Origin of the sequence: Herbaspirillum aquaticum (assembly GCF_002213425.1) — a bacterium.
Lineage (GTDB): Bacteria > Pseudomonadota > Gammaproteobacteria > Burkholderiales > Burkholderiaceae_D > Herbaspirillum > Herbaspirillum aquaticum.
Genome location: NZ_NJGV01000028.1, coordinates 1 through 87,099, shown reverse-complemented (window position 1 = coordinate 87,099; position 87,099 = coordinate 1). Strand labels below are relative to the sequence as shown.

Genomic DNA, 87,099 nt, shown 5'->3' with positions numbered 1-87,099 from the left:
CGTGTGCAGTGCGTGTGCAAATGAGGTGTTTTAATGAATAAAAAATCCTTTAAAAACAAGAGGATAGTATCTGTTGCGCCCATGATGGACTGGACCGACCGCCACTGCCGCGTCTTCCATCGCCAGATCACGCGCCACACCTGGCTCTACACCGAGATGGTCACCACCGGTGCGCTGCTGCATGGGGATGTGCCGCGCCACCTGGATTTCGATGAGCAGGAACACCCGGTCGCGCTGCAACTGGGCGGCAGCGAGCCGGCTGACCTGGCCCATGGCGCCAAGCTGGGCGAGCAATGGGGCTATGACGAGATCAACCTGAACTGCGGCTGCCCGTCCGAGCGCGTCCAGAAGGGCGCCTTCGGTGCCTGCCTCATGGGCGAGCCCACGCTGGTCGCCGATTGTGTCAAGGCCATGCGGGATGCGGTGTCCATCGACGTGACCGTGAAGCACCGCATCGGCATCGACGAGGTGCAATCCTATGATTTCGTGCGCGATTTCGTCGGCCAGATCGCCGAGGCCGGCTGCAAGACCTTCATCGTGCATGCCCGCAATGCCATCCTCAAGGGCCTGAGCCCCAAGGAGAACCGCGAGATCCCGCCGCTGAAGTACCACTACGCCTATCAGCTGAAGCAGGATTTCCCCGGCCTGGAAATCCTCATCAACGGCGGCATCAAGACCCTGTCCGAGATCGATGAACACTTGAAGCACGTAGACGGCGTGATGCTGGGCCGCGAGGCGTATCACAACCCCTACCTGATGGCGAACTTTGACGCCCGCTACTACGGCGACCTGGAGGGCGGTCGCCAGCCCAGCCGCAGCGAGGTGATCGAGGCCATGTTGCCCTATATCAAGCGCCAGCTGGAATTGCACGGCGACAATGGCCGCGGCCTGCGCTTGAACAGCATCACCCGCCACATGCTGGGCCTGTTGACCGGCATGCCCGGCGCACGCGCCTTCCGCCAGACCTTGTCCGACTCCAAGCGCCTGGCGCTGGGCGACCCGGCGCTGCTGTTGGAAGCCCTGCAACGGTCCCGGGCCACACAAGCGGCGCAAATGGCCTCATTGGCGTAATTGGCCAGCGGAGCAGGCCCGCTATCCTTTAAAATAGCGGGTTCCAATTGGGAAAAGAGCGCGAACATGCCACTTGCTACAACCGAAGAAATCGTCGCCGAACTCCGTGCCGGACGCATGGTGATCCTGGTCGACGAAGAAGACCGTGAAAACGAAGGCGACCTGGTGCTGGCCACCGACTTCGTCACCCCCGAAGCCATCAATTTCATGGTCACGCATGCGCGCGGCCTGGTCTGCCTGACGCTGACCGAAGAACACGTGGACCAGCTCGACCTGCCGCTCATGGCCAGCCGCAACGGCACGGCCTACGGCACCAATTTCACCGTCTCCATCGAAGCCGCCGAAGGCGTGACCACCGGCATCTCCGCCGCCGACCGTGCGCGTACCATCCAGGTGGCCGCCTCCAAGGGTGCCAAGCCCTCGGACCTGGTGCAGCCAGGCCACATCTTCCCGCTGCGCGCGCAAAAGGGCGGGGTGCTCATGCGCGCCGGCCACACCGAAGCCGGTTGCGATCTCACCGCCATGGCCGGACTCACCCCGGCCTCGGTGATCTGCGAAATCCTGAAGGAAGACGGCACCATGGCCCGCCTGCCGGACCTGCTGGAGTTCGCTGAAAAGCACAAACTGAAGATCGGTACCATCGCCGACCTGATCCATTACCGCAGCCGCAACGAAAGCATCATCGAACGCGTGGCCGAACGCGAGATGCAGACCGCACACGGCCGCTTCAAGGCCATCGCCTATCGCGACACGCCCTCGGGCGGTGCCCACCTGGCGCTGGTGCACGGCGACATCGAGCCCGGCCGCGAAACCCTGGTGCGCGTGCACCAGCCGGTGTCCATCCTGGACCTGCTCGAAGCCGGCGTGACCACCCACTCCTGGAACCTGGCCGCGGCCATGCAGGCCGTGCAGGCGGCCGAATCGGGCGTGATCGTGCTGCTCAACTGTGAAGAATCGGCGCAGCAGATGTTCGACCAGTTCGGCGCCCTCAACAAGGTCGGCACGCCCGCCGCTGCCAGGCCGTCCCGCGCCGACCGCATGGACCTGCGCACCTACGGTATCGGCGCGCAGATCCTCAAGGATCTCAATGTGTGCAAGATGAAGCTGCTGGCCAGCCCCCGCAAGATGCCCTCGATGACCGGCTTCCAGCTCGAAGTGACCGGTTACCAGGCACGCGAAGCCAGCTGAGGCACCGCACGCGCTACGTCACAAGCACTACGCAACAAGCAATTACGCAAGTCAACCTATCAAGAAGGAACAGCCATGACCATCGGAACCTATGAACCAGACTTCAGTGGCGAAAGCTTGCGCATCGGTATCGTCCAGGCGCGCTTCAACGAAGATGTCTGCCACGGCCTGCTGGCGGCCTGCCTGGCTGAACTGAAGCACCTGGGCGTGGCCGACGAGGACATCCTGCACGTGACCGTGCCCGGCGCCCTGGAAATCCCCCCGGCACTGCAGAAGATGGCCGAGACCGAGCAGTTCGATGCCCTGATCGCCTTGGGCGCCGTCATCCGTGGCGAGACCTATCACTTCGAGCTGGTCTCCAACGAATCCGGTGCAGGCATCACCCGCATCGGCCTGGACTTTGGCTTGCCCATCGCCAATGCCGTGCTGACCACCGAGAACGACGAGCAAGCCGAAGTCCGCATGGCCGAAAAGGGCGCTGACGCGGCCCGCGTGGCGGTGGAAATGGCCAACCTGTCCATCGTGCTGGAAGAACTCGGCCAGGCCACCGAAGAAGAATAATTCATGGACTGCGGCGGGGTGCCTATCCCGCTGCCGTCCCGCCGGCGGGTGCCGGCACTCGCATTCCTTTGTTTCAGTTATCCAAGGCTCCGGCCGCATTCATCATGTCGAACAAAACTCCACACGCCAATTCGAACAAGAACCGCACCCCGCGTCATCGCGCGCGCGAGTTCGCGTTGCAGGGCTTGTACCAGTGGCTGCTCAACCACGAGCACGCGGGCGCCATCGAAGCCCACATCCGCGAAGCCCACGGGTTCGACAAGGCCGACGCCGAACACTTCGATACCCTGCTCAGCGGTGCCATCCGTGACGCCGACAAGCTGCGTGCAGCCCTGGCGCCGCTGATCGACCGTCCCATCAAGGAGCTCTCGCCGGTGGAGCACGCGGCCCTGCTCATCGGTGCCTACGAGCTGCAGAACCACATCGAGATCCCCTACAAGGTCGTCATCAACGAAGCCGTTGAACTGACCAAATCCTTCGGCGGCATCGACGGCCACAAGTACGTCAACGGCGTGCTCGACCGTTTCGCCGCCCAGGCGCGCGCTACCGAAGTCGAAGCTGCCGGCCGCCGCTGATCGCTGCCGGCCTGACGCTCTGCTCGTTTTTGGACGGCGCCGTTGGTTCGGACGCCGTCTTGTCTTTTTTGTCCCCGTTGTTTCCCTTTCCCTGTTGTCTGGAATTAGCGCATGAACCTGAATCAGCTTGCTTCACGTTTGCAGCACATCGCTCCCTTCCACGTGATGGAATTGTCCAAAAAGGCCGAGGTCCTGGCCCAGCAGGGACGCGACCTGATCCACATGGGCATCGGCGAGCCTGATTTCACCGCGCCGCCGGCCGTGGTCGAGGCCGCCACCCGCGCCATGGCCGAGGGCAAGATGCAGTACACCTCGGCTACCGGCCTGCCGGCCTTGCGCACGGCCATTTCGGATCACTATCGCAGCGTCTACGGACTGGAGATCGCGCCGGAACGCATCGTCATCACCGCCGGCGCTTCGGCAGCGCTGCTGCTGGCCTGTGCGGCGCTGGTCGAGCGTGACACCGAAGTCTTGATGCCCGACCCCAGCTATCCCTGCAACCGCCATTTCGTGGCGGCCTTCGAGGGACGCGCCAAACTCATCGCCAGTGGTCCGGAACATCGTTTCCAGCTGTCGGCCCAGATGGTGCGCGAGCACTGGGGAGACAAGACGCGCGGCGTGCTGCTGGCCTCGCCTTCCAACCCTACCGGCACGTCCATCGTGCCTGAGGAATTGCGCGCGATCCTGGGCGAAGTGCGCCAGCGCGGCGGCTTTACCATCGTCGATGAGATCTACCAGGGCTTGTCTTATGAGGGTGCACCGTTCTCGGCGCTGTCGCTGGGCGAGGATGTGGTGGTCATCAACAGCTTCTCCAAGTATTTCAACATGACCGGCTGGCGCCTCGGTTGGCTGGTGCTGCCGCCGGCCCTTGTGCCGCAGGTCGAGAAACTGGCGCAGAACCTGTTGATCTGTGCGTCCTCGATTGCCCAGCATGCCGCCGTGGCCTGTTTCACGCCTGAAACCCTGGCCATTTACGAAGAGCGCAAGGCCGAGTTCAAGCGCCGCCGCGACTACATCGTGCCGGCGCTGGAAAGCTTGGGCTTCACGGTGCCGGTGGTCCCCGACGGTGCCTTCTATGTTTACGCGGATTGCAGCGCGCTGTCCGACGATGCCGACCAGCTCAGCCTGGACATGCTCTACGAAGCTGGCGTGGTGCTGGTGCCGGGGCTGGATTTCGGCCCCTTCACGGCGCGCCGCTACATCCGCCTGTCCTATGCGACGTCGATGGAAAAGCTGCAGGAAGCGGTGGCGCGGCTGCGGGTGTTCTTCGAAAGTCGCCGCAAGGCCGCTTGAGGCTGGAAACCAGGAGACGTAAAAAAAGGAGCCCGAGGGCTCCTTTTTTCATGCGTTCTGAATACCGGTAATATTCACATCGCAACACGCCAGTCTGCACAAACCTTGTTACAGGGCAGCGAGTTGTTCTTCCGTCTTGGGCTTGGAGGCCGAGGCGACGTTGTTGGCCGGGGCCTTGGGCTGTTCGGCGCTGGCCGAGACGGGCAGCTTGACGGTGGCCGTGGTGTAGATGGAGATGTTCTTGCCCATCGCCACTTGCTTCAGGTTCTGGTATTCGGACAGCACCTTGATGCCGTAGCCGCCATCATTGGCCATATCAGCTGCGCCCACGTAGCTCTTCAGGCCGGCTTCCACCGAACCGCCACGGGTGACATATTCCTTCAGGATCTGCGAACCGACACGGATGTTGGCCACCGGATTCAAGGCTGCCTTGATGCCGCCAAGTTCCTGGAATTTGTCGTGGTGTACCTTGGCCATCACCTGCATCAGTCCCTGCGCGCCCATCGGGCTTTCGGCGAAGGGGTTGAAACGCGATTCGATGGCGATCACCGACAGGATCAACAGCGGATCGAGCTTGATATCGCGTGCCGTCAGGTAGGCGGCTGACACCAGCATGTCAGCCGCGTCGCTGGCCACGCGATAGCGCTTGGCCAGCCAGTTGGTCACGAGCTTCTGCTGGCGCGGATTACCGAGCAGCTGGCGTTCCTCGGGCGACAAGGCTTGGGTCGGAACCGCTGCCGGTGCCGTGGCTTGCTGCATCGAGCCCGCCGCAGCAGCACCCGCCAGGGCACTGACGGTGGCCACCGGCGCGGTCGGGCCCATCAGCTCGGCCAGGGGCGGGGTGGTCGGTGCATCGGCTTCTGCGACCTCTTCAGTAGCATCCGAGAAGGGCGACATGCTGATGAGCTTGTCGGCCAGGTCGGGGTTGAAGAACATCAGGCCCAGTACGAACAGCGCGGCGATACCCAGGATCGTCAGCAGACGATGGGCAATGCCGAAAAATTGAGCAATGCGTGGGTTCCCGGAGAGATTCCGGAAATTCACGCGGCGAACCATCTGCGGGGCGCCCGCTAAAGGCGCCTCGGTAGCTTGGTTGGACATTGAACCTCCTGCATTATTGCGGCAAAAACAGGGCGCGCCTGGCCAAGAAGTGAAGACCAAACGGCTGAACTGTCGCTGCTGCAATCTATTACGTTACCGTCGCAAGGCGTTACGGCAAGGCCATCCGCGAGGCCTGCTGGCCCTGCCGTCGGATGGCATGTTTCGGGGGGTAGGGCTGACGCCCTGGACACACTTCTTGAGTTGCTGGGACCCCGGATCCCTGGATACCTTGCTAGGCTCGACTGTTTTCGATCAAGCCTCTACGAGCCCACGGCTCACCTCTTCGGTTTAGAGTGGGCGCATTGTAGAAGCCACTTTATATCGAGTCAATACTATGAAAATAGTTCTTTATAACTTTTGTGTATCATATTGCGCGTGGCCTTCCTTCAAAAATCAATAGAATCAAGCGTTTGCCGGGGTTACTTGAGCCGGCTGTGATGCAAAAAGAAATTTGTTAAAAAGTATGAAATACACTGATTTGCGCGATTTTATTTCCCAGTTGCAACAAAAGGGTGAGCTCAAGCGTCTCTCGCACCCGGTGTCGTCGCATCTGGAGATGACCGAAATCGCCGACCGCACCCTCCGGGCGGAAGGTCCGGCGCTCCTTTTTGAGCAGGTCGACAAGAAAAATATCCCGGTGTTGGCGAATCTTTTCGGTACGCCCCATCGAGTGGCCCTGGGTATGGGAGCAGACAGCATCAGCGAACTGCGCCGCATCGGCCACCTGCTGGCGCGCCTGAAGGAGCCGGAGCCGCCCAAGGGCATCAAGGATGTGCTGGATCTGGGCGGGCTGGTGAAGTCGCTGTGGGACATGGCCCCCAAGGAGCGCGGTTCGGCGCCCTGCCAGGATGTGGTGTGGGAAGGCAGCGATGTCGACCTGTCGCGCCTGCCGATCCAGCATTGCTGGCCAGGAGATATTGCGCCGCTCATCACCTGGGGCCTGGTCATCACCAAGGGCCCGAACAAGAAGCGCCAGAACCTGGGCATCTATCGCCAGCAGGTACTGGGTCCGAACAAGGTCATCATGCGCTGGCTGGCCCATCGGGGCGGCGCGCTGGATTTCCGCGAGCACTGCATTGCCAACCCGGGCAAGCCCTATCCGATCGCCGTGGCCCTGGGGGCCGATCCCGCCACTATATTAGGTGCGGTCACGCCGGTGCCGGACAGCCTCTCCGAATACCAGTTCGCAGGCCTGCTGCGCGGCAGCCGCACCGAGCTGGTCAAGGCCAAAGGCAGTGATTTGCGCGTACCGGCTTCGGCCGAGATCGTGCTGGAAGGGCATATCTATCCGGATGAAAAACACGCCTCGGGCTTCGAGCATGCGCTGGAAGGTCCGTATGGCGATCACACCGGTTACTACAATGAGCAGGACTGGTTCCCGGTCTTCACCATCGACCGCATCACCATGCGGCGCGATGCCATCTATCACTCCACCTACACCGGCAAACCGCCGGATGAGCCGGCCGTGCTGGGGGTGGCGTTGAATGAAGTGTTCGTCCCGCTGCTGCAGAAGCAGTTCGCTGAAATCACCGATTTCTACCTGCCGCCGGAAGGATGCAGCTATCGCATGGCGGTGGTGCAGATGAAGAAATCTTACGCCGGCCACGCCAAGCGGGTCATGTTCGGGGTGTGGAGTTTCCTGCGCCAGTTCATGTACACCAAGTTCATCGTGGTGGTCGATGAGGATGTCGACATCCGCGACTGGAAGGAAGTGATCTGGGCCATCACCACCCGCGTGGACCCGGTGCGCGATACCGTCATGGTGGACAACACCCCCATCGATTACCTTGACTTCGCCTCGCCCGTCAGCGGGCTGGGCAGCAAGATGGGCATCGATGCCACCAACAAGTGGCCTGGTGAAACCAGCCGTGAATGGGGCACGCCCATCGTGATGAGCGACGATGTGAAGAAACGTGTCGATGCCATCTGGCAGGACCTGGGTATCTGAGCGGGCAGGGCGTGCGCTCGATTTGGAGCGCCCATCGCCGAAGTGAAATTTCTGGCAAAAGCCGCGTAAATTGTTTAGGCAATTTGCGCGGCTTTTCACTTTCTGATGCACTGCAATGATTTCTCTGGCGGCCAGTGTGTGATCTGGGATACAATGCACCCCGGCGGGCCCCTGCGCATTGTGGCATGGTCAACCTGGTCAGGTCGGGAACGAAGCAGCCACAGCCATTTCCCGCAAGTGCCGCAGACAAGGCTCGCCTCTTATCTCTCTTCTGCTTTTTCTGCTTTTTCTTTTCCTTCTGTTGTTCCGGCAGGTCCTCCCTCTCGTTTCACCCCCCAGATCTTTTCTTGTTGTCGGGCTCTTGCCTTCTCGCGCGATGCCATGAAAAAAGGCTGACGCGAACCTGCCGCATCAGCCTCCTGCAGAACCTCGCAGCGCTACCTGTTTTTACTCGTGCGGATCCAGCCGGTCGGCCAGGATCGCCGACACACCCGTGAAGGCCGGATATTGCGCCGTGATCACATAGGTCGGAATGGCCTTGGTCAGCACCGACATGCGACCCTTGTTCTCGAAGCGCGCGCGGAACGGCGAACGCGCGAAGTATTCGCCCAGGTGCGGCACCACGCCGCCACCAATATAGATGCCGCCGAGTGCACCCAGCGTCAGCGCCAGGTCGGCCGCAACGGTACCGAGCATGCTGCAGAACAGGTCCAGCGTTTCCAGGCAGATCGCATCGCCGTGCCTGAGTGCGCCGTCCACGATCTCGGCGGCCTTCAGTTCAGCAGCCGGATGACCATCGATGGCCAGCAGTGCACGATGGATGAATTCGAGACCGGGCCCCGAGACCAGGCGTTCAGCCGAGACGTGTTCATGGAATTGCCAGGCGTAGGCCAGCACCGCTGCTTCACGTGCATTGGCCGGGGCGAAGGCGACGTGGCCGCCTTCGCTGGCCAGCGGCAGCCAGTGGCCGTCACCGCGCACCAGGCCGCCCACTCCCAATCCGGTGCCGGCACCGACCAGACCGACCGGCTGGCCTGCCTTGGGCGCGCCCCCGCCGATCTGCTGCAGCTCGTCCGCACGCAATTGCGGCACCGCCATAGACAGTGCCGTGAAGTCATTGACCACCAGCAGCAGGTCGAAGCCCAGCAACTGGCGCGCCGCCTCGATGGAGAAGGCCCAGTCGTGGTTGGTCATCTTGATCTGGTCGCCTTGCACCGGATTGGCGATGGCCACCACCGCGTGTTTCACGGCCGGCTGGCCGGCCAGCTTCAGGTAGGCCTGCACGGCGTCGGTGAATTGCGGATAGTCGGCACCGCGCAGGACCTGCACCTGTTCTATCTGCCCGGGTGAAGTTTCCAGCGCAAAGCGGGCGTTGGTGCCGCCGATGTCAGCCAGCAGGCGCGGGCCGGCGGCGTGGGGGGGCTTGCTCGGGGAGGCAGTGGGGGCGTGCATCGTCTTGTCCTTGTAGTCTTCATGCCGACAGGCGGCAGGGCGCGTGGCCGTGCCGCCTGTCCGAATGCAATGGGGTTCGGGCCGCTGGTGCGTTACAGGGTATGAGGCGAGCCGGCGCGCCAGGTTCCGGCGGATGAGCTGGTCATCCGCATCGGCGCGCATGGTACCAGCATCAGCCCAACTGTTGAAGCAGGGCCGTGCGGACCTCTGCGATCACGTCATTCCAGTCGCCGGTATTGGCCTGGCGGAAGATGCGGAAGTTGCGATACCAGGGCGTGTCGCTGCGCTCCAGTTGCCAGCGCCAGCAGGTGTTTGCCCGGTTGAGCAGCCAGACAGGCGTGCCCAAGGCGCCGGCCAGGTGGCATACCGAGGTATCGACGCTGATGAGCAGGTCGAGCTGTGCGACCAGGCCGGAGGTCTCGGCAAAGTCGCCCAGTTGCAAGGAGTGATCGCGAACGCGCGCGCCCAGGGGATGCGCCTGCAGCTGCGCCACGGCCGCCTGGCCGACCTGGACGGAATGGAATTCCAGTTGCGGATGCTCTTCAGCCAGGGCCACCAGCGGTGCCAGCGCCTCGAAGGGCAGCGAACGTTCACCGTCGATGCGCACCGCATCCCGATGGGTCTGCGCCGAGCTGCCGGCCCACACCAGGCCGACGCGCAAGGCGCGGTTCTGCGGCAGGCGCTGCAGCCAGCCGGCCCAGGCGTCGGCGTCGGGCAGCAGGTAGGGCGCGCGCGGGATGTCGGTTTCGCTGAAGGACTTGCAGGCCAGCGGCAAGCTCATCAGCGGGCAGTGGTAGTCGAAGCTGGGGCGGATGAACTGCTCGCTGCTGATGACTTCAGCCGCACCCGGCGCCTTGGACAGCAGGCGCAAGAGCGCTGGTGGCACTTCCAGGAGCACGCGGGCGCCCAAGGCTGCCACGCGGGGCAGATAGCGCACGAATTGCAGGGTGTCGCCAAAGCCCTGTTCGGCGTGGATCAGGATGGTCTTGCCGTGCAGCGAGGATTCGCCCAGCCACAGGGGCTGCAGGAACTGGCGCCGCTGGGAGCGCATCTGTTCAGTTTCCCAGCGGGCTTCGAAGGCCGGCCAGCCTTGGGCGAAATCGCCCTGGCGCAGCTTGAGCAGGGCAGCGTTCCAGGCGGCCGAGCTGGCATCGGGCTTGAGCTCGCGGGCGCGGCGATAGCACTCGGTGGCCTCGTCGAAGCGAAACAGCTGCTCCAGCGTCGAGCCGCGGTTGAACCACAGGTCGGGCGAGCTGTCGTCCAATTCCATGGCGCGGTCATAGGCTTGCAGCGCTTCCATCGGGCGATGCAGCTTGAAGAGCACGAAGCCGCGGTTGGACTGGGCTTCGAAGAAGTCCGACTGCACCTCCAGTGCACGGTCGTAGGCGAGCAGGGCCTGGTCGAACTGGAAGTTGTCCTTGCAGGTATTGCCCAGGTTGAACCAGGCTTCGATGAAATCGGGGCGCAGCGCTACCGCGCGCTCATAGCACTCGCGCGCATCGCGGTAGGCGTAGCGCTCGTGCTGCAGGTTGCCCAACTGGAACCAGGCTTCGGCATTGTCCGGCACCAGCCTCACCGCCTGCTGCAGATCCTCCAGCGCTTCGCGGCTCATTTTGAGCCTGCGCAAGGCGCTACCGCGCGCCAGCAGGGCATCGGCAAAGGCCGGGTTCTGGGCCAGGATCTGGTTGTAGCGTTGCACTGCCTCGGTGTCACGGCCCAGGTGGACCAGCGCACCGGCATGATCGAAATAGGTATCAGGATGGTCCGGATTGAGTTCGATGGCCTTGGCCAGTTGCGCTTCGGCGGCTTCCCAATCTTCCTGGTGGAGCTTGAGCATGCCGTAGAGATAGTTGGCCTCGAAATGACGCGGCAGCTTGACCAGCACTTTCTTGTAAAGCTCTTCGGCAGGCCCGAGCTTGCCTTTCTGGTGAAGTGCCAAAGCTTTTTGCAACAGGATCTGGGAAGCGTTTGCTTGCGGATGCATGGATAGTGTCGAGAGGTGGGAAGAGCGCCGAGAGCGCCGGAGTCTGGCAAGTGTCTCAAATTCGTTCGCTTTCTGCCAGCGGATTACCGGGGCAATCGCCCTCCAATTGCGGGCTATGGCCGGATGCCAGGGGCGCGAGCGGGGCCGGCGCTTTTCTTTTACACTACCCGGACATCAGACAACTGATGCGCTAGCCGGCATCGACCGGTTCCTCATCCACCGCATGCCGCTGCATGCATGTCGCCACCACGGAGTCTTCCCGATGAGTTTCGCCATTCCCGCCCCCGCCCAGGCCACCGTCCCGGTGGTCGGCGGTGCGCCTTTCCCGGTTCGCCGCATCTATTGCGTGGGCCGCAACTATGCCGCCCACGCCCGCGAAATGGGCCATGATCCCGACCGCGAGCCGCCGTTTTTCTTCATGAAGCCGGCCGATGCGGTCGTGCCGACCGATTCCGTCGTGCCGTATCCGGCCGCGACCGCTGACTACCATCACGAGATCGAACTGGTGGTCGCTCTCTGCGGCGGTGGCCGCGATATCCCGGTGGAGAAGGCCCTGGAGCTGGTGTATGGCTACGCCGTCGGCCTGGACATGACCCGCCGCGACCTGCAGGCGCAAGCCAAGAAGCTGGGTCGTCCCTGGGACATGGCCAAGGGCTTCGACCAGTCCGCGCCGTGCGCTCCCATCGTGCCGGTGGCCCAGTCCGGGCATCCGGAGAAAGGCGCCGTCTGGCTCAAGGTCAATGGCGAAGTACGCCAGCAGGGCGACCTGTCGGACCTGATCTGGAACGTGGCCGAAACCATTTCCTATCTCTCCGGCCTGGTCGAGCTGTTCCCCGGCGACCTGATCTACACCGGTACTCCCGAAGGCGTGGGCGCGGTGGTCAAGGGCGACCAGTTGCAAGGGCATGTGGACGGCTTGCCTGACATCAACATCACCATCGGCTAAAACGCTGGCAGCCGGGCGCCGTCGCGGATGCGGCGCTGTCCGGGACGGCCTGGCCGATCGCCTCCTGCAGGGCTTGCGAGCCCGCTGCAGGTGGCAGAAACCAAACTGTCATGAAGCCGGCGGCGATGCGGCGTATAATACGGGGTTCCGTAGGGAATGCCGGGCATGTCAAGTCGTTTGCCCGGCCAGCATCGTCTTTAGCGTTTGCATCATCCGAAGCGCCCGGCCGAGCAGGTTTGGCCGGTTCGCCCGTAACACATCAACACAGAAAGCAATCAGAACCCGTGCGCATGCACCCCATGCACCGGAGCCGCCTGGCGGCTGCCGCGGCGCTGTCGCACCGTTCGCAATAAACCATGTCCGACACCACGTCCGCGTCCGCAGCACCGGCTGCCCCTGCCGTCCGTTTTGAAGATTTCGGCCTCTCGCCGGATATCTTGCGAGCCTTGTCCGAACAAGGCTACGTCCATCCGACCCCGATCCAGGCCCAGGCCATTCCTGTGGTGCTGCAAGGCCGTGACGTGATGGGCGCGGCCCAGACCGGCACCGGCAAGACCGCCGGCTTCTCGCTGCCGATCATCCAGCGCCTGCTGGCCCATGCCAGCCACAGCGCCTCGCCCGCCCGCCACCCGGTGCGCGCCCTGATCCTGACCCCGACCCGCGAACTGGCCGACCAGGTGGCCGACAATGTGAAGGCTTATTCACGCTTCACCCCGCTGCGCTCTACCGTCGTCTTCGGCGGCGTGGACATGGCGCCGCAAACGGCCACCCTGCGTGCCGGCGTCGAAATCGTCATCGCCACCCCGGGCCGCCTGCTGGACCACGTGCAGCAAAAGACGGTGAACCTGTCGCAGACCCAGATCCTGGTCATGGACGAAGCCGACCGCATGCTCGACATGGGCTTCCTGCCGGACCTGCAGCGCATCATCAACCTGCTGCCCAAACAGCGCCAGAACCTGCTGTTCTCGGCCACCTTCTCGCCCGAGATCAAGAAGCTGGCCTCCAGCTTCCAGAACAACCCGGTCACCATCGAAGTCGCGCGCAGCAATGCCACGGCGGAAAACGTCACCCAGACCATCTACAAGGTGGAGGAAGCGGCCAAGGCGGATGCAGTCAGCTTCATCATTCGCCAGCGCGAACTGAAGCAGGTGATCGTCTTCTCCAACACCAAGATCGGCGCTTCGCGCCTGGCGCGTACCTTGCTGGCCGAAGGTGTGAAGGCTTCTGCCATCCATGGCGACAAGACCCAGTCCGAACGCATGGCCGCGCTGGAGTCCTTCAAGCAGGGCCAGATCGAAGTGCTGGTGGCTACCGACGTGGCTGCACGTGGCCTGGATATCGCCGAGCTGCCTTGCGTCATCAACTACGACCTGCCCTACAACGCCGAAGACTACGTGCACCGTATCGGCCGTACCGGCCGTGCCGGCGCCTCGGGCGATGCCATCTCGCTGTTCTGCGACAAGGATGAACGCCTGCTGGTCGACATCGAAAAGCTGATCAAGAAGAAATTCGAACGTGCCGAGCTGGCCGGTTTTGCACCGCGCATGCGCGCTGAGCGCAGTGAGCGCGGTGAACGTTCGGAGCGCGGTGAACGCAGCGACCGGGGCGAACGCGCCGAGCGTGGCGAACGCAGTGACCGTGGCGAGCGCAGCCGCAGCAGCCGCGACGGTGCAGCCCCGTCGGGACGCCGCGAGAAGGTCGATCCCTGGTTCCTCAAGCCCTATGAGCCCAGCGCCACCGAGACCGTCTCCACCAAGCCGGAACTGCCCAAGAACAACCGTCCCAAGCCCAAGGTCGCAGCTTTGCTGGGCGGCATGCCCAAGCGCTGATCCGCCAGGCGCTGAGCCAATTTCTCAGCGCGGACCGAAACGCGCTCGCCATCCGGTGAGCGCCTGGGTCCAGAATCCTTCCCTGTCACGGGCTGCGCCCGTGTCCAGTCCAAGAAAGGCCGCCGCCTGCTGCAAGGCTTGCAGCGGCTGGCCCAGGTCCAGCGCCTGGGCGCCGTTCTGCTTGGAAAACTTTTCCCCCGACGCATTCATCAACAGCGGCACGTGCAGGTAGCGCGGCGTCGCATAGCCCAGCAGTCCCTGCAGGTAGATCTGCCGCGCCGTCGAGTCCAGCAGGTCGGCGCCGCGCACGATGTCGGTGACGCCCTGTTCGGCATCATCGACCACTACCGCCAGTTGGTAGGCCCAGAAGCCATCGGCCCGCTGCAGCACGAAATCCCCGACTTCCGAAGCCAGGTGCTGGACCTGTGGCCCCAGCCAGCGGTCCGTGAATTGCACCCGTTCGCCCGGCTGGCCTGCATCGGGCACGCGCAGCCGCAGCGTGCGTGGCGTCTTGCCCGGACCAAGTCCGTGGCGGCAGGTGCCGGGATAGAGCGCGGCACCGTCACTGGCCATGCCCACCCTGGAATCGGCGATTTCCTTGCGGCTGCAGCCGCAGGGGTAGGCCAGCGATCCCAGGCGCTCGCGTGCAAGCTGGTAGCGTGCCTTGCGCTGGCTCTGCACCAGGATCGGCCCGTCCGAGCGCATATCCAAGGCCGCCAGGGTGGCGACGATGTCGTCGGCCGCGCCGGGTACGGTGCGGGTTTCGTCGATGTCCTCGATGCGCAGCAGCCAGCGGCCACCGTGCACCCGTGCATCCAGGTAGCTGGCCAGCGCCGCCACCAGCGAGCCCGCATGCAGCGGACCGGAAGGCGAGGGCGCGAAGCGGCCGACATAGGCGTGGCCGCTCACGCCTGCTCCCGCAGCGGGATGGGGCCGATCAATGATTGTCGTACATGCGGCTGCGCCAGGTGCTGGATGAACCATTTGAGTGACTTGCCCTGCTCGGCCTTGGGCCAGGCCACCATGAAGTTGTCGTTGGGTTTGGCGGCCAGGGTCTGCTTTTCCACCAAGGCACCGGTGGCCAGGTAGGGCTCGGCCCAGATGCGCGGCAGATGGCCGCAACCGAGGCCTGCCAGTTGAGCTTGCAGCTTGTCGGCCACGGTGGCTACGGTCAACGTTTCCTGGCCCGACAGCAGGCCCATGGTCAGCGTGGGCAGGGACTGGCTGTTGTCGCCCACGGCAATGGCCCGGTGGCGACGCACCAGCTCTGCCGACAGCGGTTCCGTGGCCGAAGCCAGCGGGTGCGTCGGTGCCACTGCAAACACCCAGTCCACCGCGCCCAGCTCCTGCATCTGGAAACGCCCGCTGGTGCGCACCACTTCCGGCCCGTCCAGGGTCACCCCGATGACCAGGTTGGCGCGCCCCTCGATGAGCTTTTCCCAGGCACCGGTCAGTACGCCGGGAGTGAAGCGCAGCCGGGTGCCGGATTCTTCACGGTCGAAGGCGTCGATGACCGGCAGCATCTTGTCGAAGGGAATGAGACTGTTGAGCACGATATGCAGCTCGGTTTCGCGCCCGGTGGCGGTGCGCTTGACGCGCTGTTCCAGGTCGCTGGCGGCCAGCAGCAGATGACGGCCCTCCTGCAACAATTGCAGGCCCGCCGGTGTCAACTGGGCCCGGTGGCCGCGACGGTCGAACAGCAGCACATCGAGGTCATCCTCCAGCTTGCGCACGCTGTAGGTCAGGGCCGAGGGCACCCGGTCCAGGGCCACGGCGGCCGCGGCAAAGCTGCCCTTGCGGTCGATCATGTCGAGGATCAGCAGGGATTCCAGGGTCAGGTTCACGTCTTGCTCCGCTTGTTTAAATTTTTTGAACGAACACTACGGATTTTAGACCTTATCTGCATAAAAGATAGCCACTATAGTGACGCCATCGACAAACATTTTGACCAAATCAATTCCGGTTTGGTCCCACTCAAGAAAGAGGTGTTGACATGATGGAACTTCGCAAAGCGAACGATCGTGGCCACGCCAACCACGGTTGGCTGGATTCGTATCACAGCTTTTCCTTCGCGGACTACTATGATCCCAAGCACATGGGCTTCGGTCCGCTGCGGGTGATCAACGAGGACCGCGTGGCCGCAGGCCAGGGCTTTGGTACCCATGGCCACCGTGACATGGAGATCATTTCCTATGTGCTCGAAGGTGAACTTGCGCACAAGGACAGCATGGGCAATGGCAGCGTGATCCGTCCGGGTGACGTGCAGCGCATGAGTGCCGGCACGGGCGTGCGTCATTCGGAGTACAACCACTCCCAGGACGGCACCACGCACTTCCTGCAGATCTGGATCATGCCCGACCGTGCTGGCGCCGAGCCGGGTTACCAGGAAGCGCACTTCTCGGCCGCCGACAAGGATGGCAAGCTGCGCCTGGTAGCTTCGCGTGATGGCCGGGAAGGTTCGGTCAGCATGAACCAGGATGCCCAGCTTTACGCCGGTTTGTTCGACGGTGCACAAAGCGCCGAGTACACCCTGCCGCAAGGTCGCCTGGGCTATGTGCATGTAGCCCGTGGCAAGATCAGCGTCAATGGCCAGGCCCTGCAGGCGGGCGATGCCGTCAAGCTCAGTGCGGTGGATCGCATCGAGATCAGCGGCGGCGAGAAGGCCGAAGTCCTGTTGTTTGACCTGCCGCGCTGAGCTTTGCTGCGCTGGCATGCAGGAATGCAGCAAGCAGTTTGCAGTAGCAACCCGCCGGTACCGATCACACCGGCGGTTTTTTCCGCGTCACTTCACTCTCTAGAGAAGGAAATTTCGTCATGACCAAAGTTGCCATCGTTTACCACTCCGGCTACGGCCACACCAAGAAGCAGGCCGAAGCCGTGCAGGCTGGCGCCGCCGGCGTTGCCGGCGCCGCTGTCGAGCTGATCGCCATCAGTGCCGAAGGCACCATCACCGATGAACAATGGGCCAGCCTGGACGCGGCCGATGCCATCATCTTCGGTTCTCCGACCTACATGGGTACCGTGTCCTGGCAGTTCAAGAAGTTCGCCGACGCCTCCTCCAAGCCCTGGTTCAGCCAGAAGTGGAAGGACAAGGTCGGTGCCGCCTTCACCAACTCGGCTACCATGAACGGCGACAAGCTATCGACCCTGCACTACCTGTTCACGCTGGGCATGCAGCACAGCATGATCTGGGTCGGCACCGGCCTGATGCCTTCCAACAGCAAGGCTGCCCAGCGCAATGACATCAATTTCGTCGGTTCCTTCTCGGGCCTGATGGCGCAAAGCCCGTCGGATTCCTCGCCGGAAGAAGGCCCGCTGCCGGGCGACCTGGAAACCGCCAAGCTGTTCGGTGCGCGCGTGGTGGAAACGGCGGCCAAGTTCAAGAAGTAATCTGCATCTCAGCGACGCAAGTCGTGAACATGTAAAAAAGCCGACCTCGCAAGGGGTCGGCTTTTTCGTTGCCGGGATGAGCAGCAATCAGGCTGCTGCAGAGCTGGATTCATGCGCAGCTCGCTGCTTGGGCGCGCAATGCGGACAGGACTTGCCCGGCACGTAATCCGGCGAGAGCTGTTCACGCGGGGTGACCACGGCGCGGCAGGCAAAGCATTGGGCGGTCTGGGTTTCCTTCAGCTCCGGGCTCAGGGCGGTGCGATAGTCGAAGACGAAGCAGTCGCCGTTGTAGTGGGCACCGCCCACGTCCTCGAAATACTTCAGGATGCCGCCTTCGAGCTGGTAGACATGGTCATAGCCGATGTTCTGCATATGAATCGCGGCCTTTTCGCAGCGAATGCCGCCAGTGCAGAAGGTGACGACCGTCTTGCCTTCGAAATCGGCCTTGTGCTCCTCGATCACCTGCGGGAATTCGGTGAACTTGCTGATGCGGTAATCCACCGTGTTGTCAAACGTACCGACATCGACCTCAAAGCCGTTGCGCGTATCCACCATCACCACCGGACGGCCTTCGTCGTCGTGCCCCTGGTCCAGCCAGCGCTTGAGTTCCTTGGGCTCCACGAAAGGCGCACGACCCAGCTCCGGCTTGATCAGCGGATGCTTCATGGTGATGATCTCGGCCTTCAGTTTCACCAGCATGCGAGTGAAGGGTTGCTTCTCGGAATAGCTTTCCTTGACGATCAGGTCGGCAAAGCGCGCATCGGCGCGCAGCCAGGCCAGGAAGGCGTCGATTTCATGGCGCAGGCCGGCCAGGAAGAGGTTGATGCCTTCCGGGCTCAGGATCACGGTGCCACGAAGGTTATTCTTCTGACAAATTTCCAGGAATGCCGGACGCTTTTCAGCAGTGTCATCGAAGCTGATGAATTTGTAGGCGGCAATGTTGACGTAGGGGGTCTGCGGGGACTGCATGGTGGCGTACTCAACTGTAAGTCTTTGAATCGTCAGCATTATAACCGTGCACCCCGGATGGCCGCAGTTATTTGGCCGGTGCCTGCGGCTTCTCTGATGCAGATCAAGGCAAGCCCGGACGATCGGGCACAAGGGGCAGGTGTAAAGTCTTCATATTTCTCACAAATCGAGAGCAATCGGAACCGGTCAGGATCGCAAGCTCCGGTAAAATGTCGACCCTATGACTACACCGCAATTTGTACACCTCCGTATGCACTCGGAGTACTCCATCGTGGATGGCCTGGTGCGTATTGACGACATCGTCAAGGCCGCCGCCAAGGATGGACAGGCCGCCCTGGCGGTGACCGACCTCGCCAACCTGTTCTGCATGGTGCGTTTCTACAAGGAAGCGCGCGGCAAGGGCGTCAAGCCCATCGCCGGCTGCGACCTGTGGATCACCAACGACGCCGACCGCGAAAAACCTTTCCGCCTGCTGGTGCTGATCAAAAGCCGTCATGGCTACCTGCAGTTATGTGAAGTCTTGTCCCAGGCCTGGCTCACCAACCAGTACAAGGGCCGTGCTGAAGTCCGCATGGAATGGCTCGATGCGCTGCGCCACCAGGAAGGCGGCAATGGCCTCATCGCCCTGTCAGGTGCCGGCATGGGCGACATTGGCCAGGCCATCGACAACGGCAACCTGGCCCAGGCTGAAGCCTGCGCGCGCCGCTGGGCGGAGATTTTCCCCGGTGCGTTCTATCTGGAACTGCAGCGTGCCGGCCAGGCCAACATGGAACTGCAGGTACGCCAGAGCGTGGCCCTGGGCGCCAAGCTGGGCCTGCCGTGCGTGGCTACGCATCCGATCCAGTTCCAGAGCCCTGAAGAATTCATCGCCCACGAAGCCCGCACCTGCATCGCCGAGGGCGAGATCATGGCCAATGCGCGCCGCGTGCGCCGCTTCAACGAGCAACAATACTTCAAGTCGCAGGCGGAGATGGCCGAGCTGTTCGCCGACCTGCCTGGCGCGATTGCCAATACCGTGGAGATCGCCAAGCGCTGCAACCTGGTGCTGCAGCTGGGCAAGCCGCAACTGCCGGATTTCCCCACGCCCGACGGCATGACCATCGACGACTTCCTGGTGGCCCAGACCAAGGCCGGCCTGGAAGTGCGCTTGAAGGAACTGTTCCCCAACGAAGCAGAACGGGAGATGCAGCGCCCGCGCTATGAAGCGCGCCTGGAGTTCGAGAACAACACCATCATCAAGATGAAGTTCCCGGGCTACTTCCTGATCGTGGCGGACTTCATCCAGTGGGCCAAGAACAATGGCGTGCCGGTCGGCCCCGGCCGGGGTTCCGGTGCCGGCTCGCTGGTGGCTTACTGCCTGTTGATTACCGACCTCGACCCGCTGCGCTACAACCTGCTGTTCGAACGTTTCCTGAACCCCGAACGCGTCTCGATGCCCGACTTCGACATCGATTTCTGCCAGGAAGGCCGCGATCGCGTCATCCAGTATGTGAAGGATCGTTACGGCAAGGAGGCGGTCTCGCAGATTGCCACCTTCGGTACCATGGCCGCCAAGGGCGCGGTGCGCGACGTGGGCCGCGTGCTGGACCTGGGCTACAACTTCTGTGACGGCATCTCCAAGCTGATTCCCTTCAAGCCGGGCAAGCTGGTCACGCTGGCCGACGCCATCGAGGAAGAGCCGCTCTTGAAGGAGCGCCTGGAGAACGAGGAAGAGGTCAAGCAGTTGATGGGCCTGGCCCAGCAGGTCGAAGGCATCGCCCGCAACATCGGCATGCACGCCGGTGGCGTGCTGATCGCGCCCGGCAAGCTGACCGATTTCTGCCCGCTCTACACCCAGGGCGGCGATTCCGGCGTGGTCTCGCAGTACGACAAGGACGACGTGGAAGCCGTCGGCCTGGTGAAGTTCGACTTTTTGGGCCTGACCACGCTGACCATCCTCGATCGTGCGGTGCGCTACATCCGCATGCTCGATCCGGCCATGGCCGATTTCGACCTGGCCAAGCTGCCGCTGGACGACCGGCCCTCCTACGAACTGCTGACCAAGGCCAAGACGGTCGCCGTGTTCCAGCTGGAAAGCCGCGGCATGCAAGGCATGTTGAAGGATGCGCGGCCCGACCGTTTCGAGGACATCATCGCCCTGGTGGCGCTGTATCGTCCCGGCCCGATGGACCTGATTCCCGACTTCTGCAAGCGCAAGCACGGCGAAGCCTTCGACTATCCTGACCCGCGTACCGAGGGCATCCTCTCCGAGACCTACGGCATCATGGTCTACCAGGAGCAGGTGATGCAGATGGCGCAGGTGATCGGTGGCTACTCGCTGGGTGGCGCGGACTTGCTGCGCCGGGCCATGGGCAAGAAGAAGGCCGAGGAAATGGCCAAGCACCGTGAACTGTTCCGCGAAGGCGCGGCCAAGAACGGGCTGGACCAGGCCAAGGCCGACGAAATCTTCGACTTGATGGAAAAGTTCGCCGGCTACGGCTTCAACAAGTCGCACGCGGCCGCCTATGCGCTGCTGTCCTATTACACCGCCTACCTGAAGGCCCATCACCCCGCCGCGTTCATGGCCGCCAACTTGTCGCTGGCCATGGAAGATACGGACAAGGTCAAGATCCTGATCGAGGACTCGATCGATATCTGCAAGCTGGCCATCCTGCCGCCGGACATCAACAAGTCCGACTACCGCTTCATGCCGGTGGGCGAGCCGGGCAAGAAGGCGACCCAGATCCGCTATGGCCTGGGCGCCGTCAAGGGGGCCGGGCAGAACGCCATCGAAGCCATCCTGGAAGCCCGCAAGAGCGGCCCCTTCAAGGACCTGTTCGACTTCGCCAAGCGAGTGGACAAGAAACAGATCAACCGTCGCACCATCGATTCGCTGATCCGCGCGGGTGCATTCGACTGCTTCAAGGTCGACCGCGCCATCCTGCAGGCCTCGGTCAACCTGGCCTGGGAAAGCGCCGAGCAAGCCGAGAAATCGGCCAACCAGGTCAGCCTCTTCGGTGGCGACGACAGCGACCTGGAAGCGCCGCTGGAATACGTGCAGGTGCCCGCCTGGAGCGACAAGCAACGCCTGACCGAAGAGAAGGGCGCCTTGGGCTTCTATCTTTCCGGCCACCTGTTCTCGGCTTACGAAAAGGAAGTGCGCCGCTTCGTGCGCACCAAGATCGCCAGCCTCGAGCCCTCGTGGGAACCGCGCAGCCTGGCCGGCATCATCACCGGCGTACGGGTGCAGATGACCCAGCGCGGCAAGCTGGTGATCTGCACGCTGGACGATGGCACGGGCGTGATCGAGGCAACGATCTACAACGAATTGTTCGAGCCCTTCAAGCACCTCATCAAGGAAGATGAATTGCTGGTGGTCTCGGGCAAGGTGTCGGAAGACCGTTTCAACGGCGGCCTGCGGGTGGCCGCCGACAAGGTCATGGACCTGGGCGCGGCGCGCATCCAGTACGGTGTGCGCATGGTGGTGTCGATCAACAAGGCGATCGACCCGAATCACCTGCGCGACACGCTGGCTGCGCATCGCCAGGAGCAGGGCCTGCCTTTCGTGATGAAGTATCGCCAGGCTGATGCAGCCTGCGAAGTCGTGCTGGGCGATGCATGGCGGATCAATCCGAGCGACAGCTTGCAATCGACGCTGGTGGCTTCCTTCGGGAAGGAAGCCGTAGTGGTGGAATACTGAACTCAATACAACACTGATAACGACGAATTCAGGCAATCAACTATGACAACGACAACGACATCAACAACAAAGGACGATGACGTCCTGCACGGCAGCGCGGGTGGGGCGCTGCACGTAGCCTTTGGCGTGGACAGCGGTTATTTTCGCGGGATGGGGGCGGCCATCGTGTCGCTGCTGCAGCATAATCCCCAGCAGCAATTCGTCTTCCACGTCTTCGCCTTTTCGGTTTCCGAGGACAGTCGTGCCCGGCTGGACCGGCTGGCGCAGATGTACGGCCTGGACATCCGCACGCACGTGCTGGATGCCCACATGCTCGATGCCTTCCGCGCCTTTCCCTGTTTTGCGCAGCATCATCTTGGCACGTTCATCCGCTTGCTCATTCCCAATCTGCTGCAGGGAATCACCGAGCGGGTACTCTATCTCGATGCCGATCTGCTGTGCTTCGGTAGCCTGGAAGCGGTGCATGCCATCGATCTCCACGGCGCCATCGCGGCGGCCGTGCATGACGAGGCCTCCACCACTGCCCGCACGCAAATCGCCGCACTCGCGTTGCCCAAGCCGGAATACTTCAATGCCGGCGTGATGTTCATCAATGTGCCGGAGTGGATCAAGGCCGATGTGCAGACGCGTGCCTTGACGGTCCTGTCCACGCAGCAACTGGTCTTTGCCGACCAAGATGCCCTGAACGTGACCCTCAATGGCCGCGTGGTCTACATCGGCGACGAATGGAACACGCGCTATCACTTAGTGGACTACACCAGCCGTGGCGAAAGCGAACTGATCGTGCCGCCCCGGGTCGTATTCATGCATTTCACGGGCCCGGTCAAGCCCTGGCAGGACTGGTGCCTGCATGATGCGCGGCAAGTGTTTCTGACGGTTCAGGAGAAGTCGTCCTGGAGCGACATGCCGCTGGATTCGCCCCGTACTGCACGCGAGTTCAAGCTCTACTCGAAATCATTGTTCAAGCATGGGCGCTGGAAAGAGGGCCTCTGCGCGCAGCTGCGCTATTTACTCAAACGACCCAGGGGCAAGAAAGGCTGAGCGAGAGCGCGGTTTTCCGTTGTTCCAACCCGGTTGGACTGCGCTCGATGCGGTCCCAGGCTTGCCGGATGATGATCCCGAGCCGAATCCCAATGCTGGAAATCTGGAGTCTTCCTTGCGTTTTCTGAAATTCTTTGCCGCAACGCTGTTTGCGCTCTTCTTTGCTTTTGCCCTCGTGGTTGACCGCCTGGCCGGCGCCACCTACAGCCTCATGATCGTCACCGGCATGCTGACGGCGGTGTCCGGCGTGCGTCCAGATGACTTGCGCTTCCTGTCTTTCCTGCGCCGGTACTGGCTGGTGTCGGTGGCCATGGCGTTGCCGCTTTTGGCCGTACTGATCAACCAGCTGGTCACGCAGCACTATGCCGCCCGCGCCTATGATGCGCAGAGTCGCCTGGCGTTGTTCTTCTTCATGCTCTGGTTGCTGATGTTCCTGCCGCTGGATGTCCTCAAGCGCTTGCAATGGCCGATGGCGTTGGGGGCGGTACTGGCCCTCGTCAAGATGTACATCCTCACTGAGGGTGGGACGTTTCGTTATGGGACGGACTTCATTCCCATCATCATCTGCGCCCACATGGGGTTGCTGCTGGGCGTGTTCAGCACCTTGTCGCTGGGCTGGTCCCATCCGCACTCCCGACTGCACACGCTGACCAAACTGGCGGCACTTGGTGCCGGGTTGGGCATGGCTTACCTGTCCTGGTCGCGCGGTGTGTGGATGACCATCCCGGTCTATGCAGCCATCTCCAGCATGGCCCTCAAACATGTCAAACGCTCCTACAAGCTGGCTGCACTTGGCACATTCGTGGTGATCGTGGCCGGCAGTCTTGTTTTCGGCCACTCCATCCAGCAGCGCATGGAGGCGGTACAAACCGACCTGGCCCAGTATTCGGCGGGATCGGACAAGGACACCTCGCTGGGCACCCGCCTGCAGTTGTGGACGGGTTCCTGGGTCCTCTTCAAGGAGCATCCGCTGGTGGGCGTGGGCATCGATCGCTACCAGAAGGCGCTGAAGGAGCTGGCCGAGCGCAAGATCATCTCGCCCCTGGCGGCTACCTACCCGCACTCCCACAACGAGATGCTGTTCATGATGGTGCGCCTGGGGACCTTGGGTGCATTGGCCCTGCTTGCCATCTACCTGGTGCCGCTGGTGACGTTTGCACGCCAGTGCCGCCATGCCGACCAGGAAATACGCTGCAGTGCCGCCATGGGCATGTCACTGGTGGCAGGCTTCATCGTATTGGGCCTGGTGGACGTGGTGTTCCTCTGGTGGGAGTGCTATCCGTTCTACGGCATCGGCGTCGCCTACTGCCTGGCCTGCATCCACAAGCGGCAGCAGCAGCTTGAGCTGCTGCCGCGCCAGATCGCTTGAGCGATGACTCCGGGCAGGCTCAGGCGCCTGTCGCCTTTTCCTCGATCCAGCCTGATACCACGGCCAGCACCTGGTCGGGCGTGATTCTGCGCATGCAATCGCAGGTCATGATGCGCAGCTTCTCGCAGCCCGGGCAGGATGCCTGATCGGTGCACAGGTTGCTCGCACGCTTGCCCAATGCCGCCCAGCGTCCCGGATGCATGGGGCGGGTCGGAGGGAACAGGCCCAACGTACGCTGGCCGATCGCCGCCGACAGGTGCAAGGGGCCGGTGCCGCTGGCAATGAGGCCATCGGCCTGGGCGATGAACTGTGTCAAGCGTGCCAGGCTCATGCTGCCGCAGGTATTGGTCACGTTGGGCAGTGCCAGCAGCGCAGGGGCATGCTGCTGCAGCCATTCGCCTTCGCCGGTGCTGCCGGTCAGCCAGATGCGCACTCCCGCTTGCTGGCCCAGGGCTTGGGCCAGCGCGACATAGTAATCCACCGGCCACTCGCGGCCGTGACCATTGGACTTGGTGTGCAGGATCAGGTTGAACTGGTAGGGCGCAAAGCCCGCCGCAATCTCCTCGTCGCGCGGCACGGTGAAGTGATACAGATCAGGAATCTCTTCGCGCGTGGGAATGTGGTCATCGCCATACGGGCGCAGGAATTCGAAATTGATCTGCGACTCATGGTTCTCCGACAGCCCCTTGCTGAAACGCACGCGGTCATTGCAGTAGATCAGCTGGTACACCTTCTGCCGCGCATTGCCGATGCGGTGCTTCACGCGGGCGAAAAAGGCCGCCTTGGCCAGTTCACGGTTGGGCTGGGCCAGGATCACGGTATCGATGTCGCTGCCGCGCAGGAAGCCAACCAGGTCATCGGCCACATTCTCTTCTTCCACGACCTCATCGATGTCGTCGCAATAACGCACCACATCGGCCGCGTAGCGGCGACACAGGAGACTGATCTTCACGCCCGGATTGAGTTGCTTCAGCCGCGCTGCCATGGGCAGGGTCAGGACGATGTCGCCGATGTTGTCGGTGCGACTGATGAGGATATGCTTGCTGGTGATCGGCATGACAAAGAGGTGTGTTTCTGTTCTTGCGGTTGTACGGGCTCAGGCGGAAAGCGGCGCGCTGTTCATCGCGCGCGGCGTTTGCGCAGGTAGCGCACGTACCACTTCAGGCTCTCCAGCGGTCGTCCCTGGCGGTACATGAAGCGCGAGTGCATGCGCAGTTCCTTGGTATTGCGCGGCTCCTGGTCCAGCGCCATGTCGGCCCAGGGCGAGATGTCGAGATAGCGGCGGAACAGCGTGCAGGCCTCATGCCTGCTCCACGCCGCCCACGGCTTCACGGCACCGGCGAAGTGCACGAAGATGGCCTTGCCGACCGGCTTGAGCACGAACTTGTTCACGTTCAAATCGTGGATCAGGTCATACAGGTAATTCCACTTCGGCGACAGGTAGCGCGCGCGGCCGTTGAGAACGATGTTGAGCGCATCCTGGTCGTTGAAGCGCATGTCGGTGGTGCTGTTGAGCAGGGCATCCAGGGTCTTGGGCGTAATATCCTCTGCCAGCCACTTTGGGATGTTGATGAAGATCACGCCGCCGTTGAAATATTCATTGTGCGCCAGTCCCAGCGCCGCCACCCGGCGCTGCAGGGTGACCGGGGCATCCGGTACCACGACCGCGATGTCCTGCGAGATATCCATGTCCACCAGTTCATCGACGCGGTTGAAACAGAGGATATCGGCATCCAGGTAGAGCACGCGGTCGGTCACCCCGGCCAGCACCGTGGGAATGACCAGGCGCGTGAAGATCGACAGCGAATAATGCGAATGGCCGAGGAAGTGCGAGAACTGGGTGAAGTCCGCCAGGTTCAGCAGGTGCAGCTCGGTCTTGACGCGATACATCGATTCCAGTTGCTTGAGGCGCCGCTGATGCTCTTCCGACACCTCGAAGGCCAGCACGTGGAAGGTGAAATGCTGTCCCGGGTTGTTGGCCACGATGGAGGCGATGGTGCCGCCCATGGCGCGAAAATAATTGTTGTCCACGCAGAAGGCGATGTGGAAGGAAGGCTTGCCGTTTTCCGGCACGGCCATGATCTCTTGCTGGCTGGGGACGTTCATCAGATCGCTTTCATGACTTGTTCTACGCTCACCGCCTTGACCCAGTCGCGGCGGCCGGGCGCGGTGATGACGGTGCTATGGTCGCGGTCGACCGGCACCCATTCCGGATTCTTCTGGCGCATCAGGGCAATGACCGGTACCTGTACCGCATTGGCCAGGTGCATCACCGCCGTTTCCACCGAGATGATGAGGTCGCAGCAGGCCAGCATGGCCGGCAGCTGGAAGAAGTTTTCCTCAGCGCTGAAGAGCTGCGTGCGCTGCAGGCCATAGCGGCCGATCACTTCGCGTGCATGGGCCAGCTCCTGGGGAACGGCGTTGACGATGAAGCAGGCCTCTTCCCAGCCCGGCCGCGCCTGCATGGCCTGGATCAGTGCAGCCACGTGCTCCAGCGGCCAGCAGCGTTTTTTGGTCTTGGCATAGGGATTGATGAAGACCAGCTTGCCATGGCGCGGCGCGAACTGCCAGGCCACCAGCTGGTCCTGCGCGTACTGGTGCCACTGCGGCGGGATGTCGACGAAGGGGAAGCGTGCCGCGCCGGTAACTTCGACGCCGCTCAACTGCCGGAACCAGTGCGCATAGACATCACTGATGTGATGCTCGGGAGTCGGGCTGCGGTAGGGCGGCATGGCTGCATCGAGCTTGCGATAGGCCAGCAGGTGATGCGGCTGGAACAGTTTCACCGTCTTCTTCATGCCCACCACCCAGCCCTCGGGGCTGATCTCGCGCGCCAGTGCGGCATACAGGTGCGGACGCAAGGTGGCCAGCGAGACCACGATGGGATAGTGCTCGCGGCGGGCCTCGGCGATGGACTCGCGATACAGCTCGGGACTGTAGGTGCGGGTGTAGACCTTGGCGAAGAAGGGGCAGGCGGCGGTCCAGTCGTACAGGGCGTATTTCTTCAGGTGCGGCCACTGGCCGGCATCTGCGGTGCGCCGTACTTCGTCGACCCACAGGTGAATCTTCATATGGGGGTTCTGCTCGGCAAAGCCCCTGAAGAAATTCTGCAGGTAGGTGAAATCGCCCAGGGCCAGGTGGGCGATGAAGAGGATTTTGTCCGACTTCTGCAGCAGGTCGGCGGGGATCAGGGTGTCGTCTTGGCGCATGCTCAGGCGGAGGCTTCCTGTTGCTGGGAGAACTGCAGGCGGTACAGGTTGGCGTAGACACCTTCCTTCTGCAGCAGCTCCTGGTGGTTGCCGATCTCGGCGATCTGTCCGTGCGAGAGCACCACGATGCGGTCGGCGCGTTCGATGGTGGACAGGCGGTGGGCGATGACGAAGGTGGTACGGCCCTGCATCAGGCGATCCAGCGCGGCCTGCACGGCGCGTTCGGATTCGGTATCCAGCGCCGAGGTGGCTTCGTCCAAAATCAGGATCGGGGCATCCTTGTAGATGGCGCGGGCAATGGCCACGCGCTGGCGCTGGCCGCCGGACAGGCGCGAGCCATTGTCGCCGATGCGGGTTTGCAGGCCCTCGGAGAGGCCGGCTACCACGTCGGTCAAGTGCGCCGCTTCCACTGCGGCATCCACCCGCGCCGGATCCGGCTTCGGGTCGCCATAGGCGATGTTGGCGGCCAGGGTGTCGTCGAAGAGCACCGTGTTCTGGTTCACCATGGCGATCTGCTGGCGCAGGCTGACCAGGGAAATGGTTTCGATGGGACGGCCGTCGAGCAGTATCTCGCCCGAGGTGGCCGAATAGAAGCCCGGCACCAGGCTCACCAGCGTCGATTTGCCGCCGCCGGACATGCCCACGAAGGCGATGGTTTCACCGGCCTCGACGTGCAGGTTGATGTTCTTGAGCGCCAGTTGCTCATGGCCGGGATAGGCGAAGCTGACGTCAACGAAATCGAGCGTGCCGGTCGCGCGTTGGGTCAGCGCTTCGCCGGTGGTGCGTTCGGTGGCCTTGTCGATCAGGTTGTAGACCTCTTCGGCAGCGGCCATGCCGCGTTGCAGGGGGCCGTTGATTTCGGCCAGCTGCTTCAGCGGGGCCAGCAGCATCAGCATGGCGGTGATGAAGGAGACGAAACCGCCCACGGTGATCTGGCCGTTGCCGGACTGGATCAGCGCCATCACGATCACGACCGCTACTGCGGTAGCCGTCATCAGCTGCGTGATCGGGACCGTGGAAGAGAACGCTGCCGTCATGCGCATGGTGTAGCTGCGCAGGTTTTCGGCGCGGCGGTGGAAGCGTTCCTTTTCGTAGTCATGGCCGCCGAAGATCTTGATGACCTGCTGGGCGCGCGTGGTTTCCTCGATGACCTGGGTCATCTCGGCATTGACGTTCAGGGAGTCGCGATTGAGTTTCTTGAGGCGCTTGCCGGTGGTGCGCACCACGATGGTCACCAGCGGCAGCAGCACCAGGGTCACGATGGTGAGCACCCAGTTCAGGTACAGCAGCCAGGCCAACAGGCCCAGCACCGTCAGGGCCGAGCGCAGGATGGAGGTGAACACCTTGGTGACCATGTCGATGATCTGCTGCACCTCGAACATCATCGAGTTGATGACCTTGCCCACCGTATTGGTGGCATAGAACTGCACCGGCAGGTCCAGCATGCGGGCAAACATCTGGCGCCGCAGTTCATTGAGGATGCGGGTGGAGACCCAGGTCATCATGTAAGAACTGGTAAAGGTGGCGATACCGCGGATGAAGAAGATGCCGATCACCGCCACCGGCACCAGCCACAGCGAAAACATCGGCTTGCCCACGAAGCCTTTGTCCAGCAGCACCTGGAAGATGTAAGGCACGACCGGTTCGGTCGCCGCAGTGACGATCATGGCAATGAAGGCGATGGCCAGCCGTTTCTTGTAGGGCCAGTGCAGGGCGGCCAGGCGTTTCATGTTGTGGGACAGCATCGGGATCCTTGCTTGCAGGTCATGCAGATAACGAAAAAGAGAGATTATGCCGTGTTCGCCGGGCTCACAGGCTGTTCCTGCGCCAGCGACCACAAGATCACCATCAGGAAGGCCAGCATCATGACGCCATTGTTGTGCGTCAGGAACGCCTGGGTCAGGCCGAAGGCCAGATAGCTGAGCATGAGCATCATGCCGCCCGCTGCTGCCAGCCGGGCTTCGCGGCTGCCTGCCTGGCACAGCCGGCGGGCGAACAGCCGCAGGGGCAGCAGGTACAAGGCCAGCACGGCCAAGAGTCCAGGCAGGCCATGCTTGACCACGGCATCGAGGTATTCATTGTGCAGGTGGGTATGTTCCTCGACCGAGGGCGAGGCCAGGCCCTCGCGCACCATCTGCTGCTTGGCCTGCATCATGCCTTCCTTGCCCCATCCCAGCAGCAGGTGCTGCGGGGCCAGGTGCAGGCCGACCCGCAGCATTTCCAGGCGGGCGCCCACGGACGAGTCGGCATTGGCGCTGCGGGTGTAGTGATCCGCTTCGGTCATGGCCTGGCGGGCACGGGCCGTCAGCGGGGAGTTGGGCAACAGGGCCAGTGCGGCAATGGCCACCAAGCCAGCCGCACCCAGCTTGAGCAGGAGCCGTCCCTGGCCGGCCCGCAGCAGCAACCAGGCGGCCAGCAGGGCACAGCAGGGCAGGGCCAGCCAGCTGCCGCGGCTGCCGCTCAACAGGCAGGCGGCCAGGCCCAGCAGCACGCCGGCGGCGGGAAGGAGTTTCCAGGGGAGAGACTGGCGCAACTGTATGGCGCGCGCCAGGCCGCAGGCGGACAGCACGGCCAGCAAGGCGCTGATGTTGCCGTACTGGATGGGGTTGGTACTGCCGCCCGGACGGTCCAGCGCCAGCGCCAGCCATTGCCACAGGCTCAGCAGTCCGGCTCCGATCGCTCCCACGGCCGCGCCATGCCACAAGGCGGCAGGATGCGGCGGCCAGGCGCGCAAGAGCAGCAGGGCCGGGATGGCCAGCAGGAAACGGGCGGGCGCATCATATTGGCGGCCAGGCGCGTGATGGATCAGGTTCAGCAGGACATGCAGCCCGAAATAGCCGGCCAGTACCGCCACCAGCAGCCAGTCCTCCCGCTGCAGGCGCACACGGGGCGCTGATGGACGCAGCAGCGCCAGCGCACCCAGCACCAGCATGGCCGCGCCCAGCGAAAAACCGCTAGGGATGACCAGTGAAATTGCACAGAGAAGGAAGACAGCGACGGAGGGTTGGATGGGCATGGATAGCACGAAAGCGCAGGCGGCCGGCCGCGAAGTGCGCATTGTAATGCATGCGCTGCGGCCGTCCGCCGGGCTGGCCATTACATCAGGATGATGTCGTATTGTTCCTGCTGGTAATCACTCTGCACCTGCAGCGACACCGGCTTGCCGATGAAATCCCCGAGCATGGCCAGGTGCTGCGATTCCTCTTCCAGGAACATGTCCACCACCACCTGCGAGGCCAGGATGCGGAATTCGCGGGGATTGAACTGCTTGGCCTCGCGCATGACCTCGCGCAGGATCTCATAGCACACCGTGCGCGGGGTCTTGACCTGGCCACGGCCCTTGCAGGCCGGGCAGGTCTCGCAGAGGATGTGGGCCAGCGATTCGCGGGTACGCTTGCGGGTCATTTCCACCAGCCCCAGCGTGGAGAAGCCCGAGACCGAGATCTTGGTGCGGTCGCGCTGCAGCGCCTTGCCCAGCTCGGCCAGCACGGCGTGGCGGTGCTCCGTGCTCTCCATGTCGATGAAGTCCAGGATGATGATGCCGCCCAGGTTGCGCAGCCGCAGCTGGCGTGCAATGGCGTGCGCCGCTTCCAGGTTGGTCTTGAAGATGGTGTCGTCGAAGTTGCGGCCGTTGACGAAGCTGCCGGTGTTGACGTCGATCGTGGTCATCGCTTCGGTCTGGTCGACGATCAGGTAGCCGCCCGATTTCAGGTCCACGCGGCGCCCCAGGGCGCGTTCGATTTCCTCTTCCACGCCGTACAGGTCGAACAGGGGACGCTCGCCCCGGTAGTGCATCAGCTTGGGCAGCACCGAGGGCGTATAGATGGCGCCGAACTCCTGCAGCATGTGGAAGTTCTCGCGCGAATCGACCTGGATGGTGGCCGTCTGGTCGGAGACGAAGTCGCGCAGCACGCGCTGCGCCAGCGACAGGTCCTGGTGCAGCAGGGTGGGGGCCGGCTTGGTCTTGGCCTGCTTGATGATGGTGGCCCAGGTGGTGCGCAGGTATTCCACGTCCATCTGCAGGTCGGAGTCGGAAGCATCCTCGGCCATGGTGCGGATGATGAAGCCGCCTTTTTCTTCCGCCGGCAGTAGCGCCTGCACCTTGCTGCGCAGGAGTTCGCGTTCGGCTTCGTTCTCGATGCGCTGGGAGATGCCGATGTGCTTGTCCTGCGGCAAGTAGACCAGCATGCGCCCGGCAATGGAGATCTGCGTGGACAGCCGCGCACCCTTGGTGCCGATGGGGTCCTTGATGACCTGCACCGTGATGGTCTGGCCATCGTGCAGCAGTTTCTCGATGGGAATGGCCGGCGCGTTCTGGCCGTCGTGCGGACGGGCTTCCCAGATGTCGGCCACGTGCAGGAAGGCGGCACGCTCAAGGCCGATGTCGATGAAGGCCGATTGCATGCCCGGCAGCACCCGCACCACCTTGCCCAGGTAGATGTTGCCGGCCAGGCCGCGCGAGAGGGTGCGCTCAATGTGCAGTTCCTGCACGGCGCCTTGCAGGATCAGCGCCACGCGCGTCTCCTGCGGCGTGATGTTGATGAGGATGTCTTCGCTCATAGGATGCGAACGCCCGCTTGTTGTAATAGTTGAGCCGTCTCGAAGAGCGGCAGCCCCATGATACCGGAATGGCTGCCCACGATATGGCTGATGAAGACCGAGGCCAGGCCCTGGATGCCGTAGGCACCGGCCTTGTCGTAAGGCTCGACGGTATTGCAATAGGCGGCAATGGCCTCTGCGGTCAAAGGGGCAAAGCTGACGTCGGACTGCTGCACGATCTGCCAGACCTCGGTTTCCACACCGTGCGTCACGCCCACGGCCACGCTGGTCAAGACCTGGTGGGTCCGTCCGGAGAGCAGGGTGATCATGCGCACGGCTTCATCGTGATCGGCCGGTTTGCCCAGGATCAGGTCGTCGACCACTACGGTGGTATCGGCCGCAAGCAGCGGGCGATGCGGCAACTGGCGCAGGATCATGGTCTGCTGGGCGCTGTCGAGCTTGGCGCGGGTGACGCGGGCGACATAGTCCAGCGGGGCTTCGCCGGGCAGCACGCTCTCGTCGACTTCCTTGTCGGAGAGCATGAGTTCGAAATCAATGCCGATCTGGCGCAGCAGTTCGCGGCGGCGCGGGCTTTTCGAGGCGAGATAGATTTTGTGGTCCGCTTGTTTCATTGAGCCAGGGATGTCAAGAGCCGGTACCGGGAGGCCGGAAGCCGGCGGTGGACGCCGTCAGGCGCGGTGATACGGATGGTTCTGCGTGATTGACCAGGCGCGATAGAGCTGCTCGGCCAGCATCACCCGCACCATGCCATGCGGCAAGGTCATGCTGGAGATGCGGATGAGCGTATCGGCACCGGCCTTGAAACCGGGATCAAGCCCGTCAGCCCCGCCGATGACGAAGGCCACGTCGCGCCCGTCCTGCTGCCACTGCACCAGCTGCTGCGACAACTGCACCGAGGTCCAGTCGCGCCCGCGTTCGTCCAGCGCAATCACGCGCGCGCCCTTGGGCAGCGCCGCTTCGATCTTCTCGCGCTCCTGCGCCATCACGGTTTCTGCCGTGCGGCTGCCGGAACGTTCGACGGGTTTGATTTCCTTGAGGATGATCCGGCATTCCGGTGGCATGCGCTTGGCATACTCCTGGAAGCCGGTTTCTATCCATGCCGGCATCTTGTGGCCGACGGCCGCGATGACCAGCTGCATCAAGCCTTGCTGGTGCGTTTGGCGGCCGGCTTCTTGGCGCTCTCGCTCTTGGCGGGCGCCACGCGCACGGTCTTGCCGGTCGGGGTCTTGGGCGCAGCGGCCTTGCGGGTGGTGCCGGCCTTGGTGGTCGTGGTCTTGCTGCCGGCTGCGGTGCCACGGGTGGTGGTGGTCTTGGCTGCCGTGGTCTTGGTGCCGGTAGTACGGGTGGTGCGGGTCGTGCCGGCAGCAGCGCGGGTACCGGTGGTGCTGGTGGTGGTGGCGCGCGGCTTGCGGGCCGGCTTTTTCGGTGCGTCCTCGTCGTCGTCCAGGGCCTGGCTGGCTTCGACGGCTTCAGCCTGGGTGCGGGTGCGGCGGGTCTTGGGGGCCGGGGCTTCGTCGGCCGCGGCACGCTTGGCGGCAGCCGAGGTGCCGGTGCGCTTGGCCGCGCCCAGCTTGACTTCCTTGTCGCCCCAGATTTCTTCCAGGCGGTAGTAGGTGCGGATGGCCGGCTGCATGATGTGCACGATCATGTCACCCAGGTCGACCAGCACCCATTCACCGGTGTCCTCGCCTTCAACGCTGACGACGTTGCCGCCCTTGGCCTTGACCTTGTCGCGCACGGACGCAGCCAGCGCCTTGGTCTGGCGGTTCGAGGTACCGGAGGCGATGGCAACGCGGTCGAACAGGCTGGTCAGGTGCGAGGTGTCATAGATGCGGATTTCTTGGGCCTTGACGTCTTCCAGGGCGTCCACGACCAGGGTTTGCAGTTTTTTGATGTCCATTATTGAGTTCGGTACAGATGTTGTTGTTCGATATAGTCTAGCACCCTGCCCGGGATCAGCGAATCGGGTCGGATGCCGCGTTGCAGCTGGGCACGGATTTCAGTCGACGAGATATCGACCGCCAGCCCGAGGGCCAGGTAGCCGTATCCGTGCGTGGTGCTGCGGATCTCTTGCGGCGCAGCGCTGCGCCGCTTGAATTCTTCCCTCACGGCCGGCGGCACGTGAGCGTCGGCCAGCTCGAAGCCGGGCCGCGAGGCGGCGCACAGGTGCGCCAGGTCAAACAGTTCCTGCCAGTGTTGCCAGGTGTCCAGGTGTTGCAGCTGGTCCGCGCCCATCAGGAACACGATGGACACCTCCGGTCCCAGCTCGGCGCGCAATGCGCGCAGGGTATCGATGGTATAGGTCGCGCTGGCGCGGCGAATTTCCTGTTCATCGATGACCACCGGCACCTGCTGGCGGTCGAAGGCGCGTCTTGCCATTTCCACGCGATCGGCCGGGGTGGCCTGCAAGCCGTGCTTCTGCCACGGATTGCCGGCAGGGATCACGCGCAGTTCATCGGGCTGCAGCAACTGCATGAAATGCTCGGCCAACAGGACATGGCCATTGTGCACCGGATCGAAGCTGCCGCCGAGCACGGCAATGCAGCGCTGCGCCGCGGGCGGCACCATTACAGCCATTCCTTGTGGACCAGGAAGTCCGAATACAGCGCCGCTTCCGGGCTGCCTGCCTCGGGATGCCAGTCATAGCGCCACTTCACCAGCGGCGGCATGGACATGAGGATGGACTCGGTCCGTCCGCCGGACTGCAGTCCGAACAGCGTGCCCCGGTCGAAGACCAGGTTGAATTCCACGTAGCGCCCCCGGCGATAGGCCTGGAAGTCGCGTTCACGCTCGCCGTAGGGCGTCTCCCGGCGCGCCGCCACGATGGGCAGGTAAGCGTCGAGGAAGGCATCGCCCACGCTGCGTTGCAGGGCGAACGCCTGCTCGAAGGGCAGGGCATTGAAGTCATCGAAGAAGATGCCGCCCACGCCGCGCGGCTCCTTGCGATGCTTCAGGTAAAAATAGTCATCGCACCACTTCTTGAAGCGCGGATACAAGTCATCACCATAAGGCTGCAGCGCATCGCGGCAGGTGCGGTGGAAGTGGACTGCATCTTCCTTCACGCCGTAGTAGGGCGTGAGGTCCATGCCGCCGCCAAACCACCAGACGGCTTCTTCGCCTTCGGCATGGGTGGTGAAGAAGCGCACGTTCATGTGCACCGTCGGCACGTAGGGATTGCGCGGATGCAGCACCAGCGACACGCCCATGGCTTCCCAGGCGCGGCCCGCCAGGTGCGGGCGGTTGGCCGCCGCCGAAGGCGGCAGGTTCTTGCCCATCACGTGGGAGAAGCCGACGCCGCCGCGTTCCAGCAGGTTTCCTTCTTCCAGCAGGCGCGACGTGCCGCCTCCGCCTTCGGGGCGTTCCCAGGAATCCGACAGGAAAGTCTTGCCATCAGCGGCTTCCAGCGCTGCGACGATGCGCTGTTGCAGGTCTTGCAGGTAAGCCTTGACGGCAGCGGTGTTGGTGGAGGCGTTGGAATGGGTGGTCACGGCGGGTCGCTCTGGTACACGGTTACTGGACGGAAATGCGTTCCAACCCGACATTGTACCTTGACAGCCCCGGGCTGGGGCGTCAAAAGCCGGTCCGCAGGCGATGCCGGACCGGCGTTGTGGGGCAAAGGCCTCAGTTTTGCGGCGGCTGGGCCAGCGGCACGGCCACCTGGTAAGTTGCCGGCGCCGGCCAGCCTTCCTTCAGGCAGACCTCGGCGATGGCATTCTGCACGTCGTTGTAGACCTGGCCGAAATTGGGCGTGGGCGCGTGCACACGCAGGGCGATCAGGGTGCCGGTGGCATTGAATTCCTGGATCACGATGCCCGGTGCCGGCGTCTGCAAGACGTTGGGAATGGCCTTGATGCGCTCAGAGAGCTTGGCGATGGCCTGTTGCGGATCGACGCTGTAGGCAATCTGGCAACGCAGGTCGGTGCGGCGGGTGGCGTTGACGTTGTAGTTGATGATGTTTTCCGAGAACAGCTTGTTGTTGCCGATGATGACGCGCAGGTTGTTGTCGGTAGTGATGATGGTGGTCACGAGACCAATGTCGGAGACGGTGCCGGTCTGGCCGGCGGCGGTGATGTAGTCGCCCACCTTGAAGGGGCGCAGCACCACCAGGAAGATGCCGGCCGCAAAATTGGACAGCAGGCCCGACCAGGCCACGCCCAGCGCCACGCCGACCGCGCCGATCATGGCCGCAAAGGACGTGGTCGGAATGCCGCACACCTCCAGGATGCCCATCACCAGCAGGATGCGCAGGATGACGTGCATGGCCGAGCTGGCGTAGTTGATGAGCGTGGTCTCGAACTGGCGTGCGGTCAGCACGCGACGCACGATCTTGGAGAGGGTGTTGATGAACATGCCGCCGACGATCCAGATGACGATGGCGGCAATCACCTTGAGCCCGAAAGGCACCAGGTAGAGGTTGATCAAGGTTTCGAAATTGAGCAGGTGGTCTGGCATCGATATGTCCTTTTCTTCTGGGAATGCGGTTCGTGGCGCCGGCATGCTGGCCGGAAACGCCCGTCGTGCTTAGGCTACGGCAGTGTCATTTTGTTGCAGTGGCTCGGGAAGAGGCGCGCATGCCTGCAAAATGAAATCCCCCGCAACACGCACGGCGTTGCGGGGGATCTGCACGGCATGCGGCCCGGCTTAGCGCTTCAGGGCGCGCCAGCCGATGTCGCGGCGCATCTGCGAGCCGGCGAAGTGGATCAGGTCGGCAGCGTCATAGGCGTGCTTCTGCGCGACCTTCACGCTGTCGCCCAGGCCCACCACGCACAGCACGCGGCCACCGTTGGTGGTCAGCTTCTCGCCGTTGAGGACGGTGCCGGCATGGAAAGTGACGCAATCGGCGGTCTCGGCCGGGATGTCGGTGATGAGGTCACCCTTGCGCGGTTCTTCCGGATAGCCGTGGGCGGCCATGACCACGCCCAGCGCGGTACGGCGGTCCCATTCCAGCTCGATCTTGTCCAGCGTGCCGGTGACGGCATGTTCGAACACGGTCAGCAGGTCCGTCTTCAGGCGCGCCATGATGGGCTGGGTTTCGGGATCGCCCATGCGGCAGTTGAATTCCAGCGTCTTGGGATTGCCTTCGGCATCGATCATCAGGCCCGCGTACAGGAAGCCGGAGAAGGGGATGCCATCCTTGGCCATGCCCTGCACGGTCGGCACGATGATCTCGCGCATCACGCGCGCATGCAGCGCCGGGGTGACGATGGGGGCGGGCGAGTAGGCACCCATGCCGCCGGTGTTGGGCCCCTGGTCGTGATCCTGCAGGCGCTTGTGGTCCTGGCTGGTGGCCAGGGGCAGGATGTTCTTGCCGTCGACCATGACGATGAAGGAAGCTTCTTCACCCGCCAGGAATTCCTCGATCACCACGCGCGCACCAGCATCGCCCAGCTTGTTGTCGGAGAGCATCATGTCCACGGCCGTATGCGCTTCTTCCAGCGTCATGGCGACCACCACGCCCTTGCCGGCAGCCAGGCCGTCGGCCTTGATGACGATGGGCGCGCCCTTCTTGGCAATGTAGTCGTGCGCGGCCGCCACGTCCGAGAAGGTCTGGTACTCGGCGGTCGGGATGGCGTGACGCTGCATGAAGGCCTTGGCGAAGTCCTTGGAGCTTTCCAGCTGCGCCGCTTCCTTGGTGGGGCCGAAGATCTTCAGGCCACGGGCGCGGAAGACGTTGACGATGCCGGCTGCCAGCGGGCCTTCCGGGCCGACCACGGTCAGCGCCACATGCTCCTGCTCGACGAAGTCGGCCAGGGCCACGGGATCGGTGATGGCGATGTTCTGCAGGCGCTCGTCGAGCGCGGTGCCGCCATTGCCGGGAGCAACATAGACCGTCTGGATGCGCGGCGACTTGGCAATGGCCCAGGCCAGCGCATGTTCACGGCCACCGGAGCCAACAACTAGGATTTTCATGGGATAGGAAGATAAAAGTGGCGAATGGGGCGAAAAAGGGTCGTCTTGTCCGTATCTGTATAAACCGGCCGGGTGATCGGGTGAATTATTCTTCGATCACGGCGTTGGTATAGAGCTCCTGGGTATCGTCCAGGTTCTCCAGCGCATCCAGCAGCTTCTGCATCCTGACGCCGTCCTCGCCCGCAAACACGGTCTCGGTGGAGGGCTTCATGGTGATCTCGGCGACTTCGGCCTTGAAGCCGGCGGCTTCCATGGCGGACTTCACGGCCGAGAAATCATTGGGGGCGGTCAGCACTTCGATGCCGCCTTCGTCGTCGGTGAGGACGTCTTCGGCACCGGCTTCGAGCGCCGCTTCCATGACGGCATTCTCATCGGTACCGGGCGCGTACATCAGCTGGCCACAGTGCTTGAAGAGGAAGGCCACCGAACCTTCGGTCCCCATGTTGCCACCGAACTTGGAGAAGGCGTGGCGCACTTCGGCCACGGTGCGCACGCGGTTGTCGGTCATGCAATCGACGATGATGGCCGCGCCGTTGATGCCATAGCCTTCATAGCGCACTTCTTCATAGTTCACGCCGTCCAGGGCGCCGGTGCCGCGCTGGATGGCGCGGGTGACGTTGTCCTTGGGCATGTTGGCGTCGGAGGCACGGTCCACGGCCAGGCGCAGGCGCGGGTTGGTGTCCGGATCGCCCCCGCCCATGCGGGCGGCGACGGTGATTTCCTTGATGAGGCGGGTCCAGACGCGACCACGCTTTTCATCCTGACGGCCTTTACGGTGCTGAATATTGGCCCATTTGCTGTGTCCAGCCATGTTCAATCTTTCCTGCGAGAGGGTGGGGCCAGAACCGTCCGGCCTGCGCAAGCCGCGCCTGGAGGCGCCTCGGCAAGACCGGCGGGCGCGGGCAAGGCATGGCTGCAGCAGGGGACCCGGCGCCCAGGGCTCGATAATGCATTTCCTGGCGCCATGTTCTGACTATAATCGGGCGGGCATTTTACCATACCGCCACCCCGTCATTTTTGCCTTGAAGGCTCAGTCGAGATGATTAATCCGCTTCCCATCGCCACCCATGCCGGCGGGCAACTGTGCCTGCTGCCCCAACTGGCCAACCGCCACGGCTGCATCACGGGCGCCACCGGCACCGGCAAGACGGTCACCCTGCAGGTGCTGGCCCAGGCCCTCTCCGACATCGGCGTGCCGGTCTTCATGGCCGACGTCAAGGGCGACCTCTCCGGCCTGGGCAAGGCCGGCAGCGCCTCGCCCAAGACCACCGCGCGCCTGGCCCAGCTGGGCCTGCCCGAGCCGGCCTGGGCCGCTGCCCCGGTGGCGTTCTGGGACGTCTACGGCGAACTCGGCCATCCGGTGCGCGCCACCGTCTCCGACATGGGCCCGCTGATGCTGGCCCGCATGCTCAACCTGAACGATACCCAGCAGGGCGTGCTGCAACTGGTCTTCAAGATTGCCGACGACCACGGCCTCCTGCTGCTCGATACCAAGGACCTGCGCGCCATGCTGCAGCACGTGGGCGAGAATGCGGCGCAGTTCAAGACCGAATACGGCAACATCTCGGCGGCCAGCGTGGGCGCCATCCAGCGCGGGCTGATCGCCATCGACGAGCAGGGCGGCGACCGCTTTTTCGGCGAACCGATGTTGAACATCGAGGACTGGATGCAGACCGATGCCCAGGGGCGCGGCATCATCAACATCCTCGCCGCCGACAAGCTCATGAATGCGCCGCGCCTGTATTCCACCTTCCTGCTGTGGATGCTCTCGGAGCTGTTCGAGCACCTGCCCGAGGTGGGCGACCTGGACAAGCCGAAGATGGCCTTCTTCTTCGATGAAGCCCACCTGCTCTTCGATGAGGCGCCCAAGCCGCTCTTGCAGAAGATCGAGCAGGTGGTGCGCCTGATCCGGTCCAAGGGCGTGGGCATCTACTTCGTCACGCAGAATCCGCTGGACATCCCCGACACCGTGCTGGGCCAGCTCGGCAACCGCGTGCAGCACGCCCTGCGCGCCTATACCCCGCGCGACCAGAAGGCCGTGCAGGCGGCCGCTGAAACCTTCCGTCCCAATCCCATGGTCAATACCGCCCAGGCCATCACCGAGCTGGGCGTGGGCGAGGCGCTGGTGTCCTTCCTCGATGAGAAGGGTCGGCCCAACATGGTCGAGCGCGGCTATGTGCTGACCCCGGCTTCGCAGATCGGCCCGATCAGTGCGGAGGAACGACGCGCCCTGGTTGCCTCTTCGCTGGTGGCCGGCGTCTACGAACAGGCCGTCGACCGCGAGTCGGCCTATGAACGCCTGAAGGGCCGCGCCGTCCAGCAGCCACAGGCGGCCCCTGCACCGGCCCCGGTTCCGCAGCCAGCCCCCGCTCCGGCCGATGACAATGCCTGGGGCGCATCGGCAGGCCGCAGCGCACCGGCGCCTGCCGGCACGTCGCGTCCGAGCGGCGGTGCGCGCATGCCGCAGTCCCGGCCTCAACCCCAGCCTGCGCCGCAGAACCAGCAGGAGGAGAGCGGCGGCCTGGGCGACCTGCTCAAGGATGCCGCCGGTGGTATCTTCGGCAGCGGCGGCGGCAATCGCCGCAGCGATTCTCCCCTGCAGGCCATGGTCAAGTCGGCCGCGCGCAGCATCGGTTCGCAGGTCGGGCGCGAGCTCATTCGCGGCGTGCTTGGCTCGTTGATGAAGAAGCGCTGACGCTGCGCTGCGCCCGCCCGCCCGCGCGGCGCGTGCGCAGCCCAGGGTTTACAATCGCGGCCATGACTGCCGCCCCCACCCCCGTTCATTCCACCCCGCGCCAGGCCTTCCTGGGCGGGCTGCTGCTCGCCATCATCGGCGCCATCTTCTTTTCCGCCAAGGCCATCGTGGCCAAGCTGATGTATCGCTACCAGGTCGATGCCGTCATGGTGATCACGCTGCGCATGCTGTTTTCCTTCCCCATGTTCGCCGCCGTGGCGCTCTGGAAGGCGCGCACCCAGCCGCCGCTGGCGCGCGCCGACGTGCTGCGCATCGTGGTGCTGGGGTTGATGGGTTATTACCTGTCGAGCTTCCTCGATTTCCTCGGGCTGCAATACATCTCGGCCGGGCTGGAACGATTGATCCTGTTCCTCACGCCTTCCTTCGTGATGCTGATCGCCTTTTTCTTCTTCAAGCGCAAGGTCGGCTGGATCGAATGGGCGGCGCTGCTGGTGTCCTATTTCGGCACCGTGCTGGTGCTCCAGCATGACCTCCATACCGGCGGCAGCAACGTCATCCTCGGCAGCGCCCTGGTGCTGGGATCGGCCCTGAGCTATTCGATCTACCTGATCTCTTCCGGCGAGCTGGTGCGCCGGGTCGGTGCCGTGCGGCTGGTGGCCTATGCCATGTGCGTGTCCAGCGTGGCCTGCCTGATCCAGTTCTTCATATTGCGAGCGCCCGCCGACCTGGTCACGCAGGTGGCCCCGGTGTACCAGCTTTCACTGTTCAATGCGGTGTTCTGCACGGTGCTGCCGGTGTTCCTGACCATGGTGGCAGTAGCTCGCATCGGCGCTCCCACGGCCGCCCAGGCTGGGCTGGTGGGGCCGGTCTCGACGCTCTTCATGGGGGCCGTGCTGCTGGATGAACCGATTACCGGCATCCAGCTGGCCGGCACCGCCCTGGTGCTGGCGGGCATGTGGCTGCTGTCGCGCAAGAAGCGCTGAGGCGTTCTATACTGCCCCTCGACATATGAATATCCAGGCTTGAAATCCACCCGATACAAGGAGACCCAGATGGCAAAAGCAATCCGCATGAGCAAGACCGGCGGCCCCGAAGTCATGGAATACGTGGACGTGGAAGTGGGCGAGCCGGGTCCCGGTGAAGTCCGCATCCGCCACGCAGCCGTCGGCCTGAACTTCATCGATTGCTATTTCCGCTCCGGTCTCTATCCGCAGCCGCTGCCGGCCGGCCTGGGCCAGGAGGCCGCCGGCACCATCGAAGCCGTTGGTGCGGGCGTGGCCGGTTTCCAGGTCGGCGACCGCGTGGCCTATGCCGGCCGTCCCAATGGCGCTTATGCCGAAGCACGCGTGATGCCGGCCGACATCCTGGTCAAGCTGCCGGACGCCATCAGTTTCGACACCGCCGCGGCCATGATGCTGCAGGGCATGACCGTGCAATACCTGCTGCGCCAGACCTACGCCGTGCAGCCCGGCGAGACCATCCTGTTCCATGCGGCGGCCGGCGGCATCGGCCTGATCGCCTGCCAGTGGGCGCGCGCCCTGGGCGTGAACCTGATCGGCACCGTCAGCAGCGACGAAAAGGCGGCCCTGGCCAAGCAGCATGGCGCGGCCCACGTCATCAACTACACCACCGAAAACTTCGTCGAACGCGTCAAGGAAATCACCGGCGGCAAAGGGGTGCCGGTGGTCTATGACGCCATCGGCAAGGACACCTTCACCGGCTCCCTGGACTGCCTGCGCCCGCGCGGGATGATGGTCAGTTTCGGCAATGCCTCCGGTCCGGTGGCGCCGTTCGGCGTGTCCGAACTGGCCTCGCGCGGCTCGCTCTTCCTGACCCGCCCCTCGCTGGGCAACTACATCGCCACCCGTCCCGAACTCGATGCTACCGCCGGCGACCTGTTCGACATGGTCCAGAGCGGCAAGATCAGCATCGAGATCAACCAGCGCTACGCCTTGAAGGATGTCGGCCAGGCCCACGCCGACCTGGAAGGCCGCAAGACCACCGGTTCGACCATCCTGATCCCGTGATGGCCGCGTGATCGCCTCATGACCCTGCCACAGGAGGAATTCTCATGGACCAGCCCCCGCGCGACCCCGGCCTCGACAATCCCATGGGCCATCCCCCCGAGCAGGCGGCCGGCGCCGACGGCTCGCCCAAGTTCGGGCGGCTGTTGGCGGTGCTGATCTGCGCGGTGCTCATGATCGTGGTCATTACCTTCGCCAGCGAAGCCTACTTCTCCTAGTTTTTGGCCGGATATCGAAATACTTCGGTATGAATCTCGCAAGTTATCGGGGTTTACCCAAGACTATGCGTGGATAACGCAATTTTCTTCGTCTTGATCGTCAAATGCTGCCTTCGGGCCTTGGTGTGATTTCCTTCACACCCGGGCTTCCAGGGAGAACTTTTTTGGCGGGAGAGGAAGATGGGAAGGAGCTGGCACGCGGTCGCCGTCTGGTGCGGCCGCCTGGCATGGGGGCTGGCGTGTTGCCTGCAGGTGGCGCTGGCAGCCGAGAATGGGGTCACCGCGAAGGAGATCGTACTGGGCCAGTCCGCGCCCTTGACCGGCCCGGCCGCCGAGGTCGGGCGTGATTTCCAGGAAGGTGCGCGCACCTATTTTGCCCAGGTCAATGCCCGTGGCGGCGTGCACGGCCGCCGCGTGCGGCTGCTGAGCCTGGACGACCGCTACGAACCCGAACGCACCCTCGCCAATGCCCAGCAACTGATCTGGCGCGACAAGGTCTTTGCGCTGTTCGGCTTTTCCGGCACGCCTACGGTGCTGGCGGCGCTGCCGGCCATCCGCGAAGCCGGTATTCCACTGATTGCCCCGCACACAGGGGCTTCCGCCCTGCGGGAACCCTTCAACCGCCTGATCTTCCACGTGCGCGCCAGCTATGAGCAGGAAACCGATTTCCTGCTGCGCCAGCTGCAAGGCACGGGACGGCTGCGGGTGGCGGTGTTCTACCAGGACGACGAACTGGGCCGGGCGCTGCTGGAGAACCTGCGCCAGCGCGCGGCCGTCTACGGCCTGACCGTGGTGGGGAGCCTGCCCATCGCGCGCAATACCGATGCCGTGGACGCCGCTGCCGAACAGTTCATGCAGCTGCGCCCGGATGTGGTGATCCAGGCAGTGTCCTATCAACCGGCGGCCGCGCTCATCCTGCGCATGCGGGCGGCGGGCTACCTGGGCGGTTTTTCGCACTATTCTTTCGTGGGCAGCCACTCCCTGGCGGCGCGCCTGAAGCAGGGCGGGGTCGGCACCGAGATTACCCAGGTGGTGCCCTTTCCCAACAAGGCCAGGCTGCCCATCGTCTACGAATACCAGAAAGCGGTCGAACGCCAGGGCGGCGCCGGCTGGAACTTCGTCGGGCTGGAGGGCTACATCGCCGCGCGCGTGCTGGTCGAGGGCTTGCGCCGTGCCGGCCCGCAGCTTACCCGCGCCGGCCTGATCCGGGCGCTGGAGAGCATCACCCCGGCCAACTACGACGGCGGCGGCTTCAGCCTGCACTTCAGCCGCAACGATCATAGTGGTTCGGATTTCGTCGACCTGACCGCCATCGGCAGCGGCGGACGCTTCATCAATTGAGCCGACGGTGCCGCGCCAGCAGAGCGGCAGGGGGATGGGCTACACTGTGGCGCTGCGCCCGGCACCGGCCGGGACACCACACCCACCCCCACCCCATTGCAAGGAGATGCCGTGTCCGGCTCCAGAACGCCTTCGCTGGCTGCGCCCCATTATTCGGGCGTGGCCCTGATTGCCGCCTGCAGCGCCGGCTTCCTGTGGGGGACCGGCGCCCTGGTGGTCAATATCCTGATTGCGCAATACGGCTTCGCCCCGGGTGACATTTCCTTCTGGCGCTTTGCGGTCGGTGCCGTGTTCCTGTGCCTGGTGTTCGGCACGCGCATCCACTTGCCGACCCTGCGTGCGCTGCTGCTGCCCGTGGTGCTGGCGGGGACCACCATGGCGGGCTACGTGCTGTTCTGGTTCCTCGGGATCGAGCGCATCGGTGCGGCCATTCCCACGCTGATCGCCCTGTGCCTGCCGCCGGTGTTTTCCACCGTGATCGCGCTGCTGCGCGGACAGGAGAAGCTGGACTGGACCCTGGCGGCGGTGCTCACCGCCGCGCTGGGCGGCACCGTGCTGATCGTGGCGCGGCACGAGACGAACGGCGGTGCAGCATCGGGCCAGCTGGACCTGCTCATCGGACTGGCCTGCTCGGTCGCTTCGGCCTTGCTCTATACCGGATTCACCATGATCAGCGGGCGACTCTCGACGGCCCTGGGGGCCGGCCCATCAGCCACCTGCCTGACCGTGGTGGCCGCCCTGGTGATGGGCCTGGCCAGCCTGGCGCGGCCGCTGCACTGGCCCAGCGGCTTGCCGCCGCAGGCCTGGTACCTGTACCTGGGCGTGGTCACGGCAGCGCTGGCGCTGCTGGTGTTCAGCTGGGGCGCCGCGCGCCTGACGCCCACGGCCCTGACGGTCGCCACCCTGATCGAGCCGCTCACCGCCGTCCTGCTGGCAGCCCTGCTGCTGGGCCAGACCCTGGGCGCCACCCAATGGCTGGGCGGGGCACTGCTGCTGCTGAGCATCTGGGGCCTGGGCAAGCGCCTGGGCCGGGCGCCGCACGGCTGAGGACGATCAGTTCTCCGGCTGGCCGTTCTTGTCGACCTTGATGCGGATGTGGCGCGTCACCCCGCTGGGGCCGGGGAACTCCTCGAAGGCCGCGCGTACCATGGCCGGCATGGCGGCCGTCAATCCGGCACGCTGGCCTTCGCTGTCCACCACCACGTCGAAGAGCTTCTTGCCGTCGCCGGCCTGGCTGATGCCGATCTGCAGGCGGCGCAGGAAGACCGGATAGCTCGTGGTCTGCATCGGCCCGCCATCCCAGAAGGGGTCATAGAACGGACCGTAGGGTCCATAGAAGCCGAACGGACGTGGCCCGAAGGGACCGAAGCGTCCCCAGCCCGGGCCGTAGAAGTAGGGATCGTAGGCCGGCCGGCTGACCACGACCTGCTCGGTATTCATCCCGTAGCTGAAACTGACCTGCAATTGCGCCGCCTTCAGGTCACGCGCCTCCGTGAAACCCAGGAATTGCAGCTCCTGCCGGATCAGCCCGGCATAGTTCTGGTATTGCAGGTCGTTTTCCTGCTCCTTGGCGGGGGCGAAGGCATAGGCGCGCTGGTTGTAATCGGGCGACCAGGCGTGGAAGGACGTGACGTTGCTCTCGATCACCGAGGCGCAGCCGGACAGCAGCAGGCTGGCCGCTGCAAGAAGAGGATAAAGCCAGCGTTTCATGAACGAACTCCATCAGAAAAAAGGCCGGGCACCGGGCAAAAGGCTGGGATGCCATGGGAAGGGCGCCTGCGCGGCGATATGAAGCAAAAGGCAGGAAGCCGGGCCTCGTGAGACCCTGCGCGCGGTCATTTTGATCCCGCGTGGAAAGCGATCGACGGGAAACCTTGCTGCGCCTGCCTGCTTCGCCCCAATCCGGGGCAAGTGCCGGTTCCGCCATTGTACTGGCCAGGAGCCGATATGAAACATGCTTCCCGCCAACAGGGCTGGACGGAGAAGAGCGCGGCAAATCCGGCCGATTCCATTCGCGCAGTGCGGGATGATTGGTAAAATCGGGTTTTTGCTGCACCTGAATTGGCTTCCTGCTGTCTTAGCCTTCACCTTAGCCTTCACTTTCTGACCTCCATTTCCCTTCCCGGACAGGCCTCCATGCGCACCGATACGCCCCAGACGATCTACCGTAAAGACTACGCCGCTCCCAATTACCTGGCTGACACCGTCGAGATGGGTTTCGACCTCGATCCCGCTGATACCCGTGTGGCCACCCGCATCACCCTGACCCGCAACCCCGCCGCCCGCGGCCGCGACCTGGTGCTCTTCGGCGAAGAGCTGGAACTGGTGGCCCTGCGCCTGAACGGCAAGACGCTCTCGCAGGCCAAGGGCGATTTCCGCATCGGCGGCGGCGTGCTGACCATCCCCGCCGCCCCGGCCAAGGTAACCCTTGAGATCGAGACCCTGGTCCATCCGGACCGCAATACCTCGCTCATGGGCCTGTACGTGTCCAACGGCAATTTCTTCACCCAGTGCGAAGCCGAAGGCTTCCGCAAGATCACCTACTTCCCGGACCGCCCGGACGTGATGGCCAAATTCACCGTCATGCTGCGCGCTGACAAGGCCCGCTATCCGGTGCTGCTGTCCAACGGCAACCTGATCGAGGAGGGCGACCTGCCCGATGGCCGCCACTACGCCAAGTGGGAGGATCCGTTCAAGAAGCCCTCTTACCTGTTCGCCCTGGTGGCCGGCCAGCTGGTCTGCCAGGAAGAAACCGTGCGCCTGCACTCGGGCCGCGATGCGCTGCTGCAGGTGTGGGTGGAAGAGGGCAACCTCGACAAGACCCAGCACGCCATGGAGTCGCTCAAGAACAGCATCACCTGGGACGTGGAGCGCTTCGGCCTGGATCTCGACCTGGACCGCTTCATGATCGTGGCGGTGGGCGACTTCAACATGGGCGCCATGGAAAACAAGGGCTTGAACATCTTCAACACCAAGTACGTGCTGGCCAATCCGCGCATCGCCACCGATGTCGACTTCGCCAACATCGAAGCGGTGGTCGGCCACGAGTATTTCCACAACTGGACCGGCAACCGCGTCACCTGCCGCGACTGGTTCCAGCTGTCGCTGAAGGAAGGCCTGACCGTTTTCCGCGACCAGGAATTCTCGGCCGACATGATCGGCAGCGACAGCGGCCGTGCCGTCAAGCGCATCGATGACGTGCGCGTGCTGCGCCAGGCCCAGTTCCCGGAAGATGCCGGTCCGATGGCACACCCGGTGCGTCCTGACTCCTTCGTGGAAATCAACAATTTCTACACCGTCACCGTCTATGAAAAGGGCGCTGAGGTCGTGCGCATGTACCAGACCCTGCTGGGCCGCGATGGCTTCCGCAAGGGCATGGACCTGTACTTCAAGCGCCACGATGGCCAGGCCGTGACCTGCGACGATTTCCGCGCCGCCATGGCCGACGCCAACGGCCGCGACCTGTCGCAGTTCGAACGCTGGTACAGCCAGGCCGGCACCCCGCTGGTACAAGCCGCAGTCGACTACGATGCCAAGCGCAAGACCCTGACCCTGACGCTGGAACAAAGCTGCCCGGCCACGCCCGGCCAGAAGAAGAAACAGCCCTTCCACATTCCCGTGGCCGTGGGCCTCCTGGATGCGCAGGGTCGTGACCTGGCGCTGACCCTGCAAGGCGAGAAGAAAGCCGGTGCCACCACCCGCGTGCTGGAACTGACCAAGGCCAAGCAGAGCTTCACCTTCACCAATGTCGATGCAAAACCGGTACCCTCGCTGCTGCGCGGTTTCTCCGCCCCGGTGGTCCTGCAGTACGACTACAGCGATGCCGAACTGGCCTTCCTGATGGCCCACGACAGCGATGCCTTCAACCGCTGGGAAGCCGGCCAGCGCTTGGCCACGCGCCGCCTGCTGAACCTGACGGTGGCCGTGCAGGCCGCGCGCCAGTCCGGCCATGTGGTGGCGGTCGACACCGTGCTCAACAACATCGAGCACGATGGCGCCCTGGCTGAAGCCCTGCGTGCCACCCTCAAGGACGAGTCGCTGGACCCGGCCTTCCGCGAACTGGTGCTGACCCTGCCGTCGGAAACCATGATCGCCGAACAGATGGAAGTCATCGACCCGCACGCCATCCATGTGGCGCGCCAGTTCCTGCGCCGCTCGCTGGCGCGCGAACTGCGCGATGATCTGCTGGCGGTGTATCGCGCCCACCAGACCCCGGGCGCCTACAGCCCCGACGCCGCATCGGCCGGCCACCGTGCCTTGAAGAACGTGGCCCTGTCCTACCTGGCCGAGCTCGATGATGAAGAAGCCATGGCCCTGGCCCAGCAGCAGGACCAGGACGCCAACAACATGACCGACCGCCTGGCTGCTCTGTCGGCGGTGTTGAACAGCGCTGCCCCCGGCAAGAGCGAAGCGCTGCAGCGCTTCTATGCCGAGTTCGAACAGGAAGCCCTGGTCATCGACAAGTGGTTCACCCTGCAAGCCACGGCCCGCAATGCCGATGTGAACACCGTGCGTACCCTGACCGAGCATCCGGCCTTCACGCTGAAGAACCCCAATCGCGCCCGCAGCCTGATCTTCAGCTTCTGCAACGGCAACCCCTCGGCCTTCCATGCACTGGACGGCAATGGCTATGCCTTCTGGGCCGAGCAGGTGATCGCCTTGAACGCCAGCAACCCGCAAGTGGCAGCGCGCCTGGCGCGCAGCCTGGACCGCTGGCGCAAGTACACCCCGGCGCTGCAGGAAAAGATGCGCCTGGCCCTGCAACAGGTTGCGGCTACCCCCAAACTCTCGCGCGATGTGGCCGAAGTCATCAGCAAGGCCCTGGCCGATTGATCTGTCAGACAGATAATTGCCCCCTCACTCATTCATCCGATTCATTAAATAAAAACCACTGCAAGGAAGACCACCATGAAACGTATCAGCCTCACGCAACACCTGATCGAGCAGCAGCGTCTGCACAACAAGATCCCGTCCGAACTGCGCCTGCTGATCGAAGTCGTCGGCCGTGCCTGCAAGTCGATCTCGCATGCGGTCGGCAAGGGCGCGCTGGGCGAAGTGCTGGGCAGCGCCGGCAGCGAGAACGTGCAGGGCGAAGTGCAGAAGAAGCTGGACGTGATCTCCAACGAGATCCTGCTGGAAGCCAATGAATGGGGCGGCCACCTGGCGGCCATGGCCTCCGAGGAAATGGAGACCATCCACCGCATCCCCAACCGCTATCCCAAGGGCGAATACCTGCTGATGTTTGATCCCCTGGACGGCTCCTCCAACATCGACGTCAACGTCTCCATCGGCACCATCTTCTCGGTGCTCAAGGCCCCGGAAGGCATGACCGAACCCAGCGAGCAGGACTTCATGCAGCCCGGCACCAGGCAGGTCGCCGCCGGCTATGCCGTCTATGGCCCGCAGACCGTGCTGGTGCTGACCACCGGCGACGGCGTGCACTGCTTCACCCTGGACCGCGAAATGGGCGCCTGGGTGCTGACCCAGAAGGACATCAAGATTCCCGAAGACACCAAGGAATTCGCCATCAACGCCTCCAACCAGCGTCACTGGTTCCCGCCGGTCACCCGCTACGTGGATGAAATGCTGGCCGGTTCCACCGGTCCGCGCGGCAAGGATTTCAACATGCGCTGGATCGCCTCCATGGTGGCCGACGTGCATCGCATCCTGAACCGTGGCGGCATCTTCATGTACCCGGCCGATGCGCGTGAGCCGGGCAAGCCGGGCAAGCTGCGCCTGATGTACGAAGCCAACCCGATGGCCTTCATCGTCGAGCAGGCCGGTGGCGCCGCTACCGATGGCCAGCAGCGCATCCTCGACATCCAACCGGAAAAGCTGCACCAGCGCGTGGCCGTGTTCCTGGGTTCGAAGAATGAAGTGGAGCGCGTGACGTCCTATCACCAGCAATAAGCCCGGCGCGTCCTTCGTCCGTTGCAACAGAAATGCCGCCGGGTTGGCGCCCGGCGGCATTTTTCATGTGCGCTTTCCTGTCCGCTTTCCTGCACCCCTTCGTGCGCCGATTCCTGCGCCCAATTCCTGTACGGATTTTTCAGGGATGGACCGGCGGCAGCTCCCTCTGCGCCAGCCGTACCTGATTGCGGCCACCATGCTTGGCCTCGTAGAGCGCGGCATCGGCGCGCCCCACCAGGTCTTGCGCCGCGCGTTCCCCGGGCGGCAGCAATTCCATGGCACACACGCCGGCGCTGGCCGTGACCACGCCACGCGGATTGCCGCGATGCGGCAGGTCCAGCGCCTGGATGCCGGCGCGGATTTTTTCGGCCACCTGCATGGCCCCGGCAGCATCGGTTTCGGGCAACAGCATCAGCATCTCCTCGCCGCCATAGCGCGCGGCGAGGTCGCCGGGACGGCGCTGGCGTTCCTTCAATACGGCGGCGATGCGGCGCAGGCATTCGTCACCGGCCTGGTGGCCATAGAGATCGTTGTACTGCTTGAAGAAATCGACGTCGATCATGATCAGCGACAGCGCCGACCCGCTGCGCAGGGCGCGCCGGAATTCAGCCTCCAGTACGGTATCGAGATGGCGCCGGTTGGCCAGGCCGGTCAGGCCATCCTGATGCGCCAGCTGCTCCAGCCGCTGGTTGGCCTGGTGCAGCTCGCCCATCACCTGCAGCGCGCGGTCCTCGGCGAGCAGGCGCAACTCGATCTGGGCGATCAGCCGCCAGCCGAACAGGCCGATGATGATCAGCAACAGCAGCACGGCTGCGCCATACACGATGGTCTGCTGCCGCCATGGTGCCAGCGCTTCCTCGCTCGCGGTGGTCACGGTGACGATCAGCGGGAAGTCCAGTACCGGCTGGAACGACACGTAGCGGTCAATATTGTCCAGGGGCGAATTCAGCAGCACATGGCCGCTGCCCTGGCTGGCCAGTACTTCGCCGATGACCGGGTCCAGGCTCAGGTCACGATTGATGAAGGCCGGTTCGAAAGGTTGCCGCGTCAGTACCTTGCCAGGTCGCAGCAGCAGCAGGATGGAGCTGTCGCGGCCGATCTCCACGGTCTGGTAGAGGGCGTTGAAATGATCCAGCCGCAAGGTCGCCAGCAGCAGCCCGGCAAAGCGGCCATCGGGATGATTCAGGCGGCGCGACATCGGGATGACCCACTGGTCGGTACTGCGGCTGAGCAGGGTAGGATGAATGCGCGGCTCGGGATCCTCGTGGTCGCGGTGATAGATGAAATACTCGCGGTCGCTGTTGTTGGCATCGCTGGCGCGCGGCTGCGAGGAGGTGGCCACGCGATTGCCCTGTTCGTCGAAGATGTAGAGTCCGTCGAGCTGCGGCATTTCGCCGGCCAGGCGGCGCAGGATCGGGCTCATGGCGTGCAGCTTTGCATGGGTGGTGCCGCTCTCGTCGATGCGGTCGCTGATGTTGATCAGCGCGCCATGGGTCGCCTGGAACACGTCATAGGCATGGCGCGCCAAGGCGCGCGCGATGTTGCCGGCGTAGACGCGGGTGTTGTCCAGCTGTACCTGGCGCGCGGCCAGGCTCTGCCAGACGTGGCCGGCGGCGATGGCCACGCAGATCAGCACGACGAACAGCCGTGCCCGCCGCGCCACCGAATGGCGCGCCACGCTCCCTGCCTTTGCCAGCATTGGCCGCATGTGATTTGTCTCCCCCTATGGCCGGCCGCATCCCTCCCCAGGGTTGACCGTTTGATCCAGTATAAGGAGATACCTCAGCCGTGCTGGCCGCGATCAGTCCGCGAAAATGCCCTCAATTCATGGGCTGGACGGCGGGGCGGCGCATCAGCTTGACGCTGTGCAGGGCGGTCAGCAGCACCGACAGCCAGATCGGCACATAGGTGCCCAGTTGCGCGGCCTGCAGCGTCTCCCCCAGCACCGCCATGGCCACCAGTACCAGCAGGACCGGTTCCACATAGCCGAGGATGCCGAACAGGCCCATGGGCAGCAGCTTGCCGGCGCGCAGGTAGCTGGTCAGCGCGATCATGCTCAATATCCCCAGGCCCGGCAGCAGCAGCCACATGGCCGGCGTGTGCAGGGTAGGCAGGGTGGCGGGGCTGAGCATCAAGGCCGCCAGCGAGGGCAGCGCCAGCACCATCAGTTCCACCGCGAAGATGAGCATGGAGTCGAGGCGGATGCGCCGGCGCAGGATGAAGTAGGGCGGATAGCCCAGCGCCACCGCCAGTGTCGGCCACGAGAATGCGCGCGTCATCCACAGCTCGTGGGCCACGCCGATGCAGGCGCACAGTACCGCCAGGCGCTGCAGCAGGTCCATCTTCTCGCCATAGTGGAAGCGCCCCACCAGCACCATCGACAAGGGCAGCATGAAGTAGCCCAGCGAGACTTCCAGTGCCCGGCCGTTGACCGAGCCCCACAGGAACAGCCATTGCTGCAAAGCCAGCAGGGCTGCCATCAGCACCAGCAGCGCGACGCTTGCCGGACTGGCCAGCAGCTCGCCCATGGCCGCGCGCAGGCGCGGCAGTTCGCCGCGCCAGGCCAGCAGCCCGATGACGCAGAGCAGGGTGATGAGGATGCGCCAGGCGAAGATGTCCGTGCCATCCAGTGGCGCCAGCAGGCGGGTGTAGCCGGAAAGAAACGCAAACAGGGAAGAGGCCAGTACGGACAAGCCGATGCCGCGGCCGACAAGTTGAGGATTCATCGCAGGACCAGGTGCGTCCGGCGCAAGGAAGAGGCGCCGGCAAAAGCGCGATTCTACGGCATGGCGCGCGAGGAGGTTGCGCGCATGCAAAAAGCCCCGGCCTGGGCCGGGGCTTTGAGGTCGACGTGAGGGAAGGAAATTATGCGCCCGGGGAGGTACCCAGCGGGCCGTCCTTCAGTTCACGCGCATAGTTGTTGGGGCGACCGTTGGGCACTTCGTAGCTCTTGCGGTCGACGTAGCGGCCGTTCTCGCCGCTTTCCTGCATGGCGGCCGGCGAGCTGGTCTGGTCGCCCTGGTAGTTGTAGTACTGCGAGCTCGAGGACGACGAGTCGTATTGCTGCTGCGGGCTGCCCTGCATGGTGCTGCCGCCCTGGTCATAGGACTGGGCATAGGCGCCGGTGGCGAAAGTGGCAGCGGCCAGTACGGCGGCGGTGAGGAAGGTCTTGGTCATGGCTGTTCTCCTTTATCCTTGGTTACGCATTCGTCGAGGCTGAATGCAATCGGGACTTCAGTGGCGAATGCGTTCTTGCATGCATCCACAGGGTTGGCCTTCGTTTTCATGGAAGCAGGCACGGCACACATGGAACATGGGGCGGGTAGCTGCATTGCCTGAAAACTTGGCTTCATCATAGGAAGGCCCACGCGCTGCGGCAGTCGGAAAGCCCAGCATCTTCTTGTCGGACTTTTCGCGCGCGTCTGACAGTCGGGCCGGGTCGTGATGGAGGCTGCAGGGGGATTTTTCGATTGATGCAAACTTGAGTTCAATTGAGCTCATCAATGCAAAAGCCGCATCAATGCGAAGTTTGCAGGGAGTCAATGCGCGAGCCATTGGCATGGAAGTCAAGCCGGGGCGCGTCAGTCTGCAAGCTGACGACCAGCACGGGTTTCGTTACAAAACGTATCACTGCGTCATTGCTGCGCCGCCATCGCCAGGCAGGTCAAGCGCGTATCAGGGGGCTCGCGCGAGCTTGTGTGAGGTTGTGCATTGCTGCCCGCAGATAGTGCGATGGGCTGATGCTGCATCGGCCTTTCTCACCGCCGGGAGCCGTTGATCTGGAACAGGTCAGCTGCAGAAGGCTGTGGTAAAAACGCGTTTTTCTCCCATGCTGCGCGAAATGCGTTTTGGCAGGCGGCACAACCGGGTTATTCTGGATCGCAGAGCCATTGCGCACACCGCTCTTCCAGGGTCGCGTGATGAAGCAAGAAAGGGGGGAACCATGTACACGACAAAGCGCGCCGCAATACTGGCCGTGCTGGTAGCGCTGACCGCGCCCACGGCAGTCCGGGCGGCCGATTGCAGCAAGGTCGTCATCTCGGCGGACTCCGACTACGCGCCCTTGCACTGGTATGACGGCAAGCGCCTCACCGGCGCCAGCATCGAGATCGCCACGCGCGCCTTGAGCGCACTCAACATTGCCTACGAGGTCCGTTACGTCGGACCTTTCCAGCGTGTGCTCAAGGCAGCCGAGAGCGGCGAAGTGGCCATGGTGGCGTCGCTGAAGAACACGCCGGAGCGCCAGCAATACCTGGCCTTCGCCTCGGTGCCGCTGTTTTCCAATCCGATTGCCGTGTTCGTGCCGCGCGACAAACGTTTTGCCTATGCCGGCTGGAAGGACCTGGTCGGCAAGCGCGGCGCCATCACGCTGGGCAACCAGTTCGGTGGCGGCTTCGATGAATTCATGCGCGACAACCTCATCATCGAGACCGCGCAGAAGGCCTACATGAATTTCACCAAGCTCGATTCGGGCCGTATCGACTACCTCATCACCGGCTACTACACCGGCGTCATCTACCTGAACCAGAGCGGCCAGTCCGACCGCTTCATGCCGCTGCGTCCCTTCGTCAGCGAGAGCGACAACTACATCGCCATGAGCCGTGCCAACCCCTGCGTGAAGCTGCTGCCGCGTATCAACGCCCAGCTCGACGCCATGCAGAAGCGCGGCGAGTTGCGCGCCGTGCTGCAGAGTTTCGAGACTGACCTGCGCATCGATCCGACCACACCGGAAGAGGGCGGCCGCACCAAGTGATGCGGTGGCGGGCAGCGTGGGCGATGCACAGCCATTCCAATATCAGGATAAAGCCGTAAAAACCTCCCTGTTCCTCACCAGGCTGCCTTCACGCGCGGGATAGAGTGTCAAGCTGGGGAAGCTGCGCCTGCCGCGGGCAGCGTCGCATTCATCACATCGCACTACGCCATCAGCATCCGGTGCACCGGCCGACTCCGCTCGCCACAAGAAGGCGGACGGGATGATGGCGCATCATAAAAAATGGAGAGGACAATTTGAAGCTGCGAACCAAGATCATCTGGCTGTGCGCCACCACGCTGGTGGGCATCCTGATCATTGCCATGGTGTCGTTGAACACGCTCAGGCGCACCATGATGGAAGAGCGCGAAGCCCAGCTCTCGCTGCTGGTCACGCTGGCCAAGGCCGCCGCCGAGAAGGCGCAGGCCCTGGAGCAGTCCGGCAAGCTCACGCGCGAACAGGCGCAGGCCCAGGCCAAGATGGTCATCGGCAGTTTTGCCAAGGAGCAGAATTATTATTTCGTGCGCGGCTACACCGATGACTTCAACTACGTTCACCCCAACCCCAAGCGCGTCGGCATCCAGGACAAGACCGCCAAGGAAGATGGCGACCGCTATCGTGCCGCCCTGCAGGGCAAGGAGATCGGTCTCCTGATCGCTGAAGGTACGCGTCCCAACACCACCGAAAAGGTGCAGAAACTCTATGCCGTGACCCGCTTCGCGCCGTGGGACTGGACCATCGGTTTCGGTGCCTACATCGATGACATCAACCACGCCTTCTATCGCAATGCGCTGGTGCTGCTGTTGCTGGGTGGCCTGCTCATGGGGGCGATTGCCACCATGGCCGCCTTCATCCTGCGCTCCATCCTGCGCCAGCTGGGCGGCGAGCCGGCGCGCGCGGTGCAGATCGTGGAGCAGATTGCGCAGGGTGACCTCTCCACCCCCGTGGCGCTCAAGGCCAATGACCGGCACAGCCTGCTGCATTCCATCGAGACCATGCGCAGCAGCCTGTCCGGCATCGTGCATGGCGTGCGCCAGGGCACCGACACCATCACGACAGCCTCCGGCGAAATTGCCGCAGGCAACCTTGATCTCTCCTCACGTACCGAAGAGCAGGCCGGGGCCCTCGAAGAAACCGCTTCCTCGATGGAAGAACTGACTTCCATCGTGCGCCAGAATGCCGACAACGCCAGCCAGGCCAACCAGCTGGCCATTACCGCCTCGGGCGTGGCCACCGAGGGCGGCAAGGTGATCGAGCAGGTGGTCGGCACCATGGCCGATATCAACAGCGCCTCCACCAAGATCGCCGACATCATCGGGGTCATCGACGGCATCGCGTTCCAGACCAACATCCTGGCGCTCAACGCCGCCGTGGAAGCGGCGCGTGCCGGCGAGCAGGGACGCGGCTTTGCGGTGGTGGCCTCGGAGGTGCGTTCGCTGGCCCAGCGCAGTGCCCAGGCCGCCAAGGAGATCAAGGGTTTGATCGAGGATTCGGTCAGCAAGGTGGACAACGGTTCGCACCTGGTGGAGCAAGCCGGGCGCACCATGCAGGAGATCGTCACCAGCGTGCGCCATGTGGCCGACGTGGTGGCCGAGATCAGCGCCGCCAGCCGCGAACAGAGTGCCGGCATCGAAGAGGTCAATCGCGCCATCACGCAGATGGACCAGGTGACGCAACAGAACGCGGCGCTGGTGGAAGAGGCAGCGGCCGCTGCCGCTTCCATGCAGGACCAGGCCGCGCAATTGGCGCAGCTGGTGTCGGTGTTCCGCTTGCAGGACGGGGCGCAGGGCTTGCGCTGACGTCCAGGGTTGAACTGCGGCGTTCTCGCCGTTCATCCTTCGTTCATCCTTCAATTCCCCCATCCGCCGTCCCCGGCACTGCGCAACGCAGTGTGCAGGGGCGGCGGATTTTCTTTGGTCCGACGCGGGGGCGGGCCACGTGATTTTCGGTGAGAAGCGGTGAGTTCCGGTGACACATGCGGCCTTGCCTGCCGATTTTTCTTTCCGTGCGGAACTCTCCTGGCAACGGTCCAGTCTAGTCATCACTCGTATTTGCATCGGGAACAGCGATGTGAGACGAGACGGTCGGAATTGCACAACAAAACAGGACGCCGCTGTTGAAATCCCCAGGGAAAAGAAAACGGCCTCCGTAGAATTGCCCGACTGCAAAAAGCCGCAACGAAGCGGCTTGATGGCGCAACGGAGCGTCTCGCGCAACAGCGCAAGCGGCCAACGATGGCCACTTCCTCCACTCCAATACCAATAACGCCATGCGCTCCTGGATCAATCATCTCAATTACTCACGCAAGTTCGTCCTCATCGGCGCACTCGCTTTCATGCTGTTCATCGTTCCCACCACCCTCCTGGTGCGCACCAACCTCGACGACCTGGCCACGGCCCAGCGCGAGTCGCTGGCCCTTGCGCCCGGCCGTGAACTGCTGCTGCTGCTCAAGCAGATGCAGCAGCATCGCGGCCTGTCGGCCCTTTACTTGGCCGATGGCGAGGGTGCCGCCGCCAGTCGCGCGGAGCGCCAGAAGGAGGCTGATGCCACCTTCGACCGGGTGCGCAGCGCCCTGCAGCCGCTGGAGGACAAGGCCCTCACCGTTGCACTGGACGGCCTCCATGCCGACTGGCGCGCGCTCACGCAGAGCATCGCCAGCAAGTCCGTCACGGGCGCGCAGAGCAATGTGCAACATGCGCAACTGATCAAGCGCGAACTGGATCTGCTGGACGACGTGGCCAACAGTTCGGGCCTGGCGCTGGAAGCCGAAGCGGCGCTGTTCTACGTGCAGCGCGCGGTCTTGTCCGAACTGCCGCAGCTGACCGAAGCATTGGGCCAGGCCCGTGCGCGCGGTGCCGTGATGCTGGGGCGGGGCCAGGCCGATGCGGAAGAACGTGCCCGCCTGGAAAACCTGTCGGACCGCGCCCGCCGCAGCTATGAAAGCGCACGCCGTTCCCTCACCCTTGCTGCGGGCCGCCACCCGCTGCCAGCCAACGTCGAGAGCGCGCGTGCCGCGGCCGTTACCGCTGCCGATGAAGCCTTCAAACTGGCCGACAGCGCCATCGTGCGCGCCGACCAGCTGACCATGCCGGCCCCGCAATGGGTGGCCACCATGACGCGCATCATCGATACCCAATTCGTGCTGGTGACGAGTTCCTTCGACATGATGCGTGATGAACTGCAAGCCAAGATCCCGCGCCTGCGCAATGAACTGGTCTTGCTGTGCGCGGCGCTGGCGGTGCTGGCCCTGGCCGCACTGTGGCTGATGGTGGCCATCACCCGCGCCACCACCACTTCACTGTCGGAAGCGGTGCGGTTGACCGAGGCGGTATCGGCCGGTGACCTGACCCAGCACGTCGAGGTCAAGGGCAGTGATGAGGTCGCGCGCCTGCTCATGGCGATGCAGGCCATGACGGCGCAACTGAGCAAGGTGGTGGGCAGCGTGCGCAGCAATTCGGAGAGCGTAGCCACGGCCAGCGCCCAGATTGCCCAGGGCAATGCCGACCTGAGCAAGCGTACCGAGGAGCAGGCCAGCGCGCTGCAGCAGACCGCCGCTTCCATGGAAGAACTGGGTTCGACCGTGCAGCAGAATGCCGACGGTGCCCGCCAGGCCGGCCAGCTGGCGCGCGATGCCGCCGAGGTGGCCAGCCAGGGCGGTGCGGTAGTGCAGCAGGTGGTGCAGACCATGCAGGGCATCCACGCCAGTTCGGATCGCATCAGCGACATCATCGGCGTGATCGATGGCATTGCCTTCCAGACCAATATCCTGGCGCTCAATGCTGCGGTGGAAGCCGCCCGTGCCGGCGAGCAGGGACGCGGCTTTGCGGTGGTGGCCACGGAAGTGCGCAGCCTGGCCCAGCGTTCGGCCACGGCCGCGCGCGAGATCAAGGAGCTGATCACGGCCAGCGTCGACCAGGTCGGGCAGGGCAGGCAGCTGGCCGACCAGGCCGGCAAGACCATGCAAGAGATCGTGAGCTCGATTCGCCGCGTGAGCGACATCATGGTCGGCATCAACGCCGCGACGGCCGAACAGAACACCGGCATCGCCCAGGTCGGCCAGGCCGTCACCCAGATGGACAGCACCACGCAGCAGAATGCCGCGCTGGTGGAAGAAAGCGCGGCGGCGGCCATCAGCCTGTCGGGCCAGGCCCGTGAACTGGTACAGGCAGTGGCCGTGTTCCGGGTAGGGCAAGTCGCATTGGCGCGCTGATCGCCGTTTGCACTACGGCACTTTCATGGCAAGATGCTGGCCGTTCTTGTTCGTCCTTCTTCTTGCCGGAAAGCGCCCCCTTGCCACTCCGTCCCGCCATTGCCGTTGACCCGCGCTATCGCGCCCTCGATGCCGAGCAGGAAAAGATGGTGCTCGACTACATCGAAGCCCATCTGCAGGACAACATCATGGTGGCCACGCTGGCCATGATGTGCCAGTTATCATCGAGCTGCTTCAGCCGCGTCTTCAAGGCCAGCACCGGCTATACGCTGTGCCAGTGGATGCTGCGCCAGCGCCTGGCGCGAGCCCGCACCTTGCTGGCCGATCCCCGCCTGAGCGTGGTGGACGTGGCGGTGGCGGTGGGGTTTCATGACCAGAGCCATTTCCTGCGGCAGTTCAAGCGGGTGGCGGGCATGACCGTGCAGGAGTGGCGCCAGCGCGCTGCGGCCTGAGGGTAAATCGGCCGGATGGGGCGCGTGTGGTTGATGCGCCGGATCGATGAATCACACCTGATTGATCGATTGCACGGATGAATCTCATGCTTGCCAAGCGCACTACAAGACGCGCTCGCGGCCCGTGCCAAAGCAAAAAGCCCGCAACAGCTTGCGGGCTTTCTTTTTATTGCCGGAAGGAAATGGTGGAGGGGCGGCGTTCAGCGATAGAACGGCTCGACCCGTCCCTTCAGCTTGGTCAGCATGGGATTGCCCTTGCGGTCCAGTGCGCGGCCTGCGGGAATCTTGATCCAGCCTTCGCTGATGCAATATTCGCTGACGTTGTTGAATTCCTTGTCGTTGAGCTTGATGCCGATGTCGTGCTCGAAGATGGCCGCATCGTAATGCGGGCTGCGGGGATCGATGCTGAGGCGATCGGGGAGGGCGGGGCGTTGTGCGGTATCGTTCATGGCCGCGATTATCGGACATAAGAACCGCCAAGACAATGGCCCGGCGGCCGGCCGTGCCGCATCCTCCTACCGCCCCCGGGGCATTCTCCGACACCAAGGCAGGCCGGGCGCTGATAGCGCCGCCGCACCACAGCGCGCATGCTGCAGGCAATTGACTTTGCGCGAGGACGTATGCGATCTACCGTCGAGGAAATGCAGGCCGCCCGCTCGGCCGCCCAAGCCTATCGCCACCAGGACGGCCCCTTGCAGGCTGAGCAGGTCTATGCCCAGCTGTTCGTGCCGACGCCCGATGAGGCCGCGCTGGCCATGGGGCGGGACTACCTGGCCCGGCAAATGGAGCAAGCCGCCGGCCTGCCCTGCGACCTGCCCGATGATCCCGCTGCCCTGGCCGCGTGGATGGAGTCGCGCGCCATCGAGGTCGGCAGCGCCTACGAAGCCTATCTGAAGGAGCGTCAGCAGGGCGCTCCCCGGCGCTACTTCAGCGGCCGGGCGCATGCGTTCAATTTCCTGCGCCGCGTGGCGCCGACCAAGCTGGTCGATGGCGCCTGGCTCTACAGTGCCGTCAAGCGCTGGCGCGATCCGCTGTTCCGTCCGCTCATCCTCACCTACCTGGAAGAGCTGGGCGATGGTGATGCCGCCATGAACCACGTAACCCTCTATCGCAGCCTGCTGGCGGCCAATGGCTGCGAGCATGGACCGGCGCTGTCCGAAGACCATTATGTGCAAGGCGCCATCCAGCTGGGGCTGGCGCATCATGGCGAGCAGTTCGAGGCCGAGGTGTTCGGCTTCAACCTGGGCTATGAACAGCTGCCGCTGCACCTGCTCATCACCGCCTACGAGCTCAATGAGCTGGGCATCGATCCCTATTACTTCACCCTGCACGTGACCATCGACAACGCCGCCAGCGGCCATGCCCGCAAGGCTGCCGAGGCGGTCGTGCAAGCGGCCGCCCAGGCCCCGGATCCGCAGGCCTTCATGGCCGGCGTGCGGCGTGGTTATCTGCTCAATGAGCTGGGCGCCAGCACGCTGGGCGTGATCGGCTCCTTCTCCCTGGAGCAGGAAGTGGTGCGCGTGCTCGCCGAGAAGGCGGCCTTCGGGCGCATGATGCATTCGGACTACTGCCGCATCGGCGGCAAGACGGTGAACCAGTGGCTGGAAGAGCCCGAGGGCATGGCCAGCTTCCTGGAAGAGATGGAAAAGGCCAAGTGGATCACGCGCGGCAGGGAGGCCAGCGAGAGCCGCTTCTGGCGCCTGATCGATGCTGCCGGGGGCCAGATGTTCGGGGTCTTCGATGGCTACGAGAAGCAGGTCATCCGCGAATGGATCGAGCAAGGCTGGAGCGATGGCCGACGCCAGCCGAGTTTCCGGGCAATGGCGCGTGGCCGCGACAGCGCCGCCGCCGAAGCCCCGGCCGTGCCCGCCCTGGCCGCCCGCGAGGTCGACCTGGATGCGCTGGTGGCCGAGCTGGCCCCCGGGCGGCATCATTTCGTGCCGGGCCTGGAGGCGACCCGCCTCTACAGCGAGCGTTACCGCCGCGCTTGTGTGGCGTGAGGCCGCGTATGGCGCAATGGCAGGCGCGGTTCGGCAGTCGGCTATAATGTCGGGCCTTGGCCGCTGGCCGCCCCGCTGGATGCACGCTCGCAGCCGATGTGAAGATGCAGGCGCGGGGGCGGTGGCCCGACCCGTCAACCCGCCGGCCCTGCGCCGGCTGCTGGAGAAACCATGAACATCCGCGCAAGAAAACGCCTCATCTATCGCCGTCACCGCATCGGCATGCTCATCGCTGCCATCGAATCGCTGATCGCCCTGGAAGAATCCATCCTGGAAGGCAAGCAGGCTGCCTGAGCGACCTGCTCCTGAGCGGTCAAGCTTCCTGGAAACCGGCCCCCGTGGCCGGTTTTTTCTTGGGGTGCAGCCGTGCCACGGCGCCAGCCACGCTGTGGCACAATCGCGGTCCCCGTGATCGCGATTGTGCTGCCATGTGCGTCAACTACAAGCCCACCCCCAAGTCCATGATCACCGCACTGACCGGTGCCGATACCTCCGCCACGCCCGACTGGCCCGAGGAGACCTGGCAGGACTACGCCGCCCCGGCAGTCCGCGCCGGCCTGGACGGCGAGCCCGAACTCATCGTGGCGACCTACGGCATGATGCCGCGGCGCAAGTTGCAGGCAGGACTGCAGATCTCCACCATGAATGCGCGCGCCGAGACCATCGCCGAGAAACGCAGCTACGCCGGTCCGTGGCACCAGGCCCAGACTTGCCTGCTGCCCATGCAGTGGTTCTATGAACCAAATTACGAAAGCGGCCGTGCCCAGCGCTGGGCCATCGGCATGGCCGACGACCCAGCGCTGGGCCATCGGCATGGCCGACGACCAGCCTTTCTGCGTGGCCGGCCTGTGGCGTGCCTGGGAAGAGGCTGAGGGCGGGTATGCATTTTCGTTTACCCAGATCACCATCAATGCTGATGAGCATCCGTTGATGAATCGTTTTCACAAGCCCGGCGAAGAAAAGCGCAACCTCGTCATCATCCCGCGCGCCCACTATGCCGACTGGATCAACGCCGGCCATCCGGAGCGGGCGCGCGAGCTGCTGCTGAACTATCCCGCCAGCGCCATGAAGGCCTGGCCGGCGCCCAAGAACGAGCCCGGTAGCCGCGCTCAGCAGGGCACATTCCTGTTTTGATCTTCTCTCGCGGCGGCGGGCGCGCCCTGCCTTTGTAAAGAGTTGTTGACCTTGATGATGATTTTCTGTGAAATTGCGCGGTGGCATCTTGCCGTCCGTGCTGGTCGGCCATGCCATGGGTCACGTCATCATCACAACATCAAGGGAACGGGGCATGGGGATCATCAGGGCAGGCAATGCAGGGCGGGTATCCGGATGGGGAAGCGTATTGCTGGCCAGCGCCTGGCTGCTGGGGCAGGGCAGTGCGACAGCACAGGAGGCCACGGCCAGCCAGGCCGGCATCGTCAAGGTCTTGCAAGGCGACGTGCGCGCCGAGCGCAGTGGCAAGAGCCGCCCCTTGTCCACCGGGGAACGGCTCTATGCCGGTGACCGCGTGGTCACCGCTGCCGCCAGTTCGGTCGGTTTCACCCTGCGCGACGATACGCTCATTTCCCTCGGTTCCAACAGCCAGTTCCTGCTCGAACAGTTCGCCTACAACGACAAGACCGACGAAGGCAGCATCGCCGTGCGCCTCTCCAAGGGCACGCTGCGCTACGTCTCCGGACTGATCGGCAAGCGCAGCCCGGAGAGCCAGTTGCTCTCGACCCCGACGGCCACCATCGGCATCCGTGGTACCGACTTCATCGTGGAGGTGGCCGGTGAATAAAGCATGGATGAGCTGCGCCATGATGGCGCTGGTGGCCCTGCTGGCAGGATGCGCGGGCCCCAAGGAGCGTTTCGTGCTGCTGCCGCAGGCCGATGGATCTGCCAGCAGCATCGTGGTCAAGACAGCCAGCGGCGAGACCGCGCTGACCTCGCCCTATGCGGCCGTGGAAACACGCGGCGGCAAGCCCGAGCCGACCCAGACCCTGTCGGCCGCCGAAGTGGAGCGCCGCTATGCCGAGGTCATGCGCAGCCTGCCGGCGCGACCGCGCAGCTATGACCTGCTCTTCGAACTGGGGACCGACCGACTCACCCCGGCCTCCCAGGAATTGCTCAAGAAGGCCATTGCCGAGATCAAGGAATTTCCCGCCGGTGAATTCATCCTCACCGGCCATGCCGACGCCATCGGCAGCGATGCCAGCAATGATGCCTTGTCCCTGCGCCGCGCCCGCCTGATCGAGCGCGAACTGCAGCGCGCAGAGGTGAAGGCCTTGAGCATCGAAGTCATCGGGAAGGGCGCGCGCGATCCGCGCGTGCCGCAAAAACGCGGCGTGGCCGAGCCGCGCAATCGCTTCGTCGAGATCAAGATCCGTTGAGTCCGGCGGCGCGCTGCTGCGCATCCCCGCTCCGTCCCTCTCAGACCTGAAGGAGAAGCTCCTTGAGCAATCGCGTCTATCTCTATTGCACGAATTTTGAAGGCCTGCCCACCGAAGAGCAGTCCGAAGAATTCTTTTCCATGATTGGCACCGAGTACGAAGCCGCGGCGCGCATTCCCTTGTTCTGGATGTGCCTGTTCTCGGAAGACGATATCCAACTCAGCGCCGGCGCTGACGCCGGGACAGGTGACGCTGCCCATCCGCAGCGCATGGATGACGGCAACGACGGTAGCGAGGGCGACGAGGATGACGACTTCTACGATGAAGAGGACGGGGATGATGAGGACCGCCCCCACGCCTATCTTTCGTGCGAGCGTGCAACAGGGATCGCGCGGCTGCGCCAGCGTTCGGCGATGCTGCGGCCGGCGCTGGGCGCAGAGCGCCATGCGCTTTATGAAGAATGGATTGCGAGGATCGAGGCTGAGCCCTGGCGCCATATCCTGGTCAAGACGGCCGAGCTGGACATGATGTCGGAGGCGGGTGAACTGGAACAGGAATTGCGCCGCTGTTACCAGGACCTGGCAGGGCTGGATGCGCGCCAGTCGTGGCAGATGACACCTGCCATGCTCAACCTTGCCGGCCTTGACCCGGAGAGTGCGCTCGACGAACTACCCGGGTGGGCCCTTGCCGGTTCGGCCAACAGCGCCATGCGCTGGCCTCCCGAGCTGGAGCAGCCGCCCGGGAAGATACCCGCAGCGTCAACAGCGCCGCTGCGGCCTGAACGGCCGTGGTGGATGTTCTGGAAGTGACATGGTCTGCCATGGGCCGGTCGCCGTACTGCGTTGACTGCAGCGTCCGGCTTGATAGCGCCACGCTATCCCCACAATAGATTGCGTGCTATCCAGTAGCTCAGCAGTGGAGTGTGTGCGATACAACTAGGAAATTTCCTGATATTGCATCAATGATATAAAACATAAGATCACGCCATCGACCCGAATCTCCCGCGCAAGGACGCATGGCCATGATCCACACTCTTCTTCACTACGGCAGTTATGCCGCCGCGTTCTATGCCGCCTATGTCGTGGTCGGGATGGCGGTCTCGGGCGTGTTCCTGTGGCGGGTACTGCGGCAGCCTGCGGCCCGTACGGCGCCCGCCTTGTTGCCGGCCCCCGCCATGCAGGAAGAATTGCCCCCGGGACTGCAGTAAAAACGAACAAGCCCGGCGGCAGTTCTGCAGCCCGGCATGGAAAGGCCCACTCCGCGCAGGAAGCGCGCAAAAGCGCGCCGTTCCTTTCCGGGAAGCGGCGCGCAGGCCTGTTGATCAGGCTGCCTGATGAGGCGGATCAGCGCTGTCAGCTGTTCTTGTGGCTCTGCTGCCCGGCCTTGACGTGCTGCTCGTGCGAGCCGCCACGGGTGGAATCACCCTGCTGCTGCCCGCTGCCGCTGCTGCTCTGATTTTGCTGGTCATTCTTGTGGCTCTGCTGTCCGGCCTGGACATGTTGCTCATGCGAGCCGCCACGGCTGTTGCCACCCTGCTGCTGGCCGGAAGAGCTGCTGCTCTGGTTCTGCTGGTCATTCTTGTGGCTTTGCTGCCCGGCCTGAACATGCTGCTCGTGGGAACCACCGCGGGACCCGCCTTGATTCTGATTCGACATGATTTCACTCCTTGATGAATGCCCTGCGCTCATGCGCAGTTCTTGCATCATCGCGCCGGTGTCCAGCGCCGGGGATCGGTGAAGCTCCCTTGATGGTGTCAGTGCCGGCTGTCGGACGGGTAGCGTATTCGTTACCTGTTGCGGCAGAGCTGGCGCAAGGCTGGCGCGAATGTATTACTGCACGCCGTCCACCGTGGAGAGCAGGCGATCAAAGGAACAGGGTTTGGTGAGCAGGGCGGAAAAGACATCCAGCGCCTGCCAGGAGTTGGTCATCGGCGTGGCGCTGAGCAGCACCACCGGAATGCCCGAGAAGCGCGTATCGCCTTTGATGCGGGTGGCCAGTTCGAGGCCATCCATGACAGGCATGCGCAGATCGGTGAGTACCACATTGACGGGATCGAGGGCGGTGGCCATGACATGCAGGGCATCTTCGCCATTGGCGGCTTCCAGCACGCGATAGCCCACGCCCTGAAAGACTTCCGCAAAAATGCTTCTGACATCCTTGTTGTCTTCCACAATCAGCAGGGTGCGAGCGCGATTGCTCGGATTCATGAAGCGATCTCCGGGTGGATGGGCTACGTCCTGACACCAGAACGAACGGCTCCGCGATTATGTGACCGAAATTGAAAAACTTGCATCAGTCGTTTCCTGAATCATGGGAAAACCGCGCTGACAGAAGCGTAAGAATAGATGCGTCATCTGCGTGTCAGCGCGCGCTAGAATGTGCGTTTCGTCGATGTGCGCGGGCGGCCGGGCATGCCGACGGATTTGCTGACAAACCTCCCACACCCTGAACGAGGATCCGCGATGCCCCTGGAAAGCCTGCTGCTGTTCATCCCTTCCTGCTTTGCGCTGAACATGGCCTTCGGGCCCAACAACCTGCTCTCCATCACCATCGGTGCGCACCATGGCTTGCGCCATGCGCTGCTCGCGGCAGCAGGTCGCCTGGTGGCGTTCGCCTTGATGATCGGGGTGGCGGCAGTGGGCATGGGGGCCTTGCTGATGGCCTCGCAGATGGCCTTCACGGTGGTCAAGCTGCTCGGTGCGGCTTACCTGGTCTGGCTGGGATGCAAGCTCTTCCTTGCCAAGGCGGAAGTGGGTGGCCAGCGCCTCGAAGCGCAGCAGGGTATTGCCGGCTATGTGCGCAAGGAGTTCCTGGTCGCCATCGGCAACCCCAAGGCCATCCTGGTATTCACGGCCTTCTTCCCGCAGTTCGTGGTACCTGAAAACTATTTATCCAGTTTCCTCACCCTGGGGGCGATCTTCCTGGCGCTCGAACTGGTGGCCATTGCGGCCTATGCCTACGCGGGAACGCGGCTCAAGGGCCTGATGCAGAACGCGCGCGGCTTGCGCTGGATGAACCGCATCAGCGGCGGCATGATGGTCTTCTTCGGGATGGTACTGGCCCTGGCCAGGCGGCCGGCGGCATAAGCGGCTGCGCTTCCCGGCTTACGGGAAAGTCAGCTCCAGTCCGAGCATGCGCGAGATGAACATGGTCGCCACGCCCAGGACCACCAGCGAGACCACGAAGATCACGGCCACCTTGCCGCTGGCGCGCAGAACGGCGCGCTGTTCTGCCTGCTTGCCCTTCCTGCCCTGGTCGTAGTGCCATTTGATGGCGTAGAACATGCCGATGCCAAGCACGGCTACCTTGAAGATGATGAAGACGATTGGAACCCAATCCATGATGTCTGGCCTTTGATTCGCTGGGGGAACAATCCGGTGCCAGCTTTGCGAATCTGAAAGTAGCAGAGGTGAGTCACTGCCTCGGTAACAGTGTCCTGTGCATTCTAACCAAGGCCTTGTATGCGGGTCCAGCAGACATGATCCATACAAGCTGCCCGCTTGCCTCCCTGCAGGGTCCCGCCTGGCGTCCTGCCCGGACCGGGCGGCTTATTTCATCAAGACCTGCAGCTGGCTCACTGCCTCATTGACCTGTGCGATCTCATTGGTCTGGTTGGTGGCGGACGTGCTGATGGTTTCGATGATGCCGGTGATGTCGCTGATGGAATCGACCATGGTGTTCATGGTCTTGCCGGCATTCTTGACCAGCTCGGTGCCTTGCCTGGCCTCATTGACCGAGCCTTCGATCAAGGTCTTGATTTCACTGGCCGATGCCGCCGTGCGCTGCGCCAGGCTGCGTACTTCCCCGGCGACCACGGCAAAGCCGCGCCCGTGCTCCCCGGCCCGTGCGGCCTCTACGGCCGCATTCAGGGCCAGCAGATTGGTACGGAAGGTGATCTCGTCGATCACGCCGACGATCTCGGTGATCTTGGCGGCACTCGCATTGATGGCTGCCATCTTGTTGACGACCTCCTCCATCACGGCGCCGCCCTGCTGGGCGATGGTGGACGTGGCCTTGACCAGGTCGTTGGCTTGCCGGGCACTGGCCGAGCCGGCGTTGAGGGCCTCCGACAGTCCGCCTACAGCGGACTGCAGCGTTTGCGTGGCCTGCGTCTGGATGGTCACGTCGGTGGCATATTTGACCACCTTGAAGACGCGCCCGCTCATGTCGAAGATGGGGTTGTAGTTGGCCTGCAGCCACAAGGCATCGCCATTCTTTTTCACGCGTCGATACAGGCCGGCGTCGAATTGCCCGGCGCCCAGGCGCTTCCAGAATTCCTGATAGTTCCTGGAAGTGCGCTCGGATGGTTCGACGAAGATGGCGTGATGCTTGCCGACGATTTCCGCGAGGGAATAGCCGACCGCGCGCAGGAAATTCTCGTTGGCGTGCAGGATGGTGCCATCCACATCGAACTCGATGACGGCGCGTACCTTGTTGATGGCGGTGATCTGCCCGGAGAAATCGGCGGCCTGCAGTTGCTGTTGCGTGACGTCCCGCGCGTACTTGACGATCTTGAAGGGACGCCCCATGGCATCCATGATCGGGTTGTAGGTCGCCTGGATCCAGACCACGGCGCCTGATTTCGTGACGCGACGATAGAGGCGCTGGTCGAATTCACCCCGTCCCAGTTTCTGCCAGAACTGCGCATACTCCGGCGTATCGCGTTCTTCGGGCGTGACGAAGATGCGGTGATGCTGGCCCTTGATTTCGGGGAGGGTATAGCCCATCAAATCCAGGAAGTTCTGGTTGGCCTGGATGATGGTGCCATCCAGCCTGAACTCGATGACGGCAAGTGCCTTGTTGATGGCGGCAAGCTGGCCGAGCATGTCAGCCTTCTTTCTGCTGAGGCGGGAGAAAAACGAGAGCATGTCAAGGAGTGCCATTCTGGGACCTGATGTGTTGTTCGGGGCCCGTTCCTCGTCATCTTGCGGATGGCATCGGAACAGGCCTTGGTTTTTATATCGGTGTTTTACTGCGACTGCTGCGGTCCTTTTCTTGCCAGGCTGGACGCAGTCCGTCAGTGCTCCAAGTGTAAAAGTCACAGCCGGAAATGCCATCGGGGTTTTCCTGATGAACTGGAAACAAATGTCGCGGCAAGTTACCATGCGGCCCGTATGGCAACCAGACAGAAAAAGGCAGCGCCGCGCAAGCGGGCCACCTCCAGCAAAAGCAAGCAGAAACGATCGGGAGCATTCCGCCGTTTCCTGATTTCATTCACCAGCACGACGATCCTTGTCTTCGGCATTGCCAGTTGCGTACTGAACCCGCAACTGGCCGATGGCCTGCGCGAGCGATTCAGCCTGCCGCACCTCGAACTGCCCGTCGAGGACGCGCCCGCCCCGGTGCGGCACGCTGATCCCGGACCCACCGTCACGCGCTTTGCCCAATGCCCGCAGTTCTTCCCTGGTGCACATCCTGCGCAATTGCCTGCGGGAGCGCATTTGCGGGAGCTGTGTTTCAGCGCTTTCGCCGTGCTCTACAACAGCCAGACCAAGACCCCTTTAGTGGTCGTGGAGCGCCTCAATCGCGCCGCACTGGTGAATGCGCGCGAGCAGCACCGCACCGACCGTTTCTATGCCGAGGCCCGGTTGCCGCGTGCGGAGCGTGCCGAACTGGAGGACTACCGGGGATCGGGCTATGCGCGGGGACACATGGCACCGGCCGGTGACATGTCCACGCCGGAGGCAATGGCGCAGAGCTTCTCGCTGGCCAACATGGTCCCGCAGAACCAGAAGCACAATTCAGGACCGTGGTCCAAGGTCGAGCGTGATACGCGCAAGTACGTCATGCGCGCGCGGGGCGATGTCTTCGTATTTACCGGCCCTTTGTTTGATGCCGCGCCGAGCACGATCGGACGCGGGCATATCGCGGTGCCGTCCCGTATTTTCAAGCTGGTGTATGACGCCAGCAATGGCCGGACCTGGGCGTATATACAGGCCAATCGCGCTGATACCGAGGTGGGAGCGCCGATGGATTATGAGAGCTTCGTGCGCAGGACGGGTTTGCAATTGCTGGGGCAGGGCGGGGCTAAAGCTGTATCGTGAGCAGCAAGGCATGCCCTTGCACACCCTTGCAGTGAATTGAGGTAAAAAATCATTTTTACTCACACGATTGACTGCGCGGCCTCCCTCTCATACTGGAAAACCTAGATGTCTCCCCCGCGAAAGCGGGTATCGAAGCATTTCTCAAAGGAAAGAATGCGATGATGATTTCCGGCACCCAGGCCACGACACTGGCAGCAAGCAAGTTGAGCTCGACAGCACCCCAGGCCGCAGCAGATCCTGATGCAAGACAGGCAGGTGCCTCCACCAAGGTCACGATTTCTGCCGAAGCCCTGCAGAAAGCCAGCGTGGGCGAAGCACAGAAGGATGAGCTTGCCAGCCCGTATCGCTTGACTGGTACGGCCACGCTGCTCAGCTCCCTGGACCTCGCCGTTTATCAGATGCCGGAAAACCTGATAAAGGAAATGGAGGTCCGCTCCAAAGAGGAGGCGGCCCGCAACGCACTGAACTCGCAATATGCGAGGGAGCATGCCTACCAGACGGTGGGGCAGGTACTGGTCAACGGCCAGCTGGTTGCCGAGGTCAATGATGCGGGCGGCTATGGATCCATAAAGAATGCCATTCCTGGCCTCAGCGAAGCCCCGTTGAATCCGCAGCAGCGACTCGAAGAGATCGCACAAGCCTTGAAGGGGCAGGGAAAGGTGGAAATCAGGACGTCTGATTTTCTGCCCGGCCTTGGCGGCGGGGGTGGCCCGGGCGCGCCGGAATCCATGCTTCCGGCGTTCACGGCACGCAGCATTCATGAAATCTTCGCAGAGGCGATAGAGGCGGCCGGGCGATCCCGTCCTGGCGGATCGCCGGCGCCGGAGTCTGCTGCTTCGTAGGCTTGCCTGGCTGCGCAGGACGGATCGGGTTGCGCGGGGAGTATTCACTGGTGGCGAATACTGGCTTCCATTTGGCTAAAAAAAATTAAACAAAGAATTCTTGTTGAAGTTGTCACAGGCTGCGTCGTTCAGCCGTCTTGAGTGCGGCGGGATTTGGAAATCCATCCGCTCAACCCAACTTCAAGGAAGAATTCATGAAACGTCCAAATTGGTTTCACATTTCCGGCGAGGGCGCCAAGGCTGTAGGCGCGCTTCATCACTACGTCACCACCGGCACCGGCTTGCCGGATGAGTTGATACATCTGGTCTTTTTGAGGGTGTCGCAGATCAACGGGTGCGCGCACTGTATCGACATCCACACGCGCGACCTGATCAAAGGCGGGATGTCGGTCGACAAGGTGGTCCTGGTGCCGGTGTGGGAGGAGGCGGACTATCTGTTCTCCGATCAGGAAAGGGCCGCACTGGCCTGGGCGGAAGAAGTGACGCTGGTCAGCCAGACGCATGCTTCCGACGATGCCTATGCTGCGGCCCTGGCTGTCTTCGGTGAAAAGAATCTGGTCGAACTCTCCATCGTGATCGCCACCATGAATGCCATCAATCGCATGGGGATCAGTTTTCGCATGAAGCCGCTGGCGAAGGCCTAGCATCGCTTGCGAGCGACAGGCCTATGGCTCGCGTAGCCAATCAGAAAGGGGTTCCAGGCGAATGTCCGGAACCCCTTTTTCCTGGCGCAGGCATTCGATATCGCCTCGGGATATCTCAGGGATTTCCCGATGCTCGGCAGAAAGCGACTGCACTATGCTTGACCTCACTATCTCCGGGGAGGCAGCCATGAGCGCCACAGCTTTAGCGGTCAGCCATCACATGATTCTGGTCAAGAATGTTGCCTATCTCTCGGTCAGCGCAGTGGAATTCACGGACAGGATGCGGCAGGTCCTTTCGAATGCGGTTGCCCATATCAGCTTCTCCGGTGGTGTCAATGAGGCGCAGGCAAGGCTGATGCTGCGTAACGCGGTGGAAGTGGAATTGGGTCAACCCCGGATAGAGCATCCAAGCTTCGCGCAAGCCCTGAGGTGTGCCAGGGAAATGCTGGCGGGAGAGCTTATCCCCGCTTGATTCCTGCGTGCCGGGATTGGCAGCGGCGCAGTGGCGGTTGGTCACCGTACGCATTGATTGATTCCTTGCGCAGACAATCCACGTTGATGTTGTTGCCTGAAAATCGCAAATCCTCGCGTTTCAGCCTGGTGAATTCAGCATGCGAATTGACTCAGATCAAGCTTATCTATTTTTCTTGAAAGATTTTATGCGGTTAGCAGGAATTTCCTGGTCGTTGAGATACATACTGCTCAGCCACTTCCCTACGAATGGCAAGAATTTGCTCATCAGTCGGTGGCTCGAGCACTTCCTTTGTTGACTTGGCAGCTTCTTTTGCTTTCCATCCTTCCTCAAACATCTGTAGCGCATAGCCCACCACGGAAGGCAGGTTTTCGCCCCACAATTTCGGGTCGCTCATGCCGACCAAGTGATGCTCGCGAAAAGCGGCCTCCATTTCGTTAGCAGGGTTGTCCTTGATCTGCTGAAGCATTTGACGGCAATGCTCGTTGCGCTTGGCAAGAAATTCGGTATCGCTCACTTATCCCTCCTTATTCGCCGGTGCTGCGGCAATCATGGCGCGGTATGCTTTTTCCAAGTAGTCATCCGGCTGGAGCTGTGCCGGTTCATCGGGTTCAAGCCTGGCCCGGGACTGAATGCCGGCGGCAACACGGTGAAGCTGGAGCGAGCATGACGGTGCTGGTGTGGGACGGCAAGAGCTTTGCAGCCGACAAGCAGAGCACGGTGGGCGGCCAGCGGAACAAGGTCACCAAGATTTTCCGGCTGCATGACGGGATTGTCGGCCTGATGGGTGACGGCCCCCATGCTCGGGCGCTGCTGAACTGGTTCAAGACGGCCAGGGCAGATGGTGAGTTTCCGGCCAAGCCGGCAGACTCGGAATACGGCGCCAGTGCGGTGATGGTGACCAACGACAGGGAAATCAGGGTCTACAGCACTACGCCACACTATGAAGTCATCGAGGACGTGCGCGGCGCATGGGGCTGCGGCCGCGACTATGCGCTGGCGGCCATGCATCTGGGCTGCGATGCCCAGCGCGCGGTCGAGGTGGCCATCGAACTAGATCTGTTCTGCGGCGTCGGCATCGACGTCTTGACGCTGGAAGACGCATGACATGGACGCCCTCAAACTCCAGAGCAAGATTTACAGCGGGTATGCGAAGGCCGCCCTGCGCCTGGGCCTGGACAACGTCCAATACCGCCCGAGCGGTACCGGCAACCCGCTGGCCACGGCCGGCGTGACGCTGAAGGCCAGCTTCAACGCGGCCGACATGACCTACGGCAAGCCGAATAAGTACGGCATCGCGGTCTGGTATGGCCTGTTCGACGCGAGCCAGACGCAGGAGGGTGATTATCTGGTCGGGCCGCAAGGCACGTTCTTCATCGCCAGCCAGCAGTTACACCTGCCGATCCAACTGGTGCAGTGCAACCGCAAGGTGTTCCTGACACGCACCTCGATTGCCTCTGGCGCCGGCGCGGTCGACTATGGCGGCCCGTCAGGCACCAGCGATGACACCATCCTGCTGGGCGGCTCTGGCGCGGTGGGTGCCACGGGCTGGCCGGCGAGCATCCTGTTGTTCGGGCAGCGCGAGCGCAACCTGAGCGAGATTCCCAGCAGCGTGCAGCAGATCGGCTGGCGCATCATTCTGCCGCCTTCGGTCCCGGCCTCGGTCGTGATCACGGCGGCGGACATCCTCACTGACGACATGGGCCGGCGCTATGCGGTCCAGGGCGCCGAGCTCACTGACATGGGCTGGCGCATGACCTGCACGGAGCTTCACGCATGAAAAACATCAAGATCATCAGCGATGGGACAGCCGAAGGCACTCATGTGTTTGATTCCGATGGAAAAAAAATCGATGGAATCATCACCAGCATCAGCTGGGGTATTGATGCTGACGGCCGTATCGGCGAAGCAACGATCACATTCTCGCAGCCGGTAGTCGAGTTGGAAGGTGAAATCAGCGATGGCTGACCTATCCGACGTCAGCAACATGCTGGTGGCCGAGCTCGCGGCCTATCTATACCCGAACGGGACTTCGAACCCGGTCTCGCCGGTGGTGAACTCCAAGGCGAAGGTGTTCGCCGGCTGGCCGCAGCCAGAAGACCTTGACGCAGACCTGCGCGCAGGGTGGGGCTACATCAGCATCTACCCGCTGGATACGGAAAAGCAGCTGCTGGTGACGCAGCGTGACTGGCAGGCTGGTACGCTGGCCGCCGCGACTATCACCGCATCCGTCGCTGGCCAGGTTGTGACGCTCGCCGGCACCGTGAGCGCTGGCCAGAACGTCGCCATCACGGTCAACGGCACGGCTTACATCGTCGCGGCGCAGAACGGCGGCACGCTGTCGGGCATTGCCGCCGCGCTGGCCACGCTCATCAGCGCCGACGTCCCGGCCACATCCAACGGCGCGGCCGTGACGGTCCCTTCGGCCAAGACGCTGGCCGCCAGCGTGGGCACGTCGGGCACGATGACCCGCGCGCTGCGCCGGCAGCAGAAGGTTTTCCAGATGACGGCCTGGGCCAGTGGCCACGCACAGCGCGATCAGCTGGGCGCGGCGATTGACCAAGCTCTGAGCCCGCTGTCACGCGCGGCGCTCACGGACGGCTCCGTCGGCGTCTTGCACTACAGCCGCAGCATGCAGGACGACAGCATGCAGAAACAGCGCATTTACCGCCGCCATGTGCTGTTCGCGGTGGACTACATGACCACCCAGAGCACCACCGGCACCACCGTGCTGGACGCAAACGTAACCATCGTCGGCGGAATCGACGTGAATATCTCGACTTGAGGACCATTCCATGAAACTCGTTGCAACCCAGGCCTTTGGCGGCTATGCCCAAGGCGCAGAAATCACCGACCAGGCCGCCATCGACGCAATCCTGGCCAGCGAACAGGCCGCTTTCGTGGTGCGCGTACCGGATGACACCGCGCCGGCGCCGATCCCTGCGGCCAGCATCAAGAATGCCGTGGCGACCGACACCGCCGACAGCAAGTAACCACCAGCAATCCCCATAAGGGCCGCCCAGCGCGGCCTTTTTCGTTTCTGAGGCCGCCATTCGCGGCCTTTTTTCTTTTCGGAGGCTCCAATGCCGGTTTCCCAAGCGGGCTCGATCAACACCACGGCCCTGATCGTCCCGGACATCTATGTCCAGATCCTGCCGCCGCAGAACACACTGATCAATGGCCTGCCCACCAACATCCTGGGCATCGTCGGTACCGCCCAGTGGGGACCGGTGAATGCGCCGACCACCATCGGCGACATGAATGGCTACTCGCAGACCTTCGGCGCGGTCCAGAACCGCAAGTACGACATGGGCACGCAGGTTGCCCTGGCCGTGCTGCAGGGCGCCAACAACTTCAAGTGCGTGCGCGTGACCGATGGTACCGACGTGGCCGCCTCCGTCGTGGTGCAGACCAACTGCATCACCTTCACCTCGAAATACACCGGCACGCTGGGCAACGGCATCCAGGTGACGCTGTCGACCGGCTCGGCCGCAAGTTCCTGGCGCGCCGTCGTCTCGATGCCGAACCGCCAGCCCGAGACCTTCGACAACATCACCGGCACCGGTGCTGCGCTGTGGGCCAACATTGCCGCCGCCATCAACCAGGGCCAGTCCGGCCTGCGCGGCCCGTCACAGATCATCGTGGCTACTGCCGGCGTCGGCACCACCGCCCCGACTGCGGCCACCCTGAGCCTGACCGGCGGTACCGATGGCGCAACCACCATCACCAGCTCGGTGCTGCTGGGCCAGGACACCATCCCCCGTAAGGGCATGTACGCGCTGCGTAACACCTACACCAGCATCGCACTGCTGGCCGACTGCGACGACTCGACCAGCTGGACCACGCAGGTGGCGTTCGGTGAGAAGGAAGGCGTCTACATGATCGGCGTCGGTCCCGCGGGTGACACCATCTCCAACGCGGTCAGCACCAAGGCCACCGCCGGCATCGACAGCTACGCCATGAAGCTGCTCTTCGGCGACTGGGTCTACTGGCAGGACACCGTGAACAACGTGACCCGCTTGGTCTCGCCACAGGGCTTCGTGGCGGGTTGCCTGGCGAACCTGTCGCCCGAGCAGTCCAGCCTGAACAAGCAGCTGTTCGGCATCGTCGGCACCCAGAAGAGCATGCAGAACCTGCAATACAGCAGCGCAGAACTGCAGACCCTGGCCCAAGCCGGCATCGACCTGATCACCAACCCGATTCCCGCCGGCAGCATGTTCGGCGTGCGCATCGGCCACAACACCAGCAGCAATCAGGTGATCAACGGCGACAACTACACCCGCATGACGAACTACATCGCCTACACGCTCAACAGCGCCATGGGCAAGTTCGTCGGCCGCGTGCAATCGACGCAGCAGAACGATCCGCTGCGCCGCCAGGTGGATGCAACGATCAGTACTTTCATGCAGAACATGATTGACCAGGGCATGCTGGACAGCTTCGACAACAAGTGCGACCTGACCAACAACCCTCCGAACCGCATCGCGCAGGGCTACCTGCAAGACGACCTGAACGCGCGCTACCTGGGCATCGCTGAAAAGCTGATCGTCAACATGCAGGCCGGCCAGTCGGTGGTAACACGGGCCAGCCTCGCAGCAGGCTCGGCATGAAGACACTGAGGCTCAAGAGCGGTGCAGAGGTCCTGGTTGACGACGAGGATTTTGACTTCGTCAGCCAGTACAGCTGGCACGTCTCTCACAACGGCTACGCGATCCGCAGGGCAGTTGAGCCAAGCGGGCGAAAGCGTGTCATCTACATGCACAAGGAGCTGATGACGCCATCGCCTGGGAATGAAATTGACCATGCGGACATGAACAAGCTGAACAACTGCCGCAGCAACTTGCGTGAGGCGTCCAGAACCCTGAACAACGCGAACCACAGGCCGCGCGAAGGTTGCTCGTCCAAGTTCAAGGGTGTCGCTTGGCACAAGAACTACAAGCGGTGGTGGTCCTACATCAACAAGAACGGCAACCGGTCACGGTTTGATCTTTGGATCGCATGACTTTAATTTTTATCTTGACCAGATTCTGTAAATATTTTTGCTGGGCTTTATCGGGGTTCTTAGCATAGTCACTTCGAATTGTAGAGGCATCTGTTTCAATAACTGCCGCAAATACACTTGCACACAGTGCTGCGGCCACAGAAATGAACATAGCAATGGCTGTTTTTTTCATAAGGGAAAGAAATGTTTGAAGCTTTCAAGATTGGCGTAAAAATTTCTTTGCTGAATCATGCCAGCTATGGACTTGCCATGCTGTCAAAGGACTTCCTGAAGACCGAAGCCGACGCAAACAAGCTGGAACAGCGCCTGAAGTCTATCAAAAACCTTGGATTGGCCGGCGGATTGATGGCCGGCGTCGGAACCATGGGGCTCTCACTGCTCAAGGGCCCGCTGGACGAGGCAAAGAAATTTGAAACCGAAGTTCAAAAGTTCAAGGCTTTGGGCTTGGGTGATGCAGTGAACACCGATGCTGTCAAATTTGCACGCGGCATGGACATCATGGGACAGTCGGCGCGCGACAACCTGGTGATGCTGCGGGACGCTACCACTATGATGGGCGATTTTGAGCATGCGAAAGAAGTGCTGCCGACGCTCGGGAAAATGCGATTCGGCATTGAATCGGTGATGGGCGGCGGCCAAGGTGGAAATTTTGAACGGATGTTCCAAGATGCGCTGAAGGTTTCCGAATTGCGAGGAGCCTTGATTGATAAGGCAACGGGTCATGTTGACCCAGCCAAGTTCCAGCGCGTTATCGACAAGATGACGCAGGCATTCGTGGCTAGCGGCGGCCTTGTGACTCCATCTGACTATCTCGCTGCAATGAAGACCGGCGGCGTCTCGACAAAATTGATGGCTGATGAGATGTTTTTTTTCGGCCTCGGTCACTTCATGCAGGAATCCGGCGGATCGCGCACCGGTACTTCTTCGATGTCCATGTTCCAGAACTGGGCAATGGGGCGCATGAGTCAGCGTACTGCTGAAGATATGTCGAAGTATGGCCTTCTGAACCCAGCCGCACTCCATTACGGCACTACTGGACACATCAAGCGAGTTGATGCGATGGGTATCAAGGATGCGGATTTATTTATTCAGCATCCGTTCAAGTGGGTCAACCAGGTAGCTGTTCCGCAGCTCATGGCGCAAGGCCTGACTGGCGACAAGTTGAATATCGCCTTGGCGCAGATTCTTGGTATCCGAACCGCTTCGAACCTGGCGGACCAGTTTGTACGCGAAGAGAAAATCGCCAATCTCTATATTGAACGCGCGCAAAAAGCTGCTGGGGTTGACTCTCTGTACTCCCTCGGCAAGAACAGTCTTCGGGGCCAGGAATTGGACGCCCATGCCAAGTGGCGAAACGTGCTGCTGGAACTGGGCAATACGATTCTCCCTTTGGCGACCCTGCGCCGATCACCTGGGGCGGCCTGTTTCGTGGGACGACGGCGGCCTACCGAGCCCGCTACGTGCAGAACATCATGAACGAGGGCCGTGCGGTTGACCTGATCTGGTCGGAGTTCCTGTATCGGGTTCTCGTTCGAGAGTTCAAGGCCGATTTCGAGCGGTTCTATCAGATCCCTTATCAGATCACGGTCGAGATCGTGGCGGACCTGAGCGGCGCAGTGACGGAGAAGGCGCCGGCTTCGGTTGATGACCTTACCCGGGATGATGCGGCCAGCGTGACGGCTTTGGCCGACCAAATCGGCGACCCAACGCTTTCCTCGCTGGTTTCCAGCCTGAACACTGCCATCAGCACGGTGAGCGACATTGCCAAGGCGGCCACCAGCACGATCAACAGCATCGTGAAGCCGCTCAATGCGGTGCGTGCGCGCGTGCAGGTGCTATTTACCTCCGTCAACAACACAGTGCGCAGCGTGACCACGCTGGGCGGCATCCTGCCGAACAACCCGATTTCCACGAACGTGGGGCGGATCTTGAGCCAGGCCACGGCCGCAACCCAGATTCCGGTGCTGCAGCAGATGGACGTGACGCTGGGCCGGATGGGCAAGAACCTGGGCAACATCAATGCCGGAACCAAGACCGTGACGCAGGCCGGCGGCAACCTCTTGCGCGTCTCCGCAGACGAGTATGGCGATGCCATGGGGTTCACAACGCTGCTCGCTGCCAATGGCCTGACCGATCCGCAGCTTACCGGTGTGAACACCATCGTGGTGCCGCCCTTGAATCAAACGCCGAATGGGGTGCTGAATGCCTAGTTTGAATGTGCTTCCGGTGCAGCCTTCGGCAAGGCAGCCGCGCGGGGCCGTGAAGCTGAACGAAACGCTCATTGATGGATGGCTGTCTTGGGAGGTCGAAAGCAACAGCTTCTACGCGGCGGACACCTTCCGCATCACCTTCCTGAAGAACATGCTGCCGGCAGAGCGGAATGCGCGCTGGTTTTCCGAACTCACCACGGCATTTGTGGAAATCTTCGCAGGCTTCCCGCCGAACGCGGATAACTACCGCACCACGGACCTGACGAGCATGGTCTATGGCCGGGTGGATGAGGTCGAGTTTGATCTCGTGCGCGGGCGCATCGACCTGATCGGGCGTGACCTGACATCGGAATTCATCGATGCCAAGACCACCGAGAAGTGGCCGAACAAGACGGCTTCGCAGATCGCCACCGACCTGGCCGTGCGCCGCGGCCTGACGCCGATGGTTACGCCTACCACCACAAAGGTGGGCACGTATTACGACATCGACAACGTGACGATGACCGACCAGCGCAGCGAGTGGGACATCCTGAACTACCTGGCGCACCTGGAGGAATTCGCAGTCTACGTGCGCGGCAAAACGCTCTATTTCGGGCCGAAGCCGGACCCAAAGGCCACGCCCTATGTGCTGCAGTGGCAGCCCCCAGAAGGCGACCGAGGCTACCCAGTCGGCAATTTCATGGATCTGCGATTCACCCGGGGCCTGACGGTCTCGCGCGGCATCCAGGTTGTGGTGCGCTCGTTCTTGTCGAAGGGGAAAAAGAGCTTTACGGCAACCTATCCGAGCAAGGGCAACTCGACCCAAGCCGGCAAGGCCAAGCCGTTCGGCGGGACGCAGATTTACACCTACACCATCCCGGGGCTGACGCAGGAACAGGCGCTTCAGCGTGCGCAGTCCATCTATGCCGAGCTGATTGCACACGAGATGAAGCTGACGGCCTCGCTGCCGGGCGACAACATTCTGGGGATCGACACCATGGTGCAGGTGATCGGGACAGACACGGCTTGGGACCAGACCTACTACCCGGACAGCGTGACGCGCCGGATGTCGTTTGAAGAGGGATACATGATGAACCTGCATGCCAAGAACCATGCGCCAGATTCCACGGTGGCGCCATGAGTGCGCTGGCCAATGCAATGCGGCTGCAGGCGGCGATGGAGCGCAGCACCGAGGCCAAGCCGCGGAAGGGCATCGTCAGCAGCTACAACCCGGACAAGTACAGCGTGAAAGTGCGGATTCAGCCGGAGGACGTTGAAACCGGCTGGCTTTCGCTGGCGGCCGCTGCCGTGGGCAACGATTGGGGCGTGATCTTCGCGCCGTCCATCGGCGACCAGGTCGACGTCCATTTCGAGGAAGGCAACGCAAACAGCGGTTTTGTGTGCAGCCGCTTCTTCGATGACCAGGACCGGCCCATGGCCGTGCCGTCCGGCGAGTTCTGGATGGTGCACAAGACCGGAAGCTTCCTGAAGTTCACCAGCGACGGGAAGATTTCGGTCAACGGTGCGGCAGAAATTGACGTAACGACCCCGGTGGTGAATATCGTGGCCAGCGGCGCGGCGAATGTGACGGCTCCCCAGATCAACCTGGGCGCGGACGGTGCCAGCTTGCTGAGCGTGCTTACTTCGGCGTTCGCTTCGCTGTTCAACGGCCACACGCATAAGAGCAACGGCAGCGGCGTGCAGACTGATCCGCCCCAGCAGCAGGCTGATTCTTCCCACATGACCAGCACAGTAAAGGCTTCCTGATGTCCGACCTGTACCACTACTGGAGCGGCGATCTCTCGGCGTCCGCCTCCGGCGACCTGCTGGGCGTCGACGGCACGGAGCTGGGCCAGCAGCGCGTCTTGCGGCGCCTGCTGACTAACCCCTCCGCCCCGGGCCAGAACGGCGCGCCCGATCTGCCGGGCGACTATCTTTTTCACTTGGACTATGGCGCCGGCCTGCCGCGCCAGGTTGGCGAGGTGGTCGACGTCTCGAAGATCCGTGCGCTGATCCGCGGCCAGATCCTGCGCGAGTCGGCCGTGGCCCGCTCCCCGGCGCCGCAGATTGACGTCGTTCCGATCACCGGGGGCGTCAGCGTTTCGATCCGCTACAACGACGCCCAGACCAAGAAACCCGTATATCTCGCCTTTGACGTGAACAAATGAGCCTATCAAGCAAAGATTTCGTGACGCTGGTGCAGGAGCAGGTGGCGTCCATCCAAGGCAAGTCCACCGCGCTGGTGGACATGACCATCGGCTCCACATTGCGCGCGGCGGTCGAATCCGTCGCATCGGTGGCGCTCTGGCTGCAGGGCCTCGTGCTGGCGCTGCTGGTCACGACCCGGGCGTCGACGGCCAGCGGCAGCGATCTCGATACCTGGATGGCCGATTACAACTTCACGCGCTTAGCGGCCGTGGCCGCAACCGGATCGGCCACGTTCTCGCGTTTTACTGCCTCGGGCACCGCCTTGGTGCCGGTGGGCGCGCTGATCCAGACCGGCGACGGCACGCAGCAATACACCGTGACGGCCGACACCACCAATGCAGCCTATGACGCCGGCCAGGGCGGCTATGTGCTGGCCGACGGCATCAGCTCGTTGACCGTGCCTATTCAGGCAGTGACGGCCGGCGTGGCCGGTAACGTCACGGCCGGGACGATCAACACCATCGCCCAAGCGATCACCGGCATTGACACGGTGACGAACGCCGCCGGGCTGACGAATGGCCAGGATGCCGAGCTTGATGCGGACTTCCGCGCGCGCTTCATCCAGTACATCAACAGCCTGTCCAAGGCCACAAAGGCCGCAGTGCTATATGCGCTCCTGTCGCTGCAGCAGAACGTCAGCGCGGTTATCGTGGAAAACCAGGCGTACAACGGCACCCCCCAGCCGGGCTACTTCTATGCGGTGGTCGACGATGGCAGCGGCAACCCTGGCAGCACGTTCCTGGCCAGCGCCGGCAACGCGGTCGAGGCCACGCGGCCGCTGTCTGTCACATATGGCATCTATGGCCCAAGCCAGGTCACGGCCAACGTCTCCATGACGATCACCACGGCCACGGGGTACATCCATGCCGATGTGGTGGCGCTGGTGGAGGCCGCGCTGCAGACTTACATCAACACTCTGGGCCTCGGCAACTCGCTGAGCTACACCAAGCTGGCAACGGTGGCATATGGCGCCTCGCCTGGCGTGACCAACGTGAGCGCGCTGCTACTGAACGGCGGCACTTCGGACCTGGCCATCACGGCCAAGCAGACGGCGAAAGCCGGGACTATTGCGGTGGCATGATGGCGACAGGCGATCAAAACGACGTTTTCAAGCGGCTGAAGGACCTGCTGCCGAATGGCTGGTTCACAGGTGACACGCCAATCCTCGATGGCCTGCTGTGGGGCGCGGCCTATGCGCTGAATTTTGTCTATACGCTCTGGGCCTACGCCAAGCTGCAGACACGCATCAAGTGGGCCACCGATGGCTGGCTGGACATGATCGCGGCCGACTTCTTCGGCAACACGCTGCTGCGCAAGAAGGGGCAGGGCGACAGTTCATTCCGAAACCGGATCATCATCAACCTGTTCCGGGAGCGTGGCACTCGAGCGGCGATGGTCAAGGTGCTGGAAGAGATCACCGGCAACACGCCGGACATCTTCGAGCCAAACCGACCGCTGGACACCGGCGCGCTGAACTCGCCGCATTCGAAAGGCTACTGTGGCGTGGCCCGCATGGGCTCGCTGGCCGTGCCGTACACCGCGATGATCACGGCTTACCGGCCTGCAGCGGTAGGAACGGCGGCCGGAGGCGCATTTTGCGCTGCGCCAAAAGTGGCGGCACTGAACAAGCCGCTCGCCAGTTCATACACGAACTCACTCAGTCTGGTGACCACTTCGGCCACCGATGAGGATATCTACGAGGCAATCAGCGCGGTCAAGCCTGTGGGCACGATCATGTGGACTGCCATCAAGTAACCATTCCAGCAGCACCAAACATCCCTTCGGGCCGCCATTGAGCGGCCTTTTTCTTTTGGAGAGCCAATGCGCCGCCCCATTACCCAGATCGGACAATCCATCTACGAATGGCTGTTCACCCGTCCCGCCCAAGACAACATGGTTGCACTTGGCAAGCTGAGCGCGGCTGTGCTGGGCACTACCACACAATTCAACGGCCTGGCCGTGAGCCCAACCGCGCCCGCCTCGATGCAGGTCAGCGTTGCGCCCGGCGAGATCTACATGCAGACCGCTCTGGAGCAGACGGTTTATGGCACCCTGGCCGCCGACACCACGCACCAGATTGTCAAGCAGGGCATCAGCCTGGACGCCACGCTGATCACCATCGCCGCGCCCGGCGTTTCCGGCCAGTCGATCAACTACCTGATCCAGGCCACGTTCCAGGAGACCGACATCAGCGTGGACCCGACCAACGGTACTTCACCGGTGGTGCTGCAGTTCTACAACGACTCGAACCCGAGTGTTCCCTATAACGGCCCGAACAACTCCGGCCAGACCAGCAACACTTTCCGCCAGGGTTCCGTGGTGTTGAGCGCCAAAGCAGGTATCTCGGCCACCACCGGCAGCCAGGTCACGCCGTCCCCGGATTCCGGATATGTCGGTATCGCGGTGGTGACCGTCGCTAATGGCCAGACCTCCATCACTTCCGGCAACATCACCGCTTACAGCTCCGCACCGGCGATCAGCGAGCGCCTGGGCGACAAGATCAGCCAGACCACGGGCGATACGCGATACGTCCGGTCTGCGAATGTCGTTACCCCCACCTCCGACCCAACCTATGCAGACAGTAGCGTCAATCCTCCCAGCACGAGCTGGGTGCGTGGCGCGATGTCCGCAATCGCAACGGCGGCCGGGTTCGCTGTCAATCTGGGGTCTAACGGATATTTGAAGCTCCCATCCTGGCTGGGTGGTGTCATCTTGCAATGGGGATCCACATCAAGCCTCGCGGTCAATACGAACACGACCATCACCCTTCCGCTGACCTTCCCTAACGCGAACCTGCAGACCATTGTTGTCGGCAGCAGTGGGGCGGCAGCGTGGGTCACGGTCAACGGGAAAACGACCTCAAACTTCACCGTGACCAACAGCAACTCTTCGCAGAACCCTTCCAACGCTGCCTTCTTTGCCATCGGATATTGATATGTTCTTTTCGAAATCGACCAACGGTTTTTATGATCCCAAGATCAACCTCGACGGCATGCCGGAAGATGCTATCGAGATTGGCGATGACGTCTACCGCCAACTGCTAGACGGCCAGGCCGCAGGGAAGATCATCTCTGCGGATGAAAATGGATTCCCCATCCTTTTGGATGCTGCGCCTATTTCGGCGAGGGAGGTGGTTTTGGCGCAGATCTTGGCGTTGGAGGCGACCGTTACCCAGCGCCGACTGCGGGATGCCATCTTGGGGACGGATGGCGGCTGGCTGAAGGATGTGGAAAGCAAGATTGCCGCGCTGCGCGCCAAGCTGTAACCGGTACATCGACTCTCTTGCCCGCCTAGCGCGGGCTTTTTCATTTTGGGGGCTCAATGCCAGAACCAACAACCAGCGCGGCGACGGGGTACGCCGTCGCTGTGGGCACGGTCACACTGACCGGATCGTTTCTCGGGCTGCAGTATGACCTGCTGCTGGCCGGGATCTTCGGTGGTTGCGTGGCCTTGTCGTTCAGTCGGCAGACGCCGCTGCTGCGCATGGCCATCACGCTGATCACCAGCGCCTTGGTGGCGGCCTACGGCGGCCCGGTGGCCATGGCCTGGGCGGCGCAGTCGTCCTATTTCGAGTGGACCGCAAAAATACCAGAGCAAATGCGGTTTTTCAGCGCTTTCGCCATCGGGGTGTGCTCGCAGACCTTGGTGCCGCTGGCGCTGCAGCAGCTGCAAAGTCGATTCGGAGGGGGTAATCCGCAACCAGGAGCTACCGAATGACGACCCATTACCTGCTGATTATCAATCTCGTGGCCGCGGGCCTGATCCTGCTGCGCGCCCTGTGCGCTCTCAATGAGATGACGCCGGCCGCCGAGCATCATTTTGACCGGCTGTTTTTTTCGCTCGTCGTGGCTGGCGAGAGCGGCATCCTGCTCGGCCCACTGTTCGGCTACATGCTGAAGCCTGAAATGGCCTACGTGGTGCTAAATGTCGGCTTTGCCGGCCTCTTCGCTGTTCCCTGGATGTACTTGGCGGCGCGTCAGCGCCTATGGAGCAAGTCAAATGGATAACCGCAAGGCATTTCTCGACACCCTGGCTTTCAGCGAGATCGGCGCGGCGCTGCTGAAGGTCTCCGACAACGGCTATAACGTCATCGTGGGCTCCACGCCATGGAAGCCCATCCTGTTCAACAGCTATGCCGACCATCCGCGTCGCTTGATCGCGCTCAATCCGACGCTGTCCTCGACGGCCGCCGGCCGCTACCAGCTCCTGGCCCGCTACTTCGACGCCTACAAGAAGCAACTGAACCTGCCGGACTTCTCGCCTACCAGCCAGGACGCCATCGCGCTGCAGCAGATCAAGGAGCGCGGCGCCCTCGCTGACGTGGACGCCGGGCGCTTCGATATCGCGGTCAGCAAGGTCCGGAATATTTGGGCTTCGCTGCCGGGCGCGGGCTATGGCCAGCGCGAAAACAAGCTGGAGATCCTGCGCGCGCAGTTCGCTGCCGCCGGCGGGATGCTGGCATGAGCGTCCTGGCTCTGCTGCGCATCGTCCCGTCCTGGTGCTACTGGATTCTGGCCCTGGTGGCGCTCTGCCTCGGCTGCGAGATCCACGGTGCCGGCCGCGTGCAGGCGAAGTGGGACCTGCAGGAGGCAAGCCGGAAAGCCGCGGAAGCGCAGGCGGTGAAAAGCCGCGAGTCCGAAAACCAAGCTTTGAAGGCGCAGTTCGCGGCCGACAGGGCTCTCATGAAGAAAGACTACGATGCGAAACTTTCTGACTATGCTGACCGCCTTGCTCGCTCTGAGCGGCTGCGCCTCGGCGCTGCCTGGTGCGACGGAGCAACTCCCGGAGCGGGAGCGATTTCAGGCGCCCCCGGAAGCAATGCGGCCGATCCCGACCCTGGAATGGTTGGAGCAGACCTTCAACGAGCTATTGACCGCTTCAAAGAGCGCATTGCAGCCGGGTTCGAAACTGGACGACTTGCTCAACAAGTGATTATCAAGAACGGCCTCGCTCCCCCGCCGTGACCCATACCCCGAGCTTCCCACGTGGAGGCTTGGGGCTTTTTTTCGTTTCTGCTGAGACTGGCACCAATTTGGCCCCGATGCCTCAAGAAAAAAGCGGCCTGCATCGCTGCAAGCCGCTTCTGTTCTGGTGCTGATGGGCGGAATCGAACCGTCGACCTACTGATTACGAATCAGTTGCTCTACCAACTGAGCTACATCAGCTGAAGGAGCGCGATTATAACCTTTTCTTTTCTCTTCTTCTAGTGCAAGAGTTGTTGGAACCTTGGCAAGGTTGATCCCTCCTCTTCAGCTAGCTTCTTCCCGGTAATGTGACTCGGCTAACGCTCCGCTTTCTTGCAGCGCTCAAGCGTTTCAGGGGCAGGCCCAAGCCTTCCCCCCCTCGCATTTACGGAGAGCCATCGTTAGTCTATATCTATCAGGTTTTGAGAATCAATAGCAATATATGGGGTCATTTTATTCAGATCCGTTTTGTCGCAATCGTCTACCCATTATCGATCCGGTATTCAAAGGACTCGCTAAAGGCAATTTATGGTTGTTTTACGACATCAGTGGCTGGCATTGGTATTACACCCGATTTCGCAGCAGCTTTGATGTATAAAGTGGACCCCGAATTTGAGACACTGATTTAAGCTGTCGTCCTGGAAGGGATGACGAGAATGAGTGAAGCAAAGAAGAAGCGAAATAGCT

General features: G+C 62.9%; 90 protein-coding genes, 1 tRNA gene and 1 other RNA gene. 60 read left to right on the top strand and 32 right to left on the bottom strand.

The window, feature by feature from the left end; translation table 11 throughout:
* The first annotated feature begins 33 nt into the window (after window positions 1–33).
* The 5 genes from dusA to CEJ45_RS22520 all read left to right on the top strand — a co-directional run bounded on the left by dusA (window position 34) and on the right by CEJ45_RS22520 (window position 4,688).
* Window positions 34–1,071, top strand: a complete 1,038-nt coding sequence (gene dusA, locus CEJ45_RS22540) for a tRNA dihydrouridine(20/20a) synthase DusA (protein ID WP_088757283.1) — start codon at window positions 34–36, stop codon at window positions 1,069–1,071.
* Between the two features lie 66 nt (window positions 1,072–1,137).
* On the top strand, window positions 1,138–2,259 hold the full coding sequence (gene ribBA, locus CEJ45_RS22535; RefSeq protein WP_088757282.1) for a bifunctional 3,4-dihydroxy-2-butanone-4-phosphate synthase/GTP cyclohydrolase II: 1,122 nt from the start codon (window positions 1,138–1,140) through the stop codon (window positions 2,257–2,259).
* A gap of 75 nt (window positions 2,260–2,334) precedes the next feature.
* Window positions 2,335–2,820: a 6,7-dimethyl-8-ribityllumazine synthase gene (ribH, locus tag CEJ45_RS22530; protein WP_088757281.1), complete on the top strand. Its 486-nt coding sequence runs from the start codon at window positions 2,335–2,337 to the stop codon at window positions 2,818–2,820.
* Window positions 2,821–2,924: 104 nt separating this feature from the next.
* Window positions 2,925–3,395 carry a transcription antitermination factor NusB gene (gene nusB / locus CEJ45_RS22525; protein ID WP_088757280.1) on the top strand — a complete coding sequence of 157 codons (471 nt, stop codon included), beginning with the start codon at window positions 2,925–2,927 and terminating at the stop codon, window positions 3,393–3,395.
* Window positions 3,396–3,506: 111 nt separating this feature from the next.
* Window positions 3,507–4,688 (top strand): pyridoxal phosphate-dependent aminotransferase, encoded by a 1,182-nt coding sequence (locus tag CEJ45_RS22520; RefSeq protein WP_088757279.1) that lies wholly within the window; start codon window positions 3,507–3,509, stop codon window positions 4,686–4,688.
* Window positions 4,689–4,796: 108 nt separating this feature from the next.
* Here CEJ45_RS22520 and CEJ45_RS22515 read toward each other — a convergent pair whose 3' ends face one another.
* Window positions 4,797–5,789, bottom strand: coding sequence for a lytic transglycosylase domain-containing protein (locus CEJ45_RS22515; protein ID WP_088757278.1), 993 nt, complete (start codon window positions 5,787–5,789; stop codon window positions 4,797–4,799).
* Between the two features lie 463 nt (window positions 5,790–6,252).
* On the opposite strand from CEJ45_RS22515, the gene ubiD reads away from it, so the two are divergent.
* Window positions 6,253–7,737, top strand: coding sequence for a 4-hydroxy-3-polyprenylbenzoate decarboxylase (ubiD, locus tag CEJ45_RS22510; RefSeq protein ID WP_088757277.1), 1,485 nt, complete (start codon window positions 6,253–6,255; stop codon window positions 7,735–7,737).
* Window positions 7,738–7,899: 162 nt separating this feature from the next.
* An RNA gene (gene ffs / locus CEJ45_RS22505) (signal recognition particle sRNA small type) lies at window positions 7,900–7,998 on the top strand.
* 186 nt (window positions 7,999–8,184) lie between these two features.
* Here the strand turns inward: ffs and CEJ45_RS22500 are convergent.
* Window positions 8,185–9,189: a glucokinase gene (locus tag CEJ45_RS22500; RefSeq protein ID WP_088757276.1), complete on the bottom strand. Its 1,005-nt coding sequence runs from the start codon at window positions 9,187–9,189 to the stop codon at window positions 8,185–8,187.
* Between the two features lie 172 nt (window positions 9,190–9,361).
* Window positions 9,362–11,173, bottom strand: coding sequence for a tetratricopeptide repeat protein (locus CEJ45_RS22495; protein WP_088757275.1), 1,812 nt, complete (start codon window positions 11,171–11,173; stop codon window positions 9,362–9,364).
* A 262-nt stretch (window positions 11,174–11,435) separates the two neighbouring features.
* Here CEJ45_RS22495 and CEJ45_RS22490 point away from each other — a divergent pair, with 262 nt between their 5' ends.
* Together CEJ45_RS22490 and CEJ45_RS22485 are read left to right on the top strand one after the other, a co-directional pair.
* Window positions 11,436–12,119, top strand: a complete 684-nt coding sequence (locus tag CEJ45_RS22490; RefSeq protein WP_088757274.1) for a fumarylacetoacetate hydrolase family protein — start codon at window positions 11,436–11,438, stop codon at window positions 12,117–12,119.
* Between the two features lie 356 nt (window positions 12,120–12,475).
* The gene (locus CEJ45_RS22485) at window positions 12,476–13,948 is read left to right on the top strand and encodes a DEAD/DEAH box helicase (protein WP_088757273.1); all 1,473 of its coding nucleotides are present in this window, start codon (window positions 12,476–12,478) and stop codon (window positions 13,946–13,948) included.
* A gap of 24 nt (window positions 13,949–13,972) precedes the next feature.
* Here CEJ45_RS22485 and gluQRS read toward each other — a convergent pair whose 3' ends face one another.
* Together gluQRS and CEJ45_RS22475 are read right to left on the bottom strand one after the other, a co-directional pair.
* Window positions 13,973–14,857: a tRNA glutamyl-Q(34) synthetase GluQRS gene (gluQRS, locus tag CEJ45_RS22480; protein WP_088757272.1), complete on the bottom strand. Its 885-nt coding sequence runs from the start codon at window positions 14,855–14,857 to the stop codon at window positions 13,973–13,975.
* Complete coding sequence (locus tag CEJ45_RS22475; RefSeq protein ID WP_088757271.1) at window positions 14,854–15,792, bottom strand: LysR family transcriptional regulator; 939 nt, start codon at window positions 15,790–15,792, stop codon at window positions 14,854–14,856. The genes gluQRS and CEJ45_RS22475 overlap by 4 nt, the downstream gene beginning before the upstream one ends.
* A gap of 149 nt (window positions 15,793–15,941) precedes the next feature.
* Here CEJ45_RS22475 and CEJ45_RS22470 point away from each other — a divergent pair, with 149 nt between their 5' ends.
* Both CEJ45_RS22470 and CEJ45_RS22465 read left to right on the top strand, forming a co-directional pair.
* A complete protein-coding gene (locus tag CEJ45_RS22470; RefSeq protein ID WP_088757270.1) occupies window positions 15,942–16,643 on the top strand; it encodes a pirin family protein in 702 nt (233 codons plus the stop codon).
* Between the two features lie 119 nt (window positions 16,644–16,762).
* Window positions 16,763–17,338 carry a flavodoxin family protein gene (locus CEJ45_RS22465; RefSeq protein WP_088757269.1) on the top strand — a complete coding sequence of 192 codons (576 nt, stop codon included), beginning with the start codon at window positions 16,763–16,765 and terminating at the stop codon, window positions 17,336–17,338.
* 87 nt (window positions 17,339–17,425) lie between these two features.
* Here the strand turns inward: CEJ45_RS22465 and CEJ45_RS22460 are convergent, their stop codons facing one another.
* A complete protein-coding gene (locus CEJ45_RS22460) occupies window positions 17,426–18,307 on the bottom strand; it encodes a sulfurtransferase (RefSeq protein WP_088757268.1) in 882 nt (293 codons plus the stop codon).
* 220 nt (window positions 18,308–18,527) lie between these two features.
* Here CEJ45_RS22460 and dnaE point away from each other — a divergent pair, with 220 nt between their 5' ends.
* The 3 genes from dnaE to CEJ45_RS22445 all read left to right on the top strand — a co-directional run bounded on the left by dnaE (window position 18,528) and on the right by CEJ45_RS22445 (window position 24,396).
* A complete protein-coding gene (dnaE, locus tag CEJ45_RS22455) occupies window positions 18,528–21,986 on the top strand; it encodes a DNA polymerase III subunit alpha (protein WP_088757267.1) in 3,459 nt (1,152 codons plus the stop codon).
* 42 nt (window positions 21,987–22,028) lie between these two features.
* The gene (locus CEJ45_RS22450) at window positions 22,029–23,027 is read left to right on the top strand and encodes a glycosyltransferase family 8 protein (protein ID WP_088757266.1); all 999 of its coding nucleotides are present in this window, start codon (window positions 22,029–22,031) and stop codon (window positions 23,025–23,027) included.
* 115 nt (window positions 23,028–23,142) lie between these two features.
* Window positions 23,143–24,396 (top strand): O-antigen ligase family protein, encoded by a 1,254-nt coding sequence (locus tag CEJ45_RS22445; protein ID WP_088757265.1) that lies wholly within the window; start codon window positions 23,143–23,145, stop codon window positions 24,394–24,396.
* Window positions 24,397–24,415: 19 nt separating this feature from the next.
* Here the strand turns inward: CEJ45_RS22445 and CEJ45_RS22440 are convergent, their stop codons facing one another.
* The 14 genes from CEJ45_RS22440 to CEJ45_RS22375 form a co-directional block, all read right to left on the bottom strand.
* Window positions 24,416–25,453: a glycosyltransferase family 9 protein gene (locus CEJ45_RS22440; protein WP_088757264.1), complete on the bottom strand. Its 1,038-nt coding sequence runs from the start codon at window positions 25,451–25,453 to the stop codon at window positions 24,416–24,418.
* A 62-nt stretch (window positions 25,454–25,515) separates the two neighbouring features.
* Window positions 25,516–26,502, bottom strand: a complete 987-nt coding sequence (locus CEJ45_RS22435; RefSeq protein ID WP_088757263.1) for a glycosyltransferase family 8 protein — start codon at window positions 26,500–26,502, stop codon at window positions 25,516–25,518.
* Window positions 26,502–27,605, bottom strand: a complete 1,104-nt coding sequence (locus CEJ45_RS22430) for a glycosyltransferase family 9 protein (protein WP_088757262.1) — start codon at window positions 27,603–27,605, stop codon at window positions 26,502–26,504. The genes CEJ45_RS22435 and CEJ45_RS22430 overlap by 1 nt, the downstream gene beginning before the upstream one ends.
* Before the next feature lie 2 nt (window positions 27,606–27,607).
* Complete coding sequence (gene msbA / locus CEJ45_RS22425) at window positions 27,608–29,350, bottom strand: lipid A export permease/ATP-binding protein MsbA (RefSeq protein WP_088757261.1); 1,743 nt, start codon at window positions 29,348–29,350, stop codon at window positions 27,608–27,610.
* A gap of 44 nt (window positions 29,351–29,394) precedes the next feature.
* Window positions 29,395–30,621 (bottom strand): O-antigen ligase family protein, encoded by a 1,227-nt coding sequence (locus tag CEJ45_RS22420; RefSeq protein WP_088757287.1) that lies wholly within the window; start codon window positions 30,619–30,621, stop codon window positions 29,395–29,397.
* An 80-nt stretch (window positions 30,622–30,701) separates the two neighbouring features.
* On the bottom strand, window positions 30,702–32,165 hold the full coding sequence (rng, locus tag CEJ45_RS22415) for a ribonuclease G (protein ID WP_088757260.1): 1,464 nt from the start codon (window positions 32,163–32,165) through the stop codon (window positions 30,702–30,704).
* Window positions 32,162–32,776 carry a Maf family protein gene (locus CEJ45_RS22410; RefSeq protein ID WP_088757259.1) on the bottom strand — a complete coding sequence of 205 codons (615 nt, stop codon included), beginning with the start codon at window positions 32,774–32,776 and terminating at the stop codon, window positions 32,162–32,164. The genes rng and CEJ45_RS22410 overlap by 4 nt, the downstream gene beginning before the upstream one ends.
* A gap of 57 nt (window positions 32,777–32,833) precedes the next feature.
* Window positions 32,834–33,304 (bottom strand): 23S rRNA (pseudouridine(1915)-N(3))-methyltransferase RlmH, encoded by a 471-nt coding sequence (gene rlmH, locus CEJ45_RS22405; RefSeq protein ID WP_006464668.1) that lies wholly within the window; start codon window positions 33,302–33,304, stop codon window positions 32,834–32,836.
* Window positions 33,304–34,065 carry a ribosome silencing factor gene (gene rsfS, locus CEJ45_RS22400; protein ID WP_088757258.1) on the bottom strand — a complete coding sequence of 254 codons (762 nt, stop codon included), beginning with the start codon at window positions 34,063–34,065 and terminating at the stop codon, window positions 33,304–33,306. Before rsfS ends, rlmH begins: the two co-directional genes overlap by 1 nt.
* Window positions 34,065–34,733 carry a nicotinate-nucleotide adenylyltransferase gene (locus tag CEJ45_RS22395; RefSeq protein WP_088757257.1) on the bottom strand — a complete coding sequence of 223 codons (669 nt, stop codon included), beginning with the start codon at window positions 34,731–34,733 and terminating at the stop codon, window positions 34,065–34,067. Before CEJ45_RS22395 ends, rsfS begins: the two co-directional genes overlap by 1 nt.
* The gene (hemF, locus tag CEJ45_RS22390) at window positions 34,733–35,653 is read right to left on the bottom strand and encodes an oxygen-dependent coproporphyrinogen oxidase (protein ID WP_088757256.1); all 921 of its coding nucleotides are present in this window, start codon (window positions 35,651–35,653) and stop codon (window positions 34,733–34,735) included. The genes CEJ45_RS22395 and hemF overlap by 1 nt, the downstream gene beginning before the upstream one ends.
* Before the next feature lie 133 nt (window positions 35,654–35,786).
* Complete coding sequence (locus CEJ45_RS22385; RefSeq protein ID WP_088757255.1) at window positions 35,787–36,617, bottom strand: mechanosensitive ion channel family protein; 831 nt, start codon at window positions 36,615–36,617, stop codon at window positions 35,787–35,789.
* Between the two features lie 189 nt (window positions 36,618–36,806).
* Window positions 36,807–38,075: a phosphoribosylamine--glycine ligase gene (gene purD, locus CEJ45_RS22380; RefSeq protein ID WP_088757254.1), complete on the bottom strand. Its 1,269-nt coding sequence runs from the start codon at window positions 38,073–38,075 to the stop codon at window positions 36,807–36,809.
* 85 nt (window positions 38,076–38,160) lie between these two features.
* On the bottom strand, window positions 38,161–38,886 hold the full coding sequence (locus CEJ45_RS22375) for a YebC/PmpR family DNA-binding transcriptional regulator (protein WP_034336305.1): 726 nt from the start codon (window positions 38,884–38,886) through the stop codon (window positions 38,161–38,163).
* Window positions 38,887–39,114: 228 nt separating this feature from the next.
* Between CEJ45_RS22375 and CEJ45_RS22370 the strand changes: the two genes are divergently transcribed.
* From CEJ45_RS22370 to CEJ45_RS22350, 6 genes are all read left to right on the top strand, one after another.
* Window positions 39,115–40,770 carry a helicase HerA-like C-terminal domain-containing protein gene (locus CEJ45_RS22370; RefSeq protein ID WP_088757253.1) on the top strand — a complete coding sequence of 552 codons (1,656 nt, stop codon included), beginning with the start codon at window positions 39,115–39,117 and terminating at the stop codon, window positions 40,768–40,770.
* Between the two features lie 62 nt (window positions 40,771–40,832).
* The gene (locus tag CEJ45_RS22365; RefSeq protein WP_154134837.1) at window positions 40,833–41,753 is read left to right on the top strand and encodes a DMT family transporter; all 921 of its coding nucleotides are present in this window, start codon (window positions 40,833–40,835) and stop codon (window positions 41,751–41,753) included.
* A 69-nt stretch (window positions 41,754–41,822) separates the two neighbouring features.
* Window positions 41,823–42,797, top strand: coding sequence for a quinone oxidoreductase family protein (locus tag CEJ45_RS22360; protein ID WP_088757252.1), 975 nt, complete (start codon window positions 41,823–41,825; stop codon window positions 42,795–42,797).
* A 44-nt stretch (window positions 42,798–42,841) separates the two neighbouring features.
* On the top strand, window positions 42,842–43,012 hold the full coding sequence (locus CEJ45_RS24975; RefSeq protein ID WP_166675083.1) for a hypothetical protein: 171 nt from the start codon (window positions 42,842–42,844) through the stop codon (window positions 43,010–43,012).
* A 180-nt stretch (window positions 43,013–43,192) separates the two neighbouring features.
* A complete protein-coding gene (locus tag CEJ45_RS22355) occupies window positions 43,193–44,353 on the top strand; it encodes an ABC transporter substrate-binding protein (protein WP_088757251.1) in 1,161 nt (386 codons plus the stop codon).
* A 111-nt stretch (window positions 44,354–44,464) separates the two neighbouring features.
* Window positions 44,465–45,400, top strand: coding sequence for a DMT family transporter (locus CEJ45_RS22350; protein ID WP_088757250.1), 936 nt, complete (start codon window positions 44,465–44,467; stop codon window positions 45,398–45,400).
* 6 nt (window positions 45,401–45,406) lie between these two features.
* Here CEJ45_RS22350 and CEJ45_RS22345 read toward each other — a convergent pair whose 3' ends face one another.
* The gene (locus tag CEJ45_RS22345; RefSeq protein WP_088757249.1) at window positions 45,407–46,063 is read right to left on the bottom strand and encodes a DUF4136 domain-containing protein; all 657 of its coding nucleotides are present in this window, start codon (window positions 46,061–46,063) and stop codon (window positions 45,407–45,409) included.
* A 426-nt stretch (window positions 46,064–46,489) separates the two neighbouring features.
* Here CEJ45_RS22345 and pepN point away from each other — a divergent pair, with 426 nt between their 5' ends.
* Together pepN and CEJ45_RS22335 are read left to right on the top strand one after the other, a co-directional pair.
* The gene (gene pepN, locus CEJ45_RS22340) at window positions 46,490–49,186 is read left to right on the top strand and encodes an aminopeptidase N (protein ID WP_088757248.1); all 2,697 of its coding nucleotides are present in this window, start codon (window positions 46,490–46,492) and stop codon (window positions 49,184–49,186) included.
* A 75-nt stretch (window positions 49,187–49,261) separates the two neighbouring features.
* Window positions 49,262–50,263 (top strand): class 1 fructose-bisphosphatase, encoded by a 1,002-nt coding sequence (locus CEJ45_RS22335; protein WP_088757247.1) that lies wholly within the window; start codon window positions 49,262–49,264, stop codon window positions 50,261–50,263.
* A 139-nt stretch (window positions 50,264–50,402) separates the two neighbouring features.
* On the opposite strand, the gene CEJ45_RS22330 is transcribed toward CEJ45_RS22335, so the two are convergent.
* The 4 genes from CEJ45_RS22330 to CEJ45_RS24675 all read right to left on the bottom strand — a co-directional run bounded on the left by CEJ45_RS22330 (window position 50,403) and on the right by CEJ45_RS24675 (window position 53,833).
* A complete protein-coding gene (locus CEJ45_RS22330; protein WP_241517412.1) occupies window positions 50,403–51,941 on the bottom strand; it encodes a sensor domain-containing diguanylate cyclase in 1,539 nt (512 codons plus the stop codon).
* Between the two features lie 142 nt (window positions 51,942–52,083).
* Window positions 52,084–52,989 carry an EamA family transporter RarD gene (gene rarD / locus CEJ45_RS22325; RefSeq protein ID WP_088757245.1) on the bottom strand — a complete coding sequence of 302 codons (906 nt, stop codon included), beginning with the start codon at window positions 52,987–52,989 and terminating at the stop codon, window positions 52,084–52,086.
* A 139-nt stretch (window positions 52,990–53,128) separates the two neighbouring features.
* Window positions 53,129–53,440, bottom strand: a complete 312-nt coding sequence (locus tag CEJ45_RS22320) for a hypothetical protein (protein WP_088757244.1) — start codon at window positions 53,438–53,440, stop codon at window positions 53,129–53,131.
* Window positions 53,441–53,497: 57 nt separating this feature from the next.
* Window positions 53,498–53,833, bottom strand: a complete 336-nt coding sequence (locus CEJ45_RS24675) for a hypothetical protein (protein WP_141107041.1) — start codon at window positions 53,831–53,833, stop codon at window positions 53,498–53,500.
* Window positions 53,834–54,206: 373 nt separating this feature from the next.
* Here CEJ45_RS24675 and CEJ45_RS22315 point away from each other — a divergent pair, with 373 nt between their 5' ends.
* The 4 genes from CEJ45_RS22315 (at window position 54,207) to CEJ45_RS22300 (ending at window position 59,675) form a co-directional block, all read left to right on the top strand.
* On the top strand, window positions 54,207–55,016 hold the full coding sequence (locus CEJ45_RS22315) for a substrate-binding periplasmic protein (RefSeq protein ID WP_088757243.1): 810 nt from the start codon (window positions 54,207–54,209) through the stop codon (window positions 55,014–55,016).
* Between the two features lie 254 nt (window positions 55,017–55,270).
* Window positions 55,271–56,812: a methyl-accepting chemotaxis protein gene (locus CEJ45_RS22310; protein ID WP_088757242.1), complete on the top strand. Its 1,542-nt coding sequence runs from the start codon at window positions 55,271–55,273 to the stop codon at window positions 56,810–56,812.
* A 470-nt stretch (window positions 56,813–57,282) separates the two neighbouring features.
* On the top strand, window positions 57,283–59,223 hold the full coding sequence (locus tag CEJ45_RS22305; RefSeq protein ID WP_088757241.1) for a methyl-accepting chemotaxis protein: 1,941 nt from the start codon (window positions 57,283–57,285) through the stop codon (window positions 59,221–59,223).
* Between the two features lie 80 nt (window positions 59,224–59,303).
* A complete protein-coding gene (locus CEJ45_RS22300) occupies window positions 59,304–59,675 on the top strand; it encodes a helix-turn-helix domain-containing protein (RefSeq protein ID WP_088757240.1) in 372 nt (123 codons plus the stop codon).
* 200 nt (window positions 59,676–59,875) lie between these two features.
* On the opposite strand, the gene CEJ45_RS22295 is transcribed toward CEJ45_RS22300, so the two are convergent.
* Window positions 59,876–60,124, bottom strand: a complete 249-nt coding sequence (locus CEJ45_RS22295) for a DUF3297 family protein (RefSeq protein ID WP_044530646.1) — start codon at window positions 60,122–60,124, stop codon at window positions 59,876–59,878.
* A gap of 171 nt (window positions 60,125–60,295) precedes the next feature.
* Between CEJ45_RS22295 and CEJ45_RS22290 the strand changes: the two genes are divergently transcribed.
* The 8 genes from CEJ45_RS22290 (at window position 60,296) to CEJ45_RS22265 (ending at window position 65,254) form a co-directional block, all read left to right on the top strand.
* On the top strand, window positions 60,296–61,675 hold the full coding sequence (locus CEJ45_RS22290; protein WP_088757239.1) for an iron-containing redox enzyme family protein: 1,380 nt from the start codon (window positions 60,296–60,298) through the stop codon (window positions 61,673–61,675).
* A gap of 171 nt (window positions 61,676–61,846) precedes the next feature.
* Window positions 61,847–61,969: a hypothetical protein gene (locus CEJ45_RS25325; protein WP_255475323.1), complete on the top strand. Its 123-nt coding sequence runs from the start codon at window positions 61,847–61,849 to the stop codon at window positions 61,967–61,969.
* 134 nt (window positions 61,970–62,103) lie between these two features.
* The gene (locus CEJ45_RS25230) at window positions 62,104–62,547 is read left to right on the top strand and encodes an SOS response-associated peptidase family protein (RefSeq protein ID WP_241517411.1); all 444 of its coding nucleotides are present in this window, start codon (window positions 62,104–62,106) and stop codon (window positions 62,545–62,547) included.
* The gene (locus tag CEJ45_RS25225; RefSeq protein ID WP_241517410.1) at window positions 62,489–62,809 is read left to right on the top strand and encodes an SOS response-associated peptidase family protein; all 321 of its coding nucleotides are present in this window, start codon (window positions 62,489–62,491) and stop codon (window positions 62,807–62,809) included. Before CEJ45_RS25230 ends, CEJ45_RS25225 begins: the two co-directional genes overlap by 59 nt.
* A 154-nt stretch (window positions 62,810–62,963) precedes the next feature.
* Entirely contained in the window at window positions 62,964–63,455 is a 492-nt protein-coding gene (locus tag CEJ45_RS22280; RefSeq protein WP_088757238.1) for a FecR family protein, read from the top strand.
* Window positions 63,448–64,047 carry an OmpA family protein gene (locus tag CEJ45_RS22275; RefSeq protein ID WP_338152879.1) on the top strand — a complete coding sequence of 200 codons (600 nt, stop codon included), beginning with the start codon at window positions 63,448–63,450 and terminating at the stop codon, window positions 64,045–64,047. The genes CEJ45_RS22280 and CEJ45_RS22275 overlap by 8 nt, the downstream gene beginning before the upstream one ends.
* Before the next feature lie 62 nt (window positions 64,048–64,109).
* Complete coding sequence (locus CEJ45_RS22270; RefSeq protein WP_088757237.1) at window positions 64,110–64,856, top strand: hypothetical protein; 747 nt, start codon at window positions 64,110–64,112, stop codon at window positions 64,854–64,856.
* A gap of 212 nt (window positions 64,857–65,068) precedes the next feature.
* Window positions 65,069–65,254 carry a hypothetical protein gene (locus tag CEJ45_RS22265; protein WP_162292106.1) on the top strand — a complete coding sequence of 62 codons (186 nt, stop codon included), beginning with the start codon at window positions 65,069–65,071 and terminating at the stop codon, window positions 65,252–65,254.
* Between the two features lie 145 nt (window positions 65,255–65,399).
* On the opposite strand, the gene CEJ45_RS22260 is transcribed toward CEJ45_RS22265, so the two are convergent.
* Both CEJ45_RS22260 and CEJ45_RS22255 read right to left on the bottom strand, forming a co-directional pair.
* Window positions 65,400–65,702 carry a hypothetical protein gene (locus CEJ45_RS22260; protein ID WP_088757235.1) on the bottom strand — a complete coding sequence of 101 codons (303 nt, stop codon included), beginning with the start codon at window positions 65,700–65,702 and terminating at the stop codon, window positions 65,400–65,402.
* Between the two features lie 174 nt (window positions 65,703–65,876).
* Complete coding sequence (locus tag CEJ45_RS22255) at window positions 65,877–66,254, bottom strand: response regulator (RefSeq protein WP_088757234.1); 378 nt, start codon at window positions 66,252–66,254, stop codon at window positions 65,877–65,879.
* 255 nt (window positions 66,255–66,509) lie between these two features.
* Here CEJ45_RS22255 and CEJ45_RS22250 point away from each other — a divergent pair, with 255 nt between their 5' ends.
* Entirely contained in the window at window positions 66,510–67,133 is a 624-nt protein-coding gene (locus tag CEJ45_RS22250; protein ID WP_088757233.1) for a LysE family translocator, read from the top strand.
* Window positions 67,134–67,151: 18 nt separating this feature from the next.
* Here the strand turns inward: CEJ45_RS22250 and CEJ45_RS22245 are convergent, their stop codons facing one another.
* Window positions 67,152–67,388, bottom strand: coding sequence for a hypothetical protein (locus tag CEJ45_RS22245; protein ID WP_088757232.1), 237 nt, complete (start codon window positions 67,386–67,388; stop codon window positions 67,152–67,154).
* 207 nt (window positions 67,389–67,595) lie between these two features.
* Window positions 67,596–68,873 carry a methyl-accepting chemotaxis protein gene (locus CEJ45_RS25320; protein WP_088757231.1) on the bottom strand — a complete coding sequence of 426 codons (1,278 nt, stop codon included), beginning with the start codon at window positions 68,871–68,873 and terminating at the stop codon, window positions 67,596–67,598.
* A gap of 288 nt (window positions 68,874–69,161) precedes the next feature.
* Here CEJ45_RS25320 and CEJ45_RS22235 point away from each other — a divergent pair, with 288 nt between their 5' ends.
* The 4 genes from CEJ45_RS22235 (at window position 69,162) to CEJ45_RS22220 (ending at window position 72,049) form a co-directional block, all read left to right on the top strand.
* On the top strand, window positions 69,162–70,091 hold the full coding sequence (locus CEJ45_RS22235; protein WP_088757230.1) for a DNA/RNA non-specific endonuclease: 930 nt from the start codon (window positions 69,162–69,164) through the stop codon (window positions 70,089–70,091).
* Window positions 70,092–70,249: 158 nt separating this feature from the next.
* Window positions 70,250–70,933, top strand: a complete 684-nt coding sequence (locus CEJ45_RS22230) for a hypothetical protein (protein ID WP_088757229.1) — start codon at window positions 70,250–70,252, stop codon at window positions 70,931–70,933.
* A gap of 194 nt (window positions 70,934–71,127) precedes the next feature.
* Entirely contained in the window at window positions 71,128–71,577 is a 450-nt protein-coding gene (locus CEJ45_RS22225; protein WP_088757228.1) for a carboxymuconolactone decarboxylase family protein, read from the top strand.
* Between the two features lie 187 nt (window positions 71,578–71,764).
* Window positions 71,765–72,049 (top strand): hypothetical protein, encoded by a 285-nt coding sequence (locus CEJ45_RS22220; RefSeq protein ID WP_141107040.1) that lies wholly within the window; start codon window positions 71,765–71,767, stop codon window positions 72,047–72,049.
* A 193-nt stretch (window positions 72,050–72,242) separates the two neighbouring features.
* Here the strand turns inward: CEJ45_RS22220 and CEJ45_RS22215 are convergent, their stop codons facing one another.
* A complete protein-coding gene (locus CEJ45_RS22215) occupies window positions 72,243–72,566 on the bottom strand; it encodes a hypothetical protein (protein ID WP_088757226.1) in 324 nt (107 codons plus the stop codon).
* Between the two features lie 149 nt (window positions 72,567–72,715).
* Between CEJ45_RS22215 and CEJ45_RS22210 the strand changes: the two genes are divergently transcribed.
* The 20 genes from CEJ45_RS22210 (at window position 72,716) to CEJ45_RS22115 (ending at window position 86,412) form a co-directional block, all read left to right on the top strand.
* Window positions 72,716–73,156, top strand: a complete 441-nt coding sequence (locus tag CEJ45_RS22210; RefSeq protein ID WP_088757225.1) for a hypothetical protein — start codon at window positions 72,716–72,718, stop codon at window positions 73,154–73,156.
* A 1-nt stretch (window position 73,157) separates the two neighbouring features.
* Window positions 73,158–73,829: a hypothetical protein gene (locus CEJ45_RS22205; protein ID WP_088757224.1), complete on the top strand. Its 672-nt coding sequence runs from the start codon at window positions 73,158–73,160 to the stop codon at window positions 73,827–73,829.
* Window positions 73,826–74,017, top strand: a complete 192-nt coding sequence (locus CEJ45_RS22200) for a hypothetical protein (protein ID WP_088757223.1) — start codon at window positions 73,826–73,828, stop codon at window positions 74,015–74,017. The genes CEJ45_RS22205 and CEJ45_RS22200 overlap by 4 nt, the downstream gene beginning before the upstream one ends.
* Window positions 74,010–74,834, top strand: coding sequence for a hypothetical protein (locus CEJ45_RS22195; protein WP_088757222.1), 825 nt, complete (start codon window positions 74,010–74,012; stop codon window positions 74,832–74,834). The genes CEJ45_RS22200 and CEJ45_RS22195 overlap by 8 nt, the downstream gene beginning before the upstream one ends.
* A 10-nt stretch (window positions 74,835–74,844) precedes the next feature.
* On the top strand, window positions 74,845–75,042 hold the full coding sequence (locus CEJ45_RS22190; RefSeq protein WP_088757221.1) for a hypothetical protein: 198 nt from the start codon (window positions 74,845–74,847) through the stop codon (window positions 75,040–75,042).
* Between the two features lie 90 nt (window positions 75,043–75,132).
* Window positions 75,133–76,659 carry a phage tail sheath C-terminal domain-containing protein gene (locus CEJ45_RS22185; protein WP_088757220.1) on the top strand — a complete coding sequence of 509 codons (1,527 nt, stop codon included), beginning with the start codon at window positions 75,133–75,135 and terminating at the stop codon, window positions 76,657–76,659.
* Window positions 76,656–77,051 (top strand): HNH endonuclease, encoded by a 396-nt coding sequence (locus tag CEJ45_RS22180; protein ID WP_088757219.1) that lies wholly within the window; start codon window positions 76,656–76,658, stop codon window positions 77,049–77,051. Before CEJ45_RS22185 ends, CEJ45_RS22180 begins: the two co-directional genes overlap by 4 nt.
* 183 nt (window positions 77,052–77,234) lie before the next feature.
* Complete coding sequence (locus tag CEJ45_RS22175; protein ID WP_088757218.1) at window positions 77,235–78,527, top strand: hypothetical protein; 1,293 nt, start codon at window positions 77,235–77,237, stop codon at window positions 78,525–78,527.
* The gene (locus tag CEJ45_RS22170) at window positions 78,512–79,261 is read left to right on the top strand and encodes a hypothetical protein (RefSeq protein WP_141107039.1); all 750 of its coding nucleotides are present in this window, start codon (window positions 78,512–78,514) and stop codon (window positions 79,259–79,261) included. The genes CEJ45_RS22175 and CEJ45_RS22170 overlap by 16 nt, the downstream gene beginning before the upstream one ends.
* Window positions 79,262–79,310: 49 nt before the next feature.
* Window positions 79,311–80,381: a hypothetical protein gene (locus CEJ45_RS22165; protein ID WP_241517409.1), complete on the top strand. Its 1,071-nt coding sequence runs from the start codon at window positions 79,311–79,313 to the stop codon at window positions 80,379–80,381.
* Window positions 80,378–81,007, top strand: a complete 630-nt coding sequence (locus CEJ45_RS22160) for a phage baseplate assembly protein V (RefSeq protein ID WP_088757215.1) — start codon at window positions 80,378–80,380, stop codon at window positions 81,005–81,007. Before CEJ45_RS22165 ends, CEJ45_RS22160 begins: the two co-directional genes overlap by 4 nt.
* Window positions 81,007–81,408, top strand: coding sequence for a phage tail protein (locus CEJ45_RS22155; RefSeq protein ID WP_088757214.1), 402 nt, complete (start codon window positions 81,007–81,009; stop codon window positions 81,406–81,408). The genes CEJ45_RS22160 and CEJ45_RS22155 overlap by 1 nt, the downstream gene beginning before the upstream one ends.
* Entirely contained in the window at window positions 81,405–82,529 is a 1,125-nt protein-coding gene (locus CEJ45_RS22150; protein ID WP_088757213.1) for a baseplate J/gp47 family protein, read from the top strand. Before CEJ45_RS22155 ends, CEJ45_RS22150 begins: the two co-directional genes overlap by 4 nt.
* On the top strand, window positions 82,526–83,203 hold the full coding sequence (locus tag CEJ45_RS22145; RefSeq protein ID WP_241517408.1) for a hypothetical protein: 678 nt from the start codon (window positions 82,526–82,528) through the stop codon (window positions 83,201–83,203). The genes CEJ45_RS22150 and CEJ45_RS22145 overlap by 4 nt, the downstream gene beginning before the upstream one ends.
* Before the next feature lie 66 nt (window positions 83,204–83,269).
* A complete protein-coding gene (locus CEJ45_RS22140) occupies window positions 83,270–84,382 on the top strand; it encodes a gp53-like domain-containing protein (RefSeq protein ID WP_088757212.1) in 1,113 nt (370 codons plus the stop codon).
* Window position 84,383: 1 nt separating this feature from the next.
* Complete coding sequence (locus CEJ45_RS22135) at window positions 84,384–84,713, top strand: hypothetical protein (protein ID WP_088757211.1); 330 nt, start codon at window positions 84,384–84,386, stop codon at window positions 84,711–84,713.
* A 56-nt stretch (window positions 84,714–84,769) separates the two neighbouring features.
* Window positions 84,770–85,165, top strand: a complete 396-nt coding sequence (locus CEJ45_RS22130) for a putative holin (protein WP_088757210.1) — start codon at window positions 84,770–84,772, stop codon at window positions 85,163–85,165.
* Window positions 85,162–85,455, top strand: coding sequence for a hypothetical protein (locus tag CEJ45_RS22125; RefSeq protein ID WP_088757209.1), 294 nt, complete (start codon window positions 85,162–85,164; stop codon window positions 85,453–85,455). Before CEJ45_RS22130 ends, CEJ45_RS22125 begins: the two co-directional genes overlap by 4 nt.
* Window positions 85,448–85,912, top strand: a complete 465-nt coding sequence (locus CEJ45_RS22120; protein WP_088757208.1) for a glycoside hydrolase family 24 protein — start codon at window positions 85,448–85,450, stop codon at window positions 85,910–85,912. The genes CEJ45_RS22125 and CEJ45_RS22120 overlap by 8 nt, the downstream gene beginning before the upstream one ends.
* Window positions 85,909–86,412, top strand: a complete 504-nt coding sequence (locus tag CEJ45_RS22115; RefSeq protein WP_088757207.1) for a hypothetical protein — start codon at window positions 85,909–85,911, stop codon at window positions 86,410–86,412. The genes CEJ45_RS22120 and CEJ45_RS22115 overlap by 4 nt, the downstream gene beginning before the upstream one ends.
* Before the next feature lie 125 nt (window positions 86,413–86,537).
* Here the strand turns inward: CEJ45_RS22115 and CEJ45_RS22110 are convergent.
* Window positions 86,538–86,613: transfer RNA gene (locus CEJ45_RS22110), tRNA-Thr, on the bottom strand.
* 241 nt (window positions 86,614–86,854) lie between these two features.
* On the opposite strand from CEJ45_RS22110, the gene CEJ45_RS25395 reads away from it, so the two are divergent.
* A complete protein-coding gene (locus CEJ45_RS25395; RefSeq protein ID WP_420913318.1) occupies window positions 86,855–87,010 on the top strand; it encodes a DUF2515 family protein in 156 nt (51 codons plus the stop codon).
* The last annotated feature ends 89 nt before the right edge of the window (window positions 87,011–87,099 follow it).

What these genes read in the sequence shown, in the direction of transcription:
- rsfS (WP_088757258.1), bottom strand. Translation starts at nt 34,065, where the DNA reads ATGGACATCAAAAAACTGCAAACCCTGGTCGTGGACGCCCTGGAAGAC.
- CEJ45_RS22520 (WP_088757279.1), top strand. Translation starts at nt 3,507, where the DNA reads ATGAACCTGAATCAGCTTGCTTCACGTTTGCAGCACATCGCTCCCTTC.
- CEJ45_RS25395 (WP_420913318.1), top strand. Translation starts at nt 86,855, where the DNA reads ATGGGGTCATTTTATTCAGATCCGTTTTGTCGCAATCGTCTACCCATT.
- CEJ45_RS22205 (WP_088757224.1), top strand. Translation starts at nt 73,158, where the DNA reads ATGGACGCCCTCAAACTCCAGAGCAAGATTTACAGCGGGTATGCGAAG.
- CEJ45_RS22335 (WP_088757247.1), top strand. Translation starts at nt 49,262, where the DNA reads ATGAAACGTATCAGCCTCACGCAACACCTGATCGAGCAGCAGCGTCTG.
- CEJ45_RS22410 (WP_088757259.1), bottom strand. Translation starts at nt 32,776, where the DNA reads ATGAAACAAGCGGACCACAAAATCTATCTCGCCTCGAAAAGCCCGCGC.
- CEJ45_RS22370 (WP_088757253.1), top strand. Translation starts at nt 39,115, where the DNA reads ATGATTAATCCGCTTCCCATCGCCACCCATGCCGGCGGGCAACTGTGC.
- CEJ45_RS22140 (WP_088757212.1), top strand. Translation starts at nt 83,270, where the DNA reads ATGCGCCGCCCCATTACCCAGATCGGACAATCCATCTACGAATGGCTG.
- CEJ45_RS22495 (WP_088757275.1), bottom strand. Translation starts at nt 11,173, where the DNA reads ATGCATCCGCAAGCAAACGCTTCCCAGATCCTGTTGCAAAAAGCTTTG.
- rarD (WP_088757245.1), bottom strand. Translation starts at nt 52,989, where the DNA reads ATGAATCCTCAACTTGTCGGCCGCGGCATCGGCTTGTCCGTACTGGCC.
- CEJ45_RS22385 (WP_088757255.1), bottom strand. Translation starts at nt 36,617, where the DNA reads ATGCCAGACCACCTGCTCAATTTCGAAACCTTGATCAACCTCTACCTG.
- ribBA (WP_088757282.1), top strand. Translation starts at nt 1,138, where the DNA reads ATGCCACTTGCTACAACCGAAGAAATCGTCGCCGAACTCCGTGCCGGA.
- CEJ45_RS22515 (WP_088757278.1), bottom strand. Translation starts at nt 5,789, where the DNA reads ATGTCCAACCAAGCTACCGAGGCGCCTTTAGCGGGCGCCCCGCAGATG.
- CEJ45_RS22260 (WP_088757235.1), bottom strand. Translation starts at nt 65,702, where the DNA reads ATGTCGAATCAGAATCAAGGCGGGTCCCGCGGTGGTTCCCACGAGCAG.
- CEJ45_RS22225 (WP_088757228.1), top strand. Translation starts at nt 71,128, where the DNA reads ATGAAACGTCCAAATTGGTTTCACATTTCCGGCGAGGGCGCCAAGGCT.
- CEJ45_RS22315 (WP_088757243.1), top strand. Translation starts at nt 54,207, where the DNA reads ATGTACACGACAAAGCGCGCCGCAATACTGGCCGTGCTGGTAGCGCTG.
- CEJ45_RS22470 (WP_088757270.1), top strand. Translation starts at nt 15,942, where the DNA reads ATGATGGAACTTCGCAAAGCGAACGATCGTGGCCACGCCAACCACGGT.
- pepN (WP_088757248.1), top strand. Translation starts at nt 46,490, where the DNA reads ATGCGCACCGATACGCCCCAGACGATCTACCGTAAAGACTACGCCGCT.
- CEJ45_RS22195 (WP_088757222.1), top strand. Translation starts at nt 74,010, where the DNA reads ATGGCTGACCTATCCGACGTCAGCAACATGCTGGTGGCCGAGCTCGCG.
- CEJ45_RS22115 (WP_088757207.1), top strand. Translation starts at nt 85,909, where the DNA reads ATGAGCGTCCTGGCTCTGCTGCGCATCGTCCCGTCCTGGTGCTACTGG.
- CEJ45_RS22465 (WP_088757269.1), top strand. Translation starts at nt 16,763, where the DNA reads ATGACCAAAGTTGCCATCGTTTACCACTCCGGCTACGGCCACACCAAG.
- CEJ45_RS22355 (WP_088757251.1), top strand. Translation starts at nt 43,193, where the DNA reads ATGGGAAGGAGCTGGCACGCGGTCGCCGTCTGGTGCGGCCGCCTGGCA.
- CEJ45_RS22395 (WP_088757257.1), bottom strand. Translation starts at nt 34,733, where the DNA reads ATGGTGCCGCCCGCGGCGCAGCGCTGCATTGCCGTGCTCGGCGGCAGC.
- CEJ45_RS22200 (WP_088757223.1), top strand. Translation starts at nt 73,826, where the DNA reads ATGAAAAACATCAAGATCATCAGCGATGGGACAGCCGAAGGCACTCAT.
- CEJ45_RS25320 (WP_088757231.1), bottom strand. Translation starts at nt 68,873, where the DNA reads ATGCTCGGCCAGCTTGCCGCCATCAACAAGGCACTTGCCGTCATCGAG.
- dnaE (WP_088757267.1), top strand. Translation starts at nt 18,528, where the DNA reads ATGACTACACCGCAATTTGTACACCTCCGTATGCACTCGGAGTACTCC.
- CEJ45_RS22245 (WP_088757232.1), bottom strand. Translation starts at nt 67,388, where the DNA reads ATGGATTGGGTTCCAATCGTCTTCATCATCTTCAAGGTAGCCGTGCTT.
- CEJ45_RS22435 (WP_088757263.1), bottom strand. Translation starts at nt 26,502, where the DNA reads ATGAACGTCCCCAGCCAGCAAGAGATCATGGCCGTGCCGGAAAACGGC.
- CEJ45_RS22305 (WP_088757241.1), top strand. Translation starts at nt 57,283, where the DNA reads ATGCGCTCCTGGATCAATCATCTCAATTACTCACGCAAGTTCGTCCTC.
- CEJ45_RS22180 (WP_088757219.1), top strand. Translation starts at nt 76,656, where the DNA reads ATGAAGACACTGAGGCTCAAGAGCGGTGCAGAGGTCCTGGTTGACGAC.
- CEJ45_RS25325 (WP_255475323.1), top strand. Translation starts at nt 61,847, where the DNA reads ATGAACATCCGCGCAAGAAAACGCCTCATCTATCGCCGTCACCGCATC.
- CEJ45_RS22345 (WP_088757249.1), bottom strand. Translation starts at nt 46,063, where the DNA reads ATGAAACGCTGGCTTTATCCTCTTCTTGCAGCGGCCAGCCTGCTGCTG.
- CEJ45_RS22485 (WP_088757273.1), top strand. Translation starts at nt 12,476, where the DNA reads ATGTCCGACACCACGTCCGCGTCCGCAGCACCGGCTGCCCCTGCCGTC.
- CEJ45_RS22155 (WP_088757214.1), top strand. Translation starts at nt 81,007, where the DNA reads ATGTCCGACCTGTACCACTACTGGAGCGGCGATCTCTCGGCGTCCGCC.
- CEJ45_RS25225 (WP_241517410.1), top strand. Translation starts at nt 62,489, where the DNA reads ATGGCCGACGACCAGCCTTTCTGCGTGGCCGGCCTGTGGCGTGCCTGG.
- CEJ45_RS22120 (WP_088757208.1), top strand. Translation starts at nt 85,448, where the DNA reads ATGGATAACCGCAAGGCATTTCTCGACACCCTGGCTTTCAGCGAGATC.
- ribH (WP_088757281.1), top strand. Translation starts at nt 2,335, where the DNA reads ATGACCATCGGAACCTATGAACCAGACTTCAGTGGCGAAAGCTTGCGC.
- CEJ45_RS22360 (WP_088757252.1), top strand. Translation starts at nt 41,823, where the DNA reads ATGGCAAAAGCAATCCGCATGAGCAAGACCGGCGGCCCCGAAGTCATG.
- dusA (WP_088757283.1), top strand. Translation starts at nt 34, where the DNA reads ATGAATAAAAAATCCTTTAAAAACAAGAGGATAGTATCTGTTGCGCCC.
- CEJ45_RS22125 (WP_088757209.1), top strand. Translation starts at nt 85,162, where the DNA reads ATGACGACCCATTACCTGCTGATTATCAATCTCGTGGCCGCGGGCCTG.
- CEJ45_RS22145 (WP_241517408.1), top strand. Translation starts at nt 82,526, where the DNA reads ATGATGGCGACAGGCGATCAAAACGACGTTTTCAAGCGGCTGAAGGAC.
- nusB (WP_088757280.1), top strand. Translation starts at nt 2,925, where the DNA reads ATGTCGAACAAAACTCCACACGCCAATTCGAACAAGAACCGCACCCCG.
- CEJ45_RS22290 (WP_088757239.1), top strand. Translation starts at nt 60,296, where the DNA reads ATGCGATCTACCGTCGAGGAAATGCAGGCCGCCCGCTCGGCCGCCCAA.
- CEJ45_RS25230 (WP_241517411.1), top strand. Translation starts at nt 62,104, where the DNA reads ATGTGCGTCAACTACAAGCCCACCCCCAAGTCCATGATCACCGCACTG.
- CEJ45_RS22320 (WP_088757244.1), bottom strand. Translation starts at nt 53,440, where the DNA reads ATGACCAAGACCTTCCTCACCGCCGCCGTACTGGCCGCTGCCACTTTC.
- CEJ45_RS22500 (WP_088757276.1), bottom strand. Translation starts at nt 9,189, where the DNA reads ATGCACGCCCCCACTGCCTCCCCGAGCAAGCCCCCCCACGCCGCCGGC.
- CEJ45_RS22365 (WP_154134837.1), top strand. Translation starts at nt 40,833, where the DNA reads ATGACTGCCGCCCCCACCCCCGTTCATTCCACCCCGCGCCAGGCCTTC.
- CEJ45_RS22375 (WP_034336305.1), bottom strand. Translation starts at nt 38,886, where the DNA reads ATGGCTGGACACAGCAAATGGGCCAATATTCAGCACCGTAAAGGCCGT.
- CEJ45_RS22160 (WP_088757215.1), top strand. Translation starts at nt 80,378, where the DNA reads ATGAGTGCGCTGGCCAATGCAATGCGGCTGCAGGCGGCGATGGAGCGC.
- CEJ45_RS22130 (WP_088757210.1), top strand. Translation starts at nt 84,770, where the DNA reads ATGCCAGAACCAACAACCAGCGCGGCGACGGGGTACGCCGTCGCTGTG.
- rng (WP_088757260.1), bottom strand. Translation starts at nt 32,165, where the DNA reads ATGAGCGAAGACATCCTCATCAACATCACGCCGCAGGAGACGCGCGTG.
- CEJ45_RS22420 (WP_088757287.1), bottom strand. Translation starts at nt 30,621, where the DNA reads ATGCCCATCCAACCCTCCGTCGCTGTCTTCCTTCTCTGTGCAATTTCA.
- CEJ45_RS22190 (WP_088757221.1), top strand. Translation starts at nt 74,845, where the DNA reads ATGAAACTCGTTGCAACCCAGGCCTTTGGCGGCTATGCCCAAGGCGCA.
- CEJ45_RS22490 (WP_088757274.1), top strand. Translation starts at nt 11,436, where the DNA reads ATGAGTTTCGCCATTCCCGCCCCCGCCCAGGCCACCGTCCCGGTGGTC.
- CEJ45_RS22210 (WP_088757225.1), top strand. Translation starts at nt 72,716, where the DNA reads ATGACGGTGCTGGTGTGGGACGGCAAGAGCTTTGCAGCCGACAAGCAG.
- CEJ45_RS22135 (WP_088757211.1), top strand. Translation starts at nt 84,384, where the DNA reads ATGTTCTTTTCGAAATCGACCAACGGTTTTTATGATCCCAAGATCAAC.
- ubiD (WP_088757277.1), top strand. Translation starts at nt 6,253, where the DNA reads ATGAAATACACTGATTTGCGCGATTTTATTTCCCAGTTGCAACAAAAG.
- CEJ45_RS24975 (WP_166675083.1), top strand. Translation starts at nt 42,842, where the DNA reads ATGGACCAGCCCCCGCGCGACCCCGGCCTCGACAATCCCATGGGCCAT.
- msbA (WP_088757261.1), bottom strand. Translation starts at nt 29,350, where the DNA reads ATGCTGTCCCACAACATGAAACGCCTGGCCGCCCTGCACTGGCCCTAC.
- CEJ45_RS22295 (WP_044530646.1), bottom strand. Translation starts at nt 60,124, where the DNA reads ATGAACGATACCGCACAACGCCCCGCCCTCCCCGATCGCCTCAGCATC.
- CEJ45_RS22175 (WP_088757218.1), top strand. Translation starts at nt 77,235, where the DNA reads ATGTTTGAAGCTTTCAAGATTGGCGTAAAAATTTCTTTGCTGAATCAT.
- CEJ45_RS22440 (WP_088757264.1), bottom strand. Translation starts at nt 25,453, where the DNA reads ATGCCGATCACCAGCAAGCATATCCTCATCAGTCGCACCGACAACATC.
- CEJ45_RS22250 (WP_088757233.1), top strand. Translation starts at nt 66,510, where the DNA reads ATGCCCCTGGAAAGCCTGCTGCTGTTCATCCCTTCCTGCTTTGCGCTG.
- CEJ45_RS22230 (WP_088757229.1), top strand. Translation starts at nt 70,250, where the DNA reads ATGATGATTTCCGGCACCCAGGCCACGACACTGGCAGCAAGCAAGTTG.
- CEJ45_RS22235 (WP_088757230.1), top strand. Translation starts at nt 69,162, where the DNA reads ATGGCAACCAGACAGAAAAAGGCAGCGCCGCGCAAGCGGGCCACCTCC.
- rlmH (WP_006464668.1), bottom strand. Translation starts at nt 33,304, where the DNA reads ATGCAGCTGGTCATCGCGGCCGTCGGCCACAAGATGCCGGCATGGATA.
- CEJ45_RS22450 (WP_088757266.1), top strand. Translation starts at nt 22,029, where the DNA reads ATGACAACGACAACGACATCAACAACAAAGGACGATGACGTCCTGCAC.
- CEJ45_RS22255 (WP_088757234.1), bottom strand. Translation starts at nt 66,254, where the DNA reads ATGAATCCGAGCAATCGCGCTCGCACCCTGCTGATTGTGGAAGACAAC.
- CEJ45_RS22430 (WP_088757262.1), bottom strand. Translation starts at nt 27,605, where the DNA reads ATGCGCCAAGACGACACCCTGATCCCCGCCGACCTGCTGCAGAAGTCG.
- CEJ45_RS22150 (WP_088757213.1), top strand. Translation starts at nt 81,405, where the DNA reads ATGAGCCTATCAAGCAAAGATTTCGTGACGCTGGTGCAGGAGCAGGTG.
- CEJ45_RS22265 (WP_162292106.1), top strand. Translation starts at nt 65,069, where the DNA reads ATGATCCACACTCTTCTTCACTACGGCAGTTATGCCGCCGCGTTCTAT.
- purD (WP_088757254.1), bottom strand. Translation starts at nt 38,075, where the DNA reads ATGAAAATCCTAGTTGTTGGCTCCGGTGGCCGTGAACATGCGCTGGCC.
- CEJ45_RS22220 (WP_141107040.1), top strand. Translation starts at nt 71,765, where the DNA reads ATGAGCGCCACAGCTTTAGCGGTCAGCCATCACATGATTCTGGTCAAG.
- CEJ45_RS22280 (WP_088757238.1), top strand. Translation starts at nt 62,964, where the DNA reads ATGGGGATCATCAGGGCAGGCAATGCAGGGCGGGTATCCGGATGGGGA.
- CEJ45_RS22460 (WP_088757268.1), bottom strand. Translation starts at nt 18,307, where the DNA reads ATGCAGTCCCCGCAGACCCCCTACGTCAACATTGCCGCCTACAAATTC.
- CEJ45_RS22185 (WP_088757220.1), top strand. Translation starts at nt 75,133, where the DNA reads ATGCCGGTTTCCCAAGCGGGCTCGATCAACACCACGGCCCTGATCGTC.